Annotated in this window: 92 protein-coding genes, 2 tRNA genes, 1 other RNA gene and 6 pseudogenes (2 of these 101 only partly in view); 55 read left to right on the top strand and 46 right to left on the bottom strand. The window is 58.5% G+C overall.

What is annotated here, in order from left to right:
- The 3 genes in view from ACVWXD_RS28995 to ACVWXD_RS29005 are tightly spaced (each overlapping or abutting the next) and all read left to right on the top strand, a layout consistent with a single transcriptional unit that may run on beyond the window.
- Nucleotides 1–57, top strand: the end of a protein-coding gene (locus tag ACVWXD_RS28995) for a type I secretion system permease/ATPase (protein ID WP_032884650.1). Its footprint begins 1,680 nt before the window's first position; only the last 57 of its 1,737 coding nucleotides appear in the window; the start codon falls outside the window, past its left edge; its stop codon occupies nt 55–57.
- On the top strand, nt 54–1,379 hold the full coding sequence (locus tag ACVWXD_RS29000; protein ID WP_457371559.1) for an HlyD family type I secretion periplasmic adaptor subunit: 1,326 nt from the start codon (nt 54–56) through the stop codon (nt 1,377–1,379). The genes ACVWXD_RS28995 and ACVWXD_RS29000 overlap by 4 nt, the downstream gene beginning before the upstream one ends.
- Entirely contained in the window at nt 1,376–2,692 is a 1,317-nt protein-coding gene (locus ACVWXD_RS29005) for a TolC family outer membrane protein (RefSeq protein ID WP_457371560.1), read from the top strand. Before ACVWXD_RS29000 ends, ACVWXD_RS29005 begins: the two co-directional genes overlap by 4 nt.
- A 143-nt stretch (nt 2,693–2,835) precedes the next feature.
- Here the strand turns inward: ACVWXD_RS29005 and trmA are convergent, their stop codons facing one another.
- Together trmA and ACVWXD_RS29015 are read right to left on the bottom strand one after the other, a co-directional pair.
- Entirely contained in the window at nt 2,836–3,915 is a 1,080-nt protein-coding gene (gene trmA / locus ACVWXD_RS29010) for a tRNA (uridine(54)-C5)-methyltransferase TrmA (protein WP_095186234.1), read from the bottom strand.
- The gene (locus ACVWXD_RS29015; protein ID WP_032884654.1) at nt 3,912–5,207 is read right to left on the bottom strand and encodes an NCS2 family permease; all 1,296 of its coding nucleotides are present in this window, start codon (nt 5,205–5,207) and stop codon (nt 3,912–3,914) included. The genes trmA and ACVWXD_RS29015 overlap by 4 nt, the downstream gene beginning before the upstream one ends.
- Before the next feature lie 188 nt (nt 5,208–5,395).
- Here ACVWXD_RS29015 and ACVWXD_RS29020 point away from each other — a divergent pair, with 188 nt between their 5' ends.
- The 4 genes from ACVWXD_RS29020 (at nt 5,396) to ACVWXD_RS29035 (ending at nt 9,611) form a co-directional block, all read left to right on the top strand.
- Complete coding sequence (locus tag ACVWXD_RS29020) at nt 5,396–5,842, top strand: DUF4879 domain-containing protein (RefSeq protein ID WP_457371561.1); 447 nt, start codon at nt 5,396–5,398, stop codon at nt 5,840–5,842.
- 96 nt (nt 5,843–5,938) lie between these two features.
- A complete protein-coding gene (locus tag ACVWXD_RS29025; protein WP_032884655.1) occupies nt 5,939–6,445 on the top strand; it encodes a (2Fe-2S)-binding protein in 507 nt (168 codons plus the stop codon).
- A complete protein-coding gene (locus ACVWXD_RS29030) occupies nt 6,442–7,431 on the top strand; it encodes an FAD binding domain-containing protein (RefSeq protein ID WP_457371562.1) in 990 nt (329 codons plus the stop codon). Before ACVWXD_RS29025 ends, ACVWXD_RS29030 begins: the two co-directional genes overlap by 4 nt.
- The gene (locus tag ACVWXD_RS29035; protein WP_095186236.1) at nt 7,428–9,611 is read left to right on the top strand and encodes a xanthine dehydrogenase family protein molybdopterin-binding subunit; all 2,184 of its coding nucleotides are present in this window, start codon (nt 7,428–7,430) and stop codon (nt 9,609–9,611) included. The genes ACVWXD_RS29030 and ACVWXD_RS29035 overlap by 4 nt, the downstream gene beginning before the upstream one ends.
- A gap of 141 nt (nt 9,612–9,752) precedes the next feature.
- On the opposite strand, the pseudogene ACVWXD_RS29040 reads toward ACVWXD_RS29035, so the two are convergent.
- The 4 genes and pseudogenes from ACVWXD_RS29040 to ACVWXD_RS29055 all read right to left on the bottom strand — a co-directional run.
- Nucleotides 9,753–9,941, bottom strand: a pseudogene (locus ACVWXD_RS29040) (MFS transporter); the annotation flags it as partial.
- Nucleotides 9,942–10,123: 182 nt separating this feature from the next.
- Nucleotides 10,124–10,312, bottom strand: a pseudogene (locus tag ACVWXD_RS29045) (MFS transporter); the annotation flags it as partial.
- A 182-nt stretch (nt 10,313–10,494) separates the two neighbouring features.
- Nucleotides 10,495–10,683, bottom strand: a pseudogene (locus ACVWXD_RS29050) (MFS transporter); the annotation flags it as partial.
- A 182-nt stretch (nt 10,684–10,865) separates the two neighbouring features.
- Nucleotides 10,866–12,113 (bottom strand): MFS transporter, encoded by a 1,248-nt coding sequence (locus ACVWXD_RS29055; protein ID WP_032884658.1) that lies wholly within the window; start codon nt 12,111–12,113, stop codon nt 10,866–10,868.
- 317 nt (nt 12,114–12,430) lie between these two features.
- Between ACVWXD_RS29055 and ACVWXD_RS29060 the strand changes: the two genes are divergently transcribed.
- From ACVWXD_RS29060 to ACVWXD_RS29070, 3 genes are read left to right on the top strand one after another with little or no spacing between them, the layout of a single operon-like run.
- Entirely contained in the window at nt 12,431–13,870 is a 1,440-nt protein-coding gene (locus ACVWXD_RS29060; RefSeq protein WP_032884659.1) for a cytochrome ubiquinol oxidase subunit I, read from the top strand.
- A gap of 1 nt (nt 13,871) precedes the next feature.
- On the top strand, nt 13,872–14,879 hold the full coding sequence (gene cydB, locus ACVWXD_RS29065) for a cytochrome d ubiquinol oxidase subunit II (protein WP_032884660.1): 1,008 nt from the start codon (nt 13,872–13,874) through the stop codon (nt 14,877–14,879).
- A gap of 12 nt (nt 14,880–14,891) precedes the next feature.
- Nucleotides 14,892–15,059, top strand: a complete 168-nt coding sequence (locus ACVWXD_RS29070) for a DUF2474 domain-containing protein (RefSeq protein ID WP_081797589.1) — start codon at nt 14,892–14,894, stop codon at nt 15,057–15,059.
- 70 nt (nt 15,060–15,129) lie between these two features.
- Here ACVWXD_RS29070 and ACVWXD_RS29075 read toward each other — a convergent pair whose 3' ends face one another.
- Both ACVWXD_RS29075 and ACVWXD_RS29080 read right to left on the bottom strand, forming a co-directional pair.
- Nucleotides 15,130–16,254: a methyltransferase gene (locus ACVWXD_RS29075; RefSeq protein WP_457371563.1), complete on the bottom strand. Its 1,125-nt coding sequence runs from the start codon at nt 16,252–16,254 to the stop codon at nt 15,130–15,132.
- Nucleotides 16,255–16,410: 156 nt separating this feature from the next.
- Complete coding sequence (locus ACVWXD_RS29080) at nt 16,411–17,121, bottom strand: helix-turn-helix transcriptional regulator (protein WP_457371564.1); 711 nt, start codon at nt 17,119–17,121, stop codon at nt 16,411–16,413.
- A 371-nt stretch (nt 17,122–17,492) separates the two neighbouring features.
- Here ACVWXD_RS29080 and ACVWXD_RS29085 point away from each other — a divergent pair, with 371 nt between their 5' ends.
- Entirely contained in the window at nt 17,493–18,269 is a 777-nt protein-coding gene (locus ACVWXD_RS29085) for a ferredoxin--NADP reductase (protein ID WP_401380738.1), read from the top strand.
- Between the two features lie 46 nt (nt 18,270–18,315).
- Here the strand turns inward: ACVWXD_RS29085 and mscL are convergent, their stop codons facing one another.
- Nucleotides 18,316–18,732: a large-conductance mechanosensitive channel protein MscL gene (gene mscL, locus ACVWXD_RS29090; protein ID WP_032884664.1), complete on the bottom strand. Its 417-nt coding sequence runs from the start codon at nt 18,730–18,732 to the stop codon at nt 18,316–18,318.
- Between the two features lie 287 nt (nt 18,733–19,019).
- Here mscL and katB point away from each other — a divergent pair, with 287 nt between their 5' ends.
- From katB to ACVWXD_RS29110, 4 genes are read left to right on the top strand one after another with little or no spacing between them, the layout of a single operon-like run.
- Nucleotides 19,020–20,561 (top strand): catalase KatB, encoded by a 1,542-nt coding sequence (gene katB, locus ACVWXD_RS29095; protein WP_032884665.1) that lies wholly within the window; start codon nt 19,020–19,022, stop codon nt 20,559–20,561.
- 55 nt (nt 20,562–20,616) lie between these two features.
- Nucleotides 20,617–21,156: an ankyrin repeat domain-containing protein gene (locus ACVWXD_RS29100; RefSeq protein WP_032884667.1), complete on the top strand. Its 540-nt coding sequence runs from the start codon at nt 20,617–20,619 to the stop codon at nt 21,154–21,156.
- A 35-nt stretch (nt 21,157–21,191) separates the two neighbouring features.
- On the top strand, nt 21,192–22,559 hold the full coding sequence (gene radA / locus ACVWXD_RS29105; RefSeq protein ID WP_032884669.1) for a DNA repair protein RadA: 1,368 nt from the start codon (nt 21,192–21,194) through the stop codon (nt 22,557–22,559).
- Nucleotides 22,560–22,575: 16 nt separating this feature from the next.
- A complete protein-coding gene (locus ACVWXD_RS29110) occupies nt 22,576–23,301 on the top strand; it encodes a hypothetical protein (protein WP_260367958.1) in 726 nt (241 codons plus the stop codon).
- A gap of 4 nt (nt 23,302–23,305) precedes the next feature.
- Here the strand turns inward: ACVWXD_RS29110 and ACVWXD_RS29115 are convergent, their stop codons facing one another.
- The gene (locus tag ACVWXD_RS29115; protein ID WP_032884671.1) at nt 23,306–23,674 is read right to left on the bottom strand and encodes a PilZ domain-containing protein; all 369 of its coding nucleotides are present in this window, start codon (nt 23,672–23,674) and stop codon (nt 23,306–23,308) included.
- A gap of 174 nt (nt 23,675–23,848) precedes the next feature.
- Here ACVWXD_RS29115 and ACVWXD_RS29120 point away from each other — a divergent pair, with 174 nt between their 5' ends.
- The 3 genes from ACVWXD_RS29120 to yjiA all read left to right on the top strand — a co-directional run bounded on the left by ACVWXD_RS29120 (nt 23,849) and on the right by yjiA (nt 27,235).
- Nucleotides 23,849–25,915 carry a carbon starvation CstA family protein gene (locus tag ACVWXD_RS29120; protein WP_032884672.1) on the top strand — a complete coding sequence of 689 codons (2,067 nt, stop codon included), beginning with the start codon at nt 23,849–23,851 and terminating at the stop codon, nt 25,913–25,915.
- Nucleotides 25,916–25,930: 15 nt separating this feature from the next.
- Nucleotides 25,931–26,128, top strand: a complete 198-nt coding sequence (locus tag ACVWXD_RS29125; RefSeq protein WP_003176208.1) for a YbdD/YjiX family protein — start codon at nt 25,931–25,933, stop codon at nt 26,126–26,128.
- A gap of 147 nt (nt 26,129–26,275) precedes the next feature.
- A complete protein-coding gene (gene yjiA / locus ACVWXD_RS29130; protein WP_095186243.1) occupies nt 26,276–27,235 on the top strand; it encodes a GTPase in 960 nt (319 codons plus the stop codon).
- A gap of 185 nt (nt 27,236–27,420) precedes the next feature.
- Here yjiA and glyA read toward each other — a convergent pair whose 3' ends face one another.
- Complete coding sequence (gene glyA, locus ACVWXD_RS29135; protein WP_032884674.1) at nt 27,421–28,674, bottom strand: serine hydroxymethyltransferase; 1,254 nt, start codon at nt 28,672–28,674, stop codon at nt 27,421–27,423.
- A gap of 220 nt (nt 28,675–28,894) precedes the next feature.
- A complete protein-coding gene (locus ACVWXD_RS29140; protein ID WP_457371565.1) occupies nt 28,895–32,746 on the bottom strand; it encodes a sensor domain-containing protein in 3,852 nt (1,283 codons plus the stop codon).
- 285 nt (nt 32,747–33,031) lie between these two features.
- On the opposite strand from ACVWXD_RS29140, the gene ettA reads away from it, so the two are divergent.
- Nucleotides 33,032–34,696, top strand: a complete 1,665-nt coding sequence (gene ettA, locus ACVWXD_RS29145) for an energy-dependent translational throttle protein EttA (RefSeq protein WP_032884676.1) — start codon at nt 33,032–33,034, stop codon at nt 34,694–34,696.
- Nucleotides 34,697–35,045: 349 nt separating this feature from the next.
- Nucleotides 35,046–36,383 carry an NADP-specific glutamate dehydrogenase gene (gene gdhA / locus ACVWXD_RS29150; RefSeq protein WP_032884677.1) on the top strand — a complete coding sequence of 446 codons (1,338 nt, stop codon included), beginning with the start codon at nt 35,046–35,048 and terminating at the stop codon, nt 36,381–36,383.
- On the opposite strand, the gene ACVWXD_RS29155 is transcribed toward gdhA, so the two are convergent.
- From ACVWXD_RS29155 to ACVWXD_RS29175, 5 genes are all read right to left on the bottom strand, one after another.
- Nucleotides 36,380–36,877, bottom strand: coding sequence for a GreA/GreB family elongation factor (locus ACVWXD_RS29155; protein ID WP_122681725.1), 498 nt, complete (start codon nt 36,875–36,877; stop codon nt 36,380–36,382). The genes gdhA and ACVWXD_RS29155 overlap by 4 nt on opposite strands.
- A 70-nt stretch (nt 36,878–36,947) precedes the next feature.
- Nucleotides 36,948–37,304 (bottom strand): hypothetical protein, encoded by a 357-nt coding sequence (locus ACVWXD_RS29160; RefSeq protein ID WP_032884679.1) that lies wholly within the window; start codon nt 37,302–37,304, stop codon nt 36,948–36,950.
- A gap of 159 nt (nt 37,305–37,463) precedes the next feature.
- Complete coding sequence (locus ACVWXD_RS29165) at nt 37,464–37,769, bottom strand: chorismate mutase (RefSeq protein WP_032884681.1); 306 nt, start codon at nt 37,767–37,769, stop codon at nt 37,464–37,466.
- A gap of 153 nt (nt 37,770–37,922) precedes the next feature.
- Complete coding sequence (locus ACVWXD_RS29170; protein ID WP_032884682.1) at nt 37,923–39,776, bottom strand: Lnb N-terminal periplasmic domain-containing protein; 1,854 nt, start codon at nt 39,774–39,776, stop codon at nt 37,923–37,925.
- A gap of 92 nt (nt 39,777–39,868) precedes the next feature.
- Nucleotides 39,869–40,357 carry a DUF3015 domain-containing protein gene (locus ACVWXD_RS29175; RefSeq protein ID WP_027605327.1) on the bottom strand — a complete coding sequence of 163 codons (489 nt, stop codon included), beginning with the start codon at nt 40,355–40,357 and terminating at the stop codon, nt 39,869–39,871.
- Nucleotides 40,358–40,624: 267 nt separating this feature from the next.
- Between ACVWXD_RS29175 and ACVWXD_RS29180 the strand changes: the two genes are divergently transcribed.
- Nucleotides 40,625–43,063 (top strand): Lon protease family protein, encoded by a 2,439-nt coding sequence (locus ACVWXD_RS29180; protein ID WP_032884683.1) that lies wholly within the window; start codon nt 40,625–40,627, stop codon nt 43,061–43,063.
- Nucleotides 43,064–43,361: 298 nt separating this feature from the next.
- Nucleotides 43,362–43,679 (top strand): PA4575 family protein, encoded by a 318-nt coding sequence (locus ACVWXD_RS29185; protein WP_032884774.1) that lies wholly within the window; start codon nt 43,362–43,364, stop codon nt 43,677–43,679.
- Nucleotides 43,680–43,685: 6 nt separating this feature from the next.
- Here ACVWXD_RS29185 and ACVWXD_RS29190 read toward each other — a convergent pair whose 3' ends face one another.
- A complete protein-coding gene (locus ACVWXD_RS29190) occupies nt 43,686–45,509 on the bottom strand; it encodes a hypothetical protein (RefSeq protein WP_081797591.1) in 1,824 nt (607 codons plus the stop codon).
- A gap of 165 nt (nt 45,510–45,674) precedes the next feature.
- Between ACVWXD_RS29190 and ACVWXD_RS29195 the strand changes: the two genes are divergently transcribed.
- Nucleotides 45,675–46,163 (top strand): TIGR00645 family protein, encoded by a 489-nt coding sequence (locus ACVWXD_RS29195; RefSeq protein WP_005791582.1) that lies wholly within the window; start codon nt 45,675–45,677, stop codon nt 46,161–46,163.
- 19 nt (nt 46,164–46,182) lie between these two features.
- Here the strand turns inward: ACVWXD_RS29195 and ACVWXD_RS29200 are convergent, their stop codons facing one another.
- The 9 genes and pseudogenes from ACVWXD_RS29200 to ACVWXD_RS29240 all read right to left on the bottom strand — a co-directional run bounded on the left by ACVWXD_RS29200 (nt 46,183) and on the right by ACVWXD_RS29240 (nt 59,021).
- The gene (locus ACVWXD_RS29200; protein ID WP_286818351.1) at nt 46,183–47,616 is read right to left on the bottom strand and encodes an ArnT family glycosyltransferase; all 1,434 of its coding nucleotides are present in this window, start codon (nt 47,614–47,616) and stop codon (nt 46,183–46,185) included.
- A 149-nt stretch (nt 47,617–47,765) separates the two neighbouring features.
- Entirely contained in the window at nt 47,766–48,671 is a 906-nt protein-coding gene (locus ACVWXD_RS29205; RefSeq protein WP_371260674.1) for a methyl-accepting chemotaxis protein, read from the bottom strand.
- Nucleotides 48,666–49,928 (bottom strand): annotated as a pseudogene (locus ACVWXD_RS29210) (PDC sensor domain-containing protein); the annotation flags it as partial. The gene ACVWXD_RS29205 and the pseudogene ACVWXD_RS29210, both read right to left, overlap by 6 nt.
- Before the next feature lie 132 nt (nt 49,929–50,060).
- On the bottom strand, nt 50,061–51,176 hold the full coding sequence (locus ACVWXD_RS29215; RefSeq protein WP_260367953.1) for an HD-GYP domain-containing protein: 1,116 nt from the start codon (nt 51,174–51,176) through the stop codon (nt 50,061–50,063).
- A gap of 75 nt (nt 51,177–51,251) precedes the next feature.
- A complete protein-coding gene (locus ACVWXD_RS29220; RefSeq protein ID WP_032884688.1) occupies nt 51,252–52,184 on the bottom strand; it encodes a chemotaxis protein CheV in 933 nt (310 codons plus the stop codon).
- 1,317 nt (nt 52,185–53,501) lie between these two features.
- Nucleotides 53,502–53,898: a transfer-messenger RNA gene (gene ssrA / locus ACVWXD_RS29225) on the bottom strand.
- 94 nt (nt 53,899–53,992) lie between these two features.
- On the bottom strand, nt 53,993–54,274 hold the full coding sequence (locus tag ACVWXD_RS29230; RefSeq protein ID WP_260367930.1) for a hypothetical protein: 282 nt from the start codon (nt 54,272–54,274) through the stop codon (nt 53,993–53,995).
- Between the two features lie 135 nt (nt 54,275–54,409).
- Nucleotides 54,410–57,220: an FAD-binding and (Fe-S)-binding domain-containing protein gene (locus ACVWXD_RS29235; protein ID WP_286818378.1), complete on the bottom strand. Its 2,811-nt coding sequence runs from the start codon at nt 57,218–57,220 to the stop codon at nt 54,410–54,412.
- A 106-nt stretch (nt 57,221–57,326) separates the two neighbouring features.
- Nucleotides 57,327–59,021 (bottom strand): lactate permease LctP family transporter, encoded by a 1,695-nt coding sequence (locus ACVWXD_RS29240; RefSeq protein WP_032884701.1) that lies wholly within the window; start codon nt 59,019–59,021, stop codon nt 57,327–57,329.
- Between the two features lie 261 nt (nt 59,022–59,282).
- Here ACVWXD_RS29240 and ACVWXD_RS29245 point away from each other — a divergent pair, with 261 nt between their 5' ends.
- The gene (locus tag ACVWXD_RS29245) at nt 59,283–60,050 is read left to right on the top strand and encodes an FCD domain-containing protein (RefSeq protein WP_032884703.1); all 768 of its coding nucleotides are present in this window, start codon (nt 59,283–59,285) and stop codon (nt 60,048–60,050) included.
- A gap of 37 nt (nt 60,051–60,087) precedes the next feature.
- On the opposite strand, the gene smpB is transcribed toward ACVWXD_RS29245, so the two are convergent.
- Entirely contained in the window at nt 60,088–60,570 is a 483-nt protein-coding gene (gene smpB / locus ACVWXD_RS29250; protein ID WP_003176160.1) for an SsrA-binding protein SmpB, read from the bottom strand.
- A 168-nt stretch (nt 60,571–60,738) separates the two neighbouring features.
- Here smpB and ACVWXD_RS29255 point away from each other — a divergent pair, with 168 nt between their 5' ends.
- Both ACVWXD_RS29255 and ACVWXD_RS29260 read left to right on the top strand, forming a co-directional pair.
- Nucleotides 60,739–61,173: a type II toxin-antitoxin system RatA family toxin gene (locus ACVWXD_RS29255; RefSeq protein ID WP_032884705.1), complete on the top strand. Its 435-nt coding sequence runs from the start codon at nt 60,739–60,741 to the stop codon at nt 61,171–61,173.
- Nucleotides 61,166–61,468: an RnfH family protein gene (locus ACVWXD_RS29260; protein ID WP_032884706.1), complete on the top strand. Its 303-nt coding sequence runs from the start codon at nt 61,166–61,168 to the stop codon at nt 61,466–61,468. The genes ACVWXD_RS29255 and ACVWXD_RS29260 overlap by 8 nt, the downstream gene beginning before the upstream one ends.
- A gap of 63 nt (nt 61,469–61,531) precedes the next feature.
- On the opposite strand, the gene ACVWXD_RS29265 is transcribed toward ACVWXD_RS29260, so the two are convergent.
- Nucleotides 61,532–62,059 (bottom strand): outer membrane protein assembly factor BamE, encoded by a 528-nt coding sequence (locus tag ACVWXD_RS29265; RefSeq protein ID WP_017528805.1) that lies wholly within the window; start codon nt 62,057–62,059, stop codon nt 61,532–61,534.
- A 98-nt stretch (nt 62,060–62,157) separates the two neighbouring features.
- Here ACVWXD_RS29265 and fur point away from each other — a divergent pair, with 98 nt between their 5' ends.
- Nucleotides 62,158–62,562: a ferric iron uptake transcriptional regulator gene (gene fur / locus ACVWXD_RS29270; protein ID WP_003194220.1), complete on the top strand. Its 405-nt coding sequence runs from the start codon at nt 62,158–62,160 to the stop codon at nt 62,560–62,562.
- An 84-nt stretch (nt 62,563–62,646) separates the two neighbouring features.
- On the opposite strand, the gene recN is transcribed toward fur, so the two are convergent.
- A complete protein-coding gene (recN, locus tag ACVWXD_RS29275; RefSeq protein WP_401384418.1) occupies nt 62,647–64,320 on the bottom strand; it encodes a DNA repair protein RecN in 1,674 nt (557 codons plus the stop codon).
- Nucleotides 64,321–64,574: 254 nt separating this feature from the next.
- Here recN and grpE point away from each other — a divergent pair, with 254 nt between their 5' ends.
- The 8 genes from grpE (at nt 64,575) to ACVWXD_RS29315 (ending at nt 75,043) form a co-directional block, all read left to right on the top strand.
- Nucleotides 64,575–65,135 (top strand): nucleotide exchange factor GrpE, encoded by a 561-nt coding sequence (gene grpE / locus ACVWXD_RS29280; RefSeq protein ID WP_017139264.1) that lies wholly within the window; start codon nt 64,575–64,577, stop codon nt 65,133–65,135.
- Between the two features lie 102 nt (nt 65,136–65,237).
- Complete coding sequence (gene dnaK, locus ACVWXD_RS29285) at nt 65,238–67,154, top strand: molecular chaperone DnaK (RefSeq protein ID WP_032884708.1); 1,917 nt, start codon at nt 65,238–65,240, stop codon at nt 67,152–67,154.
- A 318-nt stretch (nt 67,155–67,472) separates the two neighbouring features.
- Nucleotides 67,473–68,597, top strand: a complete 1,125-nt coding sequence (gene dnaJ, locus ACVWXD_RS29290; RefSeq protein ID WP_032884710.1) for a molecular chaperone DnaJ — start codon at nt 67,473–67,475, stop codon at nt 68,595–68,597.
- 10 nt (nt 68,598–68,607) lie between these two features.
- The gene (gene dapB / locus ACVWXD_RS29295; protein ID WP_032884711.1) at nt 68,608–69,414 is read left to right on the top strand and encodes a 4-hydroxy-tetrahydrodipicolinate reductase; all 807 of its coding nucleotides are present in this window, start codon (nt 68,608–68,610) and stop codon (nt 69,412–69,414) included.
- A 259-nt stretch (nt 69,415–69,673) separates the two neighbouring features.
- Nucleotides 69,674–70,810: a glutamine-hydrolyzing carbamoyl-phosphate synthase small subunit gene (carA, locus tag ACVWXD_RS29300; RefSeq protein WP_032884712.1), complete on the top strand. Its 1,137-nt coding sequence runs from the start codon at nt 69,674–69,676 to the stop codon at nt 70,808–70,810.
- A 105-nt stretch (nt 70,811–70,915) separates the two neighbouring features.
- Nucleotides 70,916–74,137 (top strand): carbamoyl-phosphate synthase large subunit, encoded by a 3,222-nt coding sequence (gene carB, locus ACVWXD_RS29305; RefSeq protein WP_032884713.1) that lies wholly within the window; start codon nt 70,916–70,918, stop codon nt 74,135–74,137.
- The gene (greA, locus tag ACVWXD_RS29310; protein WP_032884714.1) at nt 74,134–74,610 is read left to right on the top strand and encodes a transcription elongation factor GreA; all 477 of its coding nucleotides are present in this window, start codon (nt 74,134–74,136) and stop codon (nt 74,608–74,610) included. The genes carB and greA overlap by 4 nt, the downstream gene beginning before the upstream one ends.
- A 28-nt stretch (nt 74,611–74,638) precedes the next feature.
- Nucleotides 74,639–75,043: a hypothetical protein gene (locus tag ACVWXD_RS29315; protein WP_032884715.1), complete on the top strand. Its 405-nt coding sequence runs from the start codon at nt 74,639–74,641 to the stop codon at nt 75,041–75,043.
- Nucleotides 75,044–75,051: 8 nt separating this feature from the next.
- Here ACVWXD_RS29315 and ACVWXD_RS29320 read toward each other — a convergent pair whose 3' ends face one another.
- A complete protein-coding gene (locus ACVWXD_RS29320) occupies nt 75,052–75,360 on the bottom strand; it encodes a YhbY family RNA-binding protein (protein WP_017139256.1) in 309 nt (102 codons plus the stop codon).
- 105 nt (nt 75,361–75,465) lie between these two features.
- Between ACVWXD_RS29320 and rlmE the strand changes: the two genes are divergently transcribed.
- The 16 genes from rlmE (at nt 75,466) to ACVWXD_RS29400 (ending at nt 91,691) form a co-directional block, all read left to right on the top strand.
- A complete protein-coding gene (gene rlmE, locus ACVWXD_RS29325; protein ID WP_003235041.1) occupies nt 75,466–76,116 on the top strand; it encodes a 23S rRNA (uridine(2552)-2'-O)-methyltransferase RlmE in 651 nt (216 codons plus the stop codon).
- 200 nt (nt 76,117–76,316) lie between these two features.
- Complete coding sequence (gene ftsH / locus ACVWXD_RS29330; RefSeq protein ID WP_027605365.1) at nt 76,317–78,227, top strand: ATP-dependent zinc metalloprotease FtsH; 1,911 nt, start codon at nt 76,317–76,319, stop codon at nt 78,225–78,227.
- An 8-nt stretch (nt 78,228–78,235) separates the two neighbouring features.
- Nucleotides 78,236–79,087 (top strand): dihydropteroate synthase, encoded by an 852-nt coding sequence (gene folP, locus ACVWXD_RS29335; RefSeq protein ID WP_032884716.1) that lies wholly within the window; start codon nt 78,236–78,238, stop codon nt 79,085–79,087.
- Nucleotides 79,088–79,103: 16 nt separating this feature from the next.
- On the top strand, nt 79,104–80,441 hold the full coding sequence (gene glmM, locus ACVWXD_RS29340) for a phosphoglucosamine mutase (protein ID WP_032884717.1): 1,338 nt from the start codon (nt 79,104–79,106) through the stop codon (nt 80,439–80,441).
- Nucleotides 80,442–80,507: 66 nt separating this feature from the next.
- A complete protein-coding gene (gene tpiA, locus ACVWXD_RS29345) occupies nt 80,508–81,263 on the top strand; it encodes a triose-phosphate isomerase (RefSeq protein ID WP_032884719.1) in 756 nt (251 codons plus the stop codon).
- A 4-nt stretch (nt 81,264–81,267) separates the two neighbouring features.
- Complete coding sequence (secG, locus tag ACVWXD_RS29350) at nt 81,268–81,651, top strand: preprotein translocase subunit SecG (RefSeq protein WP_010206600.1); 384 nt, start codon at nt 81,268–81,270, stop codon at nt 81,649–81,651.
- A 22-nt stretch (nt 81,652–81,673) separates the two neighbouring features.
- Nucleotides 81,674–81,759 (top strand) — tRNA-Leu (locus tag ACVWXD_RS29355).
- A 96-nt stretch (nt 81,760–81,855) separates the two neighbouring features.
- A tRNA-Met gene (locus ACVWXD_RS29360) sits at nt 81,856–81,932 on the top strand.
- A 140-nt stretch (nt 81,933–82,072) separates the two neighbouring features.
- Nucleotides 82,073–82,531: a ribosome maturation factor RimP gene (gene rimP, locus ACVWXD_RS29365; RefSeq protein WP_032884784.1), complete on the top strand. Its 459-nt coding sequence runs from the start codon at nt 82,073–82,075 to the stop codon at nt 82,529–82,531.
- Nucleotides 82,532–82,578: 47 nt separating this feature from the next.
- Entirely contained in the window at nt 82,579–84,060 is a 1,482-nt protein-coding gene (nusA, locus tag ACVWXD_RS29370; RefSeq protein ID WP_003212187.1) for a transcription termination factor NusA, read from the top strand.
- Between the two features lie 27 nt (nt 84,061–84,087).
- Nucleotides 84,088–86,613, top strand: coding sequence for a translation initiation factor IF-2 (infB, locus tag ACVWXD_RS29375; RefSeq protein ID WP_032884720.1), 2,526 nt, complete (start codon nt 84,088–84,090; stop codon nt 86,611–86,613).
- Between the two features lie 159 nt (nt 86,614–86,772).
- Nucleotides 86,773–87,168, top strand: a complete 396-nt coding sequence (rbfA, locus tag ACVWXD_RS29380) for a 30S ribosome-binding factor RbfA (protein WP_003176137.1) — start codon at nt 86,773–86,775, stop codon at nt 87,166–87,168.
- A gap of 3 nt (nt 87,169–87,171) precedes the next feature.
- Nucleotides 87,172–88,089 carry a tRNA pseudouridine(55) synthase TruB gene (gene truB / locus ACVWXD_RS29385; protein WP_032884721.1) on the top strand — a complete coding sequence of 306 codons (918 nt, stop codon included), beginning with the start codon at nt 87,172–87,174 and terminating at the stop codon, nt 88,087–88,089.
- Between the two features lie 115 nt (nt 88,090–88,204).
- The gene (rpsO, locus tag ACVWXD_RS29390; protein WP_003177875.1) at nt 88,205–88,474 is read left to right on the top strand and encodes a 30S ribosomal protein S15; all 270 of its coding nucleotides are present in this window, start codon (nt 88,205–88,207) and stop codon (nt 88,472–88,474) included.
- A gap of 196 nt (nt 88,475–88,670) precedes the next feature.
- Nucleotides 88,671–90,776: a polyribonucleotide nucleotidyltransferase gene (pnp, locus tag ACVWXD_RS29395; protein WP_457371566.1), complete on the top strand. Its 2,106-nt coding sequence runs from the start codon at nt 88,671–88,673 to the stop codon at nt 90,774–90,776.
- Nucleotides 90,777–91,070: 294 nt separating this feature from the next.
- Nucleotides 91,071–91,691, top strand: a complete 621-nt coding sequence (locus ACVWXD_RS29400) for a BON domain-containing protein (protein WP_032884723.1) — start codon at nt 91,071–91,073, stop codon at nt 91,689–91,691.
- Nucleotides 91,692–91,845: 154 nt separating this feature from the next.
- Here ACVWXD_RS29400 and ACVWXD_RS29405 read toward each other — a convergent pair whose 3' ends face one another.
- From ACVWXD_RS29405 to dksA, 14 genes and pseudogenes are all read right to left on the bottom strand, one after another.
- Complete coding sequence (locus ACVWXD_RS29405; RefSeq protein ID WP_457371567.1) at nt 91,846–94,779, bottom strand: DUF748 domain-containing protein; 2,934 nt, start codon at nt 94,777–94,779, stop codon at nt 91,846–91,848.
- Nucleotides 94,780–94,866: 87 nt separating this feature from the next.
- On the bottom strand, nt 94,867–95,883 hold the full coding sequence (locus ACVWXD_RS29410; RefSeq protein WP_032884726.1) for a class I SAM-dependent rRNA methyltransferase: 1,017 nt from the start codon (nt 95,881–95,883) through the stop codon (nt 94,867–94,869).
- A gap of 55 nt (nt 95,884–95,938) precedes the next feature.
- Nucleotides 95,939–96,808: an oxygenase MpaB family protein gene (locus tag ACVWXD_RS29415; protein WP_032884728.1), complete on the bottom strand. Its 870-nt coding sequence runs from the start codon at nt 96,806–96,808 to the stop codon at nt 95,939–95,941.
- A gap of 16 nt (nt 96,809–96,824) precedes the next feature.
- Complete coding sequence (gene acs / locus ACVWXD_RS29420) at nt 96,825–98,762, bottom strand: acetate--CoA ligase (RefSeq protein WP_095186253.1); 1,938 nt, start codon at nt 98,760–98,762, stop codon at nt 96,825–96,827.
- Nucleotides 98,763–98,867: 105 nt separating this feature from the next.
- Nucleotides 98,868–100,532, bottom strand: a complete 1,665-nt coding sequence (gene pgi / locus ACVWXD_RS29425) for a glucose-6-phosphate isomerase (RefSeq protein ID WP_095186254.1) — start codon at nt 100,530–100,532, stop codon at nt 98,868–98,870.
- 224 nt (nt 100,533–100,756) lie between these two features.
- Nucleotides 100,757–101,608 carry a pantoate--beta-alanine ligase gene (gene panC, locus ACVWXD_RS29430; protein WP_122681706.1) on the bottom strand — a complete coding sequence of 284 codons (852 nt, stop codon included), beginning with the start codon at nt 101,606–101,608 and terminating at the stop codon, nt 100,757–100,759.
- On the bottom strand, nt 101,605–102,405 hold the full coding sequence (panB, locus tag ACVWXD_RS29435; protein ID WP_032884735.1) for a 3-methyl-2-oxobutanoate hydroxymethyltransferase: 801 nt from the start codon (nt 102,403–102,405) through the stop codon (nt 101,605–101,607). Before panB ends, panC begins: the two co-directional genes overlap by 4 nt.
- 245 nt (nt 102,406–102,650) lie before the next feature.
- Nucleotides 102,651–103,131 (bottom strand): annotated as a pseudogene (gene folK, locus ACVWXD_RS29440) (2-amino-4-hydroxy-6-hydroxymethyldihydropteridine diphosphokinase).
- A gap of 2 nt (nt 103,132–103,133) precedes the next feature.
- Nucleotides 103,134–104,535, bottom strand: a pseudogene (locus ACVWXD_RS29445) (polynucleotide adenylyltransferase PcnB).
- A 697-nt stretch (nt 104,536–105,232) separates the two neighbouring features.
- Nucleotides 105,233–106,663 carry a sigma-54-dependent transcriptional regulator gene (locus ACVWXD_RS29450; protein ID WP_032884739.1) on the bottom strand — a complete coding sequence of 477 codons (1,431 nt, stop codon included), beginning with the start codon at nt 106,661–106,663 and terminating at the stop codon, nt 105,233–105,235.
- A 22-nt stretch (nt 106,664–106,685) separates the two neighbouring features.
- Nucleotides 106,686–109,640: a sensor histidine kinase gene (locus ACVWXD_RS29455; RefSeq protein ID WP_260367892.1), complete on the bottom strand. Its 2,955-nt coding sequence runs from the start codon at nt 109,638–109,640 to the stop codon at nt 106,686–106,688.
- Complete coding sequence (locus ACVWXD_RS29460; protein WP_003176118.1) at nt 109,624–109,800, bottom strand: hypothetical protein; 177 nt, start codon at nt 109,798–109,800, stop codon at nt 109,624–109,626. The genes ACVWXD_RS29455 and ACVWXD_RS29460 overlap by 17 nt, the downstream gene beginning before the upstream one ends.
- Before the next feature lie 62 nt (nt 109,801–109,862).
- Nucleotides 109,863–110,750 (bottom strand): tRNA glutamyl-Q(34) synthetase GluQRS, encoded by an 888-nt coding sequence (gene gluQRS, locus ACVWXD_RS29465; protein WP_032884742.1) that lies wholly within the window; start codon nt 110,748–110,750, stop codon nt 109,863–109,865.
- A gap of 83 nt (nt 110,751–110,833) precedes the next feature.
- Complete coding sequence (gene dksA / locus ACVWXD_RS29470; RefSeq protein ID WP_032884743.1) at nt 110,834–111,277, bottom strand: RNA polymerase-binding protein DksA; 444 nt, start codon at nt 111,275–111,277, stop codon at nt 110,834–110,836.
- A gap of 318 nt (nt 111,278–111,595) precedes the next feature.
- Here dksA and ACVWXD_RS29475 point away from each other — a divergent pair, with 318 nt between their 5' ends.
- Nucleotides 111,596–112,768, top strand: coding sequence for a pyridoxal phosphate-dependent aminotransferase (locus ACVWXD_RS29475; RefSeq protein ID WP_099603197.1), 1,173 nt, complete (start codon nt 111,596–111,598; stop codon nt 112,766–112,768).
- Nucleotides 112,768–113,478, top strand: a complete 711-nt coding sequence (sfsA, locus tag ACVWXD_RS29480; RefSeq protein WP_095186258.1) for a DNA/RNA nuclease SfsA — start codon at nt 112,768–112,770, stop codon at nt 113,476–113,478. The genes ACVWXD_RS29475 and sfsA overlap by 1 nt, the downstream gene beginning before the upstream one ends.
- Here the strand turns inward: sfsA and ACVWXD_RS29485 are convergent.
- The gene (locus ACVWXD_RS29485; protein ID WP_032884749.1) at nt 113,475–113,792 is read right to left on the bottom strand and encodes a Rieske (2Fe-2S) protein; all 318 of its coding nucleotides are present in this window, start codon (nt 113,790–113,792) and stop codon (nt 113,475–113,477) included. The two genes, sfsA and ACVWXD_RS29485, sit on opposite strands and share 4 nt — an antisense overlap.
- A 155-nt stretch (nt 113,793–113,947) precedes the next feature.
- On the opposite strand from ACVWXD_RS29485, the gene ACVWXD_RS29490 reads away from it, so the two are divergent.
- Together ACVWXD_RS29490 and ACVWXD_RS29495 are read left to right on the top strand one after the other, a co-directional pair.
- Nucleotides 113,948–114,826, top strand: a complete 879-nt coding sequence (locus ACVWXD_RS29490; protein WP_095186259.1) for a heme/hemin ABC transporter substrate-binding protein — start codon at nt 113,948–113,950, stop codon at nt 114,824–114,826.
- Between the two features lie 50 nt (nt 114,827–114,876).
- On the top strand, nt 114,877–115,343 hold the 5' portion of the coding sequence (locus ACVWXD_RS29495) for a FecCD family ABC transporter permease (RefSeq protein WP_163034915.1). The gene runs 517 nt beyond the window's last position; only the first 467 of its 984 coding nucleotides appear in the window; it begins with the start codon at nt 114,877–114,879; the stop codon falls past the right edge of the window.

Here is a 115,343-nt window from a genome sequence, read left to right on the forward strand (position 1 = left end):
AAACCGGTGTCGACCATGAGCATGAGTTACCGCCTCGGCGAAGGAAAACAGGCATGAGCATGAGTAAACCGATGCTGGTCAGCGACGCATCCCATAACGTGCTGGCGCTGGATGACAAAAAATATTCACGCCTGGGCTGGCTGCTGGTGCTTGGCGGATTTGTCGGGTTTATCGGCTGGGCTGCGCTGGCCCCCCTGGACAAGGGCGTCGCGGTGTCGGGCAAGGTGATGGTTTCGGGCCATCGAAAAACCGTTCAGCACCCAACCGGCGGCATCGTCGAGCGTATCGAAGTGCGCGACGGTGAGGTGGTCAACGCCGGCCAAGTGTTGCTGCGCTTGAAAGAAACCCCGTTGCGCGGGCAGATGCAGTCGCTGCGCAGCCAGTACCTCGCGTCCTTGGCCACCGAGGCGCGGTTGAATGCCGAAAGCGAAGGGTTGCCTGCGATCACCTTCGGCCCTGAACTGCTGAATGAGCCGCAGGCGACCAACACCCTGAATCTGCAACGGCAACTGTTCAACAGCCGCGCCCAGTCGCTGGCCACCGAGCAACAAGGCCTGCGCGAAACCATCGCCGGGGCCGAAGCGCAGTTGCGTGGCACGCGGGATTCCCAAGCAAGCAAACTGCAGCAACGGGCGGCGCTCAATGAGCAACTGCAAGGCCTGCGCGAACTGGCGCGGGACGGTTATATCCCGCGCAATCGCCTGCTCGACAGCGAGCGGCTTTACTCGCAGATCGACGGCACCATCGCCGAGGACTATGGCCGCATCGGCCAGTTGCAGCGTCAGGTTTTGGAGCTGCGCCTGCGTATCCGCCAGCTCGGCGAAGACTTCCAGAAAGACCTGCGCAGCCAGTTGGCCGAAACCCGCACCCGCAGCGACGACCTGCGTAATCGCCTGGCGTCGGCCGAGTTCGAACTGGCCAACAGCCTGGTCCGCGCCCCGGCGTCCGGCGTGGTGGTGGGGTTGGACGTGTACACCGAAGGCGGCGTGATCAAGCCCGGTCAGGCGCTGATGGACATCGTGCCCCAGGGCGAGCCGCTGTTGGTGGAAGCGCGGGTGCCGGTGCAGATGGTCGACAAAGTGCACCCCGGTTTATCGGTGGAACTGCTGTTCTCGGCCTTCAACCAGGCCACCACGCCGCGGGTGGCGGGTGAGGTGACATTGGTATCCGCCGACCGCCAGGTCGATGAACGCACCGATGAGCCTTATTACACGTTGCGTGCCCAAGTCAGCACGGCGGGTATGCAGCAACTCGCCGGCGCACAGATCCGCCCCGGCATGCCGGTGGAAACGTTCATAAAGACCGGTGAGCGGTCGATGCTCAACTACCTGTTCAAACCTTTGCTGGACCGCACCCATATGGCCTTGGTGGAAGAATGAAGGCGCTGCTGTTTACCTTGTGCGTGAGCTTTACACCGGCTGCGCAAGCCCTGGGGTTGTTGGATGCGTACGACCTGGCGCTGCGCAATGACCCGACTTTTCAGGCCTCCATCCAGGCGCGTGAGGCCGGTGAAGAGAATCGCGTGATAGGTCGGGCGGCGTTGCTGCCGAATCTGTCGTGGAGCTACAACAATTCGCGCAACGAGTCGCAGGTGACCGCAGGTGATGTCACCAGCGACCGCGACTACCGCAGCTATGCCTCGACCCTGACCTTGCAGCAACCACTGCTGGACTACGAAGCCTACGCGCGGTTTCGCCAAGGCACGGCCCAGGCGCTGATGGCCGATGAGCGCTTTCGCGGCAAAAGCCAGGAACTTGCGGTGCGGGTACTCAGCGCTTACAGCCAGGCGTTGCTGGCCCAGGAACGCATCGAGTTGAGCCGCGCGCAGAAACGCGCATTTGCCGAACGCCTGCAACTCAACGATCGCCTGCTCAAAGGTGGCGAGGGGACACGTACCGATGTGCTGGAAACCCAAGCGCGCCTAAGCCTGGCCCAGGCTGAAGAAATCGAATCCCTGGATGCCCAGGACAGCGCCCTGCGAGAGTTGGAAGCCATCGTCGGCCAACCGCTGCAGATCGAAGAACTGGCGCCGCTGACCCGTCAATTCGATATCCCGCCCCTGGAGCCGAACCGTTTCGAGACCTGGCGGGAAATGGCCATGGCCAACAATCCGGAGCTTAAATCCCAGCATCACGCGTTGGACGTGGCGTCCTACGAAGTGGAGCGCAAACGCGCCGGGCACATGCCCAAGGTCAGCCTGTACGCCAGCAGCCGCCAGACCCGTTCCGATTCGGAAAGCAGCTACAACCAGCAGTACGACACCAACAGCGTCGGCATTCAGGTCAGCTTGCCATTGTTTGCCGGCGGTTCGGTGTCGGCTTCTACTCGTCAGGCGGGCAATCAATTGAGCCAGGCCCAGTACGAACTGGACGCGCAAACCTCGGCCACGCTGGTGGAGTTGCGCAAGCAGTTCAACCTCAATACCAGCGGCGCGGCAAAAGTGCGGGCTTATGAAATGGCCGTTAGCTCCGCCACGGCACTGGTCACCGCGACGAAGAAAAGCGTCAGCGGAGGCGAGCGCGTTAACCTCGACGTGCTCGACGCCGAACAGCAACTGTTCACCGCCCGCCGCGACCTGGCGAACGCTCGACATGCGTATTTGCTGGCCAGGATTCAGTTGAAGTACTACGCGGGACTGCTCAGCGAGCAGGACTTGCGGGCGTTGGCGGGGTATTTCCAACCGTCGGCCTGACAACGCTATTTGCCAATACACCAAGCCAATGTGGGAGGGGGCTTGCCCCCGATAGCAGTGCGTCAATCAGCAAACCTTCAACTGACCCACCGCCATCGGGAGCAAGCCCCCTCCCACATGTTGAACTGCTACCAGCCTTGGAATTACCGACGAGTCAGCAACACCCCGGATTCCATATGGTGCGTCCACGGGAACTGGTCAAACATCGCGCATTGCGTAATGCGGTGCGTGTCATGCAACTGCGCAATGTTCGCCGCCAACGTCTCCGGGTTGCAGGAGATGTACAGAATGTTGTCGAAGCGACGGGTCAATTCGCAAGTGTCCGGGTCCATGCCGGCGCGGGGCGGGTCGACGAAGACGCTGCCGAATTCGTAGCTCTTCAGATCGATGCCCTGCAGGCGACGGAACGGGCGCACTTCATTCAGCGCTTGGGTGAGTTCTTCGGCAGAGAGTCGCACCAGCGTGACGTTATCCACCGCGTTTTCATCGAGGTTGCTCAGGGCCGCATTCACCGAGGTCTTGCTGATTTCGGTGGCCAGCACTTTGCGTACGCGGGTGGCGAGCGGCAGGGTGAAGTTGCCGTTGCCGCAGTACAACTCCAGCAAGTCATCCGGGCGATCGCCCAAGGCTTCGTATGCCCAGTTGAGCATCTTCTGGTTCACCGTGCCGTTGGGCTGGGTGAACGCGCCTTCGGGTTGGCGGTAGCTGAAGGTGCGCCCGCCCACGTCGAGTTTTTCCACCACGTAGTCGTGGCCGATCACATCGCGCTTGCCCTTGGAGCGGCCGATTATGCTGACATTCAAATCAGCTGCCAGCTTGTTCGCCGCCGTGTGCCAATGCTCGTCCAGCGGGCGGTGATAACACAGGGTAATCATCGCATCGCCGGCCAGGGTGGTGAGGAACTCCACCTGGAACAGCTTGTGGCTCAGGGCGGCGCTGGCTTGCCAGGCGGCCTTGAGTTGCGGCATCAACTGATTGATGCGTTGGCTGGCAATCGGGAATTCTTCGATGAGGATCGGCGTGCGCTTGTCGTCCTGGGAGAACATGGCGTAGTGGCGATCTCCGCCTTCGCGCCACAGGCGGAACTCCGCCCGCAGGCGGAAGTTCTGCAGCGGTGAGTCGAATACCTGTGGCTCGGGCGCGTCGAACGGCGCCAGCAGGTCACGCAAGCGCGTGACCTTGTCTTGCAGTTGAACGGTGTAGCTTGCGGCGTCAAAAGTCATGCGTTGAACCAGCCCAGCTTGATCACGAACAGAATCGACAGAATCACCAGCGCTGGGTTCAGCTCACGGTAGCGGCCCGAAAGCAGCTTGATGGCGGTCCAGGCGATGAAACCGAAGGCGATGCCGTTGGCAATGGAGTATGTGAAGGGCATCGCCAGGGCGGTGACCACCACCGGCGCTGCAACAGTAATGTCATCCCAGTCGATTTCTGCCAGGCCCTGGGTCATCAGCACCGCCACGAACAGCAGTGCCGGCGCCGTGGCAAACGCCGGTACGCTGGCGGCCAGCGGCGAGAAGAACAGCGCCAGCAGGAACAGGATCGCCACCACGATGGCGGTCAAACCGGTACGGCCACCGGCGCTCACGCCCGCGGCGGATTCGATGTAGCTGGTGGTGGTCGACGTGCCCAGCAGCGAACCGGCCATGGCGGCGGTGCTGTCGGCGATCAGGGCGCGGCCCATTTTCGGCATGTGGCCGTCCTTGCTCATCAGGCCGGCGCGCTTGGCGACGCCGATCAGGGTGCCGGAGTTGTCGAACAGGTCAACGAACAGGAACGCGAAGATCACGCTGACCAGGCCGATGTCCAGTGCGCCTTTGATATCCAGCTGCAGGAAGGTCGGGGCCAGCGAAGGGGGCATCGAGGTCACGCCGCCAAACGGGGTCACGCCCAGGACGATGGACGCGATAGTGACCGCAAGAATGCCGATCAGCACCGCGCCGCGCACGGCCAGGGCTTCCAGTGCGACGATCAGCACAAAACCGAGGGTGGCGAGGATCGGGGCCGCTTTTGTCAGGTCGCCCAGGCCTACCATGGTGGCCGGGTTGCTCACCACGATTCCGGCGTTGTGCAGGGCGATCAACGCCAGGAACAGGCCGATACCGGCGGCAATCGCCGAACGCAGGGGAAGCGGGATGGCGTTGATGATCCACTCACGGATGCGGAAGATCGACAGCAGGAAGAACAGCACCGCCGAAATAAACACCGCACCCAGCGCCACTTGCCAGGTGTGGCCCATGTGCAGGACCACGGTGTAGGTAAAGAAGGCGTTGAGGCCCATGCCCGGCGCGAGTGCGATCGGGTAGTTGGCGATCAGGCCCATCACGGTCGAGCCGATGGCCGCCGCCAGGCAGGTCGCGACAAATACCGCGCCCTTATCCATGCCGGTTTCGCCGAGGATGCTCGGGTTCACGAACAGGATGTAGGCCATGGCCAGGAATGTCGTGATGCCCGCGAGAATCTCGGTGCGCACGTTCGTGTTGTGTGCCTTGAGTTGAAACAGCTTTTCCAGCATGCCTGCTCCCTGTGACGCTATCTTGCGTCGTGATTTGTTGACCTCTAAGTCAAAGCACAAACTGCGCCAAACGCCTGTGGTTTCAGAGAGGATCGGAAAAAGCGGCGCATCATACCAGCAGCCGAGGCTGTATGGCGCATGGCCTTGAGGCATACTGCGCCGACGTTCAATACCGGGTCATCGACAGCATGAGAAAAGCCAACGCGTGGAGTCTAGCCCTGATCCCTTGTCTCGGCCTGTGGCTGGGTGCGGCACCGGTCTGGGGCGCGACTGCACCGGCCTTGAGCGAAGTGCGCGTGTTCAAGGTCGAATCGGCCAAGTGCACCGAAACCATTCCAGAGCGCACCAGCACCACGCAGATGTGCACGCACCGAGGGCCGACGAAGGTGTCGGTGATGGAAGTAGGCCTGGGTAACAACCCGGTCGGCCTCTTCAACGGCGCGCAGCTCAACGGCCAGCGCACGCCGGTGTGCCAGGTCGGCAACGTCAGCCAGGCCTGCGCTGGCGGGGGCACCTTGATGGGCTACATCTATGTGTTTGACCTGAATGTGGAAGCCCAAGGCTGGTTCGAATACAGCAACTCATCGATCAATCCCCCGCGAAACACCTTGAAGACCCTGCTCAATATCCGCTGATCAATCATCTTGAACGCTCAAAACCCCGGGAAGTCGTACCCCTGAGACGGCGACTTTCCTGAACGCCGCGGATGTACACCAACCCGTGAGGTGTTTATGAGCGCGACCCCCAATGGCGCGGCGGCCCAACCGTTCGTCGCCCACTCCATACGCTTGACCCTCAATGGCCAGGATCGTCAGTTGGACGTATTGCCCTGGACCACGTTGTTGGACTTGCTACGGGAACAACTCGACCTGGTCGGCAGTAAAAAAGGCTGCGACCACGGCCAATGTGGTGCCTGCACCGTCCTGCGCGATGGCAAGCGCATAAACGCCTGCCTGACCCTGGCCGTGATGTGCGATGGCGCCGAGCTGACCACCATCGAAGGCTTGGCAACGGGCGACCAGTTGCACCCGATGCAGCAAGCCTTCATCAAACATGATGCATTCCAGTGCGGCTACTGCACCCCCGGGCAGATTTGCTCCGCCGTCGGCCTGGCCAATGAAGGCCGTGCCCACGACACTGCACAAATCCAGGAATTGATGAGCGGCAACCTGTGCCGCTGCGGTGCCTATACCAATATCCGCGATGCCATCAAAGACGGCCTGGGAGGTGAGCAATGAATCCCTTCCACTACAGCAAACCTGTCGACGTACAGGAGGCCGTGCACCTGACCAGCGGCGCATCGCGTTTTATTGCCGGTGGTACGAACCTGTTGGACCTGATGAAAGAAAACATCAGCCGTCCCGAACACCTGATCGATATCACCGGCCTGCCACTGCATGGTATTGAAGAAACCGCCGATGGCGGCCTGCGGATCGGCGCGCTGGTGAGCAACGCCGACCTGGCCTGGCACCCGTTGATTGAAGAGCGTTACCCGCTGCTGTCCCAAGCCATCCTCGCAGGTGCTTCGCCGCAACTGCGCAACATGGCCAGTACCGGCGGTAACTTGCTGCAGCGCACCCGTTGCTACTACTTCTACGACGCCACGGTGCCGTGCAATAAACGCGAACCCGGCAGTGGTTGCCCGGCCCGCAGCGGGTTGAACCGTATCCATGCGATTCTTGGCGCCAGCGCGCAGTGCGTGGCCACTCATCCGTCGGACATGTGCGTCGCCTTGGCTGCGTTGGAGGCGCGGGTGCATGTGGAGGGACGTGGCGGCGCACGGGTCATCGAGTTCGCCGACTTCCATCGTCTTCCTGGCGATACGCCGCAGCGCGACAACCTGCTGGCCGACGATGAGCTGATCATTGCAATTGAATTGCCCGCCGACCATCTGGCACGTCACAGCCACTATTTGAAGATTCGCGATCGCGCGTCTTACGCGTTTGCCTTGGTGTCAGTCGCCGCCGCCCTTGAACTGGACGGCGACACTATCGTTGACGCTCGCCTGGCCCTCGGCGGCGTGGCCCACAAACCTTGGCGTGACCGCGCGGTAGAAGCCGCGCTGATCGGTCAGACCGTCAGCCGCGAAACCTTCAGCAACGCCGCCGACGTGCTGCTGCAAGACGCCGAGCCGCTGGAACATAACGGCTTCAAGATCAAGCTCGCGCGCCGCGCAATTATCCGCGCGCTGAGCGACGCCGCCGTTGCAGGAGAACAGCCATGACCGCTATCGGTAAACCCTTGAACCGTGTCGACGGTCTGCTCAAGGTCACAGGCCAGGCGCGGTACGCCGGTGAGTTTCCTGAGGCTGGCCTGCTTCATGGCAGCGTGGTGTCCAGCACCATCGCCAAAGGCCGTGTTATCAACATCGACGCGTCCAAAGCGTTAGCGCTACCGGGTGTGGTGGATGTTATCCATCATCTCAACCGCCCGAAAATCGCCAGCTATGACGACGCCTTCGCCGATGACGATGCGGCGGATGGCTCGCCGTTTCGCCCGCTGTACAACGACCGCGTGCTCTACAGCGGCCAGCCCCTGGCATTGGTCATCGCCGATAACCTGGAGTTGGCGCGACACGCCGGCTCGCTGGTGCATATCGACTATGAGTGCGAGGACTTCGAGACCGATCTGCTCGCCCAGCAGGAACTGGCCTATCCCTCGCCGCAAACCCCGCCCAAGCCGCGCGGTAACTTCCAGGCTGAATGGTCCGGCGCGGCCATCAGCCTCGATCTGCACTACAGCACACCCATCGAACACCACAATCCGATGGAGCCCCACGCCAGCACCGTGCTGTATCAGCCGGATGGCACCCTGCACATCCATGACAAGACCCAGGGCCCGCAGAACTGCCAGGCCTATGTGCAAAAAGTCTTCGGCCTGGATAAAAGTCAGGTGCGCATCTTTGCTGCGTTCGTCGGGGGCGCCTTCGGCTCTGGTCTGCGCCCGCAGTACCAATTGCCTTTGGCGGTGATGGCGTCTCTGGCGCTCAAGCGTTCGGTGCGGGTCACCCTGACGCGCCAGCAGATGTTCACCTTTGGCTACCGCCCGCGCACCCTGCAGCGTTTGCAGATGGGCGCCGCCGCCAACGGCCGTTTGCTGGCGCTGGGGCATACCGCGATTGGCCAGACCTCGCGTTTCGAGGACTTCAGTGAACACGTGGTGGAATGGAGCGGCATGCTCTATCACTGCGACAACGTGCAGCTTACTTATAAGTTGGTGCCGCTGGATGTCTTCACGCCCCTGGACATGCGCGCGCCAGGCGCCGCGTTGGGCGTGATTGGCCTGGAATGCGCCATGGATGAACTGGCCTGCGCCCTGGGCATGGACCCGGTGCAACTGCGGCTGATCAACTACGCCGAACGCAACCAGAACGAAGATAAACCCTGGTCGAGCAAAGCCCTGCGCGAGTGTTACCGCGAAGGCGCCGAGCGTTTCGGCTGGAAGCAGCGCAACCCGGAGCCGCGCAGCATGCGCGACGGCCGCCAGTTGATTGGTTGGGGCATGGCCGGCGGGGTGTGGGAGGCCATGCAAATGAAGGCCAGCGCTAAGGCGCGCATCGATTCGCTGGGCAAATTGACGGTCAGCAGCGCCACCACCGACATCGGCACCGGTACGTACACGGTGATGACTCAGATCGCGGCCCAGGCCAGTGGCGTGGCTGTCGACGATGTCAATTTTCTACTCGGTGACTCGTCTTTACCCACCGCGCCGTTGCAGGGTGGATCGTTTACCGTGTCTTCAGTGGGCACTGCCGTGCAGCAAGCCTGCGAAGCGTTGACGGCCAAACTGCTGAGCATTGCCCGCCAGACTTACCCGGTGTTCAAGGACGCCGAGTCCGTTCGCTTTGAAGACGGCCAACTGCACACCGGTGACGTGAGTGTGTCGCTGGCGCAGTTGGTCAAGGACAGTGGCGAAGACGCATTGGAAGTGCAGGTCGACAGCGAGCCGGACAAAAAACGCGAGGGTTACGCCACCGCCACCCACTCGGCGGTGTTCGTCGAGGTCCAGGTCGACGAAGACCTGGGAACAATCAAAGTGCGGCGTGTGGTCAGCGCGATTGCGGCCGGGCGCGTGGTCAATCCGAAGATGGCCCGCAGCCAGATTCTCGGCGGGGTGGTGTGGGGAATCGGCATGGCATTGCACGAAGAAACCCAGATCGACCATCAACTGGGGCGCTACATGAACCACAGCCTGGCCGAGTACCACATCCCGGTGAATGCCGATATCGGCGAGATTGACGTGGTATTTGTCGAAGAGCACGACGAGATCGTCAATGCACTGGGTTCCAAGGGTGTTGGCGAGATCGGCATTGTCGGGGTAGCGGCGGCGGTAGCCAACGCGATTTACCATGCCACCGGCAAGCGGGTGCGGGAGTTTCCGATCACCCTGGATAAGGTGCTCTGACGCGGTCCAGCAAACATTGAAGATCCAAACGTGGGAGGGGGCTTGCTCCCGATGGCGGAGTTTCAGTCCAAGCATAAGTTGGCTGATCCACCGCTATCGGGAGCAAGCCCCCTCCCACATTGACCTTATTGCCACATTGAATCATGCAGCGGGCTTGATGCTTTCCTCCACCGGCACATGCATACGATCCCGATTCGCCAGTGTCGGGAACAGTTTTATCCACACTCCGGTTACCACCAGCGTACCGATTCCGCCCATGACCACGGCGGGCACGGTGCCGAACCAGTGCGCGGTGATACCGGATTCGAACTCGCCTAACCACCGGCAAGCGGGTGCGGGAGTTTCCGATCACCCTGGATAAGGTGCTCTGACGCGGTCCAGCAAGCATTGAAGATCCAAACGTGGGAGGGGGCTTGCTCCCGATGGCGGAGTTTCAGTCCAAGCATAAGTTGGCTGATCCACCGCTATCGGGAGCAAGCCCCCTCCCACATTGACCTTATTGCCACATTGAATCATGCAGCGGGTTTGATGCTTTCCTCCACCGGCACATGCATACGATCCCGATTCGCCAGTGTCGGGAACAGTTTTATCCACACTCCGGTTACCACCAGCGTACCGATTCCGCCCATGACCACGGCGGGCACGGTGCCGAACCAGTGCGCAGTGATACCGGACTCGAACTCGCCTAACCACCGGCAAGCGGGTGCGGGAGTTTCCGATCACCCTGGATAAGGTGCTCTGACGCGGTCCAGCAAACACTGAAGATCCAAACGTGGGAGGGGGCTTGCTCCCGATGGCGGAGTTTCAGTCCAAGCATAAGTTGGCTGATCCACCGCTATCGGGAGCAAGCCCCCTCCCACATTGACCTTATTGCCACATTGAATCATGCAGCGGGCTTGATGCTTTCCTCCACCGGCACATGCATACGATCCCGATTCGCCAGTGTCGGGAACAGTTTTATCCACACTCCGGTTACCACCAGCGTACCGATTCCGCCCATGACCACGGCGGGCACGGTGCCGAACCAGTGCGCGGTGATACCGGACTCGAACTCGCCTAACCACCGGCAAGCGGGTGCGGGAGTTTCCGATCACCCTGGATAAGGTGCTCTGACGCGGTCCAGCAAACATTGAAGATCCAAATGTGGGAGGGGGCTTGCTCCCGATGGCGGAGTTTCAGTCCAAGCATAAGTTGGCTGATCCACCGCTATCGGGAGCAAGCCCCCTCCCACATTGACCTTATTGCCACATTGAATCATGCAGCGGGCTTGATGCTTTCCTCCACCGGCACATGCATACGATCCCGATTCGCCAGTGTCGGGAACAGTTTTATCCACACTCCGGTTACCACCAGCGTACCGATTCCGCCCATGACCACGGCGGGCACGGTGCCGAACCAGTGCGCAGTGATACCGGATTCGAACTCGCCTAACTGGTTGGACGCGCCGATAAACAGCCCGTTGACCGCACTGACCCGGCCGCGCATTTCATCCGGCGTCTCCAACTGCACGAAGGAGGCGCGAATGACCATGCTGATCATGTCCGCCGCGCCCAGCACCACCAGCACCGCCAGGGAAAACCAGAACGAGGTGGACAGGCCGAAAGCAATGGTCGCCACACCGAACACGCCGACAGCGGTGAACATTACCCTGCCAACTTTGCGGTCCACCGAAAAGCGCGCCAGCCACAACGACATCAACAGTGCGCCCACCGCCGGTGCCGAACGCAACAGGCCCAGGCCCCAGGCGCCGGTCAGCAGGATGTCCTTGGCGAACACCGGCAGCAACGCGGTGGCGCCGCCCAGCAGCACGGCGAACAGGTCCAGGGAAATAGCGCCGAGGATGTCCGGGCGGCTGCGGATAAAACGGATGCCGGCCAGCAGCGAATCCAGGGTGGCCTTGCCTTTGTTCAGCGGGGTCTGGCGGGCGGGCAGGTTGAGGGTCAGCACGCAGGCGATGATGTACAGCACCACCGTGGGGCCATACACCCAGACGCTGCCGAACGCATAAAGCAAACCGCCGAGCGCCGGGGCGACGATGGTGGCCAGTTGCTGGGCCGACTGTGAAGACGCCACCGCACGCGGGAACAGCGCACTGGGCACGATGCTCGGCAGCAGCGCCTGGGTGGTGGGCAATTCAAACGAGCGCGCGGCACCGAGCAGGAAGGCGAGGATAAAAATCATCTCGCGGGTCACGTTGCCGGTCAGGCCGCCGATGGCCAGGGACAGGGCAATCAGCGCCTGTACGGTCTGGCAGATGGCTGCGACTTTGCGCCGCTCGTAGCGGTCGGCCACGTGTCCGGTGTGGAGCATGAACAGCACCCGTGGCACGAACTCCACCAACCCGACCAGACCCAAGTCCAGCACATTGCCGGTCAGTTGGTACAGGTTCCAGCCGATGGCCACGGTGAGCATCTGGAAGCCGCTGGCGGTGAAAATCCGTGCCAGCCAGAACGCGATGAAAGGGCGGTGATGACGCAACAGCAACACGGGTTCACTAGGCATCGGGAATTCGGGTCGAGGCGAGAGGGAGCCGCGAGATTAGCATTAAGTTGTAACAGATAGTTGCTAGAGCTGGGCTGAGGCAGTCTGTCACGCGGCAAAAGACCACATAACTGGACACAGAAAATGGGACTACTCTTTCAGTAATGCTTGATCCAGATCAAAACCTCCGTGGGGATTGATCTGGCGGCCGCAAGGCCAGAATCCCTACGTGGCTGGTAAAAAAAGAAACGAATTGAAATTCGCCACACTCCATATCCGTGGGGGCAGTGGGTGCAGGCTTCCGCCAGCAGCCGGTATTACCTGACAGAGGAAGACTTATGTTCGGTTTGGAGGCGCTAGATCTCGCCCGAATTCAATTCGCGTTCACCATCTCGTTCCACATCCTGTTCCCGGCGATCACCATCGGCCTGGCCAGTTACCTCGCGGTGCTGGAAGGCTTGTGGCTCAAGACCCACAACGACACCTACCGTGACCTCTACCATTTCTGGTCGAAGATCTTTGCGGTCAACTTCGGCATGGGCGTGGTCTCGGGCCTGGTCATGGCGTATCAGTTCGGCACCAACTGGAGTCGCTTCTCGGACTTTGCCGGCGCCGTCACCGGGCCGCTTCTTACCTACGAAGTGCTCACCGCCTTCTTCCTTGAGGCAGGTTTCCTTGGGGTGATGCTGTTCGGCTGGAACAAGGTCGGGCGCAAGCTGCACTTCTTCTCCACCGTGATGGTGGCCGTGGGCACGTTGATCTCGACCTTCTGGATTCTGTCGTCCAACAGCTGGATGCAGACGCCACAAGGCTTTGAAATCATCGATGGCCGGGTGATTCCAACCGACTGGTTCGCCGTTGTCTTCAACCCATCGTTCCCTTACCGCTTGGCGCACATGGCCACAGCGGCCTTTGTTGCCACGGCCTTCTTTGTCGGTTCCTCGGCGGCGTGGCACTTGCTGCGCGGCAAGGACAACCCGGCGATCCGCACAATGCTCTCGATGGCGATGTGGATGGCGCTGATCGTGGCGCCTATCCAGGCGGTGATCGGTGACTTCCACGGCCTCAACACCCTGAAGCACCAGCCGGCAAAAATCGCGGCGATTGAGGGCCACTGGGAAAACAAAGGCAATGAGCCGACCCCGCTGATTCTGTTTGGCTGGCCCGACATGAAGGCCGAAAAAACCAAATACGCGGTGGAAATTCCTTACCTGGGCAGCCTGATCCTGACCCACTCCCTGGACAAACAAGTGCCAGCGCTCAAGGAGTTTCCGCCTGAGGACCGCCCCAATTCGACCATCGTATTCTGGTCGTTCCGGGTCATGGTCGGCCTGGGTTTCCTGATGATCTTCACCGGTCTGTTCAGCCTGTGGCTGCGTCGCGGCGACAAGATGTACACGTCCAAGCCGTTCCTGTACCTGGCGCTGTGGATGGGCCCGTCCGGCCTGATCGCGATTCTTGCCGGTTGGTTCACCACCGAAATCGGCCGCCAGCCTTGGGTGGTCTACGGGTTGATGCGCACGGCGGATGCTTCATCCGGGCATAGCCTGGCGCAGATGACGATTACCCTGGTGTTGTTCGTGGTGGTGTACTTCGCGCTGTTCGGCGCCGGGTTGGGCTACATGATGCGCCTGGTACGCAAAGGCCCTGTGACCCACGAAAGTACTGAACCGACCCACGGTGGCCCTGGCCAGAAACGCACACCGGCCCGTCCGTTGTCGGCTGCCGATGACGGCAACGATGACGACCACGTCGACATCCAGCACAAGGGGCATTGAGATGGGTATTGATCTTCCGCTGATCTGGGCCGTGATCATCATCTTCGGCATCATGATGTACGTCGTGATGGACGGCTTCGACCTCGGCATTGGCATCCTCTTCCCGTTTATTCCGGGCAAAGTCGACCGCGACGTGATGATGAACACCGTCGCCCCGGTTTGGGACGGTAACGAAACCTGGCTGGTACTCGGTGGCGCAGCGTTGTTTGGCGCCTTCCCGCTGGCCTATTCGGTGGTGTTGTCGGCGCTGTACCTGCCGCTGATCCTGATGCTGATCGGGCTGATCTTCCGTGGCGTGGCCTTCGAGTTCCGTTTCAAGGCCAAGGACCACAAGCGCCACCTGTGGGACAAGGCGTTTATCGGCGGTTCGCTGACGGCCACGTTCTTCCAGGGTGTAGCGTTGGGGGCGTTTATCGATGGGATTCCAGTGGTGGACCGCCAGTTTGCCGGTGGCTCACTGGACTGGCTCACACCGTTCACAATGTTCTGCGGCGTGGCGTTGATCGTGGCCTATGCCTTGCTCGGCTGCACCTGGTTGATCATGAAAACCGAAGGCCCGTTGCAGGAGAAGATGCACAACCTGGCGCGGCCCTTGGCATTCGTTGTGTTGGCGGTGATTGGCATCGTCAGTATCTGGACGCCGCTGGCGCACCCGGAAATCGCGACGCGCTGGTTCACCCTGCCGAACCTGTTCTGGTTCTTGCCGGTGCCGATCCTGGTGCTGGTGACCATGTACGGGTTGATCCGCGCGGTGGCGCGTAATGCCCACTACACGCCGTTCCTGTTGACGCTGGTGTTGATTTTTCTCGGCTACAGCGGCCTTGGGATCAGCCTGTGGCCGAACATCATTCCGCCCTCTGTGTCGATCTGGGACGCGGCCGCACCGCCGCAAAGCCAGGGTTTCATGCTGGTGGGTACGCTGTTCATCATCCCGTTCATCCTGGGCTACACCTTCTGGAGCTACTACGTGTTCCGCGGCAAGGTCACCCACGAAGACGGCTATCACTAGGAGGGTTGTGGCATGTCCGGCAAACCTACGTTGCACGAAATTGAAGAGGGCGAGAAACAGCCGTTGTGGCGGCGTCTGGGGTGGCTGGCGATGATCTGGACCGGCAGTGTGCTGGCACTGTTCGTCGTGGCCAGCCTGATGCGCATGTTCATGAATGCGGCCGGCCTGACCACCCACTGACATCCCGATCCGGGCTTTGCGGCCCGGTTTTCAAGCCCTGCTTTTTCCTTTGGAAAAGGCAGGGCTTTTTTTATTTGCGCGCTTTGAGGATGACGAATTTCGGCGTGGCGGCCACTTGCTCGACACCGCGGAACAGTCGCGCCAATTTGCTGTGATAACCCAGGTGGCGGTTGCCGACTATATAAAGCGCGCCGCCCACCACCAGCGCTTCCCGCGCTTGCTGGAACATGCGCCAGGCGAGGAAGTCGCCGATCACTTGTTGTTGGTGGAACGGTGGGTTGCACAGCACCACATCCAGAGAGTCCGAGGCCTGGCCGGCCAGGCCATCGGCAGCACGCACGATCACCTCCCGTTCGCCGAGGGCGGCTTGCCAGTTCTCAAGGGCTGATTGCACGGCCATGTACGACTCGTCGAGCAAGGTGTAATGGGCGTCCGGGTTTTGCAGCGCGCTGGCAATCGCCAGCACGCCGTTGCCGCAGCCCAGGTCCGCGACGCGCGCACTGCCCAGGCCTTTGGGCAGGTGCGGCAGGAAGGCGCGGGTGCCGATGTCCAGGCCTTCACGGCAGAACACGTTGGCGTGGTTGAGCAGTTCGATAGCGGGTGTTTCAAGCTGATAGCGCGTTGGGTAGGGCGAGACTGCCGCGGGGCGATCTTCCAGAGTGGCAATCAGCAACCGTGCTTTCTTTACCGCAAGGGAGGCGTGCATCGGCCCGATGTAACGCTCCAGCAACTCACCGGCCGCACGGGGCAGGTGCTTGACCATCGCCCCGGCGATGACCTCTGCGCCCGGTGCCAGTTGGCCTTGCAGGCGGATCAGCTGTTCTTCCAGCAGTGCCAGGGTTTTGGGTACGCGGATCAGGACTCGGTCGAAAGGGCCGGTCGGCACTTGGTGGGCAGGCACGAAAGTCACGCCATCAAACGCCTTGCCATTGCGTACCAGGTTTTTCTCCAGGCCCTGGGCGGCGAGAAACGAGTCGCCGCTGGAGGTGACCTGCATCTGGCCTTCAAGACTGGCCGCCAAGGCACCGAAACTATCATTGAGTACCAGCACGCGCGTCGCTGCACTCGGCTGTTGTCCGGCCAGGTGGCTGAGCAGGTATTCGTCGGCCGCATCGAAGGCTTGCAGCGGATCGTTATGTTGCTCTGGCTGGCGGATCAGATCGAGCTGGGCGAAGGGGCTGTCGAGCAGGGGCATGGCGGGGGAGGCTCTGGGTAATCGATGGGCGGCGGCAGTGACCTGCGCAACCGTCTGAGTGAACTACAGGCGGGCCCCCAAGGGGCCCTGCACTCAGAATTGGGCGTAAATGTTACTTTTTTTCTACGGGGATTACATGCGGTGTTTCAAGGGCGGTTAAAACAGCCCTGCTTTCGAGGCACAGAGCACTGCGGCGATCTTGTTGTTGACCCCCAGCTTTTTGAAGCAACTGCAGATGTGAAAGCCCACGGTACGTTCGGAAAGGCACAGGATGGTGGCAATGTCTGCGGCAGTTTTGCCCATGGCTGACCATTTGAGGATTTCGGTCTCGCGCGAGGTCAATTTTTTTGCAGGGTTGATGCTGGGGCTGGCCGCGTAAGTCTGCGCCACGGCCGCATGCATCGCATGGCAAAGCCACAGGACCTGGCCAGCTTTTTCGTAGAGCTCTTCCGGAGTCACCGCACCTTTACTGCGACCCAGGGTAAGCATGCTGAACACACCCTGGAAATCATGCACTGCCTGGGTCCAACCCAGATGCACACCATACGATTGAGCCAAAGACCACAAGTTGGGTGAGTCTTTAAAAGTTTTTTCCTCCCAGACGATGGGTAACACAGAGCTTTTGCAATGTTTCACCACGGGATCAACGTCAAAAAAGTGCGCCTGGTTGTAAAGGTTGTTCCACTCATCTGGATAGTTATTGAAGCGAACGGGCTTTGTTCGATTGTTGGGTAGGTGTGAACTCATCGTAAAGGAACAGTATTCAACGCCGAGTGCGAAGGTGTGGTTGAGGGCTATCTCGAAAAGAGTGGTGGCCTCGCTTTCGCCTTCCAGTTTGGGAAGACGTGTGTTACGCCAGTTAACCATTTTTAACTCTCCATGTGGGGTCTACATGACATGGGATACCTCCTGAACTCCCAAATGCACGGAAAGGAGTGTAGGACATTACTTACGGTGCAAGAGGAAAATTTCGCTCTTGAACGCAGGGGGTTTAAGAAGATTTTTTAAGGACGGCAAAAGGGGTGTGACGGCGCTTAGTTGGTTTTTTTCGATTTTTTAGTGAGTTGAATGATCAACTTAGAGTGGGCTTGTAGCTAGGGTAGAGGGACTAATAGCCAATGGGTTGGGCTGCCACTAAATTGCCACTACTTAGGGGCTGCGCGATGCCACTACAAACCACCGGTGTTTCCGTGCGCGACTTTGAGGGACACTAGGGCACCTGTAGAACGGAGCCCCCCATGACGGCCAGTGCTGAGAAATTTACCCGCCAGACCTTGCTCGATGTGCAATCGCTGACCCCCAGCCTGTTTACGCTGCGAACCACTCGCGACCCTGGGTTCCGTTTTACTGCGGGTCAGTTCGTGCGTCTGGGCGTGACCAAGGCGGACGGCACTACGGTGTGGCGCGCTTACTCGATAGTTTCCTCGCCGTTTGATGAGCACTTGGACTTCTTCTCGATTGTGGTCCCTGAAGGCGAGTTCACCAGCGAGCTGAGCCGCCTGCGCGTGGGCGACACCTTGATGGTGGAACGCCAGGCTACGGGGTTCCTGACCTTGAACCGGTTCGTCGATGGCCGTGACTTGTGGATGTTGGCGACAGGGACCGGAGTCGCGCCGTTTTTGTCGATCCTGCAGGACTTCGAAGTCTGGGAGAAATTCGAGCAGATCGTGCTGGTGTACAGCGCGCGGGAAGCCAAGGAACTGGCCTATCAGTCGCTGATCAAGGAACTGGGTGAGCGTGAGTACCTTGCCGAGTACGCGCACAAACTGACTTACATTCCACTCGTTACCCGCGAGCACCATCCAGGCGCATTGAGCGGGCGCATTACTACCTCGATTGAAAACGGTGAGCTGGAGCGCGCAGCGGGCGTAGAGCTGAGCCCGGAGCATTCCCGCGTGCTGATTTGCGGCAACCCGCAGATGGTTGATGACACCCGCCAGTTGCTCAAGCAGCGTGACATGCAACTGAGCCTGAGCCGCAGGCCTGGGCAGGTGGCGGTGGAAAACTACTGGTAATAAAAAAGGCGCCTCAAGCAGGCGCCTTTTTTAAAGCCGATCCGGGTTAAAGCGGCTTGTCGTTCTGTGCCTTGAGCAGATCGCGGATCTCCCCCAGCAGCAGTTCTTCCTTGGTCGGCGTCGGCGGCAGGCTAGGTGCTACGGCCTCTTCGCGCTTGAGGCGGTTGATGGCCTTCACGCCCATGAAGATCGCAAAGGCGACGATGACAAAATCGATCACGCTCTGGATGAACTTGCCGTAGGCCAGCACGACGGCGGGAACATCGCCTTGGGCCGCCTTGAGGGTGACCGCCAGGTCACCAAAGTCCACACCACCGATCAACAGACCAATGGGCGGCATCACCACGTCGCCGACAAACGAGGAAACAATTTTGCCGAAGGCTGCGCCGATGATGATACCGACGGCCATGTCGACCACATTACCTTTGACCGCGAAGGCCTTGAACTCACTGATCACGCTCATAGGTTATTCCTTGTTACAGATGAGAAGGGTGAAGCACAGTGTAAGTCAGTCGTATAGGGCTTGTGCGACACAACTGTTAATACTGTTAATTTTAATCGACACATTAAAACTCAAATAGTTTGCAAAGTGCCACCAATCGCGCGCGAAATACTCGCTGTTTCAGTGGGTTACCACATTAATTTCTTAATCGCCCTGGTGGGGTTTTTCTATTTATCTTCTGACTCCCAGGTCACTAGCCTCTGGCAAGCACAACTGAATGTGCACTAAAAAAACCAGAGGAAACCTCGATGAACAACCCAATGAGCCGCAGTCCAGTGCTGGCGCGACATGCGCTGTTGCTGGCGACTGCCAGTCTGCTTTCTCTTTCGGTGCAAGCCGCTAACCTGACGCGAGATAACGGCGCGGCCGTCGGCGACAACCAGAATTCGCAAACCGCCGGCGCCAATGGCCCGGTGCTGCTGCAAGACGTGCAGCTCATTCAGAAGTTGCAGCGCTTCGACCGCGAACGCATTCCCGAGCGCGTGGTGCACGCCCGGGGCACCGGCGCCCACGGCACGTTTACGGTGACTGATAACCTGAGCGACCTGACCAAGGCCAAAGTTTTCGCCGCTGGCGAAGCCACCCCGGTATTTGTGCGATTCTCGGCCGTCGTTCACGGCAACCACTCCCCGGAAACCCTGCGTGACCCGCGCGGTTTTGCCACCAAGTTCTACACCGCTGACGGTAACTGGGACTTGGTCGGCAATAACTTCCCAACTTTCTTTATTCGTGACGCCATCAAGTTCCCGGACATGGTGCATGCGTTCAAGCCGGATCCGCGCACGAACTTGGATGACGACTCCCGTCGCTTTGACTTCTTCTCTCATGTACCCGAGGCCACGCGCACGCTGACCGAGTTGTATTCGGACTCTGGCACGCCCGCCAGTTATCGGGAAATGGACGGTAATGGCGTACATGCCTACAAATTGATTAATACCAAAGGCGAAGTGCATTACGTCAAGTTCCACTGGAAGAGCCTGCAAGGCATTAAGAACCTTGATCCAAAGCAAGTCACCGAAGTGCAAGGTCGTGATTACAGCCATATGACTAATGACTTGGTCACCCATATCAACAAGGGCGATTTCCCCAAGTGGGACTTGTATGTGCAAGTGCTCAAGCCCGAAGACTTGGCCAAGTTTGAGTTCGACCCGTTGGACGCCACCAAGATCTGGCCGAACGTGCCTGAGCGCAAAGTTGGGCAGATGGTGCTGAACCGCAATCCGGCGAACGTGTTCCAGGAAACCGAGCAAGTCGCCATGGCCCCGGCCAACCTTGTGCCCGGCATCGAACCGTCGGAAGACCGCCTGCTGCAAGGCCGGGTGTTTTCCTACGCCGACACCCAAATGTACCGCCTGGGTGCCAATGCACTGCAACTGCCGATCAATGCCCCACGGGTCACCGTCAACAACGGTAACCAGGACGGCGCGATGAACTTCGGCAAGACCACCAGCGGCGTGAACTACCAGCCAAGCCGCCTGGAAAACCGCGAAGAGCCGCAAACCGCGCGCTACAGCCAGACGGCACTGTCTGGTAGCACCCAGCAGGCGAAGATTCAGCGCGAGCAGAACTTCAAGCAGGCCGGTGATCTGTATCGCTCATACACCAAAAAAGAGCAGCAGGACTTGATCGACAACTTCGGCGGCTCACTGGCCACCACGGATGACGAGAGCAAGCACATCATCCTGTCGTTCCTCTACAAAGCGGACCCGGCATACGGCACCGGCGTGGCCAAGGTCGCGAAGGGTGACCTGGCCCGCGTCAAGGCGCTGGCTGAAAAATTGACTGACTGACATTGGTGACGGTCGACGCGCCGGTTGGGGCGTCGACCCATGGCAGGAGAAACCCATGCGTATTTCTATCGGTTTGCTGATGGCCATGCTGGCCTTTGTCGCCCATGCCGAATCCCCCGAACCGGCAGCACTCAAGGCACAGTTGCAGGATTATTACTTCGACGCCGCCCGCCGTGGCGACCTCGATATGCTCAACACCTTTATTGAGTCTGGCTACAGCCTCAACACCCAGGACGAAAAGGGCTACACCGCGTTGATCCTCGCCGCCTATCACGGCCAGGGCCGGTTTGTGGAGCGTTTGCTCAGTGCCGGTGCCGACGCCTGTGTACAGGACAAACGTGGCAACACCGCGCTCATGGGCGCGATCTTCAAAGGCGAGCTGAACATTGCCCAGCGCCTGCTGGCCACCGATTGCAACCCCGACCAACGCAACGGCGCCGGGCAGACGGCCGCGATGTATGCAGGCCTGTTCAAGCGCGTCGAATTGCTTGATGAATTGAAAGCCAAAGGCGCTGACCTCAACGCCGAAGACCCGATCGGCAACAGTGCTTCGCGATTGGCCAGCGGTGAAATCCGGACCCCGGCGCCGCGCTGAGCTATCATCGCGGTTTTTCGGTTGGAGGTTCTCAAATGGCAAAGGCCAAGCGCATGTACGGCTGCACGGAGTGCGGCGCGACCTTTCCCAAGTGGGCCGGCCAGTGCGGCGAATGCGGTGCGTGGAACACCCTGACCGAAACCATGATCGAAAGCGGCGGCGCTGCGGCGCCCACGGGCCGCGCCGGCTGGACTGGGCAGCAGGCGCAGATCAAGACCCTGGCCGAAGTCAGCGTCGAAGAAATCCCGCGTTTCTCCACCGCCTCAGGTGAACTGGACCGTGTGCTGGGCGGCGGCCTGGTGGACGGCTCGGTGGTGCTGATCGGCGGCGACCCTGGCATCGGTAAATCGACCATCCTCCTGCAAACTCTGTGCAGCATCGCCAGCCGCATGCCGGCGTTATATGTCACCGGTGAAGAATCCCAGCAACAAGTGGCCATGCGCGCACGCCGTCTTGGCTTGCCTCAGGATCAGTTGCGGGTCATGACCGAGACTTGCATCGAAAGCATCATCGCCACGGCTCGTATCGAAAAGCCAAAGGTGATGGTGATCGACTCGATCCAGACGATTTTCACCGAGCAGTTGCAATCGGCGCCGGGTGGTGTGTCCCAGGTGCGCGAAAGTGCAGCGCTACTGGTGCGGTATGCCAAGCAGAGCGGCACGGCGATCTTCCTGGTCGGCCACGTGACCAAAGAAGGCGCGCTGGCCGGGCCGCGAGTGTTGGAGCATATGGTCGACACCGTGCTGTATTTCGAAGGCGAGTCCGATGGTCGACTGCGCTTGCTGCGGGCGGTGAAAAACCGTTTCGGCGCAGTGAACGAACTGGGTGTATTCGCCATGACTGACCGGGGACTGAAAGAAGTCTCCAACCCTTCGGCGATTTTTCTGACCCGTGCCCAGGAAGAAGTCCCAGGCAGTGTGGTGATGGCGACTTGGGAAGGTACCCGACCGATGTTGGTGGAAGTCCAGGCATTGGTGGATGACAGCCATTTGGCCAACCCGCGCCGGGTCACGCTGGGGCTGGATCAGAACCGCCTGGCGATGTTGCTGGCGGTGTTACACCGCCATGGCGGCATTCCGACCCACGATCAGGATGTGTTCCTCAACGTGGTGGGTGGGGTCAAGGTGCTGGAGACCGCATCCGACCTGGCCTTGATGGCGGCGGTGATGTCCAGCTTGCGTAACCGGCCTCTGCCGCACGACCTCTTGGTATTTGGGGAGGTCGGCCTGTCCGGCGAAGTGCGTCCGGTGCCGAGCGGTCAGGAGCGCTTGAAGGAAGCGGCCAAGCACGGCTTCAAACGCGCGATTGTGCCCAAGGGCAACGCGCCGAAGGAAATGCCGCCAGGATTGCAGGTGATTGGGGTCACGCGCCTGGAACAGGCACTGGATGCACTTTTCGAATAATTCAGGGATGGACGCGATGCAACGATCGAATCACTGGGGTGTAGTCGCCCTGTTTATCGCCTTGGCCAGCTTGCCCGCCATGGCCTGGGCGGAGCTGCCAACGGGCTATCGCCTGGAGCAAACGCTGGTGACGCCAGAGGGCAGTGTGCTGCAGGTGCTCGAAGACCAGCGCATCAGCCCCCAACTGCACAAGGACAGTTGGGGCAGTGGGCTGGATGAAGACTCGTTCGACGAGCCCGGCGATTTGGTCGACAACCCGCTGCTCGAAGCCCAGGTGCGGTGGGTATCGGCCTCTGGCGAGGTAATAGCTCACGAAGACCTCGGCTACCCCTTGGCCGAGGTCAAGAAAGCCCCGCTCAAAGGGCTGCCCGAGCCTGTATATTTTTTGACCATCGATCAGACCGCCCCCATGGGCAGCTACAGCGGACCTGCCACGCAGTTACTGCTGCCCGGCAAGCAGCAACTCAAGCCGTTGAGTTACCAGGGCGCCGACGGCAAAGTCCAGGCGCTGACCCTGGCTCATACCGGCAAGGCTGCGTGGATGATCGCAACGCCAGCCAACGGCGGCGCGGATGAACTGCTGCAGGTGTCGTCATTTATGGACGGCGACGGTGAGGATGACTTTGCCACCCGTTATCAGACCTATCGGTTTGTCGACGGGCAGTGGCACGGCGCCTCAAGTCAGAAGAAGGGTTACTGGGACATGGAAAGTGATTTTCCCGCACGTAGTGCGTTCCCCTGAGCCATCACACTTCCAGCAGCGCGCCCAGCTCTCGCTCCAGTTCCTCCTGATCGCCTAGGTTCAACTCGATCAGCCGCCGCAAGTGGCTGATCGAGTCCAGGTCGATGTCTGTGCACACAAACCCCAGTTGACCCACTGCTTCGTGGGTTAGCCGTACTTGCATCTTTATATGCGCCTTGGGATCCAGGCGTATGTCGACCGCGAACGGCAGCGCCTTATTTCCCTTCCACTCTTCAGGCCGTTGCACCAACAGGCCCTTAAGCGATAAATCCACCAATTGCACTGGCCATTCGTTGCCGTTTTGCCGAAGTTCGGTCTTGGCATCAAAGGCAATCCGGCGAAAACGGCGACGATCAGACGCTTGCTCGGTCATGGTGAAACCCTCTGAGGATAAAAGGATTGTAGCCCTGCGCCATCATTGAGCCGTTTTTTCTGGTTTTTTCTTCGTTGCAAGGCTCTAGACCAACGTAGGGGGGTGGCCTTTAAGGCCAACAGCGCTAAACTCCGAACGGCTGTCCTTTCTGTCCACCCTGGCTGGAATATAAAAATGAAAAATAATAATAGCCTGCTACGCCATCTACCCTGGCTGGTGCTGGCAATCGTAGGAGCGTGCGCCCTGGGCGTAGTGGCCTTGCGCCGAGGCGAGGCGATCAACGCCTTGTGGATTGTGGTCGCTGCTGTGGCCATCTACCTGGTTGCTTATCGCTACTACAGCCTGTTCATCGCTAACAACGTGATGCAACTCGATCCACGGCGGGCTACCCCCGCAGTGATCAACAACGACGGTCTGGACTATGTGCCGACCAACAAACACATCCTTTTCGGTCACCACTTTGCGGCCATTGCCGGTGCGGGCCCGCTGGTCGGTCCGGTACTGGCGGCGCAAATGGGCTACCTGCCCGGCACGCTCTGGCTGATTGCCGGCGTGGTGCTGGCCGGCGCGGTCCAGGACTTCATGGTTCTGTTCCTGTCGACCCGTCGCAACGGCCGTTCCCTGGGGGACATGGTTCGTGAAGAGATGGGCCGTATTCCGGGGACCATCGCGCTGTTCGGCTGCTTCCTGATCATGATCATCATCCTTGCGGTGCTGGCGCTGATCGTGGTCAAGGCCCTGGCCGAGAGCCCTTGGGGCATCTTCACGGTGATGGCGACCATCCCGATCGCGATGTTCATGGGCATCTACATGCGCTACATCCGCCCGGGCCGCATTGGTGAAATTTCGATCATCGGCGTGTTGTTGCTGCTCGGCTCGATCTGGCTGGGCGGGCAAATTGCCGCTGATCCGGTCTGGGCCAAGGCCTTCACGTTCACTGGGATCCAGATCACCTGGATGCTGATCGGTTACGGTTTTGTCGCGGCGGTACTGCCGGTGTGGCTGATCCTGGCGCCGCGTGACTACCTCTCAACCTTCCTGAAAATCGGCACCATCATCGCCTTGGCAATCGGCATCCTGGTCACCATGCCAGACCTGAAAATGCCGGCCCTGACCCAGTTCATCGACGGCACCGGCCCGGTGTGGAAGGGCGGCCTGTTCCCGTTCCTGTTCATCACCATCGCCTGTGGCGCGGTCTCGGGTTTCCATGCGCTGATCTCCTCGGGCACCACGCCCAAGTTGCTGGCCAATGAAAGCCACGCCCGCTACATCGGTTACGGCGGCATGTTGATGGAGTCGTTCGTCGCAATCATGGCCATGGTTGCCGCTTCGGTGATCGAGCCTGGCGTCTACTTCGCTATGAACAGCCCAGCCGCCGTAGTCGGCAGCGATGTGGTTACCGTGGCACAAACCGTCAGCAGCTGGGGTTTTGCAATTACCCCTGAGGCACTGTCGGCCGTGGCGCATGACATCGGTGAAACCACCATCCTGGCACGCGCCGGCGGTGCACCGACGTTGGCGGTGGGTATCGCGCAGATCCTGCACAGCGTACTGCCGGGTGAAAACACCATGGCGTTCTGGTACCACTTTGCGATCCTGTTCGAAGCGCTGTTCATTCTGACGGCTGTTGACGCAGGTACCCGAGCTGGTCGCTTCATGCTGCAAGACTTGCTTGGCTCCTTCGTGCCGGCGCTCAAACGCACCGAATCCTGGACCGCCAACCTGATCGCGACCGCCGGTTGCGTGGCGATGTGGGGTTATCTGCTGTACCAAGGCGTGATCGACCCACTGGGCGGTATCAACACCTTGTGGCCGCTGTTCGGTATCTCCAACCAGATGCTGGCCGGTATCGCGCTGATGCTGGCGACGGTTGTGCTGATCAAAATGAAACGCCAGCGCTACATCTGGGTGACCATGCTGCCGGCGGTATGGCTGCTGATCTGCACCACCACCGCAGGCTTCATCAAGCTGTTCGACGCCAACCCGGCGATTGGCTTCCTGTCGCTGGCCAAGAAGTACAGTGACGCGCTGGCTAACGGTCAGATCCTGGCCCCGGCCAAGAGCATCGACCAGATGCAGCACGTGATCTGGAACGCCTACACCAACGCAACGCTGACGGCGCTGTTCCTGTTCGTGGTGTTCAGCATCCTGTTCTATGCGCTCAAGGTTGGCGTCGCCGCCTGGGGCAACAAAGAGCGTACGGATAAAGAAGCCCCGTTTCAGGCAGTACCCGACGCATAACCGAGGATTGCAAACATGTTCAATGACATCAGTCGCCTCGGTAAATACCTCGGTCAGGCCGCGCGCTTGATGGTCGGCATGCCCGACTACGACACGTACGTCGAGCATATGCAAACCAAGCACCCAGACAAGCCGATGATGGACTACAAGGCGTTCTTCCGGGAACGTCAGGAGGCCCGATACGGCGGCAAGGGTGGACCCAAGTGCTGCTGACCCGTTAGTTCGGGCTGGTGGTGATCTACTGTGGGAGGGGGCTTGCCCCCGATATGGTGTGTCAGTGACAGATAAGTGCCTGACACACTGCTATCGGGGGCAAGCCCCCTCCCACATTTGTTTCAGTGTTCCTTCAAGGAGAATTTTTTGTCCTCTCCCATTCCAGTGACCGTACTCAGCGGCTTTCTCGGCGCCGGCAAGACCACCTTGCTGCGCCATCTGCTCAAGGCCGAACACGGCTTGAAAATCGCCGTGATCGAAAACGAATTCAGCGATGCCGGTATCGACACCCAGTTGTTGGGCGAAGAACCGGTGCAAGTCATGACCCTGTCCAACGGCTGCGTGTGCTGCACCATCCACACCGACCTCACCAAGGCTCTCTATCTGCTGCTTGAGCGCCTGGACAGCGGCGAGATCGCCTTCGATCGCCTGGTGATCGAGTGCACCGGCCTGGCCGATCCGGCGCCGGTGGCCCAAACCTTTTTCATCGATGAAGAACTGCGCGAGCGCTACATCCTCGACGGCATCATCACCCTGGTGGACGCGGCCCACGCCGAGCACCACCTGACGCAGACCATCGCCCAGGCCCAGATCGGTTTTGCCGATCGCCTGCTGGTGAGCAAACGTGATCTGGTGGACGACGCCACCTTCGAGGCGCTGAGTGATCGCCTCACCCGCATCAACCGCCGCGCGCCGATTCGCGTGGTCGAGCACGGCAAGATTGATTTGGCCGAACTGCTCGATGTTCGTGGTTTCAACCTCAACGCCGGCATGAGCTTGCGCCCGGTGAGCAAGGCCCCGTCCATCGACCGTATTTCCAGCCTGGTGCTGCGCACCGACCAGCCGCTGGATATCGACCGCCTCAGCGAGTTTATGAATGAGCTGTTGGAAGACCACGGCAAGCAACTGCTGCGCTACAAGGGCGTGCTGAACATTGCCGGCGAAGACCGCCGCATGGTGTTTCAGGGCGTGCTGAAGCTCTACGGGTTCGATTGGGACACCGAATGGGCCGAGGGGGAAGCGCGGGAGAGTGTGATCGTGTTTATTGCCGATGAATTGCCGGAAGACAAAATCCGCGAAGGCTTTGCCAAGGTTTACCAACCCTGACTTGTAATGCAGTCAACGGTGGGAGGGGGCTTGCTCCCGATGACGGTGGATCAGTAAACCCATATGTGACCGATACACTGCTATCGGGAGCAAGCCCCCTCCCACACTTGATCTCATTTCAAGTTGGACACCAGGCATAAAAAAGCCCGGCTTAAGAGCCGGGCTTTTTATTCAAGCAACTGCAATCAAGCGCCGTATACCGGCAGTTTTTTGCAGATGGCCTTGACCTTCTCACGGACCGCGTCGATCACGGCTTCGTTGTTCAGGTCTGCCAGGATGTCGCAGATCCAGCCGGCCAGTTCCTTGCACTCTGCTTCTTTAAAGCCACGAGTGGTCACAGCCGGGGTGCCGAAGCGCAGGCCCGAGGTGACGAACGGAGAGCGTGGGTCGTTCGGTACCGAGTTCTTGTTCACGGTGATGAAGGCTTTGCCCAGGGCAGCGTCAGCATCTTTGCCGGAAATGTCCTGCTTGATCAGCGACAGCAGGAACAGGTGGTTTTCAGTACCGCCGGACACTACGTCAAAGCCGCGCTCGATAAACACGCTGGCCATGGTCTGGGCGTTCTTGACCACTTGTTGCTGGTAGGTCTTGAACTCAGGCTGCAGTGCTTCCTTGAAGCAGATCGCTTTGGCGGCGATCACGTGCTCCAGCGGGCCACCCTGGGCGCCTGGGAATACAGCGGAGTTCAGCTTCTTCTCGATCTCGGCGTTGGCGCGAGCCAGGATCAGGCCGCCACGTGGACCGCGCAGGGTCTTGTGGGTGGTGGTGGTTACCACATCAGCGAATGGAACCGGGTTCGGGTAGACGCCCGCGGCGACCAGACCGGCCACGTGAGCCATGTCCACGAACAGGTAGGCGCCAACCTTGTCGGCGATTTCACGGAAGCGTGGGAAGTCCAGGATCTGCGAGTAGGCAGAGAAACCGGCCACGATCATTTTTGGCTTGTGTTCAACCGCCAGGCGCTCAACTTCGTCGTAGTCGATCAGGCCGTTGGCATCGATACCGTATTGAACGGCGTTGTACAGCTTGCCGGAGGAGGAAACGCTGGCGCCGTGGGTCAGGTGACCGCCGTGTGCCAGGCTCATGCCCAGAATGGTGTCGCCGCCTTGCAGCAGGGCCAGGTACACGGCGCTGTTGGCTTGGGAGCCGGCGTGTGGCTGGACGTTGGCGTAATCGGCGCCGAACAGTTCTTTTGCACGGTCGATGGCCAGTTGCTCAACCACGTCGACGTACTCGCAACCGCCGTAGTAGCGCTTGCCTGGGTAGCCTTCGGCGTACTTGTTGGTCAGAACCGAACCTTGAGCCTCCATGACCGCAGGGCTGGTGTAGTTTTCCGAAGCGATCAGCTCGATGTGCTCTTCCTGGCGCACGGCTTCTTGCTCCATGGCGGCGAAGAGATCGGCGTCGTACTTGGCAATGGTCAAATCACGGCTGAACATGGCGGTCCTCAAGGATCGGGGGCAGAAAAGGAGGGCATTCTAACCCAATGGGTTTTAGATGGCATATGAAAGGACATCAAGTCGCGGACAAGTGGGATTCACTTAGGGATGAGCGGTGTCATTGCCGGCCTAATCGGGGGTAAGTCCCCCCACATTTGAAACGCATTCCCCTGTGGGAGGGGCTTGCCCCCGATGAGGCCAGTGGCTTCACCACAAACCATCAGTCGAACATGAAGAGGGCATCATTGCTGAACTGCGCCTCGAACCGATTCGCCGGCATCGGTCGTCCGAACAGATAACCCTGCACCTCATCGCAGCCATGCTCGCGCAGGAAATCCAACTGCTCATGGGTTTCCACGCCCTCGGCGATTACCGCCAGGTTGAGGCTGTGGGCCATGGCAATAATCGCCCGGGCGATCTGCGCGTCCTGTTCGCCGGACGGCAGGCCGTCGACGAAGGTGCGGTCGATTTTCAACACATCGATGGGGAACTGCTTGAGGTAGTTGAGCGATGAATAGCCCGTGCCAAAATCGTCCACCGCAATGCTCAGGCCCAGGTTTTTCAGGCTGTCGAGGATGTGCAGGGCTTCGTTGACTTCGCGCATCAGGATACTTTCGGTCAGCTCCAGCTCCAGGCACGCCGGCGGCAGGCCTGTGTCTTTGAGGATGGTGGCAATGCGGGTGCCCAGTTGGCCGTCGGAGAACTGCCGCGCCGAGATGTTCACCGAGACTTTCGGCACGCGCACCTTGTTTTGATGCCAGGTCTTGAGCTGGCGGCAGGCTTCGCTGATCACCCAGTCGCCGACGTCCACCACCAGGCCCAACTCTTCCAGCACCGGAATAAAGTCCCCCGGCGGCACCAGCCCGCGACGCGGATGGCGCCAGCGCAGCAGGGCTTCGGCGCCGGTCAGGCGTTTGCCATCACCGCTGAACTGCGGCTGGTAATAAAGCACGAATTCGTTCTGCTCCAGGGCGTGGCGCAGGTCGCTTTCCAGCTCCAGGCGTTCCAGGGCGCTGGCGTTCATGTCGGCCTGGTAGAACTGGAAGTTGTTCTTGCCGCGTTCCTTGGCGTGATACATGGCGGTGTCGGCGTTTTTCATCAGTTGGCTCAGCTCGTTGCCGTCCTGAGGGCTGAGGGCGATGCCGATACTGGCGGTCACAAAGAACTCGCGGCCTTCCAGCACAAAGGGTTTCACCAGGCTGGCGAGGATCTGTTCGGCCACGTGAATCGCGCGGTTCAGCGCCATTTCACGGCTGACCCGTGGTTGCAGGAGCAAGGTGAATTCGTCACCGCCCATGCGCGCGACGGTGTCGTCTTCGGCCACGCAGCCGAGCAGGCGAGTGGCCATTTCCTTGAGCATGCGGTCGCCGGCGGCGTGTCCAAGGGAGTCGTTGATCGGCTTGAAGCGGTCAAGGTCGAGGAACATCAGCACCACCCACGACTTCTGCCGCTCGGCAGACTGCAACGCGGTGTGCAGGCGGTCTTGGAACAGTGTGCGGTTGGGCAGGTGGGTCAGGGCGTCGTAATACGCCAGGCGGTGAATACGCTGCTCGCTGGCCTTGCGCTCGCTGATATCACTGAAGAAGCATACGTAACTGGCGAGGTCGCCTTCGTCGTCGAACACGGCGGTGATGCCGACCCACGCCGGGTAGTGCTCGCCGTTGCGGCGCTTGAGCCAAACTTCGCCTTCCCAGGTGCTGTGCTGGTGCAACTGCTTGAGTACGTAGCGCAGGTGGGCTTCCTGCTGTTCATCCACGGTCAGCATGTTCGGCAACTGGTCGAGTACGTCCGCCACTTCGTAGCCGCTGACTCGGCTGAATGCCTCGTTGGCCTGCACGATATAGCCCGCCGGGTCAGTGATCAGGATCGCCGAGGTGGAATGCTCAAATACCGTGGCCGCCATGCGCAGGTCTTTCTCGGCGCGGCGTTGTTGGCTGATATCGCGGCCGACGCCCAGAATGCCCTCGAAGGCGCCATGCTCGTCCCACACCAGTACCAAGCGCAGTTCGATCGGCACTTTACGCCCGTCGGCGCGCAGGCAGTCAAACAGGAACAGCTGGGTCTGCACTTCATCGCGCAGCTTATTGAGCGCATCGGTGTCGCCCAGCGCACGGCTGACCTGTTCCATCAGGCTGTAAATACCCGCCAATTGCGTTGGGTTGGCGATGATCGACTGCCAGCCATTCTTGAACACCCAGTCCACTTCATACCCCAGCACCGCACTGACCGACGGGCTGATGTAGTTGAGGGCCAGTTTGCTGTCGGTGGAGCAGATCACGTCACTGATGCTTTCGGCGAGCATGCGATAGCGCTGTTCGCTGTCGCGCAGGGATTCGCTGGCTTCGATCTGGTCGGTGATGTCTTTGGCGACGCCAATGATGCGGGTGACTTGGCTCGTTTTATCACGGGCCAGGGCCTGCTCACGAATATCAAAGCGCCGCCATTGGTTATTGCGATGGCGGAAGCGCAACTGGCAGTGCAACTGCGTCGCGTAGCCGGCCTGACGCTGTTGCTGGCGCAAATCGTGGTAATACTCGGCGTCTTCAGGGTGAAGCAGGATTTCCCAGAAGTACTCGCCCATTTGCTGCAGTTCGGCCTTTACGTAGCCGAGGGTTTGCCCCAAGTGGTGGTTGCTGAAAATCATGCGCTGGCTGACCACGTCCTGCACATACAGGTGATCAGGCACGGTGCGCACCACGTCCGACCAGAAACTCTCACGCTCCACCAGCGACAGTTCGATCAGCTTGCGGCTGGTGATGTCGCTGATGCTGAGGATCACCGCCTTGAAATCGTCCTGCTGCTCCGGCAGGCGCATCACCAGCCAAAGGTATTGCTCGTTGCCGACCACATCATTGAGCTGGATCTCCAGTTCAAGCTGGCTCTGCTGGGTCAGGACCGCTTCGAGTATTTGATGGCCGATGGACGTGCTGTTGCGTGGGCAATCATCGATCAGCCGCTCCCAAGCCTTCTCGCACGAGTCCACGTTGAGCAGGCGCACCGCCACTTGGTTGATCTCGGTGATGCGCAGCTCGGCGAGCAGTTGCCTGCATTCTTCAGGTTTGTTTTGCAGCCAGGCGTGAAGGTGTTCGCGGGTCTGCAAGTGCGTCTTGGCAAAAAACGCATTCAGGCCTGACAGGTCCAGGACGCACAGGGCGACGCCGGTACCTTCGAAAATATCCTGATAACGCCGCCGGCCTTCATGCACCTGGCGCTGGCGGCGACGCATATTCAGCAGCACGATTACGGGGATCAGCGAGAAAGCCAGGCCCAACAGGCATTTGCCGATAAACGCCGGCAGCAGTTGTTCCAGCACGGCTGCGCGGTCAAACATCCCGCGCAACTGCCAGTCGCTTTTGCTCAGGGGGGTGACCAGCACGCTTTTATTCAAGTCATCCGGGGTCAGGGCACTGGACCATTGCGCCGGCATGCCACTGTCACGGCTGACGACGCGGTGGTTCAGACTGTTCTCGATGGCCCACATGGGGCGCTGGCCCTGACTGTCCTGGCGGGTCAGGTTGACCAAGTAGTTAGGTGCCAGGCGCAGCGCCCAGTACATTCTTGAGCCGCCGCTGGGCTGGTGCAGCAGCAGATAGATGATAGTGCCGTCTTCGTTATTGCTCAGGTAATACGGTTGGCCGTGGCTGCGCTGCACCAGTTCTTCCAGCCAGGCGCTGTCCTGGCTGTCGTTGGCGCTGTCACTGATCATCGCGCCGCTGGGCGCGAGCAGGGCGATACTGCGCAGCTCCGGCAGCGAGCGCTGCAGCGTGCGCGTCAGGGCCTGTTGCTGTTCAATGTCGCGCGGCGGCTCGACCATCGGTAGCAGGTTCAAGGCGATTTTTGCGCTCAGGGCCATGTTCAGGCTGATCTGCTCAGCCAGGTCGGCGCTGTAGTCGATGGTGTATTGCTGCTGGTTTTTCTGGTTTTGCTGCAGTTGGTCCAGCAGTTGCCAGAACAATAAGGCGAGCAGCATGAGGACGAGCGTCGCCAATGCGCCTTTGAGGGTGCCGTGCAGGGGCGCTCCCGGCGCTATATGAGCGGCGCGCAAGGGAGTTGGCGGCGTGACTTTGGACAAGCTGTGATCCTGCGGTTTGGCTGGACTGGCGCGCGACGTGCACTATAAGCCGGACGCCCGGAGGGCGGCTAGCATGCCTTGACTTGTGGCAAAGTGCCAGCCCTGCTTGGCTGGACTGACCAAGCGCATTGAGGTAGCTTTGCCGGTTACGCGGGGGCGTTCCAGCCCCAGATACTCAGGCTTTTTTCGCTCGCTGGCATTGATGATAGTCAACGGCCCGCGCGGCGCATGGCTTGGCACGGGCTTCGCCCGCTTAATTCATCAGTCACTGACGCTAGGTTCACCATGGCTCAATACGTCTTCACCATGCATCGGCTGGGAAAAGTTGTTCCGCCGAAGCGGGAAATCCTGAAAAATATTTCGCTGTCCTTCTTCCCCGGCGCCAAAATCGGCGTGCTCGGCCTCAACGGTTCGGGTAAGTCCACGCTGCTGAAAATCATGGCCGGCGTCGACACCGAGTTCGAAGGCGAAGCCCGCCCTATGCCGGAACTGAACATCGGTTACCTGCCGCAGGAACCAATCCTGGACCCAACCAAGACTGTGCGTGAAGTGGTCGAGGAAGCGGTCAGCGTGATCAAAAACGCCCAGGCGCGCCTGGACGAAGTCTACGCCGCCTACGCCGAGCCGGATGCCGACTTCGACAAGCTGGCCGCCGAACAGGCCAAGCTCGAAGCCATTCTGCAGGCCAGTGACGGTCATAACCTGGAACGCCAACTGGAAGTCGCCGCCGATGCGCTGCGCTTGCCGGCTTGGGATGCCAAGGTCGAATTCTTGTCCGGTGGTGAAAAGCGTCGTGTGGCCCTGTGCCGTCTGCTGCTTTCGGCCCCCGACATGCTGCTGCTCGACGAACCAACCAACCACTTGGACGCCGACTCCGTCGCCTGGCTGGAACATTTCCTTCACGATTTCCCGGGCACCGTGGTTGCGATCACGCACGACCGGTACTTCCTGGACAACGTGGCCGGCTGGATTCTTGAGCTCGACCGTGGCGCCGGTATCCCGTACGAGGGCAACTACTCCGGTTGGCTGGAAGCCAAGTCCGATCGTCTGGCCGCCGAATCCAAGCAGCAATCGGCCCATGAAAAAGCCATGAAGGAAGAACTGGAGTGGGTGCGCAAAGGCGCCAAGGCCCGCCAGTCCAAATCCAAGGCACGTCTGCAACGCTTCGAAGAAATGCAGTCCCAGGAATTCCAGAAGCGCAGCGAAACCAACGAGATCTACATCCCGGCCGGTCCGCGCCTGGGTGACAAGGTCATCGAATTCAAGAACGTTTCCAAAGGCTATGGCGACCGCGTGTTGATCGACAACCTGTCGTTCTCCATGCCAAAAGGCGCGATCGTCGGCGTTATCGGCGGTAACGGTGCGGGTAAATCCACCCTGTTCCGCATGCTGATGGGCAAGGAAACGCCGGATTCGGGCAGCATCGAGATTGGCGAAACCGTGCAACTGGCCTGTGTGGACCAGAGCCGTGATGACCTCGACGGCAGCAAGACCGTGTTCCAGCAAATCTCCGACGGCTCTGACCAGATCCGCATCGGCAACTATGAAATTCCGTCGCGCACCTATGTTGGCCGCTTCAACTTCAAGGGCGGCGATCAGCAGAAGTTCGTCAAGGACCTGTCCGGCGGTGAGCGCGGTCGCTTGCACCTGGCCCTGACCTTGAAAGAGGGCGGCAACGTGCTGCTGCTCGACGAACCGTCCAACGACCTCGACGTTGAAACCCTGCGTTCCCTGGAAGAAGCCCTGCTGGACTTCCCGGGCGCCGCCATTGTGATCTCTCACGATCGGTGGTTCCTTGACCGCGTCGCGACCCACATCCTGGCGTACGAAGACGACTCACAAGCGGTGTTCTTCGAAGGTAACTACACCGAGTACGAAGCGGACCGTAAAAAGCGTTTGGGCGAAGCTGCTGCCCAGCCGCACCGTGTACGGCACAAAAAACTGGCCTGATCCGGCTGGTTGAAAAAAGCGGGGCCCTCGGGCTCCGCTTTTTTTTGCGCTGGGGTTTTGCAGTGTTTTTGATGGCCCTATCGGGAGCAAGCCCCCTCCCACATTTGATTTGTGAACACATCCAAAATGTGGGAGGGGGCTTGCTCCCGATAGCTATTTCCCGACTAGTGCACAACCTGGTTTTGAGATCCCCTTTTAGGTGCGAAAAAACCCTGTTTCCTGTGTTTATTTATATCCAATGCACCATTTAAATTCACAAAAGCGACATTTTGCCCTGTCGCGGTGCGACATGAATTGATAAAGTCCGGCTCAATCTCCCTTAAAAACAATCAATTTGCCGAGACTTTTCATGATCGAATCCGTCGAATCCTTCCTTGCCCGCCTCAAAAAACGCGACCCAGACCAGCCAGAATTCCACCAGGCTGTAGAAGAAGTCCTACGCAGTCTGTGGCCGTTTCTTGAAGCCAATCCCCATTACCTGACCTCGGGTATTTTGGAGCGCATCTGCGAGCCGGAACGAGCGATAACGTTCCGGGTTTCGTGGGTCGATGATCACGGCAAGGTCCAGGTCAATCGCGGTTTCCGTATCCAGATGAACAGCGCCATCGGCCCCTACAAAGGTGGCCTGCGTTTCCACCCGTCGGTGAACCTGGGCGTGCTGAAATTCCTCGCCTTCGAACAGACCTTCAAGAATTCCCTGACTTCGTTGCCAATGGGCGGCGGCAAAGGCGGCTCGGACTTTGATCCAAAAGGTAAGAGCGACGCCGAAGTCATGCGTTTTTGCCAGGCATTCATGAGCGAGCTGTACCGCCATATCGGTGCGGATGTGGATGTGCCGGCTGGCGATATCGGCGTGGGTGCACGTGAGATCGGCTTCCTGTTTGGCCAGTACAAGCGCCTGAGCAACCAGTTCACCTCTGTGTTGACCGGCAAAGGCATGACCTACGGCGGCAGTCTGATCCGTCCGGAAGCGACCGGATTTGGTTGCGTGTACTTCGCCGAAGAGATGCTCAAGCGCGACGGTAAACGGGTCGAGGGCAAGCGTGTGGCGGTCTCCGGCTCAGGCAACGTCGCCCAATACGCGGCGCGTAAGGTGATGGACCTGGGCGGCAAGGTGATTTCCTTGTCTGACTCCGAAGGCACCCTGTACGCCGAAAGTGGTTTGACCGAGGAACAATGGTCGGCGCTGCTGGAGCTTAAAAACGTTCAGCGTGGGCGCATCAGCGAACTGGCCGAGCGTTTCGGCCTGGAGTTCCGCAAGGGGCAAACGCCGTGGGACCTGGCCTGCGATATCGCCCTGCCATGCGCCACCCAGAATGAACTCGGCGCCGACGCCGCCCGCACCTTGCTGCGCAACGGCTGTATTTGCGTGGCCGAAGGCGCCAACATGCCTACAACGCTTGAGGCTGTGGATATCTTTATCGAGGCGGGCATTCTGTTCGCACCGGGCAAGGCATCCAATGCCGGCGGCGTGGCGGTGAGTGGCCTGGAAATGTCGCAGAACGCCATGCGCTTGCTGTGGACCGCTGGTGAAGTGGACAGCAAGCTGCACAACATCATGCAGTCGATCCACCACGCTTGCGTGCACTACGGCGAAGAAAACGGCCGCATCAACTACGTGAAGGGCGCGAACATCGCAGGCTTCGTGAAAGTCGCCGACGCGATGCTGGCCCAAGGCATCGTCTAGGTCTCGGCTTCGATACGCAGCACTTCGATCAGCTGATCGCCAACGGGGCGCTTCCACAGCACCTCATCACCCACCTGGGCGCCCAGCAACGCGCGGCCCAGGGGTGAACCCCAGTTGATCAGGCCTGTGCTGGCGTCGGCCTGGTCTTCACCGACCAACTGGATGCGCTGTTGCTCGTCATGCTCATTGGCGAAGGTCACCCAGCTGCCAATCTGCACCTTGTCGGTGCCGGTGGCCAGCGCCACGACCTGGGCGCTCTGGACGCGTTGGTTGAAGTAGCGTAAATCCCGCTCAAGATCGGCCTGGCGCTGCTTATCGGCCTGCTCACCCTTGGCAGATTCGGCACTGTGCTCAGCGTTCAACTGTGCAACCTTGGCCTGTAACTGCGCCAACCCTTGCGCGGTCAAGTGATTGGGTTGCTCACTGACCTGACGCTCCACTGGCTGATCAGCTTGGGCGGCGGCGTTATCCTCATTTACAAAAGCTCGGCTCATGACGTTCTCCCTCTATGGAGCTTGGGCCATGTTCGCTGCGCTTTAGTTTCGATGGATGTCTGAAAGCGACCTATTGCGAGCGATAGGCCCGAGCGGCATCGCGATCCTTCTCGTGCTGCCAGGCGCGCTCACGGTCGTCCCAGTGATTGTCCTTGTAGTCGCGCAGTTCTTCGTTTTCACGCATGGCCTTGCACTGGCGAAAGCCGTCCTCCCAGCCTTCGGCGTATGTCCGGTCTTTCAGGTAGCGCGGGACATTTTTGCGAAACTCCCCGGAAATCACTCCGGCGGCCTGGCGACCGCTGCTGCAGCCATCGTCAAATCCATCGGCGAAGGCCGGTGGATAACCTCTGGCCAGCAATTCCTGATGAGTCGATTGACAACCCGCCAGCCACACCATCGCACACAGTATTACTGCATACCGCCACATTGCTTGCTCCCTGGCCGTTTAACGGCTGATAGGGGAAGTCTAGATAGGGATTTGTCGGGGAGGTGTGAAAGGGGTGTGAGAAAGGTGTGGAGCACGATGAGATCGGTCGGTGAGTGCCGAACCGGTGATGAGGAAGCTGGGCTCCCTCACCACAAAAGACTATGTGGCCTGGCTGTTCGCCAAAGCCCTGTGTTCCGCCAATTCCTGCTCAATGAATGCCGCAATCATTGCGCGATAGACCTGCTCGGTTACCTCGGGGTTTGCGCCCACGGTCTCCGATAATTCCCGCACCTTGGTGATCACCTGCTCAACCCGCTGTGGGGCTTTGACGCCATCGGTGTCTTTTTTGAAGCGTGCTGCCTGTGATACGTAGCGGCCTCGTTCGGCCAGCAGGGTGACGATTTGCTGGTCGAGGCGGTCGATGTTGTTTCGAACGTCTTCAAGGGTGGTGCAGGTAACGGCCATGTCGAGTGAACTCCTGATTGTGCGGGCAATGCTAACAAAATATGGGAGGTGGCTTGCTCCCGATAGCAGAGTGTCTGTCAGTCAATACTTAACTGAAACACTGTCATCGGGGGCAAGCCCGCTCCCACATTTTTGATTTTCGCCAGGCTTTGGTCAGTAGTGATACCACTTCACTTCAAGCATCACTTCATTCACCGGCGTCGACAGGTGGCTGTACTCGCGCTGTGCGCTCAGGCGCAGGCCCAGGTTACGGGACAGTTCCCACTGTTGGTTGAGGCTGATGCTGCGCCGCACTTCACCATTGGTGAAGAAATCGCCCTTGGCTTCCAGGCTCAAGTTGCCCAGCGGGTTTTTCCACAGCACGCCGGTGTTGAAGCCGGCTGCGGGGGAGATGGCTTCGTTGAAGTCGTTGTTGTGTTCCACGCGCACGGTGCCGAGGGCGAAGCCGAGCATGTCGTCGCGTAGTTGCCAGGTGCCGCCGGCGCCGCCGTTGACGTGGGCGACCAGGGTTTCGTCGTCGTGTTTGCCCGGCACGCGTTCCAGGCCACCGGTGACTTGCCAGGACCAGGGTTGCAGCAGGGCGTTGCGTGGGGTCAGGGAGCGGATGGTAGCCAGGTCCAGTTGCTGCAATTGCCAGTGGTTACCTTCGTACTGGCGCAGTTTCATTTGCAGGATTTCAATCTGGGCGCCGAGGGGGAAGCCTTCGGCGTTGTCGTTGAGGTCGTGGTAGGCCATGCGCAGGCCGTATTCACCGAAGGCTTTGTCGCCCCGGGTGCCGATGCCAGCTTGCCAGGTACGCGACTCATGGCCGTTTTCCGGCAGGCCGGGAGGCGTGATCTTTAGATCGGGCGCGGGGTTCTGGTTGATCGCGCGCAGCAGTTCGAAGCTGCGTTGGGAGCGTGCGGTGTCCCGTTCAAGGCCATTTGCACGGTAGCGGCCCAGGCGATAGGCGGCGTCGATGATCAGGGCCTGACGTTCGCGGGGTAACGCTTTAAAAGCAGGCTCTTGTAGTTGCTGCTGGTCATCGCTGACCTTGAGCACCCATTGCTGCTCGTCGCTGTCCAGCGGCTTTGCGCGCTCCAGCAACTCGCGCTCGCGGGACGGTCGGTAGTCGATCTTCTCGACCAGGCCCGCGTCCTTCACTGCCTTGACGGTGTCGGTAGGAATGGCGGTCAGCGGGAATTGCTCGGTCAGGCGCAGGCCGGGGCGGGCCACTTGCAGCAGTTCCAGCAGGCGATAGGAGCAGTTTTCGTCGAAGAAGAAATAGTCGAACTGGATCTGCTTGAGCTCCCACACGTGCTCAACCATGCGCTCGGTCTCGACCTGGGTGAGGTTAAGGCGATATTCCCACAGGTCGCGGTTTTCGAGGCTGCGGTACTCGGAGAGTTTTTCCTGGTAAGGCACCAGCGCGAACAGACCGGGGTAGCCGCCCATCAGGCCTTTCCAGGCGTAGAGAATGCTGTTGTCCGAGCCTTCTATATAGGCGCCGAAGTTGATCGCGTAGCTGAGCAGCGCGGTCTTGTTGCTCTGCACGTCGGCCTGGTCGATACGCAGCAGGGTGTGGCCGAACATCGAGGACGGGCTGTTGAGGTAGGCCGCCGGGAAGATCATCACCGCGCTATGGGGCGAGACGTCCTTGAACCATTGCTTGAATTCGGTGCAGTCCACGGCGGGCAGGTCAGTCAGGTGCAACTGATCCTTTAACCAGCGGGTACGTGCGGGGTAGACACATTGGGCGTGTTTTTCACCCAGGCTGGCCGGAGCATAGAGTGCTTCAACGGTGGCCTTGAGTTCGGCATCCGGGTGATGGGCACCATCGGGGGCGAGGAAAAATTTCTGCTCGCTGACATAACTGCGCCAGCCACTGATTTTGCCGGCTTCGTAATGGCCCAGCGAAAGCCAGAACGGATCGTTGGCCAATTGCTGCAAACGTTGATCATCAAGGTGCGGTGCTGCGTACAGCGGGGCGCAGGCGAAGAGTGCCATCCAGGCAAAGCGTTTGAGCATAGGGGCAACTTAAGTCGGAAATTAGAGAGACCCAAAGGGGAAGCGGGTCCAAAAATAAAACCCGCGCCTGGGGAGGCGCGGGCAGGTCGAGCTTAAGCCTGGGTAGCGTATTTCGCCAGACGGGCATCGCCTTTCAGTACAGCCAGAGTGTTATTGTGCACGTCTTCAGCGGTCACATCGGCCTTGCTGAAGATTTGCTGGAAGTGTTCGTGAGCCACTGCAGCGAAGTGTTCGCGATCTTCCGGAGCAACGCCCAGTACCACCGCGTAAGTGGTCAGTGCTTCGCCATTACCCTTGGCCATGTCTTCGGACAGCTCGTTCATCATGCCATTCATGGCAATCCAGGACTTACCGCCGTAGGTCAGCGCGCTGTTGGTGCTGCAACCGTTGGTGCCCGAGGTCATGCCGAAGGTGGCGTTACCCGAAGTACCGTTGGTGGTGGAAGCCAGGAAGTGAGCCGGAGTGCCGCGCTGGCCTTCGAACAACATGTTGCCCCAACCGCAGTTCGGGCCACCTGGTGCTTCAGCCATTGCATTGAGGGAGACGACGGTGAAGAGAGTACCGAGAAGGATCCGTTTCATAGCTTTGTTCTCTTTGTGTGCAAACCAATGGACAAGGGTTCAGGCACTTCATAGCGCCCTAGGGATCGGTTATTAGTCCAACCCGCGCAGTTTGGAGTTTAGGCACGTTCCAAGGGTTCCGTGTGTTTTTATAAAACAATCAGAGATGTCGCGATTTTTTTGTAGGACTCATTCGGTGTCTACGCTTTCACAAAGGCTCGCCTTGCCAGAGCGCGCAACGGGGAGCCAGAATGCCGTCATCTGCCCCGCCTGATGTAAGGAAGCCCGATGCCTGATCCTGTTGCTGCCAGCCTGCGTCTAGCGCCCGAAGCGCTGACTCGTCCTTTTTCCGCTGAACAGTTCAGCTTCTCGACCACCAATGATTTGGAGCCCTTTCGCGGTGTGCTTGGCCAGGAACGCGCAGTTGAAGCGTTGCAGTTCGGTGTGGCCATGCCACGCCCCGGTTACAACGTGTTTGTCATGGGCGAGCCGGGCACCGGTCGCTTCTCGTTCGTCAAACGCTACCTGAAGGCCGAAGGCAAGCGCCTGCAGACCCCGGCGGACTGGGTCTATGTGAATAATTTCGATGAACCCCGCGAACCACGCGCCCTGGAACTGCCAGGCGGTGCAGCGGCGGCGTTCATTGCCGATATCAACGGCTTGGTCGACAACCTGGTGGCCACCTTCCCGGCGGTCTTTGAGCACCCGACTTATCAACAGCGCAAAAGCGCCATCGACCGCGCGTTCAACCAGCGTTACGACAAGGCCCTCGATGTGATCGAACGCCTGGCTTTGGAAAAGGACGTGGCGCTGTACCGCGACAGTTCCAACATCGCGTTCACGCCGATGCTCGACGGTAAGGCGCTGGACGAAGCCGAGTTTTCGCAACTGCCGGAAGTAGATCGCGAGCGTTTCCACACAGATATTTCCGAGCTGGAAGAGCGCCTCAACGAGGAGTTGGCCAGCCTGCCGCAGTGGAAGCGTGAGTCCAACAACCAACTGCGCCAGTTCAACGAAGAAACCATCACCTTGGCCCTGCAACCTTTGCTTGCGCCACTGTCGGAAAAATACGCTGAGAACGCAGCTGTCTGCGGTTACTTGCAGGCGATGCAGGTGTACCTGCTGAAAACTGTGGTCGAGCAATTGGTCGACGACGCCAAGACCGACGCCCAGGCCCGCAAGCTGCTCGAAGAGCAATACTGCCCGAGCCTGGTGGTTGGGCACCCGGTCAACGGCGGCGCCCCAGTGGTGTTTGAACCGCACCCGACGTACGACAACCTGTTTGGCCGTATCGAGTACAGCACCGACCAGGGCGCGCTCTACACCACCTATCGCCAACTGCGACCGGGTGCCTTGCACCGTGCCAATGGCGGGTTCCTGATCCTCGAAGCCGAAAAAATGCTCAGCGAGCCGTTCGTGTGGGACGCCCTCAAGCGCTCCCTGCAATCGCGCAAGTTGAAGATGGAATCGCCTCTGGGCGAGCTGGGCCGTCTGGCTACCGTGACCCTCAACCCGCAAATGATTCCGTTGCAGGTCAAGGTGATCATTATCGGTTCGCGCCAGCTTTACTACGCGTTGCAGGACGCCGATCCGGACTTCCAGGAGATGTTCCGGGTGCTGGTGGATTTCGACGAAGACATCCCGATGGTCGACGAAAGCCTGGAGCAGTTCGCTCAGTTGCTCAAAACCCGGACCTCGGAAGAGGGCATGGCGCCGTTGACCTCGGACGCGGTGGCGCGGCTGGCGACTTACAGCGCGCGGCTGGCGGAGCATCAGGGCCGTTTGTCGGCGCGTATTGGTGACTTGTTTCAACTGGTGAGCGAGGCGGACTTTATCCGCCACCTGGCCGGCGATGAAATGACCGATGCCGGCCATATCGAGCGCGCCCTCAAAGCCAAGGCCACCCGTACCGGCCGCGTGTCGGCACGGATCCTGGATGACATGCTCGCCGGGGTGATCCTGATCGACACCGCCGGTGCGGCCGTGGGCAAGTGCAACGGGCTGACGGTGCTGGAAGTCGGTGACTCGGCATTCGGCGTACCGGCGCGGATTTCCGCCACGGTGTACCCGGGCGGCAGCGGCATTGTCGACATCGAACGTGAGGTTAACCTCGGTCAGCCGATTCACTCCAAGGGCGTGATGATCCTCACGGGTTACCTGGGCAGCCGTTATGCCCAGGAATTCCCACTGGCGATTTCGGCGAGCATCGCGCTGGAGCAATCCTACGGTTATGTGGACGGCGACAGTGCGTCCCTGGGCGAGGCGTGCACCTTGATCTCGGCCCTGTCGAAAACCCCGCTCAAGCAATGTTTTGCCATCACCGGTTCGATCAACCAGTTTGGTGAAGTGCAGGCGGTAGGTGGGGTCAACGAGAAGATTGAAGGCTTCTTCCGTCTCTGTGAAGCGCGCGGTTTGACCGGTGAGCAAGGGGCGATCATTCCTCAGGCCAACGTTGCTACGTTGATGCTTGATGAGAAGGTCTTGCAGGCCGTCCGTGCCGGGCAGTTCCATATCTACGCGGTGCGCCAGGCCGATGAGGCGTTGAGCCTGTTGGTGGGTGAAGACGCGGGTGAGCCGGACGCCGAGGGGCAGTTCCCGGAAGGGACCGTCAATGCGCGAGTGGTCGAGCGTTTGCGTGCGATTGCCGAGATGATCAGCGAGGAAGACTTGAAAGAGGCGGAGAAGGAGTTGGCGCAGCAGGCGCTGGCCGAAGCCAAGCCCACCTGAGTTCTGAGGCCAGGCCGGGTCAAACATGTGGGAGGGGGCTTGCTCCCGATTGCGATAGGTCAGTCATCTAAATGTCGACTGACACACTGCATCGGGAGCAAGCCCCCTTCCACATTTGGAACTGCTTGCGTCACTAAATTGACTTCCTTCTGAGGGACTAATGTCCGTTGGTCCCTACGGCCTTGGTTTGTCGGGTTTTTCTTCTATTCTCTGCTTTAGGGATATTCACAGGAGTCGCTGGATAGAAACAGCCTTGCCCCAGGCCGGGCTGAACACCGATCTGCCGAGGGTCGCCGCCATGCCGCGCAACCTTTGTCTTACCCGCCAGTGCTTTGGCCTGGTCACCCGTATCGAATGCTCCATTCGCCCTCTCGCGGGGGATAACGGGATGTGGACCTTGTTATTTGCCGCCGGAATGTCCGGTGAACAGCCGTCCACCATCAAGTCCCAAGGCCCGTTTCATGGGCCTTTTGCGGCGCAAACCATCCTGGAATCGATTGTGGATAGCCTGACCATGCACGGCTATGAAGTGGCGGGCGACCCACAGATCTGGTGCCTGCATATGCAGGCCCATCTGCGGCAGCTCAATGGCAACCATGAGCCGCTTGCGCTGTAGTGGCGGTCACTTGCTGTCGGGCTTGTCCAGCTTGACCTCGAAGCCGTACTGCACGGTGTTCAGGTCGGTGCGCTGGTAGCTTTCCAGTGCGGTTGGTCGGCCGTAGAAATAATGCACGTCAAACATCGCTGTACCGTATTCCTCGGCGCGGTGGCTCACCCCAAGGATTTCCTTGAGGTACTGGCCACTGGCGTCCTTGGCATAGAAGCGCCAGCTGTCGGCCGGGAATTCTTTCTGATCGACGATCAGCGCATTGTCCTTGAGCGACAAGCCCTTGGGCAGCTTGGCCACGTCTAACTCACCTTTCTCGATAGTCGCCAAAAACAGCGGGATTGAGCCCACCACAAACGCCGGGTTTTCCGGGAACAGGGTGAGGTCGTAGGTGAGAGTTCCACGGGCCGGATTCAGCTCGAACGCTTCGGTCGGCAGCTCGATGGGGTCGCCGCGCTCACCTTTTTCGTCCGCCGTAAAAAAGGTAATCGGCGATTCGCTGCTGTTGCGCTCTGCACCGACCAGGTCGTCATTAAAGGTGAACGGGTGGTCGAACACGATATGCGCGGCACTGGCGTCTTCGACAGACTGGCTGATGCTGACGCTGTTTTTCAGTTGTTCTTCGGTCATTGCCGAGTCTTTGAGCCAGCTGGCAGCGCTGTCGTCGTAGACGGTGACCGGCATCGGCAAGGCTTGTACGGTCTTTTCAAGGCTGTTTTTGTCGAAGCGCAACACCGGCAAGTCGAGGTCCTTGCGGGTAACGGACGCCGTGGAAAAGTCCATCACGTTGACCTGCAGGGTATCGATCAGGCCGTTGAAATACACCTTGGCGTAATGACTGCCCTGCTTATGCTCGAAAGCTTTCTGTTCATCCGTCAGTTGTTTTTCGAACCCCTCCGACCAGGCCTTCTGCTTTTGCATCTCGGCCAACTGTTTCTCGTAGAACGCCACTTGCGCGGCACTTTCGTTGATCGAACCTGAGCGTGTGAGGAATTGCCCGGTAGTGTCGCGCGCCTGCACCAGCAGAGGGTTTGGCGACTCGTCGCCGACTTGCGGCGCCAGTGGCTCGCTGTTGGTCAGCTCGATTTCGGCGTAGTTCTTCTCCAGCAGCAGCAAATTGAGGGTGATATTGCCCTCAGTGCGTTTGTGACCCACGTCCTTTTTCGACAGGTCGAACGTCAGCACCTTGCCCGGCGCGATGACTTCGACCGCGCCTTTTAGGGTGACAGGCTGGGGTTGGCTCTTGTTTTCCGTCTCGATGCCGTCGATGAAGGGGTAAGTCACCGTCAGGTCATCGGGGTTGGTCAGGTTGGAGCTGCTGGGGCTTAACTGAATGCCGGGGTCTGTCTCCGACCATTCCGGCTGGAAGGGGATGACTTTGTTGTTGCTCAAGGTGACCGACTGCCATTCCAGGCCATGGGGGAAGGGGAATTGGTCGGGCATGTTGAAACTGAACGGGAAGACCGGCTGCAAATCCGTCAGGTAGTCGGAGTGTGAAGTCTTGCGCAGTACGAACAGGCCATTGATATAGGTATCCACCAGCGCCTGGGGCGTGGGGTAGTGCTTGAGCAGGGCCAGGTTGTCTTCGCCGTACTCGGCCTCGATGGGCTTGGTGGCCAGTTTGACCCGCGCCCGTTCCAGCAATAGCAGCGAACCGCCGAGGTCGGCGACGGCGTCACGCAGTTTGGGGTCTTGGATGCTGTCGAGGGACTGTTCGAATTTGGCGGTTTTCTCTTCGAGGGTCGTCTGCTTCTGCTCGTCGCTGGGGGAGCAGCCGCTGGCCAGCAGCAATGCCGCGCACAGGCCAATGCTGGCCAAAGGGGATCGCACATCCATCATCTGAGTTTTTCCTGTCCGACGTCATCGAGCCGAGTTGAGATGGGCTCGACACTAGCAGAAAAATTCTCTTACAGATGCCGCCTGGGTCAGTTTTCTCGCGCTTACAGGTGTCTTGTAGCGGCTGGTATACTCGCCGCCATTTTTAGCCAAGCTGTGTGAGACCCCATGGAACGCTTTATCGAAAACACTATGTACGCTTCACGCTGGCTGCTGGCGCCGATCTACCTGGGGTTATCCCTGGGTTTATTGATCCTGGCGCTGAAATTCTTCCAGGAAATCATTCACGTGATTCCCAACATTTTCACAATGCTGGAAGCGGAAGTGATCCTGCTGCTGCTGTCGTTGATCGACATGGCGCTGGTGGGTGGCTTGCTGGTGATGGTGATGATTTCCGGCTACGAGAACTTCGTGTCGCAGCTGGATATCGATGAAAACAAGGAAAAGCTCAACTGGCTGGGCACCATGGACTCTTCGTCGCTGAAGATGAAAGTGGCGGCGTCCATCGTGGCGATTTCCTCGATCCACCTGCTGCGCATCTTCATGGACGCCAAGAACGTCGATCCCCAGCACCTGATGTGGTACGTGATCATCCACATGACCTTCGTGGTCTCGGCCTTTGCCATGGGCTACTTGGACAAGCTCACCAAGCACTGATGCCCTGCGTGCGCTGGCCTTACTGCTCGATGAAGTAGTAAGGCTGGCGACCGATCTTCATCTCCTTGATCACGGTGATCTTCCCGCTCAGTTGGCGGGTGTTGTCCAGCAATGCAACGTTGCCGGGCTTGGCCGTGAGAAAACTGTGTAATTCAGCTTCGGTCTGCAGGATCGGCAAGTAGGCCTGCAGATAGAACACGCTCGCCCCGGCGATGCGCTCATTGGGCTGGAACATCACCACGTTCTTACCTTCAGTTTGAAACGCCCTGGCCTGACTGATCACGGGTACGAAAGACTCGCGCTTGTCTGCTTTGGGTGCGAACCAGAACGCCGCCGTCAGGTAGCTGACCATTGCCAGGCTGAACACGCCGATGATCACAACCCGGTGGTAGCGGTACAGCGCCGGCTTGCGCACCTTGAGCCATTCCAACAGCACACCTGCATATTCTGCTGCGAGCACGGCGGCGGCTGGCGTGAGTGCCATCAGGTAAACGGTGCGCTTGCTGGACGCCAGAGTCAGCAGAGTGAACTGCGCCACCAGCCAGACACTGAAAAACAGGCGGTAGCGATCGCGCACCAGGCTTTTTCGAAAGTGCCACAGGCCCAGGTACACGAGGATATTCCAGGGCAGGAACGCTTGCGGCAGCTTCGCGAAGTAGTAGTAAAACGGCTCGTAATGCCCAGCCTCGACGAACGACCCGCTGAACCGCCCGACGCTGTTGGTCCACAACACTTCGCCCACGGCCTGCATCCCGCCGCGCTGGAACAGGAAGCCCAGCCAGATCATTAACGGCACCAACGCCAGCACGGTGAACACGCCCGGTTTGAGCCACTCGCCGATACGCAGGCGCTTGTCCATCAGGCTGATGCTGGTCAGGTACACAAAGATCACGATGCCCGGCAACGCGAGGCCCAGCACGCCTTTGCTCAGGGTGGCGATCACCATGCCGGCGGTAAACAGCATCCATGCCCACGCACTGGAACCCTCACGCCCGGGTCGCACGGCTTGGTAGAACGCCAGCAGCGCGGTGGTCACGCCCAGGCTGAGCAGTGAATCTTCACCCACGCCGCGCACATTGCCCCAGTAACTAGCCATGGTCGCGAGGATCAGCGCTGCGCAAAACGCCAGTGCCTTTGGGCGTCCGAACCTGCGCAGCATTCCATAGAGCAGCATCACGCTGAACAGACCGGCAAATGCCGAAGCCAGCCGTACCGCCCCAGGTGTGCCGCCAAACAGGCGAATCGCTCCGGCGTCCAGCCACAGGCTCAGGGGCGGCTTTTCCAGGAAGGGCTCACGAAACAGTTGCGGTACGACCCAGTCATTGTCCAAGTGCATGGCCATAGCAATGCCCGAGACACGGGCCTCGGTGGAGCCTTGCAGTTCATGGTTACCCAGGGCCAAGAAGAACAGCAGACCTGCAAGCAGGAGCAGCAGAGGAGCGGGACGCGTCATGGAGTCTGGCTACCGAGAGAAGGGGGATCGTTTGAGGGAAAGGCTCACAATCGATGAGTATAGGGAGGTGATTCTTAATATTTCATGAATGGGCGTGGGTTATGTCGCTGGGCCAGGAGGTTGACGACCCCCTGGCTTCGCGTGAGGCATTACGAGGCTTTGACTTTGAAGCGACTCAGGCCCTGTTGCATGGAGTTGGCCCGTTCCGACAGGTTCTTGGCCGCCACTGCGCATTGCTGGGAGTTTGCCTGGTTCTGCTGGGTGACTTCGTCGATCTGCTCCAGGCCGATGCTCGCCTGTTGCAGGCCGGAAGCCTGTTCGCTGGAGGCTTGGTAGATCAACGACACCAGGCTGGAAACCGTGCTGGTGCCAGTGACGATATTTCTCAACGAGTCGGCGGTGCGGCCGGCGATGATCATGCCGCGTTGCGTTTTGGTCGAGGAGTCGGCAATCAACGCGGCGGTTTGCTGGGCGGCTTCGGCGCTGCGGGCGGCGAGGCTTCTGACTTCGTCGGCGACTACCGCAAAACCACGCCCCAGTTCGCCGGCGCGTGCGGCCTCGATAGCTGCGTTCAACGCCAGCAGGTTGGTTTGAGCGGCGATGTTGTCGATGGTGGTGATAATCGCGGTGATGTCTTTGCCCGAATTGTCGATTTCCGCCATGGCCGCGATCAATTCACTCATCAACTTGTCACTTTCCCCGGCGTCGGCGCGCGAGGCTTGGGATTGCTCGTCTGCCTTCTTCGCATTGGCGGCGTTGTCGGTAGTCTGCGCTGCCATCTGGGTCATCACGGCACTGATTTCGGTGATGGACGATGCAGAATTGGACGCGCCGTCGGACAGCGACTGGCTCAACTCGGTGACCTGCGCGGAACTGCCGGTGATTTGCGTGGCGCTGGCCTGCACTTGGGAAATGAGGGTGTTCAGGTTACCGACCATTTTTTCCAACGATTTGCCGAGGGTGTCGTTGGGGGAGGACAGGCGCACTTCCAAATCCAGGTCCCCTTCGGAAATACGCTCGGCCACACGCACCTGGCGTTGCAGGCTTTCCGACATATCGTTCAAGGCAAAGGACAATTGGCCGACTTCGTCATCAGATTTCTGCACCAGCCGGCGAGAGAAATCACCCAGGCTGATATTCGCGGCCAGAGCGGCAGCTTCACGAATCGGGCCGACGATTTTCGCTGTGGCAAACCACAGCGCCAGCAATGCCAGCAAGGAGACACCTACGCCGACCGAGACCTGCCAGATGCTGCTCTTGACGCCGCGTGACTGCAGTTCCTGCTCCAGGGCCAAGGCCTGGCTCATGACCACCGCCTTGGGCAGATGGATCAAAATCGCCCACGGCTTGCCGGTGCGCCCCAGATTGATCGGCATCTGTACTTCGATTTCCTGGGAGTCCTGATTGAGCCGGCTGTCTCCCTGGCCTTTTTGCACATTCGCCAACACCTTTTCCCAAGTGCCTGGCAACAAGCCTTTCAGTGACTGGCCAATGAATTCCGGGCGTTTACTGTCAGCCACCACGAGCCCTTGATTGCTCAGGATCGACACGGAGCCTTTGCCGCCATACAGGTCTGCGGACATTTGCTCGCTGAGTTTCTGGATAAATGAGATATCGAAGTCAGCCCCGACCACGCCGTAGAACTTGCCATTGGCAGTGATAGGTACCGATAGCGTGGTCAGCCACACATTTTTGCCTTGCACCACGTAGGGAAGTGGGTCCAGCACGCTTTCTTTCTGGGTGTCCCGTGGGCCTGAGTACCAGCCGCCCTTCAACACGCCATTGGGGTGGCGGGCATCGGAGTCGTACTCAACCAGCGGTTGCACGGCGATATGGCCATCTGAACTGCGTGTCCAATAGGGAGTGAAGCGACCCGTCAACGGGTTGTTACCGCCCTCATTGATACGAAAGGCTTGGTCCTGGCCGTCCAGCGCATCCGGTTCCCAGCATGAATACGTGCCGTTGAAGTCGGGGTTGTCCTTGAGCACGCTGAGCAGCATCGTATTGATCTGCTCACGGCTGAGGGTCAGTGGGCTCTGCGCACTTTTACTCGCTCCCAGCGTATTGGCCATTGTGCGTGCCGAATCCAAGGCGTTCTGCAGTTTTGCCTGGATGGCATTGGCACGCGACTCAGCCAGGTTTTGCACTTCGCGGATAGTGGCGCTTTCAATCAGGGCTGAAACTTCAGTGCCGACATACGCTTGATTGGCGCTTGAAGAATAAAGGCCATATGAGACCAGGCTCGCACACGAGATAAACAGGCAGAGTCCGGCAGTGAAGCAAATTCGAGTCTGCAATGAGTTGAATTTCATGATATTTCCTGCCCATGCTAATAGTCGTCAACATCATCGAATGTCGACATTTCGGTACTTCTTTTGCACAAGGCACGGTGTTTTATCATTGGCTGCTTAGGCATGGACATGCTGTACAGCGCTTGGAGTTACTTAATGCTCTTTGGGCATCTCTTCGTCGAGCCATAAACGTTCGGTGTTTTTAAAACCGTAACGCTGGGGCGGTACCCGCGCGACAATTCGGTCGGGTTGTTCGGGATCACTCAGGTCTATTATTTTCGGCGTTACATAAATATTTAGAACGGGCAGAAAGAACACTTTGATTTTTGGTGTCAGTAACGACTCGGGATGTTGTTCTATCACTACACCGATACTGCCACTTTTCAATTGAACGATAGAACCGACCGGGTAAATACCCACGGACTTTAAAAACGCGCGGAATACCTCGTCATCAAAATGCCCTTCCCATGTGGACATTTGCTGGATGGCGACGGCGGGGTCCCAGCCCTGGTTGTAGGAGCGGTCCGAGGTGATTGCGTCGTAGACATCGCACACCGCAGCCATCCGAGCCACCAGACTGATCTGGTCCCCTACCAACTGATGGGGGTAGCCGGTGCCGTCGACTTTTTCGTGGTGATGCAGGCATACATCCACGACCATTTCGCACATCTGCGAGGTCGCTTGCAGGGTTTTTTCCCCTTCCAGTGGATGGGTACGCACCAACTGCAATTCGTCAGTGCTCAACCGGCCAGGCTTGTTGAGAATGGCGCCCGGTATGGCCATTTTGCCGATGTCGTGCAACAGCCCGGCCATACCGACGCGACGAATCAGTGCGGTAGAGAGGCCCAATTGATTGCCGAGGGCAATCATCAACGCACACACGGCGACTGAATGCATGTAGGTGTAGTCGTCGATGCTTTTCAGGCGTGCCAGGCTGATAAAGGCATTAGGGTGGCGGGCGATAGAGCTCGAAATGTCGTCCACCAATGCACTGATGTGCTCAAGCTCCAGGGCCCGGCCCATGCGGGCATGGCCGAACATCTCGACAACGGCGGTTTTAGCGCGACTACAGATTTCCTGTGCGGCGACTAATTCGTTTTGCATGGATGTGGGGATGGCTGGGACGGCTGGCGCAGCCGCTTGGGCCGTAGCGGCCGGTTGAGCGCCGCAGCCCAAGGCGCACGGTGCCTGCGACGGCTCACCGCCCCGCCAGAATGGCTTTGCCTCGCCATCAGGCGCCTGAAGATCGAGTTCATTGCACTTCAACATGGTATGCCCTCTGTTGATGGTCTTTTTATACGTTGTTCATCAGCCTCCTTGGCTTGAGCAGTGTCGTTTTGCCTTTCAGGTAGGGCTCACGGCCTTGATACGTGCGACTACACGACCTGCCAGGTCATCCGGGCGAAACTTCGCGAGGAAGTCATCGGCCCCGACTTTCTTGACCATGGCCTGGTTGAAACCGCCCGATAGGGACGTGTGCAGCACGATATGCAACTTGGCCATGCGTGGGTCGCTGCGGATTTCGGCGGTCAGCGTATAACCGTCCATTTCCGGCATTTCGATATCTGAAATCATCATCAGAAACTCCTCATCCGGGTTGCGCCCCTCGTCAAGCATGGCCCGAAGGTAATCCAGCGCCTGGCGACCATCGTTCAAGGCGACGACCTCGACACCCACTGTCTCCAGGCAGCGGGTCACCTGTTTACGCGCAACCATCGAGTCATCCACGGTCAGCACTCGCAGGTGTCGAGCCTGTTGATTGACCGCGTCATCCACCACACCAATCGAAATTTCCTCGGACGAGGGCGAGATTTCCGTCAGCACCTTTTCTACATCGATGATTTCAACCAGACGATCATCGGTACGGGTAACCGCTGTCAGGTAATTGTTGTCACCGCTGCCCTTGGGAGGCGGATGAATGTCTTCCCAGTTCAAGTTAACGATGTGTTCAACTGCATACACCAAGAAACCTTGAACTCGGTTGTTGTACTCCGTAAGTATGATAAAGGCGCTTTCTTTATCCGTGATGCCAGGCAGCCCGGTAGCCATTGCAAGGTCTAGAATGGGGATGCAAGCACCACGGATATTCGCAACGCCACAAATGTTGTTATTAGACTTTGGTAGTAGAGATAGCTTGGGGCAGCGAATAACTTCTCTGACTTTAAAGACGTTAATGCCATACAGCTGTTGGTCGTTAAAGCGGAATAGCAATAATTCCAGTCTGTTCTGACCGACCAGTTGTGTACGGCTGTTAACGGATGCCATTACACCTGCCATACACACCCCTTTGATTCTGGTTGGAACAGCGTTGATGTCGTAATGACATTATCATATGTAGGGGAATGTAAAATATATGTGAAAGCGAAATACATTTTAGGTTAATCGTTAAAGCGATAGCCAAGCGGATGATGAGCTACTCAAGTGGATGTTTGAAATTAGTTAGTTGGCTAACTTGCTAGTTTAAGTGTTGAGAATGATTAAGATTAGAAGCCAGGATGCAGCAAAGTTACGGCGCCTTATGCGTTCCACGTCCAGCTTTCGGCTGGCGGCGTGTGGCGGTGAGTACTGTCGAGTTCGAAGGGCTGGCTGGTGGTCATGGTGTTTAGTGAGGGGAGGGGGGAATGGGGATTAAGGGGATAGGGGAGATTTTTTCATGGCGCAACCTCCTTGATTGATGGAGTCGCCATGCATCGCTCCTAAACGAAAGAAGTGGCGACCGTACGCGGGTTGCCAGACCAATAATCAACGAGCCCGGCGAATCCGAAAATGCCCCACGCACAGCGGCCACAAGGCGTATTTTCCAACACCTCCATTGCGTGGAAAGGTCTACCGGCCAGCCCTTTCTTCTCTTAGACAGTCACCCGGTGGTGACTCAGCCCCAGTGCATAGGCAGCGCGTAAATATTGTCAGGGGGCATCACTTGTTGGCTCGGTTGACGGAAGTGACGTCACGGATGGTTCGTCCGCCTATTTCCGAAACGGCTGCGATGCAGTAAGTCGGAGCGGGAGGTAACTGACGGGTGAGATTTAGACCGGGATCCATTAAGAAGGCCGCGCAGCCCTCACTCTCATACCAACTGCAAGGCGTTTGTCCGGTACGGTATGGATGATGAGCGAACCGGTCGCTTTCTATTTACTCGGGGGTACAAAACGACGGCATATTGACTGACGTTCTTATCCGTCAGGTCGCCGGGGATGTCTTCCGAGGCTTCGAGCCACAACGCCGGGACCACGTCACCGTTGGTGCTTCATACGAAATCATATTCACGGGTCCAATCGAAGGTGATTTGGGGGGCTGGCACCGTTTTGTATGGGCCAAAGAGCCAGTTCAGAGAGAACGTTGCTTTGGGACGGGTATGGCACCGTCTGATAGGCGTAAAAGATCTACGGGTTTGTGGAGTTGTTGTGGAGGGTTAACGGGGGAAAGGCGTAGCTGTGTTCACCGGTACCCGTATGGATCGAATGATCTGTGGGAAATTGAACGCTGCAGCTTGCGGAGTGGGTATTGGGTGGGTGTCGCAAGTGCTGTAATGCTTGAGCTCAGTGGATTTCAGGCACAAAAAAAGACGTCCGTGGACGTCTTTAGATGATGAAGTGGTGGAGCCGGGGGGATTTGAACCCCCGTCCGCCAGTACTCCGCTGTCGGTACTACATGCTTAGCCGTGTCTATTAAGTTAACCCTCAGCGACCCGACTGGCAGGGTGCTTTGGGCGAGTTGTGTAAGTTTTAGCCGCTTCGTCCACAACGTACTGCACGGCGATTCTGTTCTATATGACAATCACTTTGGGTTTACAGACATCCCCTGGTGATTGCTGGACCCGAAGGTACCAGAAGCTCAGGTCTAAGGCTGCTTACGCAGCGATAGCGAATTCCTGGCCGTAGTTTTCGTCATTGGCAACTATAAGTAGTTGCAACAGTGGATTTACGAGTTCTGTTACCAACTCGGCATGCACCTAAAGTTTCGCGACCGGCGTCGAATCCTAAACGGCCCCGTGCTTGTAACTCGTTGTTTCATAGTGAGTGACAAGCCTGTGCAGTGTACGCCATACGGTCACCGAAGGCCAACCCGAAGGTTGGCCTTACTGCTTACTTGCCGCCTTTGTTGCTGTTTTGCAGGTCTTGCAGGGTTTTGCTGGTGACTTCGATGCACTGCTTATCATCGCCAGATGCGTGAAATGCCTTGGCTTGGGAGACAACCGTGTCTATTTCCCCACTCTTGCCGGTGGTGTCGGTGGCGAGTGTCGCTTTGGCGTTGTTAATTTTGTCTATATTGATCTGGCACAGGTCTTTTTCACTGTCGGCCGCGAAGACCGGGGACGCCAGCATCGCAGCGGTAACGAACAAGCCAGCAAGAGCGGAACGCTTCATAGGGTATCTCCTTGCGCAAAGGGCTCGACGCTGCTGGCCTTCAAGCGCTGCCAGCGACATCACTGATTGGCCTCGTTCGTCGAGGCCTATTCAAGTGACTACGCTGGCGTGCAGGGGTTCTGTTTTTTTGCAGGATTATTGGGCGCGGGCCTCGGTTACTCGGTCCACGAGGTACACCAGCCCGTGATAATCAATGCCGCCATGCTGGCTCAAGCCGATTTCGCAGGTGCGGCTGGTGGAGATGCCTTCGCTGCAATATTGCACGGCATCCTTGAGGGTGCGCAGTGAGTGGGCATTGAGTTCTGGCGTGGTGAAGCCTTTGTCGCCGGCAAACCCGCAGCAGTGGATGCCTTCTGGAATCACGACGGTTTTGGCGCAGCGACGGGCTAGGTCGATCAGCGCCTGGCTTTCTCCCAGGTGTTGGGTACTGCAGGTGACGTGTACGGCGATCGGTGCTTCCTGCGGCATGAAATCAAGGCGGTCCATCAGGTGCGTGCGGATAAAGCGTACTGGGTCGTAGAGGTCCAGGCGGGTTTCGCCCAGGTCTTGCACCAGACGTAGGGTGCACGGGCTGGTGTCGCAATAGATCGGATCGAGGCCGCCGCGGCTGGCGTGGAGCAGGGCGCCGATCAACTCCTGGCGCTTGTGCTCTGCCTGTTCGGCATAGCCTTTGGACGCGAACGGCTGGCCGCAGCACAGGCTGTCTTGGTTGTCGGGAAAGACGACCTGGTAGCCAGCCTTTTCCAGCAGGCCCCGGGTTTTGTCGTACAGCGACATCTGCTCTTTATCGCCGAACGCCGGGCCCATGGCGCGTGAGACGCACGCCGCCAGGTAGACCACTCGAGGCCGCTCATCCGTCACAGCCGGGCTGAAACGAATCGCCTTTTCCGGCTGTGGCATAGCGCTGCTCCACTGCGGAATTTGTCCCTTGGACAGCTTGGTCACGGTGGCAGACAGCTTCGCCAGGCGAGGAGCGCCGAGCAGCATGCGAGCACCATTGGCGACATGCAGGGTAAAGCGCGCACCGCGCAGTGCGGTGGCGAAATGGGTGGCAAGCCATTCGGCTGTTTTCGTACGGTCGGCGTCACGACTGCGCAGCTTTTTCACCAAGTCGCCGGTATTGATTCCCACAGGGCAGCGCTGGGCGCATAGCCCGGTGGCTGCGCAGGTGTCGATGCCTTGGTAGTGGTAGGCGGCTTCCAGTTCGGTGGTGTCGACGCCGGCGCGTTTCTTCGCCTGAATGTCGCGCCAGATCACGATGCGCTGGCGTGGGCTCAACGTCAGGCCTTTTGAGGGGCACACAGGCTCGCAGAAGCCGCACTCGATGCACTTATCCACAAGCTCGTCGGCTGCAGGCAGTGGTTTGAGGTGCTTGAGGTGAATCTGCGGGTCGTTGCTGAGCACTACGTCGGGGTTGAGAATGCCGTTGGGGTCGAGCAGGCGCTTGAGCTGCCACATCAGTTGGTAGGCATCGCTGCCCCATTCCAACTCGACGAATGGCGCCATATTGCGTCCGGTACCGTGCTCGGCTTTCAGTGACCCGCCGAACTCGACGGCCACCAGTTGCGCCACGTCATCCATGAACGCTTGGTAGCGTGTGACTTCTTCGGCGCTGTTGAAGCCTTGGGTGAACACAAAGTGCAGATTGCCTTCCAGGGCGTGTCCGAAAAGGATGGCTTCGTCGTAGTGATGTTTGTCGAACAGTTCGATCAGACGGTTTACGCCGATGGCGAGTTGCTCGACGGGAAAGGTTACGTCTTCGATGATCACCGTGGTGCCGGTTTTGCGCACAGCGCCGACGGCAGGAAAGGTGTCCTTGCGAATCGCCCAGAGTCGGGCGTTTTCTACAGGGTCTTCGGTGAAATCGACCTGTTTCTCGACGGGGAAAACGGCCAGGGACGCCATGATCAGCGCCATTTGCTCATGCAGCAAAGAAGGTGATGCCGCGCGGGATTCGATGAGCAGCGCGCAGGCATTTTCCGACAGGTGTTGTACGAAGGCGGGCATGCCGGGTTTGTTCTGGACCGAACGCATGCTACGTCGATCCAGCAGCTCTACGGCTGAGACCGGCTGGGTTTTCAACACGGTTACTGCGTTGCAGCACGTCTCCACATTGGGGAACACAATCAATGCCGAGGCTTTGTTGGGATGATCGATCACGGTGTCGTAGGTCACTGCGCTTATAAAGCCCAGCGTCCCCTCGGAGCCGACCAGCAGATGGCTAAGAATATCCAGTGGTTCATCGAAATCCACCAGGGCATTGAGTGACAGTCCTGTGGTGTTTTTCAGACGATATTTGTGGCGGATTTTCGCGGCGAGTTCGGCGTTTGCCCGCGTCTCGCGACCCAGTGTCGCCAGGCGTTCAAGCAGCGCGCCGTGCCGCTCACGAAAGGCGCTGACGCTGGCCGCATCTTCGGTGTCCAGGCAACTGCCGTCGGCCAGCACCAGACGAATGCCAGCCAAGGTGTGATAGGTATTTTGCGCGGTGCCGCAGCACATGCCGCTGGCATTGTTGGCGACGATTCCGCCGATCTTGCAGGCATTGATCGATGCGGGATCCGGGCCGATCTTGCGCCCGAACGGCGCCAGCCAGGCGTTGGCCTGGGCACCGATTACGCCGGGTTGCAGGCGGATCTGAGTCCCGTGCCCGCGAATCTCGCGGCCGTTCCAATTGTCTCCCAACACGATCAGTACGGAGTCGCTGATCGCTTGACCGGACAAACTGGTGCCGGCCGCGCGGAAGGTCACCGGCACGCGCTCACGCTGGGCCAGTTGCAGCAGAGCTACCACTTCACCTTCCGACTCCACGCGGATCACTAGTTGTGGGACCAATCTGTAAAAACTGGCGTCGGTGCCGAATGCGAGGGTGGAAAGTGGATCGTCGAAACGCCGATCTTTTGGGATCAGCTGTGCGACGTCAGCTAAGAAAGCGGCAGGCAGACTCATGGGGCCTCCAGGATCAGCACCCCCAGGGCGCCGTATTGACACGAATGCGCAATGCCGACGCCGAGGTTACCGCCCGGCGTCGGCTATTACCCTATTGCTTGTGGCTTTAGTGCACCAGCATGCCGGTAAACCAGTAGGCCTGAGCCAGCGTGATCAGCCCGACGATTGTGGCGAAGAAGAGGCTGTGCTTGAGGGTGAAGCGGAACAGATCGGATTCCTTGCCCACCAGGCCGGTTGCGGCGCAGGCCACTGCGATCGATTGCGGCGAGATCATTTTGCCGGTGACGCCGCCGCTGGTGTTCGCGGCTACCAATAGGGTGTCGTTGACGCCGATCTGGTGCGCTGTAGTGGCTTGCAGCGAGCTGAACAGGGCGTTGGACGAAGTGTCGGAGCCCGTCAGGAAAACGCCCAGCCAGCCAAGGAACGGCGAGAAGAACGGGAAGGCTGCACCGGTACCAGCCAATACCAGCGCCATGGTCGACGACATGCCGGAGTAGTTGGTGACGAAGGCAAAGGCCAACACCATGCCGATCGACAAGATTGGCCAGCGCAGTTCGTAGAACGTCTCTTTTAAAGTGGTAAGACCAATCTTGATGTTGATCTTCAGTACTAGCATCGAAATCAGTGCGGAGAAGAAAATCGCTGTACCAGTGGCTGAAATTGGGTCCAGCTTGAATACCGCTGGAATGGCAGTCGGGTTGGTCACGATGGGTGCGACCTTGACCACCAGTTGGTCCAGGTGTGGGATCGCGAAGTTGAATACCCAGCTGTACATAGAGCCGCCGGCGGCGAACATCGCCTTGAACGGTTTGAGCGTCCAGATAGTGACCAGCACGGTGAGGATCAGGAATGGCGACCAAGCCTTGAAGATCTGCCCCAGGCTATAAGGCGAGGCGACGGTGCTGCGTGGCAAGCCGAAGCCGCCAACGCTGGCGGTAATGGCTACGCCGGAGGTTGCGCCCGCAATCTGCGCGCCTGCGGTGCGCTTGGGCTGCCAGACTTTCAGGAACAGGGTCAGGGAAATCAGGCTGGCCAAAGCCGAGGTGATGTCCGGCAGTTCCGGGCCGATGAAGTTGGACGTGAAGTATTGAGTGATGGCAAAGCTCAAGCCAGCGACCAGCGCAGCCGGCCAGGTTTCGCGCACACCGCGCAGGCCATCCATCATAAATACCAGCCAGAACGGCACGAACAGCGACAACAGGGGCAGCTGGCGTCCGGTCATGGCGCCGATCTTGAAGGCATCGATACCGGTCACTTGCCCGGCAACAATGATCGGAATCCCCAGGGCGCCAAAGGCAACGGGCGCGGTGTTGGCAATCAGGCACAAGCCGGCTGCGTACAGCGGGTTGAACCCCAGACCTACCAGCAATGCGGCGGTAATTGCCACGGGGGCACCGAAACCGGCAGCGCCCTCCAGGAAGGCGCCAAAGCAGAAACCGATCAGCAGCACCTGTAAGCGTTGGTCATCGGTGATCGACAGCACCGAGCTGCGGATGATCTCGAACTGGCCACTCTTGACCGTTAGTTTGTAGAGAAACACCGCCGCGACAATGATCCAGGCAATAGGCCAAAGACCGTAGGCGAAGCCGTAGCCAGCAGCGGCCAGCGCCATATCTACTGGCATCTGAAAGGCAAAGATTGCCACCAGTATCGACAGCGCCAACGTGATGCTGCCGGCCACGTGGCCTTTGAGGCGAAACACGGCCAGGGCCAGGAAGAAAAATACGATCGGAATAACGGCGGCCAATGCGGACAGGCCGAGGCTGCCGAGCGGGCTGTAAAGCTGTTGCCAGGTTTGCATATGGGGTGGCCCCTAATTGTTGTTGGTCAGGCACTTTTTAGTCGATCTGGATAATTGGTATTACCAATTCGCAATCGCTGGAGGGTAGGTTAAAAGCCTTCAGGGGATGTGTCAATTTGCCGCTCGCGAAACTTTGGTCGTGGGTCATTGGGTAAGACCATCTGATCGGTTGAATCGAAGCTGTTCTGATAGGTGCTGGAAGGGCGGCGATAGGCCAGAATAGAGGGCCCGGCGAGTGGTCGGGATGGTGGAGAGTGAGTTATGGGGTTTGATCAGGTGCGTCAGCGCCGTTTGTCTGACGATATTGTCGAGCAGCTTGAGGGGATGATCCTTGAGGGCACGCTGAAGTCGGGTGAGCGCTTGCCGGCTGAGCGCGCTTTGGCTGAGCGGTTTGGCGTGTCGCGTCCGTCGCTGCGGGAGGCCATTCAGAAACTGGCGGCCAAGGGGTTGTTGGTGAGTCGGCAGGGCGGAGGCAATTATGTTGCCGAGTCACTGGGCTCGACGTTCAGTGATCCGTTGCTACACCTGTTGGAAAACAACCCCGAGGCGCAGCGCGACCTGCTGGAGTTCCGCCAGACCCTCGAAGCATCCTGTGCTTATTACGCTGCGTTGCGTGCCACCGAGGTCGATCGCGAGCGGCTGACCGCTGCATTCGAGGCGCTGCAGGATTGCTATGGCCGCGTTGATGAAGTGAGTCGGGTCGAGGAGGGTGCTGCGGATGCAAGATTTCATCTGGCCATTGCGGAGGCCAGTCATAACGCCGTGTTGCTGCACACCATTCGCGGCCTGTTCGACCTGCTCAAGCGTAACGTGGTGACCAATATTGGCGGCATGTATCAGCAGCGTACGGAAACTCGCGACATGCTGATCAGTCAGCATCGGGAGTTGTACCTGGCAATTATTGAGGGGCGGGCAGAGCAGGCGCGAGAAGTCTCAACGCGTCATTTGGAATACGTGCAGGAAGTGTTGGCGGAAGTGCGTCAGGAGGTTCAGCGCGTGGCGCGAGCGGAGCGTCGTAAAGGGATGTAGCCGGGGGATTTATTCCGAGGCTACATCGTCACAAGGGTTACTCTTCCTTGCCCTTGTTGCGCACAGCGCGATGCAGTTCCCGGTTGGAATCGCGTTCGCGCTCGGTATCACGCTTGTCGTATTCCTTCTTGCCCTTGCCCAGTGCGATCTCGCACTTGACCAGATGCTTGCTCCAGTACCAGGACAGGCAGATGCAGGCGTAGCCTTTCTGCTGCACGGCAGCGGCGAGCTTTTCCAGTTCGCGTGCGTTGAGCAATAGTTTGCGCGTGCGCACCGGGTCGGCAATTACGTGGGTGCTCGCAGTGGTCAACGGGGTGATATGACTGCCCAGCAGCCATGCCTCGCCATCCTTGAGCAATACGTAGCTGTCGACCAGTTGCAGCTTGCTGGCGCGCAGACTCTTTACTTCCCAGCCGGCCAGGACCAGACCAGCTTCGAACCGATGTTCGATGAAGTAATCGTGTCGCGCCTTTTTATTTTGCGCGATGGTCCCTGTGGGGTGTTTCTTTTGTTTAGCCATAGGGGCGGCATTATAGGGAGTTGCGAGCGTGTCGGCTACGGTCAACCTACGTGCTTGAGCGTGTTGGTCGAATCCCGGACAATGCTGGCAGTTCTTTGCTTTTTTTCTCTCGCGGAACGAGCTGTTCTTTCGCGATGTTTGCCGCTCAGCTGTGGAAATAACGCGCACATGACGACGCATATTCAACGTTCGGCCCTGCTGCCCTATCCGGCGCAGGCGCTCTATGACCTGGTCAACGACGTGGCGCGTTACCCGGAATTCCTGCCTTGGTGTTCAACGGCTGAGGTGCTTGAAAGCACTGATGAGCACATGGTCGCCAGTGTCGGTGTGGCGAAAGGTGGGCTGGGCCAGCACTTTGTCACGCGCAATGTGTTGGTGCCGGGCAAGTCCATTGAAATGAATCTGCAGGAAGGCCCTTTTACCCAGTTACACGGTATCTGGGTATTCAAGGCGCTGACCGACAAGGCCTGCAAGATCAGCTTGGACCTGTCGTTTGATTACGCTGGCCCGCTTGTGCGGGCGACATTGGGGCCATTGTTCAATCAGGCGGCCAATACGCTGGTAGATGCGTTCTGTCAGCGGGCCAAGCAACTGCATGGTTGAGATTGAGGTGGTATACGCTGCCCTAGATCAGCAGGTCTTGCTGGCGGTAACGGTGGCTTCGGGTACCAGTCTGCGAGGGGCGGTACAGGCGTCAGGAATTGCAGTGCGGTTTCCCGAGTTGGATCTGGCTGATTGTCCTTTGGGGATATTCGGTAAGGTTGTCGCCGACGCTGAAGCGCGCGTTGTGCAATCGGGTGATCGCATTGAGATCTATCGACCTTTGCTCGTCGACCCTAAAGAGGTGCGAAGGCTGCGTGCCGCCAAGGCGGCGTTGATCAAGCAGCAGAACTCATAAGATTGCTAATCATCAGGCAACAAAAAGCCCGGCGTGCCGGGTTTTTTTGTAGGTGCCGCAATGTTACTGCGGGCTGGTGTCCAGCGGCTGAGGCGTCGGTACCGGAACGGTTTCCACTCCGTCGACGTCCTTCTGAATCTTGTCGAGCAACGAGCCTGGCTTCGCTGGCACTTCGGATTTCGGCTTCTCGCTTTCCTGCGCAGGTGCAGTCACGTTGGTGCCATTGTCTTTGCCGAGCAGGGCTTCATCTCGGCTTACGCCAGGCATGAAGTCACCGGACAGGCTGACAAGCTGGTCATTGCCATTGAAAATGACGCTGACACGTTCCTGTTGGCGTTCACCGCCACCAGGCTGCAGGCTGTAGAGATAATCCCAGCGATCGGCGTGGAAAGTGTCAGTCAGCAGGGGGTTGCCCATAATAAACCGTACTTGCCGTCGGGTCATTCCCGGGCGTAACTGGTCTATCATGTCCTGCGTGACGACATTGCCCTGCTGGATGTCGATTTTGTAAACCCCGGGGAATGAACAACCGGCGAGTGCGAGCAGTCCCACAAAGGTGAAACTGGTTAGCAAGAGCTTGGTGTTTTGCATCGGTGGGCGACTTCCACTATCTTGGCTGGGACAACGTAAACGCCGATCATACCCGTATTAAGAGAAGCTGCGAAGCAGCATCCGCGAGAAAGCTAACCATGGTTGAAAATAGCGAACTACGCAAAGCCGGTCTTAAAGTGACTCTGCCACGAGTCAAGATTCTACAAATGCTCGATTCTGCTGAGCAGCGCCACATGAGTGCCGAGGATGTTTACAAGGCGCTGATGGAGTCTAACGAGGACGTCGGCCTGGCCACGGTTTACCGTGTACTGACCCAGTTTGAAGCCGCAGGGCTGGTGGTTCGTCATAATTTCGACGGCGGTCATGCAGTGTTCGAATTGGCCGACGGTGGTCATCATGACCATATGGTTGACCTGGATACCAATGAGGTTATCGAGTTCACTAGCCCAGAGATCGAAGCGCTGCAGCATAAGATTGCTGAGGAGCATGGCTTCGATTTGGTTGACCACAATCTCGTGTTGTACATCCGTAAGAAAAAGTAAAAATCGATGCAGATTTGCTCTGCAAAACGATTGAAGGCGACCCTAGGGTCGCCTTCGTGCTTTCTATATAAGGAAAAGTTTGGGTCAGGCCTTGGTGGTTACGACCATCTTCTTAGCGTGTGCTAAAGACTCTTTAGTCAGGTCGATACCCCCGAGCATTCGGGCCACTTCTTCAACGCGTTCCGACTTGCTCAGCTTAGATACTGCCGTGTGCGTCGCATCGCTTCCTCTTACCTTGTGCACAAATAAGTGTTGATGCCCCTGGGCTGCCACTTGTGGCAAGTGAGTGACCGTCAGTACCTGCCCTCGATCTCCCAGGCGACGCAGCAACTGGCCAACAATCTCCGCGGTCGGGCCGCCGATCCCTACGTCGACTTCATCGAACACCAGCGTCGGCACCCGGGATGTTTGCGCAGTAATCACCTGGATGGCCAGGCTGATACGCGACAGCTCGCCACCGGACGCCACTTTTGCAAGCGCCTTGAGCGGCTGCCCTGGGTTGGCGCTGACCAATAGCTCAACCTGCTCCAGGCCGTGTGGCTGCAACTCAGTAGTGGTGTTGGCGCGCAATTCAATGGTGAAGCGCCCGCCCGGCATCCCCAGGCGCTGGATTTCCTGCTCAACGGCATCTGCCAGACTGCTCGCGGCCTGTTGGCGCAGCTCGCTCAGTTCGCGGGCCTTTTCCTGGTAATGGCGGGCAAAAGAGCCGAGCTCTTCGCCTAGTCGCTCGATGGATTCGTCATTCGCGTTCAGCGTCTCGATTTCATCCAGCAGCTTTTGCTGCATGGTTGCTACTTCAGTGGGTTGGATTCGATGTTTGCGCGCCAGGGTGTAGATGGTGTCGAGGCGCTCTTCTATTTCCTGCAGGCGCGCCGGGTCGGCGTCGAAATGATCCAGGAAGCGGTTGAGCTCGCCCACGGCTTCTTCTACTTGGATTTGCGCACTGGTCAGTAGGGTTGTGGCTTCACTCAATGAGCCCGAAGCGCTGTTAACGCTGGACAATCTGTTTAGGCTCGCCGTGAGCGCATTGAGCACGTTGCCGGAGTCGCTCTCGCTGCACTGCTCAACCACTTGGCGGCAGATACCCAGCAGGGTTTCGGCGTTGGTGAGGTTCTTGTGTTCCTGCTCCAGTTGTTCGAGCTCAGTTTCTCCAAGACCCAGGCTTTCCAGTTCTTCAAGTTGATAGCTGAGCAGTTGGTGGCGAGCGCGCTGCTCGTCGCCGGAGTTGGACAGTCGTTCCAGCTCCTGGCGAGTCTGGCGCCAGTGCTGGGCAGCCAGTTGTACTTGCCGGGCAAGGTCGGTGGCGCCGGCGTATTCGTCGAGCAGGCGGCGGTGGGTATCGGTTTTGAGCAGGGACTGGTGCTCATGCTGGCTATGAATGTCTATCAGCAGTTCACCCAGGGCTTTCAGGTCGCCGAGGGGGCAGGGCGTTCCATTGATATAGCCGCGCGAGCGTCCTTCGGCAGTGATGACGCGGCGCAGGATACATGGGCCGTCATTATTGAGGTCGCGCTCGGCTAGCCAGACTTCGGCTTCGGGGATATCGGCGAGGTCGAAGGTGGCCAGGATGTCGGCCTTGTCCGCCCCTGGGCGCACTACGCCACTATCGGCTCGATCGCCCAGGGTCAGGCCCAATGCGTCGAGCATGATCGATTTGCCGGCGCCGGTTTCGCCTGTGATTACGCTCATCCCGCGATCCAGTTCGAGATCCAGATGTTCAACGATGGCGTAGTTATGTACGGACAGGTGCACGAGCATGAAGGCCGCTCCCAGGCTTTAGGTCTGGTTATTTATACAGTGTTTTGTTTGGGGCTGACAATCCTGATGCTTAGCTCGATTTGCTCGGTCCGGCAGGTTTTTTAGCGCAAAGAAGAATGTTGGTGCGGGAATTGATCTATGGCAAGCGAAAGACTTTTGGTAACGCCTGCGCCCTTGAACCTTGAAATTGTGGCCCCATATACCGGAGCAGAAGCGCGAGTTGAGTTCGCGCATGATTTTGAAAGGAGAAATCTATGGCTGACGAACAGACGCAGGATACGCAAACTCCAGACGCCAATTCGGCTGCCGGTGATGAACTGGCAACTCGTGTGCAAGTGCTCGAAGAGCAGTTGGCCGCTGCGCAGGATCAGTCGTTGCGTGTTGCCGCCGATCTGCAGAACGTCCGCCGCCGTGCCGAGCAGGATGTAGAAAAAGCTCACAAGTTCGCGCTGGAAAAATTCGCCAATGACTTGCTGCCGATCATCGACAGCCTGGAGCGTGGTCTTGAATTGTCTAATCCGGATGACGAAAACATCCGCCCGATGCGCGAAGGTATTGAGCTGACCTTGAAAATGTTTCAGGACACTCTGAAGCGTTATCAGCTTGAAGCCATCGATCCGCAAGGCGGCGAACCGTTCAATGCTGAGCATCACCAGGCTATGGCCATGCAGGAAAGCCATGATCTGGAACCTAATAGTGTGTTGAAAGTGTTCCAGAAGGGTTATCAGCTCAACGGCCGTCTGCTGCGTCCGGCAATGGTAGTGGTGAGCAAGGCTCCTGCACCGGTTGCACCTTCTATTGATGAGCAGGCTTGAAATCCGCCGCAAGGCCCCCATCTATAAGTCAAGCGTTTAAGTGCTACCGCAGTTAGCCACCACTGCTGCGGCAACCAAATTCAAGTTTCGGGAGAGTAAATCATGGGCAAAATTATCGGTATTGACCTGGGGACCACCAACTCCTGCGTCTCCGTGCTGGAAAACGGCGTAGCAAAAGTAATCGAAAACGCCGAAGGCGCGCGTACCACGCCGTCGATCATTGCTTACGCCAACGACGGTGAAATCCTGGTTGGTCAGTCGGCCAAGCGTCAGGCAGTGACTAACCCGCATAACACGCTGTACGCGGTAAAGCGTCTGATTGGTCGTAAGTTCGACGAAGAAGTCGTACAGAAAGACATCAAGATGGTTCCGTACAAAATCGCCAAGGCTGACAACGGTGACGCCTGGGTTGAAGTAAACGGCCAGAAAATGTCGCCGCCACAGATCTCGGCTGAAATCTTGAAAAAGATGAAGAAGACTGCCGAAGATTACTTGGGTGAGACAGTGACTGAAGCGGTGATCACTGTTCCGGCCTACTTCAACGACAGCCAGCGCCAGGCGACCAAAGACGCCGGCCGCATCGCGGGTCTGGACGTAAAACGTATCATCAACGAACCAACCGCAGCTGCTCTGGCTTACGGTATGGACAAGGCCAAGGGCGACCACACTGTGATCGTTTATGACCTGGGTGGCGGTACCTTTGACGTCTCCGTGATCGAAATTGCTGAAGTGGACGGCGAACACCAGTTCGAAGTGTTGGCTACTAACGGCGACACTTTCCTGGGTGGTGAGGACTTTGACATTCGTCTGATCGACTACCTCGTTGACGAATTCAAGAAAGAAAGCGGCATGAACCTCAAAGGTGACCCGCTGGCGATGCAGCGCCTTAAAGAAGCCGCTGAAAAAGCCAAAATTGAGCTGTCTTCCGCTCAGTCGACCGACGTTAACCTGCCGTACATCACGGCAGACGCTACCGGTCCTAAGCACTTGAACGTGAAGATCTCTCGCGCCAAGTTGGAAGCGCTGGTTGAAGACCTGGTTCAGCGCACTATCGAGCCTTGCCGCATCGCGCTGAAGGACTCCGGTATCGACGTTGGTGCTATCAACGACGTAATCCTGGTGGGCGGTCAGACCCGTATGCCACTGGTTCAGAAGTTGGTTACCGAGTTCTTCGGCAAAGAAGCACGTAAAGACGTAAACCCGGACGAAGCGGTTGCCATGGGTGCTGCCATCCAGGGCGCGGTATTGGCCGGTGACGTGAAAGACGTGTTGCTGCTGGACGTAAGTCCGCTGACCCTCGGTATCGAAACCATGGGTGGCGTGATGACTGCGCTGATCGAGAAAAACACTACGATTCCTACCAAGAAATCCCAAGTGTTCTCGACTGCCGATGACAACCAGGGTGCTGTGACCATTCACGTGCTGCAGGGTGAGCGTAAACAGGCTGCTCAGAACAAGTCCTTGGGCAAGTTCGATCTGGCTGAGATTCCACCAGCACCACGTGGCGTGCCACAAATTGAAGTGACCTTCGACATCGACGCCAACGGCATCCTGCACGTCGGCGCGAAAGACAAGGCTACCGGCAAAGAGCAGAAGATCACCATCAAGGCCAACTCCGGTCTGTCTGATGAAGAAATTCAACAGATGATTCGTGATGCTGAAGCCAATGCTGATGCGGATGCCAAGTTCGCAGAACTGGCTGGTGCCCGTAACCAGGGTGACGCACTGGTTCACTCGACGCGCAAAATGATCGCTGATGCTGGCGAGAAAGTGACCGCTGAAGAGAAGGCCGCAATTGAAGCCGCTGTAGTTGCGCTGGAAGCCGCTGTAAAAGGTGACGACAAGGCTGCTATCGATGCCAAGGTTGAGGAGCTGTCGAAAGTCTCCGCGCCAGTTGCTCAGAAGATGTACGCCGAACAAGGTCAGCCTGCTGACGCTGCTGCGCAACAGGCAGAGCCTGAAGCCAAGCACGACGACGTTGTCGATGCTGAGTTCGAAGAAGTTAAAGAGACCAAGTAAGTTGGTCGCCCGGTTGACCGCTATCAAGCGGTGACTGGTAGGATGTCGCCGCGCGGGAGCTTGCTCCCGCGTTGGCGTGTCTGGGGTATGTGAATTTTTACAGCATGCGACAACGCTCGGATGCTGGCGGTGTGATCGGGAATGCTCCTGCTTTCCGATCAATAAATACCGCGTTTTTGGCCGGGTCCCTGGCTAAAAAGTAGTAATGACCAGGATCGTTGAATTGACGTGAGTTGGGTCCGGGCCTGTATTGGGGCTCAACGAGTTTAGTCGGGCTCAGGAGGGTCTGGCTGAACGTCCTTAAGAGTGCAAAGACTTATGGCAAAGCGTGACTATTACGAAGTATTGGGTGTGGAGCGCGGCTCCAGCGAGGCGGACCTGAAAAAGGCTTACCGTCGCTTGGCGATGAAGCACCACCCGGACCGTAATCCGGATAGCAAAGAATCCGAAGAAATGTTCAAAGAGGCCAACGAGGCCTACGAATGTCTGTCTGATCCCAACAAGCGTGCAGCCTACGACCAATATGGTCATGCGGGTGTCGACCCAAGTATGGGTGGTGGCGGTGCTGGTTTTGGTGGTCAGAACTTCTCCGATATTTTCGGTGACGTATTCAGTGACTTCTTTGGCGGTGGCCGGGGTGGTCAGCGTGGTGGCGCCCAGCGTGGTAGCGACTTGCGTTACACCCTGGAACTGAACCTGGAAGAGGCCGTGCGCGGCACCAGCGTCAATATTCGCGTACCGACGTTGGTTAACTGCAAGCCGTGCGATGGTTCGGGGGCTAAGAAAGGCTCTTCGCCAATTACCTGCCCAACCTGCGGCGGTATCGGCCAGGTTCGTATGCAGCAGGGCTTCTTCTCGGTGCAGCAGACCTGCCCGCGCTGCCATGGCCAAGGCAAGATCATTTCCGATCCGTGTGATTCGTGCCACGGTGAGGGGCGCGTCGAAGAGTACAAGACCCTCTCGGTGAAAGTGCCGGCTGGTGTTGATACTGGTGATCGTATTCGCCTTTCTGGCGAGGGCGAGGCAGGGACGCAGGGTGGGCCAACGGGTGACTTGTACGTGGTGATCAATGTGCGCGAGCACTCGATCTTCCAGCGCGATGGTAAGCACCTGTTCTGCGAAGTGCCGATCAGCTTTGTCGATGCAGCCTTGGGTGGCGAGTTGGAGATTCCGACCCTTGATGGTCGAGTCAAGCTCAAGATTCCTGAGGGGACGCAGACCGGTAAACAGTTCCGCATCCGTGGCAAGGGCGTAGCGCCGGTGCGCGGTGGCGGTGCTGGCGACCTGATGTGTCGTGTTGCGGTGGAAACTCCCGTCAATCTGGGGCGCCGTCAGCGTGAACTGCTTGAAGAGTTCCGCAGTTCGTTGGAGGGCGATGACACCCATTCGCCGAAAACCACTGGCTTCTTCGAAGGCGTGAAGCGCTTCTTCGGCGACCTGTAAGGAAGTGAGTATGCGACGTATAGCCGTAATGGGCGCTGCCGGGCGCATGGGCAAGACGCTGGTCGAAGCAGTGCAGCAGCGTTCGCCGGCCTCTGGGCTGACGGCGGCGATTGTTCGCCCTGGCAGCACGTTGATTGGTGCGGATGCGGGTGAGTTGGCTTCGCTGGGGCGTATCGGTGTGTCGTTGTCCGGCAACCTGGAGCAGGTGGCTGACGAATTCGACGTGCTGATCGATTTCACGCTGCCGGAAGTGATGCTGAAAAATCTCGCATTCTGCCGTAAGGCGGGCAAGGCGATGGTGATCGGTACCACGGGTTTGACTGCCGAGCAGAAGCAGTTGTTGGTGGAGGCGGGCAAGGATATTCCTGTCGTCTTCGCTGCCAACTTCAGTGTTGGCGTGAACCTGTCGCTCAAGTTGCTGGATATGGCGGCGCGCGTGTTGGGTGATGAGGCGGATATCGAGATTATCGAAACGCATCACCGTCACAAGATCGATGCGCCGTCGGGCACAGCGCTACGCATGGGCGAAGCTATTGCTGATGCGCTGGGGCGTGACCTGTCTAAAGTGGCCGTTTACGGTCGTGAAGGCCATACCGGTGCGCGAGCGCGTGACACCATTGGCTTTGCGACCGTTCGCGGTGGTGATGTTGTGGGTGACCACACCGTGCTGTTCGCCACCGAGGGCGAGCGCCTGGAAATCACACACAAGGCTTCCAGTCGCATGACATTCGCCAAGGGGGCGGTGCGTGCTGCGCTTTGGTTGGAAGGTCGTGAAGCAGGCCTGTACGACATGCGCGATGTACTGGATCTTCACTAATCAGTAGCTAAAACGGGGTCTCAGGATTATCCTAAGGCCCCGTTTTTACCCGCTAAGCGACGTCCTGTCGCATTCTCCTGCCTTTAAGGCTCATTAGCGGTGGACCAAAAAAGCCTTTTTCTGTAAGCTACAGCTTTAGTGTGTCCACTAAAAGCGCGCAGAATAATTCAGTGAAGAAGCGGGGTGACGTGTCCATACGTCACTCCGCTTTTTTACAACCTGCGATCGCCCTTTCAGGCTTTATTTACGGGAGGTCTTCTTGACTAAGCCAGCCATACTCGCCCTTGCTGATGGCAGCATTTTTCGCGGCGAAGCCATTGGAGCCGACGGTCAAACCGTTGGAGAGGTGGTGTTTAACACCGCCATGACCGGCTATCAGGAAATCCTTACCGATCCTTCCTACGCCCAGCAAATCGTTACCCTGACCTATCCGCACATCGGCAATACCGGTACCACACCGGAAGACGTCGAGTCTGATCGTGTATGGTCGGCCGGCCTGGTCATTCGTGACCTGCCACTGGTTGCGAGCAACTGGCGTAACACGATGTCGCTGTCGGATTACCTGAAAGCCAACAACGTCGTGGCGATCGCCGGTATCGATACGCGTCGCCTCACACGCATCCTGCGTGAAAAAGGCTCGCAGAATGGCTGCATCATGGTCGGTGACAATATTTCCGAAGAAGCGGCGATTGCCGCGGCGCAAGGCTTCCCAGGCCTGAAAGGCATGGACCTGGCGAAAGTCGTCAGCACCAAGGAGCAGTACGAGTGGCGCTCTACGGTCTGGGACTTGAAGACCGATAGCCACGAGACCATCGACGCGGCTGACCTGCCTTATCACGTGGTCGCCTACGACTACGGCGTTAAATACAACATCCTGCGCATGCTGGTTGAGCGCGGTTGCCGCGTGACCGTTGTTCCTGCGCAAACCCCGGCCAGCGATGTTCTGGCCCTGCAACCGGACGGTGTGTTCCTGTCCAACGGCCCGGGTGACCCGGAGCCTTGCGACTATGCCATCCAGGCCATCAAGGAAGTGCTGGAAACCGAGATTCCGGTATTCGGTATCTGCCTGGGCCACCAGCTGTTGGCGTTGGCCTCCGGTGCCAAGACTCTGAAAATGGGTCATGGCCATCACGGTGCCAACCACCCTGTGCAGGACTTGGATACAGGCGTTGTGATGATCACCAGTCAGAACCACGGGTTTGCGGTGGATGAAGCGACCTTGCCGGGCAACGTCCGGGCAATTCACAAGTCGCTGTTCGACGGCTCCCTTCAAGGCATCGAGCGCACCGACAAAAGCGCGTTCAGCTTCCAGGGCCACCCTGAAGCCAGCCCGGGCCCGAACGACGTAGCGCCGCTGTTCGACCGTTTCATTAATGAGATGGCCAAGCGACGCTGACTGAGCGGCCTGCGGGCGGCCCCGAAACCCGGTGGCCCCCGCAGGTTCTTCAAAGATTGTTCAAGACGGCTTGCCGATTGACCTGCGGATTTGAGTGACAAACCCATGCCAAAACGTACAGACATAAAAAGCATCCTGATTCTAGGCGCTGGCCCGATCGTAATCGGCCAGGCTTGCGAATTCGACTACTCCGGCGCCCAGGCTTGCAAGGCCCTGCGCGAAGAGGGCTACCGCGTCATCCTGGTGAACTCCAACCCGGCCACGATCATGACCGACCCGGACATGGCTGACGCTACCTACATCGAGCCGATCAAATGGCAAACTGTTGCCAAGATCATCGAGAAGGAGCGTCCGGACGCCCTGTTGCCAACCATGGGTGGCCAGACCGCTCTGAACTGTGCCCTGGACCTGGAGCGCGAAGGCGTCCTGGAAAAATTCGGCGTAGAGATGATCGGCGCCAATGCCGACACCATCGACAAGGCTGAAGACCGTTCGCGTTTCGACAAGGCCATGAAATCCATCGGCCTGGCCTGCCCGCGTTCCGGCATCGCCCACAGTATGGAAGAGGCTTATGCGGTTCTGGAAACCCTCGGTTTCCCGTGCATCATTCGTCCGTCCTTTACCATGGGCGGCACCGGTGGCGGCATCGCCTACAACCGTGAAGAGTTCGAAGAAATCTGCGCCCGTGGTCTGGACCTGTCTCCGACCAAAGAGCTGCTGATCGACGAGTCCCTGATCGGCTGGAAAGAATATGAGATGGAGGTTGTCCGCGATAAGAAGGACAACTGCATCATCGTCTGCTCCATCGAAAACTTCGATCCGATGGGCGTGCACACCGGTGACTCGATCACTGTTGCTCCTGCACAAACCCTGACGGACAAGGAATATCAGATCCTGCGTAATGCCTCCCTGGCGGTATTGCGTGAGATCGGTGTGGAAACCGGCGGTTCCAACGTCCAGTTCGGCATCTGCCCGGACACCGGTCGTATGGTCGTGATCGAGATGAACCCGCGTGTTTCCCGTTCGTCGGCCCTTGCCTCTAAAGCTACCGGCTTCCCGATTGCGAAGGTCGCGGCCAAGCTGGCTGTGGGTTACACCTTGGACGAGTTGTCGAACGACATCACCGGCGGCAAGACCCCTGCGTCCTTTGAACCGTCCATCGACTACGTAGTGACCAAGCTTCCACGTTTTGCCTTTGAGAAATTCGCCAAGGCTGACGCGCGTCTGACCACTCAGATGAAGTCGGTCGGCGAAGTTATGGCCATCGGCCGTACGTTCCAGGAGTCCTTGCAGAAAGCTCTGCGTGGTCTGGAAGTGGGGGTTTGCGGCCTCGACGAGAAGCTCGACCTGAGCAACCCGGAAAGCATGAGCGTGCTCAAGCGTGAGCTGACTGTGCCGGGCGCCGAGCGTATCTGGTACGTCGCTGACGCCTTCCGTGCCGGTATGACTGTCGAAGACATCTTCGGCATGAACATGATCGACCCGTGGTTCTTGGTACAGATCGAAGATCTGATCAAGGAAGAAGAGAAGGTCAAGACCCTGGGGCTGGCTAGCATCGACCGCGACATGATGTTCCGCCTCAAGCGCAAAGGCTTCTCCGATCAACGCCTGGCCAAACTGCTGGGTGTGACCGAGAAGAACCTGCGCACGCATCGCCATAAGTTGGACATCTTCCCTGTCTACAAGCGCGTTGATACCTGTGCGGCCGAGTTCTCCACCGATACCGCGTACCTTTACTCCACCTACGAGGAAGAGTGCGAGGCTGCGCCATCGGGTCGTGACAAGATCATGATCCTGGGCGGCGGTCCTAACCGTATCGGCCAAGGCATCGAGTTCGACTACTGCTGTGTGCACGCCGCGCTCGCTCTGCGCGCCGACGGGTACGAGACCATCATGGTCAACTGCAACCCGGAAACTGTTTCCACCGACTACGACACCTCTGATCGCCTGTACTTCGAGCCAGTGACACTGGAAGACGTGCTGGAAATCGTGCGCGTTGAGAAGCCGAAAGGCGTGATCGTGCAGTATGGCGGCCAAACCCCGCTTAAACTGGCGCGTGCGCTTGAGGCTGCTGGAGTGCCGATTATCGGTACCAGCCCGGACGCTATCGACCGCGCTGAAGACCGTGAACGCTTCCAGCAAATGGTTGAGCGCCTTAACCTGCGTCAGCCGCCAAACGCTACCGTGCGCAGTGAAGACGAAGCCATCCGTGCAGCCAGCAAGATCGGCTATCCGCTGGTGGTGCGTCCTTCCTATGTGCTGGGCGGTCGGGCGATGGAAATCGTCTACGAAGAGGACGAGCTCAAGCGTTACTTGCGTGATGCGGTGAAAGTGTCCAATGACAGCCCGGTGCTGCTGGACCACTTCCTCAACTGCGCCATCGAAATGGACGTCGATGCGGTTTGTGACGGCACCGACGTGGTGATCGGCGCGATCATGCAGCACATCGAGCAGGCAGGCGTTCACTCAGGTGACTCCGCATGCTCGCTGCCGCCATATTCGTTGCCGCTGCACATCCAAGATGAGATGCGCGAGCAGGTCAAGAAAATGGCCCTTGAGTTGGGTGTTGTTGGCCTGATGAACGTTCAGTTGGCGCTGCAAGGCGAAGACATCTACGTCATTGAGGTTAACCCACGTGCTTCGCGTACCGTACCGTTTGTGTCCAAGTGCATCGGTGTGTCCCTGGCCATGATCGCTGCCCGTGTGATGGCTGGTAAGACCCTGAAGGAAATCGGCTTCACCAAGGAAATCATTCCGAACTTCTATAGCGTGAAAGAGGCGGTGTTCCCATTCGCCAAATTCCCTGGTGTGGACCCAATCCTGGGCCCAGAGATGAAGTCCACCGGTGAAGTGATGGGCGTGGGCGATACCTTCGGTGAAGCATTTGCCAAAGCTCAGATGGGCGCCAGTGAAGTGCTACCGACCGGCGGAACTGCGTTTATCAGTGTGCGTGATGACGACAAACCACTGGTTGCGGGCGTTGCCCGTGATCTGATCAGCTTGGGCTTTGAAGTAGTTGCCACAGCAGGTACCGCCAAGCTGATCGAAGCGGCAGGCCTGAAGGTGCGACGCGTAAACAAGGTGACGGAAGGCCGTCCGCACGTGGTCGACATGATCAAGAATGACGAAGTTACTCTGATCATCAACACCACCGAAGGTCGTCAGTCGATCGCGGATTCCTACTCTATTCGCCGTAATGCCTTGCAGCACAAGATCTACTGCACCACCACCATTGCTGCTGGCGAAGCTATCTGTGAAGCGCTCAAGTTCGGTCCGGAAAAGACCGTGCGCCGCTTGCAGGATCTACACGCAGGATTGAAGGCATGATCAAATACCCAATGACCGTCCAGGGCGCAAAGGCCCTGGAAGAGGAGCACGCCCATCTGACCAAGGTCGTACGTCCTAAGTTGAGCCAGGACATCGGTACGGCCCGCGAGCTGGGTGACTTGAAGGAAAACGCTGAATACCACGCTGCTCGCGAGCAGCAAGGTATGGTCGAGGCGCGGATCCGTGACATCGAAGGGCGCATGCAGAATGCGGTCATCATCGATGTCACGACCATTCCGAAAACCGGCAAGGTGATTTTCGGCACGACCGTGGAAATCGCTAACGTCGAGACGGACGAAAGCGTGGTCTATCACATCGTTGGCGAAGACGAAGCTGATTTCAAACTCGGCAAGATCTCTGTCGGTTCGCCGCTGGCCCGCGCCTTGATTGCCAAGGAAGAGGGTGATGTGGTCGCTGTAAAAACACCTGGTGGCGTGATCGAGTACGAGATTGTTGAAGTTCGTCACGTCTGAAAGGCGGCGCCCGCTTCGTGCGGGCGCCATGCTTTGGCAGCTCTCCCAGATGCTTTGGGTGGGTGGCCTGTGGTTGCTGCACATTGGTGTACTCCCGGTGCTGGGCCTTATTGGCCTGGCTCCGCTGTTGATCGATGAGATCGATGGATTGCTGAGTGCGTTGCTGGTGGGTTTTGCAGCGGCGTGCGTGACCCTTCAGGCATTGGTGCTGGTCAAGGCTGAGGGGTTTGTGAGTTTGTGGCGGGATATTCGCGGCCAACTGCTGTTGATGGCGCTGTATGCGTGTGCAATGTATTGCATCGTGCATGTGTGGCTGCCGGAAGCGTTGCGCTGGCAGCTATTCAGCTATCTTGTGCTAGGGTTCTCCGGCTTGGTGTTGGTAGTACAGCCCGCGCCAGGATGGAGTGGCAGGGCGCGCAAAGCACGCCCGTGACCCTTGTGTCATTTGAAGCGATGAACGTTCGACAGTTGCTTGTTGACGCTGAAGTTCTTGCGATACAGCAGCGCCATCTTGCCGATGACCTGAACCAGGTCCGCTTTGCCAACCTTGCACAGTTCTGCAATGGCGGCCAGGCGCGCTTCGCGGTCAAGGATGTTGACCTTAATCTTGATCAGTTCGTGATCGCCCAATGCGCGTTCAAGTTCGGCTAACACACCCTCAGTCAAACCGTTGTCTGCCACAATCAGAACTGGTTTCAGATGGTGGCCAATGGATTTGTACTGTTTCTTCTGCTCTTGAGTGAGCGGCATAATCTGACCCCTGCGTCTGATCTTGTAAAAAGCGGCGGCCAGTTTACCCGAGCGAGTCCGGGACCGCCCAGTTAATCACGACCCGTTTTATTTTCGAGGTGGCCCGTGGCCCGTTCCAAAACTAGCCTTAAGTGGCTGCAAGAGCATTTCAACGATCCTTACGTCAAAAAGGCGCAGAAGGACGGCTACCGTTCGCGGGCCAGTTACAAGCTCCTGGAGATCCAGGACAAGGACAAATTGATTCGTCCGGGCATGAGCGTGATTGATCTTGGCGCGGCGCCGGGTGGCTGGTCTCAAGTGACCAGTCGTCTGATTGGTGGCCAGGGAAGATTGATCGCGTCCGACATCCTTGAGATGGACAGCATCCCGGATGTGACCTTTGTGCACGGTGACTTCACCCAGGACTCGGTATTGGCCGAGATTCTGGAGGCCGTGGGAAATTCGCAGGTAGACCTTGTGATTTCCGACATGGCCCCCAATATGAGTGGATTACCGGCCGTCGATATGCCGCGGGCCATGTTCCTCTGTGAATTGGCACTGGATTTGGCGGGCCGGGTGTTGCGTCCGGGCGGTGATTTCCTTGTGAAAGTCTTCCAGGGCGAAGGTTTTGACGAGTATCACAAGAACATTCGCAAGCTGTTCGACAAGGTGCAGACGCGAAAGCCGGACTCTTCCCGGGACCGGTCTCGCGAGCAATATCTGCTGTGCCGCGGGTTCCGCGGGGTTGAAGGTGCGGCGAGCGAAGAGCGTTTTTGATTTATTCGAGGAGGGCGATAGGTTTTTTTATGTCGCTTTCGTCACGAAGCTTTACGAATATTATGTAGTCAAAGTTTCACAAAGGGTTACAGACGGCGCCTGCCAGAGTTGTAGGTAATGTAGTAAGTTAGGCCGGTGAATATCATGCGAAGCGCGCGCCAGTAGCGGAGCTTGCTTCAGAGGGTAGTTAATTGAACGATATGGCAAAGAATCTGATCCTGTGGTTGATCATCGCGGCTGTCCTCGTGACGGTGATGAACAACTTCTCCAGTCCTAACGAGCCGCAGACCCTCAACTATTCCGACTTCATCCAGCAAGTTAAGGATGGCAAGGTCGAGCGCGTAGCGGTTGATGGCTACGTGATCACCGGCAAACGCAACGATGGCGATAGCTTCAAGACCATTCGTCCGGCAATCCAGGACAACGGTCTGATCGGTGACCTGGTGGATAACCACGTGGTTGTCGAAGGCAAGCAGCCTGAGCAGCAGAGCATTTGGACTCAACTCCTGGTGGCAAGCTTCCCGATCCTGGTGATCATTGCCGTGTTCATGTTCTTCATGCGCCAGATGCAGGGCGGTGCGGGGGGCAAGGGCGGGCCGATGAGCTTCGGCAAGAGCAAGGCGCGCCTGCTCTCTGAGGATCAGGTGAAGACCACCCTGGCTGACGTAGCAGGTTGCGATGAGGCGAAGGAAGAAGTCGGCGAGTTGGTGGAGTTCTTGCGCGATCCAGGCAAATTTCAGCGCCTTGGTGGTCGTATTCCTCGCGGCGTGCTGATGGTCGGCCCTCCAGGTACCGGTAAAACCTTGCTGGCCAAGGCGATTGCTGGCGAAGCCAAGGTGCCGTTCTTCACGATTTCCGGTTCTGACTTCGTTGAAATGTTCGTCGGTGTCGGCGCCAGCCGCGTTCGCGATATGTTTGAACAGGCCAAGAAGCACGCGCCATGCATCATCTTTATCGATGAAATCGACGCCGTTGGTCGCCATCGTGGGGCCGGCATGGGTGGTGGTCACGATGAGCGTGAGCAGACTCTCAACCAGTTGCTGGTCGAGATGGATGGTTTTGAGATGAATGACGGCATCATCGTGATAGCCGCAACCAACCGTCCAGACGTGCTTGACCCTGCACTGCTTCGTCCGGGTCGCTTCGACCGTCAGGTTGTTGTTGGTCTGCCGGACATTCGTGGTCGTGAACAGATTCTGAAAGTGCACATGCGCAAAGTCCCAATGGGTGACGACGTAGCTCCGGCTGTGATTGCCCGTGGTACTCCAGGCTTCTCCGGTGCTGACTTGGCCAACCTGGTGAACGAGGCTTCGCTGTTTGCGGCCCGTACCGGCAAGCGCATTGTTGAAATGAAAGAGTTCGAACTGGCGAAAGATAAGATCATGATGGGCGCTGAGCGCAAATCCATGGTCATGTCCGAAAAAGAGAAGCAGAACACTGCTTATCACGAAGCGGGTCACGCCATTGTGGGGCGTGTCGTGCCTGAGCATGATCCAGTCTACAAAGTGTCGATCATTCCTCGTGGTCGCGCCTTGGGTGTCACCATGTTCCTGCCGGAAGAGGATCGTTACAGTCTCTCCAAGCGTGCGCTGATCAGTCAGATCTGCTCTCTGTACGGCGGTCGAATCGCTGAAGAGATGACATTGGGCTTCGACGGCGTGACCACTGGGGCTTCCAACGACATCATGCGCGCCAGTCAGATTGCGCGAAACATGGTGACCAAGTGGGGTTTGTCGGAAAAGCTCGGTCCTTTGATGTACGCCGAGGAAGAAGGTGAAGTATTCCTGGGTCGTGGCGGCGGTGGTCAAAACGCCAGTTTCTCCGGTGAGACAGCCAAGCTGATTGACTCCGAGGTGCGCAGTATCATTGACCAGTGCTATGGCACGGCCAAACAAATCCTGACCGATAATCGCGACAAGCTCGATGCAATGGCTGATGCATTGATGAAGTACGAGACCATCGATGCAGACCAGATCGACGACATTATGGCCGGTCGTGCACCTCGTGAGCCTCGTGATTGGGAAGGTGGTTCGGGTACTTCGGGCACCCCGCCTGTGGTTCAGAACGAGCGCCCTGAAACCCCAATCGGTGGCCCGGCAGCTGACCACTAAGGTTTGAAATGACTTTTGCTTCGTCCTCCCCCCGGTTGCCTTGCGGCAACCGGGTTCTTGATTTGGCCCATACACATGTTATGGGCATTCTTAATGTAACCCCTGACTCCTTTTCCGATGGTGGCCGCTTCAGCCAACTTGATGCTGCACTGCGTCACGCAGAAGCCATGGTGGCGGCCGGCGCGACCTTGATTGATGTCGGTGGTGAATCAACTCGGCCTGGTGCTCGCGTTGTTTCTCCTCTGGAAGAGTTGGAGCGCGTGGCGCCGATTGTCGAGCGCATCGCTCGAGAGTTGGATGTGATTATTTCGGTTGATACTTCCACCCCGGCCGTGATGCGTGAGACTGCGCGATTAGGTGCCGGCTTGATCAACGATGTGCGGTCCCTGCAGCGCGACGGCGCTCTGGATGCAGCTGCGGCTACCGGTTTGCCGGTGTGTTTGATGCATATGCTGGGTGAGCCCGGCAATATGCAGGACAGTCCGCACTATGATGACCTGGTTGGTGAGGTGAGTGGTTTTCTCTCAGAACGCGTTGCCCAATGCGCTGCGGTAGGTATTGCGCCGGAAAGGATCATCCTTGATCCGGGGTTTGGTTTCGCCAAGACCCTGCAACACAATTTAAGTTTGTTCAAACACATGGAGTCCTTGCATGCCCTTGGTCGGCCCCTGTTGGTCGGTGTATCGCGCAAGAGCATGATAGGGCTGGCATTGAGCCGTCCGGTGGGTGAGCGGTTGTATGGTGGCCTCGCACTGGCGGCACTTGCAGTGACCAAAGGCGCACGCATCTTGCGTGTGCATGACGTTGCAGAAACCGTGGATGTGGTGCGCATGATTGCCGCTGTAGAATCTGCCGAATAAGAATGATGGAGCACTTATGACAAAAAAATACTTTGGCACCGACGGGATCCGTGGTCGGGTCGGCGAGTTTCCGATTACTCCAGATTTCATGCTCAAGCTGGGTTGGGCGGCAGGCATGGCGTTCCGCAGCATGGGCGCATGCCGCATCCTGGTGGGCAAGGACACCCGGATTTCCGGGTACATGTTTGAGTCTGCGCTAGAGGCTGGCTTGTCCGCCGCAGGTGCTGATGTGATGTTGCTGGGCCCGATGCCGACTCCGGCGATCGCTTACCTGACGCGTACGTTTCACGCTGAAGCAGGTATTGTGATCAGCGCCTCGCACAACCCTCATGACGACAATGGCATCAAGTTTTTCTCGGGGCAGGGCACCAAATTGCCGGACGAGATTGAGTTGATGATCGAAGAGCTGTTGGATGCGCCGATGACCGTGGTCGAGTCCAGCAAGCTGGGCAAGGTGTCGCGGATCAATGACGCATCCGGTCGTTATATCGAGTTCTGCAAGAGCAGTGTGCCAACCAGTACCAACTTTGCCGGCCTGAAGGTTGTCGTCGACTGCGCCCATGGTGCGACCTACAAAGTCGCGCCAAGCGTATTTAAGGAGCTGGGCGCAGACGTGACTGTGCTGTCGGCTCAGCCCAACGGACTGAACATCAACGAGAACTGCGGCTCGACCCATATGGAGCAGCTGCAAGCTGCTGTCCTGGCCGAGCATGCCGACCTCGGTATTGCCTTCGACGGTGACGGCGACCGCGTGCTGATGGTTGACCACACGGGTGCCGTGGTCGATGGCGATGATCTGTTGTTTATCATTGCCCGCGACCTGCATGAGCGCAACAAGCTGCAAGGCGGTGTCGTCGGTACGCTGATGAGCAATCTTGGGCTTGAGCTTGCGTTGGCAGACCTGGGTATTCCTTTTGTTCGCGCCAATGTCGGTGACCGATATGTGATCGCCGAGCTGCTGGAGCGTAACTGGCAGGTAGGTGGTGAGAACTCCGGGCACGTGGTGTGCTTCCAGCACACCACCACCGGTGACGCGATTATTGCTGCGTTGCAGGTGCTATTGGCTTTGCGTCGCCGCGAAGAGAGCCTGGCTCAGGCTCGTCAGGCTTTGCGCAAATGCCCGCAAGTATTGCTTAACGTGCGTTTCGCAGGTGGAGAAAACCCGATCGACCACCCTGCTGTCAAAGAGGCTTGCGAGCGCGCGACCCTGGCAATGGCTGGTCGTGGACGGGTATTGCTACGTAAGTCCGGCACAGAGCCTTTGGTGCGCGTTATGGTCGAAGGTGACGATGAAATACAGGTTCGCGGCCACGCCGAAGACCTGGCAAAACTGGTAACTGAAGTTTGCGCCTGAATTCGGCTTGCCAGTGATGATGTGGTTGGGTAACATCTGCGCCCACTTTGACCGACGAGGTACAGCATGCGTCGCACTATGGTAGCTGGTAACTGGAAGATGCACGGTACCCGCGCCAGTGTCGCTGAGCTGATCAATGGCCTTCGTCACTTGGCCTTGCCTAGCGGTGTTGACATCGCGGTGTTCCCGCCTTGCTTGCATATCACCCAAGTGGTTGATGGCTTGAAAGGTAAGTCGATTCAGGTCGGCTCGCAGAATTCTGCGGTGGAAGCCATGCAAGGTGCGTTGACCGGTGAGATTGCACCGAGTCAGCTGGTTGATGCGGGTTGTTCCTATGTGCTTGTTGGGCACTCCGAGCGCCGTCAGATGATGGGCGAGCGTGATGGAACACTCAATCGCAAGTTCGCAGCTGCACAGGCTTGTGGCTTGATTCCGGTGCTGTGTATTGGGGAGACCCTTGAGCAGCGTGAATCTGGCAAGACTCTTGAGGTTGTCTCGCGTCAGCTTGGCAGCATCATCGAGGAGCTGGGTGTTGGTGCTTTCGCAAAGGCGGTAATTGCTTACGAGCCGGTCTGGGCCATTGGCACCGGGCTGACTGCTACACCGCAACAGGCGCAGGATGTGCACGCAGCCATCCGTGCGCAGTTAGCGGCAGAGAATTCTGAAATCGCACAAGGTGTGCGGCTTCTATACGGCGGCAGCGTGAAGGCGGCCAATGCGGTCGAACTGTTCGGCATGCCGGATATCGATGGGGGGCTCATTGGTGGAGCTTCCCTGAATGCAGATGAGTTCGGTGCGATTTGTCGCGCCGCGGGAAACTGAAAAAATGCTGGAAACAGTCGTAGTCGTTTTTCATCTGTTGGCAGCCCTGGGCGTAGTTGCCCTGGTTTTGTTGCAACAGGGTAAAGGTGCGGATGCTGGTGCGTCTTTTGGTGCAGGTGCTTCAAATACTGTATTCGGAAGCCAAGGTTCCTCTACCTTTCTTAGTAAGTTTACTGCTATACTTGCCGCCGGTTTCTTCATAACCAGCTTAGGGTTAGGTTACTTTGCTAAAGAGAAAGCTCATGTGCTGACTCAAGTAGGTTTGCCAAACCCAGCAGTGTTGGAAGTACCAAAAGCAAAACCGGCTTCTGATGATGTCCCGGTGCTTCAAGAGCAGAAGTCGGCTACTCCAGCGACTGACGTACCTCCAGCTCAAGAGCAGAAGTAAGAAGGGTTGTGAGCGCTGTATTGCCGAGGTGGTGGAATTGGTAGACACGCAACCTTGAGGTGGTTGTGCCCATAGGGTGTAGGGGTTCGAGTCCCCTTCTCGGTACCAATTATCAGGAGAGCCCGCTGTTGCGGGCTTTCTTGTAGGTGGAAGGTTACATTGACCCTGTAAGGGATCGGTCGTATACTTCCGCCCCAGCTTTGTCGCGGGGTGGAGCAGTCTGGTAGCTCGTCGGGCTCATAACCCGAAGGTCGTCGGTTCAAATCCGGCCCCCGCAACCAGTTTTAGCGGAGCCCCTTTTAAGGGGCTTTTTGTTAGCTGGACACTTTCAACGCCGCTGTTCGACGGCGTTTCAAGGATGGGCGTTTCGCCCATTTTTTTATTTTGCACAGCATGCACATACATGCACGAGGGGGTTCAGGTGTCGAGCAAGCTAGAAGAGTTGCAGGCCTTGTTGGCCCCGGTGGTCGTGGCCCTAGGCTATGAATGCTGGGGTGTTGAGTTTTCGGCTCAAGGTCGCCACTCAATGTTGCGCGTTTATATCGATAAAGAGGGCGGTGTGCTGGTGGACGATTGTGCCATTGTCAGCCGTCAGATCAGCGGTGTGCTGGATGTTGAAGATCCAATTTCCGTTGAATACACCCTCGAAGTTTCCTCGCCAGGCATGGAACGCCCACTGTTCACTATTGATCAGTTTGCAAAATTTGCCGGTGAACAAGTGAAGATCAAGCTGCGATCTCCTTTTGAAGGACGACGCAACTTTCAGGGCCTTCTGCGCGGTGTAGAAGAACAGGATGTCGTGGTGCAGGTAGAAGACCATGAGTTCCTGTTGCCGATCGATATGATCGACAAGGCCAACATTATTCCCAGTTTTGACTGAGACGCGGATCCCGCGGATCCAATGGCTTGCGAAAGGCGAGGCGTACGATGAGCAAAGAAGTACTGCTGGTTGTTGAGTCGGTATCCAATGAAAAGGGCGTACCGGCAAACGTGATTTTTGAAGCGCTGGAGTTGGCTCTGGCCACTGCTACCAAAAAGCGTTTTGAAGACGAAGTTGATCTGCGTGTGGAAATTAACCGCCACACCGGTGCCTATGAGACTTTCCGTCGCTGGACGGTCGTCGAAGAAGCCGATCTTGATGATCCGGCCATCGAAACCTGGCCAAGCAAGGTTGCCGAAACGCACCCAGGCGCCCAGGTTGGTGATGTCGTCGAAGAAAAGATCGAGTCCATCGAGTTCGGCCGCATTGCTGCACAGACCGCCAAGCAGGTCATCGTGCAGAAGGTTCGTGAAGCCGAGCGCGCTCAAGTCGTTGACGCCTATCGCGAGCGGCTGGGAGAAATTATCTCCGGCACTGTGAAAAAAGTTACCCGCGACAATGTGATCGTCGATCTGGGCAACAACGCCGAAGCGTTGCTGGCCCGCGAAGACATCATCTCTCGCGAAACCTTCCGTGTCGGCGTGCGTTTGCGTGCGCTGCTCAAGGAAATCCGCACCGAGAACCGTGGCCCTCAGTTGATCCTGTCGCGTACCGCGCCGGAAATGCTGATCGAGCTGTTCCGTATCGAAGTGCCGGAAATCGCCGAAGGCCTGATCGAAGTCATGGCTGCGTCCCGCGACCCGGGTTCGCGCGCCAAGATCGCGGTCCGTTCCAAGGACAAACGCATCGACCCGCAAGGCGCTTGCATCGGTATGCGCGGCTCGCGCGTCCAGGCAGTGTCGGGCGAATTGGGCGGTGAGCGTGTGGACATCGTCCTGTGGGACGATAACCCGGCGCAGTTCGTGATCAACGCCATGTCGCCTGCTGAAGTGGCGGCAATTATCGTTGACGAAGATGCCCATGCAATGGACATCGCCGTTGGCGCAGACAATCTGGCTCAGGCCATTGGTCGTGGTGGTCAGAACGTGCGTCTGGCCAGCCAATTGACCGGCTGGACCCTGAACGTGATGACCGAATCGGACATCCAGGCTAAGCAGCAAGCTGAAACCGGTGACATCCTGCGCAACTTCATTGACGAGTTGGAAGTCGACGAAGACCTGGCACAGGTGCTGGTAGATGAAGGCTTCACCAGCCTGGAAGAGATTGCCTACGTACCGTTGGAAGAAATGCTCAACATCGACGGCTTTGACGAAGACACCGTCAACGAGCTTCGCGCTCGGGCCAAGGATCGTTTGTTGACTAAAGCCATCGCTACTGAGGAAAAGCTGGCAGACGCCCATCCGGCCGAAGACCTACTCTCGCTTGAGGGTATGGACAAGGATTTGGCGATGGAACTGGCGGTGCGCGGCGTAATTACCCGCGAAGACCTGGCCGAGCAGTCTATTGACGATCTGCTCGACATCGACGGCATTGACGATGATCGTGCCGGCAAGTTGATCATGGCCGCCCGAGCCCATTGGTTCGAGTAATTAGGCGCGGCCTGAGGAGAGAAGTGCATGACGCAAGTCACGGTGAAACAACTGGCCGATGAGGTCAAAACACCGGTAGAGCGCCTGTTGCAGCAGATGCGTGAGGCAGGTCTGCCGCACACCGCCGCCGATGAAGGTGTGAGCGATAGTGAGAAGCAGTCTTTGCTGACTCACTTGAAGAGCAGCCACAAGGCGAAAGTGGAAGAACCGCGCAAGATTACATTGCAGCGCAAAACCACCAGCACCCTGCGTGTTGCTGGTAGCAAGAGCATCAGCGTTGAAGTACGCAAGAAGAAAGTCTTCGTACAGCGCAGCCCGGAAGAAATTGAAGCCGAGCGCAAGCGTGAACTGGATGAACGTCGCGCAGTAGATAATGCTGCTCGTCAGAAGGCTGAAGAAGAATCCAAGCGTCGCGCCGAAGAAGAAGCGCGTCGCCAGCCTGCTGCTGCGCAAACTGCTTCGGCTGATGCGGTCGCCGCGCCTAGCGCTCCTGTGGAAGCTGTGCGCGAGGCCGCTCCGGTTGCCGCTGCACCAGCACCTGCTGCTGATGCCCGTAAGCGTGAGGAACCTCGTCGTCCGGACAAACCACGTGCCGACGATAACAATCGTCGCGGTGGTGGTGGCGATGGCGAGCGCAAAAACGCTCCGCATCGTGCTTCGGTCAAAGAGAAAGCGCCTGCTCCACGCGTTGCCCCACGTACTACCGACGAAGAAAGCGATGGCTTCCGTCGCGGTGGTCGCGGCAAGGCCAAGCTGAAGAAGCGCAACGCCCACGGTTTCCAGAGCCCAACCGGTCCTGTCGTGCGTGATGTGCAGATTGGCGAGACCATCACTGTTGGCGATCTTGCCAATCAGATGTCGGTCAAGGCTGCTGAAATCATCAAGTTCATGTTCAAACTGGGTACTCCAGCGACCATCAACCAGGTGCTTGATCAGGAAACTGCTCAACTGGTAGCCGAAGAACTGGGCCACAAAGTGACCCTGGTCAGCGACACCGCCCTGGAAGATTCCCTGGCAGAATCCCTGAAGTTTGAAGGTGAGACGTTCTCCCGTGCGCCAGTCGTGACCGTAATGGGTCACGTTGACCATGGTAAGACTTCGCTACTCGACTACATTCGTCGTGCCAAGGTAGCTGCTGGCGAAGCCGGTGGTATCACTCAGCACATCGGTGCGTACCACGTTGAAACCGAGCGCGGCATGGTCACCTTCCTCGACACCCCAGGTCACGCCGCGTTTACCGCAATGCGTGCCCGTGGTGCTAAGGCGACTGACATCGTGATCCTGGTTGTTGCAGCGGACGACGGCGTGATGCCGCAGACCATTGAAGCTGTCCAGCACGCAAAAGCCGCTGGTGTTCCTCTGGTTGTTGCCGTGAACAAGATCGACAAGCCGGGCGCCGATCTCGATCGCATCCGCAGCGAACTGTCGGTTCACGGCGTGACCTCTGAAGAGTGGGGCGGTGATACGCCATTCGTTTCGGTTTCGGCGAAAGTCGGTACTGGCGTGGACGAACTGCTCGAAGCGGTCCTGCTGCAAGCTGAAGTACTCGAACTGAAAGCAACTCCATCGGCCCCAGGTCGTGGCGTTGTGGTTGAATCGCGTCTCGACAAAGGTCGTGGCCCGGTTGCGACCGTGCTGGTTCAAGACGGTACCCTGCGCCAAGGCGATATGGTGCTGGTCGGTTCGAACTATGGCCGTGTACGTGCCATGCTCGACGAGAACGGCAAGCCAATCAAAGAAGCGGGTCCTTCCATCCCTGTCGAGATCCTCGGCCTGGATGGTACCCCGGACGCTGGCGACGAGATGAGCGTGCTGTCCGACGAGAAGAAAGCCCGTGAAGTGGCTCTGTTCCGTCAAGGCAAGTTCCGTGAAGTCAAACTGGCTCGCGCTCACGCTGGCAAGCTGGAAAACATCTTCGAGAACATGGGCCAGGCAGAGAAGAAGACGCTTAACATCGTCCTTAAATCTGACGTTCGTGGTTCTCTCGAAGCGTTGAACGGCGCCTTGAATGGCCTGGGTAACGATGAAGTGCAAGTGCGTGTTGTCGGTGGCGGTGTCGGTGGTATCACTGAATCCGACGCCAACCTGGCACTGGCTTCCAACGCTGTACTGTTCGGTTTCAACGTGCGTGCTGATGCTGGCGCACGGAAGATCGTCGAGCAGGAAGGCCTGGACATGCGTTACTACAACGTCATCTACGACATCATCGAAGACGTCAAGAAAGCCCTTACCGGCATGCTTGGCAGTGACGTTCGGGAGAATATCCTGGGTATCGCCGAGGTACGTGACGTGTTCCGTTCGCCGAAATTCGGCGCGATCGCCGGTTGCATGGTTGTCGAAGGCACTGTGTACCGTAACCGTCCAATCCGTGTACTGCGTGAAGACATCGTTATCTTCGAAGGCGAGCTGGAATCCCTGCGCCGCTTCAAGGATGACGCTTCTGAAGTACGTGCCGGCATGGAATGCGGTATTGGCGTCAAGAGCTACAACGACGTCAAGGCTGGCGACAAGATCGAAGTCTACGAGAAGGTTCAGGTTGCTCGCAGCCTCTAACTCGCGCACTTCCGGAGCCACGCCGCGTGTGGGCATGCAAATGCCTCGCGCAGCGTACGGACTCTAAACGCAACGCCCGGTCTGGCTTTTGTCAGGCCGGGCGTTTGCCGCTTTCAGACCCCATGGGTTTCACCGTGTGGCAGTAACAGGTAACAAGACATGGCAAAAGAATACAGCCGTACCCAACGTATCGGCGATCAAATGCAGCGCGAGCTGGCCCAACTGATCCGTCGCGAAGTCAAAGACCCACGCGTTGGCCTGGTCACCATCACCGCTGTTGAAGTGAGCCGTGACGTGGGTCACGCCAAGATTTTCATCACCGTGATGGGCCAGGACAACAGCGAAGAAATCGCACAAAGCATCAAAGTGCTCAACTCGGCTGCCGGCTTCCTGCGCATGCAGTTGGCCCGCGAAATGAAGCTGCGCAGTGTTCCGCAGTTGCACTTCCACTACGACGAAAGCGTCGTGCGTGGCGCGCACTTGTCTGCATTGATCGAGCGCGCCGTGGCTGAAGACAGCCAGCATCCGTCCACACCTGAAGACGCCAAGGAGTAAGCGGTGGCTCAGGTCAAACGTATCCGTCGCAACGTCAGCGGCATCATTCTGCTTGATAAGCCCATTGGCTTTACGTCCAATGCGGCGTTGCAGAAGGTCCGCTGGCTGCTCAATGCCGAGAAGGCCGGGCATACCGGTAGCCTCGACCCACTGGCCACCGGCGTACTGCCGCTGTGCTTTGGCGAAGCGACCAAGTTCTCGCAATACCTGCTTGATTCCGATAAGGGTTACGAAACCCTGATGCAACTGGGCAAGACCACCACCACAGCGGATGCTGAAGGTGATGTTTTACAGGTTCGCGACGTGACCGTTGGTCGTGCTGATATCGAAGCCGCTTTGCCCGCTTTTCGTGGGCAAATCAGTCAGATACCGCCGATGTACTCGGCTCTCAAGCGTGACGGGCAGCCACTTTACAAGCTGGCACGTGCCGGCGAAGTAGTGGAGCGTGAACCGCGTTCTGTTACTATTGCGCGCTTGGAATTGCTCGCTTGTGAGGGTGAAACCGCACGACTGGCCGTGGACTGCAGCAAAGGCACCTATATCCGTACCCTGGTGGAAGATATTGGTGAACAGCTCGGTTGCGGCGCGTACGTCGCAGAACTGCGACGCACTCAGGCCGGACCTTTCAGCCTGGCCCAGACGGTTACGCTGGAAGAGTTGGAAGCGGTACACGCCGAAGGCGGCAATGAAGCGGTTGATCGCTTCCTGATGCCATCGGACAGTGGTTTGCTGGATTGGCCATTGCTGCACTTCTCGGAGCACAGCGCGTTCTACTGGCTTAACGGCCAGCCGGTACGTGCCCCGGATGCCCCTAAGTTCGGCATGGTGCGAGTACAGGATCATAACGGTCGCTTTATCGGTATCGGTGAAGTGAGCGAAGACGGGCGCATCGCGCCACGTAGACTGATTCGGTCAGAATGACCGAACGAGTGTGGCTGTTAACAGGCACGGTCAACACTCATTTTTAGATACAGGGATTTGTCCCTGGCCTGTTGAGACTGCCCTTTGGGTGGTTTCCTGAAAAAAGGATTGCCTCATGGCTCTCGACGTTCAAGAAAAAGCACAAATCGTTGCTGACTATCAGCAAGCTGTTGGTGACACTGGTTCGCCAGAAGTGCAAGTTGCACTGCTGACCCACAACATCAACAAGCTGCAAGGTCACTTCAAGGCCAACGGTAAAGATCACCACTCCCGTCGTGGTCTGATCCGCATGGTAAACCAGCGTCGTAAGCTGCTGGATTACCTGAAAGGCAAGGATCTGGGTCGTTATCAGACTCTGATCGGTCGCCTGGGTCTGCGTCGCTAATAAGCGATTGCGCTAGAGGTTGGTTGTCTGCCGTGTGTCAGTGGGATTCCCGCTGGCCCATGGTAGGCTCCCAGCCTCAAGTTTTATCTGGATACACGTTTTACCCCCTGGACAAGGGTTGGGCCGATTCCCGACATTGCCCAAGAATTTCGTAAGAAAACAAGTTCCCCAAGAGCCACAAAGAAGGTAGGACACCGTGAACCCGGTTATCAAAAAATTCCAGTTCGGTCAGTCGACCGTTACCCTTGAGACAGGCCGTATCGCCCGTCAAGCCTCCGGCGCAGTGCTGGTTACCGTTGATGACGACGTCACCGTATTGGTGACCGTTGTTGGCGCCAAGACCGCTGACCCGAGCAAAGGCTTCTTCCCTCTTTCTGTTCACTACCAGGAAAAGACTTACGCTGCCGGTAAGATCCCTGGCGGTTTCTTCAAGCGTGAAGGCCGTCCTTCCGAGAAAGAAACCCTGACTTCCCGACTGATCGACCGTCCGATCCGTCCGCTGTTCCCAGAAGGCTTCATGAACGAAGTGCAGGTTGTCTGCACCGTCGTTTCCACCAGCAAGAAAACCGACCCGGACGTCGCTGCGATGATCGGTACTTCGGCTGCCCTGGCTATCTCCGGCATTCCTTTCGATGGCCCTATCGGCGCTGCCCGCGTTGCTTTCCACGAGAGCACCGGCTACCTGCTCAACCCAACTTACGAGCAACTGAAAGCATCGAGCCTGGACATGGTCGTTGCCGGTACTTCGGAAGCCGTATTGATGGTTGAATCGGAAGCTAAAGAGCTGACCGAAGACCAGATGCTGGGTGCTGTACTGTTTGCTCACGACGAATTCCAGGTTGTGATCAACGCCGTTAAAGAACTGGCTGCTGAAGCCGCCAAGCCTACTTGGGCCTGGGCTCCGCAAGCCGAAGCCACCGAACTGCTGGGCGCTATCCGCTCCGAGTTCGGCGCCGCCATTTCCGACGCCTACACCATCACCGTCAAGGCCGACCGTTACGCTCGCCTGGGCGAGCTGAAGGACCAGGTTGTTGCCAAGCTTTCGGGCGAAGAAGGTCAGCCATCTTCCAGCGAAGTCAAAGCTGCATTCGGTGAAATCGAATACCGCACCGTTCGCGAGAACATCGTTAACGGCAAGCCACGTATCGACGGTCGCGACACTCGCACTGTGCGCCCGCTGAATATCGAAGTTGGTGTTCTGCCGAAAACTCACGGTTCGGCACTGTTCACCCGTGGCGAAACTCAGGCTCTGGTAGTCGCGACCCTGGGTACTGCCCGTGACGCACAACTGCTGGACACCCTGGAAGGCGAGAAAAAAGACCCGTTCATGCTGCACTACAACTTCCCTCCGTTCTCGGTGGGCGAGTGTGGTCGTATGGGCGGCGCTGGTCGTCGCGAAATCGGTCACGGCCGTTTGGCGCGTCGTTCGGTTCAGGCCATGCTGCCTGCTGCTGACGTGTTCCCTTACACCATCCGTGTTGTGTCGGAAATCACCGAGTCCAACGGTTCCAGCTCCATGGCTTCCGTTTGTGGTGCTTCCCTGGCACTGATGGACGCTGGTGTGCCGATGAAGGCACCGGTTGCCGGTATCGCCATGGGTCTGGTTAAAGAAGGCGAGAAGTTCGCCATCCTGACCGACATCCTGGGTGACGAAGACCACCTGGGCGACATGGACTTCAAAGTAGCCGGTACCGCTAAAGGTGTTACCGCGCTGCAGATGGACATCAAGATCAAAGGCATCACCGAAGAAATCATGGAGATCGCTCTGGGCCAAGCCCTGGAAGCGCGCCTGAACATCCTCGGCCAGATGAACCAGATCATTGGTCAGTCTCGCACCGAGCTGTCGGAAAATGCTCCGACCATGATCGCGATGAAAATCGAAACCGACAAAATCCGTGATGTTATCGGTAAAGGTGGCGCGACCATCCGTGCGATCTGCGAAGAAACCAAGGCTTCGATCGATATCGAAGACGACGGTTCGATCAAGATCTTCGGCGAAACCAAGGAAGCGGCTGAGGCAGCACGTCAGCGCGTTCTGGGTATCACGGCTGAGGCCGAGATCGGCAAGATCTACGTCGGTAAGGTTGAGCGCATCGTCGACTTCGGCGCATTCGTCAACATCCTGCCGGGCAAAGACGGTCTGGTTCACATCTCCATGTTGAGCGACGCTCGTGTTGAGAAAGTGACCGACATTCTGAAAGAAGGTCAGGAAGTGGAAGTGCTGGTGCTGGACGTGGACAACCGCGGCCGCATCAAGCTGTCCATCAAAGACGTAGCAGCAGCTAAGGCTTCGGGCGTTTAATTACCCCTGGCTTATGCTGAAAAAAAGGACCCTTCGGGGTCCTTTTTTTATGGGCGAGGGAAAGTGAAGTGAAATCAGCCGTTTAGCCCTCTGCAAAAGCCGCAACTTGCATGCAGGCATGATGGGCTTCATGCAAGTTGCACGATTCCGGAAATTAGCATTATTGTTAAGTCATTGTTTTATAAGGATTTAATTTATAGCTTCGACTTGGCACACTGCCTGCAATATCCCTGTTAACGCTGCAGCATCAAGGTTTACGCACTGCAGACTTTTAATAAAACAGGAGTTACTCGTATGAAGAAGTTCGCTCTCGCTACTGCTACCGCTCTGACTCTGGCCATGGGTGCTAACGTAGCCTTTGCTCAGACTTCCCAAGCCCCTATGACGTTGGCGGCTGGCGAAGCTACCAAGGCTAAGGAAAGCGTTTCGGATACTTGGATCACCACCAAAGTTAAATCCGACCTGCTGACCGAGAAGGGCATTCCTGGTTCGGACATCAAGGTTGAAACCAACAAAGGCGTGGTTTCCCTGTCCTCGACAGTCGCTATCTCTGACGCACAGAAAGCTACTGCTGTCTCGATCACCAAAAAGATCAAAGGCGTGACCGCTGTTTCCGCTGATGGCCTGATGGCTGGCGGTGCTACCAAAGCAGACGGTATCGATAAAACCAAAGGCGCCGCTCATGACGCCAAAGAAACCACCAGCGACACTTGGATCACCACCAAGGTAAAAGCTGACCTGGTTACCGAGAAAGGTATTCCTGGCACCGACATCAAAGTCGAAACCAACAAAGGCGTTGTTTCCCTGTCGTCGACTGTAGCTGTTACCGACGCACAGAAAGCCACCGCCGTAGCAATCACCAAGAAAATCAAAGGCGTTAAAGCTGTCTCGGCCGACGGCCTGAAAGCAGAGTAACGCTCGACAGTTCGTTTGAATTAAGCGGCGGCCACGAGTGAGTTAGATATCCACTCAAATGCACCTCTAAGGTTCATGCGACTGACCATATGGATGTGGTCATTACAGGCCCCGGCACTTGTGTCGGGGCCTGTTCTATTTCTGGTGCCGATGGTTATTCAGCATCCAGATGCATAGGCGTTACAACGCGACCATCTTTCTCCGCCTGTCCCAAGTGGGCATCAATGAAGTACACGCGGTCGTCTTCCAACTGGCCCTTATCCACCAAGTAGTCTTTGATAGTGCTCGCGCGGTCCTGACCGAGTTGGCGCAGTAGCACGTCGCTGTTGCTCCAGAACTTGATCACGCCGTCACGCAGCTTGGCCGTGCGGTCATCGCGGCTCAGGTCTTTCCACTCCGCCGGTGGCTGTTGTTTCACGCGGATGCGGTAGATGCCTTCGAGCAATGGCGCTTTTTCGCTTTCCGGGACTTCCAGCAAGGACGCCTGGGCCGGAACCTTGTCGCCACGGCGCTGCAGGATTTTGTAATAGTTGTACTGGTATTCACGTTCCAGACGTTGCGCTGCGAGGAAGGGGCCATCGCTGCTTGCAGCGGCCGTGCCTTCAATTTCCAGGCGTAGGGCAGGGCGTTCCTTCAGCGCTTTAGCCAGGGTGTTTAGCGCGCTTTCGGCGTCTTTGTTCAACTCACTTGAGCCGGCAGCGAAGGACACGTTGCTCAGATCTTCCGCTCCGCCGCCGGTGACCAGCCCGCCGATGAACTTGAACGGTGCGGTCGCTGCACGCACCACCAGGTTACGCAGGGTCTGCCACACAATCGGCATCACGCTGAATTGCGGGTTATTCAGGTCACCGGTCACCGGCAGTTCGATGGAGATCTTGCCGTCAGTGTCTTTAAGCAGGGCGATTGCCAAGCGAATCGGCAAGTCCACGGCATCGGCGCTGTCGACCTTCTCACCCAGTTGCAGTTGCTCGACTACCACTTTGTTCTCGGCCTTAAGCTGGCCCTTGGTGATCACATAGTGCAGGTCGAGGTTGAGGCGTCCCTTGCGGATACGGAAACCCGCGAACTTGCCTGAGTAGGGCGTCAGGGTCGTCAGCTCGACACGCTTGAAGCTGGTGGCGATATCCAGCGCCGCCATCGGATCGAACGGGTTCACGCTGCCTTTGATTGTCACTGGCGCGTAACGGTCCACCTTGCCCTTGATGTCGACGCTGGCTGGTTTGGCCTGACGGCTGTCAATCGTGCCGATCTGCCCGTTGAGCTGTTGGATGGCAGTGGCGAAGTTGGGTGTCAGGCTGAAGTCGGCAAAGTTGGCCGAGCCATCGTTGATTGCAATCTGCCCGATACGAATGCCCAGGGGTTTATCTTTGCTCGCCGCAGGCTTGGGGGCCGACTTGGCGCCACTGTCGGCTGGCTGCGGGATCAGCAGGTCATCGACGTTGGTGGTGCGGTCATCGTTGATCATGAACCGCGCATATGGCTGCAGCAGGTTGACCTTGTCGATCGACAGGCTGTCGCCGTGCTGGTAGTTCAGGCCCTCGACGACCAGACGCTGCCATTTCAGGAAGTCACGTGTCTTGAGGGTGTCCAGGGTATGCAACTGGTCGACCTGCGCTCGGCCGGTAATCTGCAGCGCCAGGGGCTCGGTGCTCTTCAGGTTCACGTCGAGGTCACTGCCGAGCATGCCGCTACGCAGCTCCAAACGGATAAATGGGCTGATATAGGACTGGGCAACCCGTAGGTCAATATCTTTGGTGGTGACCTTCAGCTTGGCGCTGACTGGGTTGAGGTTGACCACGCCCGTTGCCTGAATCTTGCCTTGCTTGCCCAAGCCGCTGTCGACCTTGAGGTTAAAGGGGCTCTGGTTGAGGCTGTCGAAATTCTGTACATCCACATTCAACGGGCCCAGCTCCAGCGCTACCGCAGGTTTGGCCTGACGGTCGGCCAGATGTACTTGATAGTTGCGCAGTTGCACGTCTTTGAGCAGCACTTGCCAAGGCTTGCTTGGCGCAGTCGGGGCAGGCTTTGGAGAGTCGGCTGTAGCTGGCGCAGTGGCAGGCTCCGGCGCCTTGGCTGGTTTGCTCGGTTGGCTGGCGAACAGTTTCTGCCAGTCCAATTGCCCATCGGCCTCACGAGCAGCCCAGGTCTCCAGCTTATTACTGCGGATCTTGCCGACCACCACTTGCTGCTTGGCGAGGTCCACTGTGGTCTCGCTGACGTCCAGGCGTTCCAGGCGCACCAGTGGGCGGCCATCCGGTGCCTTTAAGGCGAACGGCGCGATGCTGGCGGCGGTGTTGGTCAAGTTCAGTTCGGTTTCTTTGGCCAGGCTGAATTTGTAGTCGGTGCTGAAGTTGAGCACACCGTCTTCGAGTACCAGGGGGAGCGCGTCACGCACATATGGCCACCAGGCTTTCATCTTGCCGTCAGTGACCTTTAGCGTACCTTCGGACGTGATCGGCACCAGGCTGAAGTTGCCTTTCCAATCAATTTGACCACCTTCAGGGCCTGCCGCGACCAGGGTCATATCGGCGTTGTCTTCAGGCAAGGTGCTGAGGTTTTTCAGCTCGAAGTCGAGTTTGTTGTAGAGAAATTCGATAGGTTCACTGGGGCGCAGATCTTGAAAGTGCACATAGCCGCCTGCCAGCTTGATGCTGTCGATACGCAGTGGGAACGGCTTGGCATCGGGGTCGGCCGGGGAGGGTTCGCTCGCAGGGAGCTTGAACAACTGCGCCAGGTTCAATTGGCCAGACTTGTCGAACAGCAACTCCGTCTTGGGCTGATCCATTTGCACATCGGCCAAATGCAGTGCCCGGGTCCACAGGCTGTCAATCTGCAGATTGGCGTAAAGGCGCTCGAAACCCACCTGTTCCTTGCCGGGTTCGCCAATCTTCAAGCCCCATGCGGTGACTTCCAGGCTGAAGGGATTGAGTTCAATGCGCTCAAGCCGCGCCGGCACCGTGGCGTAATGGGCCAATTGTTGGTTGGCAACGCGAAGGGCGATGCCCGGCAGAATCAAAAAGCCCAGCAAACTGTACAGGGCAAGGGCGGTCAACAAGGCGCCAGTGGCGCGAATCAATCCTTTGGGCATGGGGCGGCGCCATCTATATCGAACAGGAGTGCCTTGGAGTATGGCACGGGTTTTCGGTTCCGAAGAGCCGGGGCGTTGGGACGCTTCCTACAGCTGGAGTATCAGCGTTTTCAAGGGGGGCTGCTGATCCTGTGAGGGAAAATCCGCACCCGGCGTCATGATTTGCCAGTCGCGCACTGGGCGACCGGCTTTCTCCGCGCATCGCAGGACCTGCTCGCGCCAATCCTCCATGCTGACCTTTGCCAAGTTGTTGCAGCAGATCAGCACACCGTTGTCGGCAGTCGCGAGAAGTGCGGGCTTGAGCAGGCTCTGGTAGTCGCGCAACAGGTCGACGGTGCCGAACGCGCTCTTGGCCCAGGCCGGAGGATCGAGCAGCACCAAGTCATATTGGCGCTGTTCAAGACGCGGGTAGCTCGGCAGTTTCTGCCCGCGCCGCTGGGTGATCGGCAGCCCGGCCAGTTGGCGAATCGCCGGAAAGTAGTCCGACTGCACGAACTCCATACTCGGCAGCTGCGGGTTGAGCTGGCCGTTTTCACGCCCGACCGCCAGGTTGCCTTCCGCGAAGTCCAAATTGCACACCTCACGCGCGCCGCCAGCGGCGGCGCTCAGGCCCACGCCGCAGGTGTAGGCAAACAGGTTCAGTACGCTTTTACCGGCGCTGTGATCTTTGACCCAGCCGCGGGTATTGCGCAGATCGAGGAACAGCAACGGATCCTGCCCGGCATGGCGCCCGCGAACACGGTAATTGAGGCCCCATTCGTGCCCGACCATGTCTTCCAGTGCTGCGGGTTCGGCTCGGTATACCGTGTCTTCGCGGTCGATCCGCGAGTTGCCGCGGGAGCGGTCGTTGTACACGAGCAGCAACTCCAGGCCCAGGTACTGGTTGATCAGTTGATGCAGGTCCAGCAGGTCTGTGGTTTCCAGCGACTGGTGGAAGCTTTGCACCAGCAACTGCGGGCCATAACGGTCAATGGTCAGGCCGCCGGCGCCCTCCTGGCTGCCGTGGAACAGGCGATAGCAATCGGTGCCCTGGGCATGCAGCTCGTTGATCAGGTCTTGGCGATGATCGAGGGCGGCGCGCAGCGCCTGATTCAAGGGAGACATGGAGCGCGCCTGGCTGTAAATGAGGGCGCGAAGTTTAACAGCTATGGCGCCTTGCCTACACCAACCCCATCCGCCTGTGTGCCCGTTGCACCGAGCCATTGCGCATCGCCCAGCGCAATAACGGCGCGCTACGCTTGACCCCTGCACGGATCATCTGACGTTGCAGCGGGTTCTGATGCTGATCGAGCATGGTGCTGGCCCAGTCTGGCAGCAGATCGATCCCGGCCTGCATCATCAAGACGCCAAACGGCTTGGCTAAAGTACTGGGCGAGGGGGCGTTCAGCAGCAGGCGCAGTACTTCGCGGCTGCGTTCGTCACACAGCAATTGCGGACGGATACGCTCCAGATAATCGGAAATTTCCTGCCGCGAGCGCGGTACATGCCGCGCCCCCAAGCGCTCCGCCACCAGGGCGATTTCGCTGTAGTAACGATCTTGATCGCGGCTCGACAGAGTCGGGTTGCGATAGCGCAAGTGAGCGGCCATAAAGTTGCTCACCTCGGCTACATGCACCCAAGTCAGTAGTTCGGGGTCGCTCGCCGAATAAGGCCGTCCATCCGGCGCATGCCCGACCACCTGCAGGTGGATGGTGCGCACTTTTTCGATCAGCCAGTCGGCGTCTTTGCGCGAACCAAAGGTAGTACCTGAAATGAACTGCGAGGTACGCCGCAGGCGCCCGAGCATGTCCTGGCGAAAGTTCGAATGGTCCCAAACGCCGGCCAGGGCCAGTGGGTGCAAGGCTTGCAGCATCAATGCGCTGATGCCGCCGATCAGCATGCTGCTGAAGTCACCATGGACTTGCCAACTGACCGAGTCTGGCCCGAACAGGCCGGGATCGCCCTTGGGGTTTTCCAGGTCCAGTTGCCCCAGTGACAAGCCGGTGAGGCTCATCAGCTGGGTTTCGATACGGCTGCGGATAAATTCCATGGCGGCTCAGGTTTTCCTAGCGGTTCAGGCGTTTGTCGATCAGGCCGTCCACGACGCTGGGGTCGGCCAGGGTCGAGGTATCACCAAGACTGTCGAGTTCGTTGCAGGCGATCTTGCGCAAGATCCGGCGCATGATCTTGCCTGAGCGGGTTTTCGGCAGCGCCGGTGCCCATTGGATCAGTTCCGGCTTGGCAAAGCTGCCGATTTCCTTGCTGACCAGCTCAAGCAGGTGTTGTTTCAGCGCATCGCTGGGTTCCACACCGTTCATGGGCGTGACGAAGGCGTAGATGCCCTGGCCCTTGACGTCGTGGGGGTAGCCCACCACAGCGGCCTCGGCCACTTGGTCATGCAACACCAGCGCACTTTCCACCTCGGCGGTACCGATACGGTGGCCGGACACGTTGATCACATCGTCGATACGCCCGGTGATCCAGTAGTCGCCGTCTTCATCGCGGCGCGCGCCATCTCCGGTGAAGTAATAACCGGGGTAGGGTTTGAAATAGGTGTCAATCATGCGCTGCGGGTCGCCGTACACGCTGCGGATCTGTCCCGGCCAGCTTGATTTAATGGCGAGTACGCCGCTGCCAGCACCGGTGATGACCTTGCCTTGCTCATCCAGCAACACCGGTTGCACACCAAACATCGGTTGGGTCGCGCAGCCCGGCTTGATCCGCTGGGCGCTGACTAACGGGCTGAGCATGATGCCGCCGGTCTCGGTCTGCCACCAGGTATCCACAATCGGGCAGCGTTGTTCGCCCACAGCGTTGAAGTACCAGTCCCAGGCTTCCGGGTTGATCGGCTCGCCCACGCTGCCCAATAAACGCAGGCTGGCGCGGGAGGTACTTTCCAGTGGTCCGTGGCCCTCACGCATCAAAGCGCGCAAGGCTGTCGGCGCGGTGTAGAAAATATTCACCTGGTGTTTATCGATCACCTGCCAGAACCGCGAGCTGTCCGGGTAGCTCGGCACGCCCTCGAACATCAGTGAGGTCGCGCCATTGGCCAGCGGGCCATACACGATATAACTATGGCCGGTGACCCAGCCCACATCGGCGGTGCACCAGAACACCTCGCCGTCACGGTAGTCGAGTACGTACTTGAAGGTCATCGCTGCCTGCAGCAGATAACCGCCGGTGGTGTGCAACACGCCCTTGGGTTTACCGGTGCTACCGGAGGTGTAGAGGATGAACAGCGGGTCTTCGGCGTCCATCGGCTCTGGCGGGCAATCGTCGCTCGCAGCGTCAACGGCCTGCTGGTATTTGAGGTCGCGGCCTTCGCTCCAGTTCACGTCGGCACCGGTGCGTTGCACCACTAAGACGGTGCTGACATTCGGGCAACTGGCCAGGGCCTTGTCGACATTCTGTTTCAAAGCCACGGGCTTGCCGCCGCGCACGCCCTCATCGGCGGTGATCACGGTACGGCAATCGGCGTCGAGAATGCGGTCGCGCAGGGCGTCCGGCGAAAAACCACCAAACACGACCGAGTGCACCGCGCCAATCCGCGTGCAGGCCAGCATGGCGTAGGCCGCTTCCGGGATCATCGGCATGTAGATGCACACCCGGTCACCTTTCTTCACGCCACGGCTTTTCAGCACGTTGGCCAGGCGGCAGACGTTTTGATGCAGTTGACGGTAGGTGATGTTGGAAGACTTTGTCGGATCATCGCCCTCCCAGATGAAGGCCGGCTGATCGGCGCGTTGCGCCAGGTGACGATCAATGCAGTTGTAGCTGACGTTCAGTTGGCCACCGGCAAACCATTGGGCGGCGCCAGTGTTGATGTCCGAGTGTTGAACGGTGTGCCATGGGGTCATCCAGTCGAGAAAGCTCTTGGCCTGTTCAGCCCAGAAGGTGTCCGGCTGTTCGATGGATTGGCGATAGAGGCGGTGATAGTCCTCTTGACTGAGTTGCGCAGCCCGGCGGACGGCATCGGCGATGGGAAACGTGCTGATATCGAACATGAGCGATCCTTATTCTTGTTTTTGCGACAAGTCATAAAGATGCACCCTGTGTGGAGAGGGTTCAAGGCCAACGTCCAAAAGGACGTTGGCCTTGCTATACCTGCATCAGCCGCGGTGACGGCCGCGGAAGTAGTTGATCAGACCCTGGGTCGAAGCGTCCTCAGCCAAGGTTTCTTCGGCGCCGGTCAGGCGGTTGTAGACGCCTTTACCGAGCTCTTTACCCAGTTCAACGCCCCATTGGTCGAACGCGTTGATGCCCCAGATCACGCTTTGTACGAACACTTTGTGCTCATACATGGCAACCAGCGCGCCGAGGCGACGCGGGCTTATGCGCTCCACCACCAGGGTGTTGCTCGGACGGTTGCCCGGGATCACCTTGTGCGGGGCCAGCTTCTGCACTTCGTCTTCCGGGATGCCCTTGTCGCGCAGCTCGGATTCAGCTTCGCTGCGGGTCTTGCCGAGCATCAGTGCCTGGCTTTGGGACAGGCAGTTGGCGTACAGCCACTGATGGTGGTCGGACACCGGGTTGAAGCTGACGATCGGCACGATGAAGTCGGCCGGGATCAGTTGGGTGCCTTGGTGCAGCAACTGGTGGTAAGCATGCTGACCGTTGCAACCGACGCCACCCCAGATCACTGGGCCGGTGTCGGTGGACACCGGTTTGCCGTCTTGGCGCACGCTCTTGCCGTTGGATTCCATGTCCAGCTGTTGCAAGTGCTTGGTGATGTTACGCAGATAGTGGTCGTACGGCAGGATCGCATGGCTCTGCGCACCCCAGAAGTTGCCGTACCACACGCCCAGCAGGCCAAGCAGCACCGGCATGTTTTGTTCGAATGGCGCGTTCTGGAAATGCTGGTCCATGGTGTAGGCACCGGACAGCAGTTCCTTGAAATTGGACATGCCGATGGCCAGTGCGATTGGCAAGCCGATGGCAGACCACAACGAGTAACGGCCGCCGACCCAGTCCCACATCGGGAAGATGTTTTCTTCGCGAATACCGAAGGCCACGGCTGCCGCGTTGTTGCTCGACACGGCGATGAAGTGGCGATATAGCTCAGCTTCTGAGCCACCTTGGGCCAAGTACCAGGCACGAGCGGCCTGGGCGTTTTTCAGGGTTTCGAGGGTGTTGAAGGACTTCGACGAAACAATGAACAGAGTGGTTTCGGCGCGCAGCTTCATGGTCAGCTCGTGGAACTCGCTGCCATCGATGTTCGCCAGGTAATGGCAGCGCACGCCTTTGTGGGCGTAGGACAACAGCGCTTCGGAGACCAGCTCCGGGCCGAGGAACGAGCCACCGATGCCGATGTTCACCACGTCGGTGATCGGCTTTTCGGTGTAGCCGCGCCACAGGCCGTCGTGGATGCGGCCGACCAGGTCGGTGATCTGGTTCAGCACCTTGTGCACGTCCGGCATGATGTTCACGCCATTGACCGACAGCTTGTCACCCACTGGGCGGCGCAAGGCGGTGTGCAGGGCCGGGCGGCCTTCTGACGAGTTGACCGGTTCGCCAGCGTAGAGCGAGTTGATCGCGTCCTTGAGGCCGACTTCCTCCGCCAGCCCTACCAGCAGGTCGCGGGTTTCGCTGGTGATCAGGTTTTTCGAGTAATCGAGGAAAAGTCCGCAGCTGCTCAAGGTGAATTGGGAAAAACGCTGAGGATCGGCATTGAACGCTTCACGCATGCTGAAATCCTGCATGGCTTGGCGATGTTGATTGAGCGCTTGCCAGGCGGGCAGAGCGGTAACGTCATGAGGGGTGCGGTAGTACGCCATCGCTGCGGGTTTCCTTTTATTACGGGGACTGCCTTTAGGACACTTCATAGCCCGGAACATCCAGTCTTATCTCAAGCATTGGGTTCCAGACAGCGCTAACTATAGCGCCGGGCGATTACATTAAACCTAGCGTGTCGATATGTCTTGGCTTTGTCTGCGCTGTGGCCGGTACTTTTTTATACCGGCACAGCGAGCAGGGCAACAGGCGGGGTGTTCAGCGAGGTTTAATTGAGGCTCAAATGCAGGTTGTCGATCAACCGAGTCGTGCCCAGGAAGGCTGCCACCAGGATCACGATGTCCTTGTCCTCAGGGGTTGCCGGGCGCAGATGCACGCCCTGGCGCACTTCGAGGTAATCCACGCGCAGCCCGGCAGCTTCGATCTGCTTGACCTGTTCGGCGCGCAGCGTGGCGAAGTTGTGGTCACCGTCCTTGATGGCTGCGGCAATCTGGCTGAGGCTGCGATACAGCACCGGCGCGATCCCGCGTTCCTCTTCGCTGAGAAAACCGTTGCGCGACGACAGCGCCAGGCCATCGTCGGCGCGTACGGTGGGCTCACCGATGATCTGAATCGGCATGTTCAGGTCATGGACCATGGCGCGAATCACGGCCAGTTGCTGGTAATCCTTTTGACCGAACACGGCCATGTCCGGCTGGACCATGTTGAACAGCTTGCTGACCACGGTCGCCACGCCTTCGAAATGCCCGGGACGGCTGGCGCCGCACAAGCCTTCGGACAGTTGCGGGACGCTGACGCGGGTCTGGCCGGTCATGCCGCCGGGGTACATTTCCTCGACGGTGGGTGCGAACAGCAGGTTGCAGCCGGCTTGCAGTAGCTTTTCCTGGTCGGCGGCGAGGGTGCGGGGATATTTGTCCAGGTCTTCACCCGCGCCAAATTGCAGCGGGTTGACGAAGATACTCGCGACGACAAAGTCCGCTTGCTGAACAGCCTTCGTCACCAGGGTTGCATGGCCGCTGTGCAGGTTGCCCATGGTAGGTACGAAGCCAATGCGTTTACCCGCCTTGCGGGCGTGGGCGACGGCGGCGCGTAGTTCGCGTACGGTTCTTACGGTGTTCATGCAGAGAATCCGTGTTCGGCGCCTGGGAAGGTCACGCCTTTGACTTCGGTAACGTACGCGCTCAATGCCGCGTGGATGCTGTCCTGGCCGGTCATGAAGTTCTTCACGAACTTCGGCACGCGACCCGTGATCGACAGGCCGAGCATGTCGTGCAGCACCAGCACCTGGCCATCAGTGGCCGAGCCCGCGCCAATGCCAATCACCGGCACTTTTACGGCTTGGGTGATTTCTGCAGCGAGTTCGCTGGGCACGCACTCAAGCAGGATCATTGCAACGCCGGCCTGTTCCAGGGCGATGGCATCGGCACGCATCTGGCGTGCCTGGGCTTCGTTGCGACCTTGTACCTTGTAGCCGCCGAGCAGGTTTACCGACTGTGGCGTCAGGCCCATATGTGCGCACACCGGCACGCCGCGTTCAGCCAGCAAGCGAATCGACTCGGCGAGCCACAGTGCGCCCTCCACTTTGACCATGTGTGCGCCGGCGCGCATCAGTTTGCCTGCGTTGAGGAAGGTCTGCTCAGTGGTGGCGTAATCCATGAACGGCAGGTCGGCGATGATGAAGGCGCCGTCGTTACCGCGCTTGACGCTGGCAGTGTGGTAAGCCAGGTCATCGGTGGTAACGGGCAGGGTGCTGTCATTCCCTTGAAGAACCATGCCCAGGGAGTCGCCTACCAGCAACACTTCAACCCCGGCTTGGCAGCTGGCGTGGGCGAAGGTGGCGTCATAGCAGGTCAGCATGGTGATTTTTTCACCTTTGAGCTTGAGGCTCTGCAAGGTGGTCAGGGTAATGTCTGGCATGAAAAGGGTCCTCGTTCAGGCGCTTGGAAACAGCGAGTTACGCGCGTGAGTCTTCGTTTATACAGGCGCACTGTCTTGAGAGCAGTGCTTATAAGGCCTGGATTGCGCCCTTTAGCGCCGGGTTGGCGGCAGCGGGACGCCTATAGTCGTGAGGAGGACACGGGAAGTCAATTGGATGTGTTACCGCATTGTTACGCGTGGGGTGTTACCGCTGTTACTGACGCGTTTCAGCTGTGTGAGCTGGCTTAAACAATGCGTTCCAGGCCGACGAATGGGCAGGCTTCGAGCAAATCGCGCAGTGCCCTGCCATCGGGTAGCTGCAGGGCCTCAGGTGCCAATTCGGACAAGGGGTAGAGCACAAATGCGCGCAGGTGCATCTGGTAGTGCGGCACCTTCAAACGCGGCTCGTCGATCAGGTGATCGCCAAACAGCAAGATGTCCAGGTCAAGCGTGCGCGGGCCCCCACCGTTCAAGGCGTTCGCGGCCCTGGTCATTCTCGATGGCTTGCAGCGCATCCAGCAGGTCCAGGGGCGCCAGGCTGCTGTCCAGGGCGGCGACCGCATTGGTGTAGCGCGGTTGGCCCGGGAGCAGGGAGTCACTTTGATAGAAGGCAGAGACGCCGAAGACGGTGGTGTCTGGCAAACGCGCGAGCGCTTCGACAGCGCTGCGCAATTGTTGCTCCGGGGCAGCGAGGTTGCTGCCCATGCCTATGTAGATACGTTCCACGTTTATTCGCCAGCGGCGCCCGAGGCATCGGCGCTGCGTTTGCGCTTGCTGCCGCTGCGACGACGCTTTTTGGGCCCTTCGCTGGCTCCATCACCTTTGCTGCCGAGGTCGCGGATCATGTCGCGGCGCTGGCTGTCGTTGGCGTCCTGGTAATCGGTCCACCATTCGCCCAGGCCGTCAGTCTGCTCGCCGGCACTCTCGCGCAGCAGCAGGAAGTCATAGCCTGCACGGAAACGCGGGTTGTCCAGCAGCAGGTCGGCGCGTTTGCCGCTGCGGCGGGGCAGGCGTTCCTGCATGTCCCAGATTTCGCGGATCGGCATGGTGAAGCGCTTCGGAATAGCGATGCGCTGGCACTGTTCGGTGATCAGTTCGTGCGCGGCTTCCTGCATTGCCGGAATCGGCGGCATGCCACGGTCCTGCAGGCGCAGTACGCGTTTTGGCAGGGCTGGCCACAACAGGGCGGCAAACAGGAACGCCGGGGTGACCGGTTTGTTCTGCTTGATGCGCAGGTCGGTGTTGATCAACGCTTCGCTGATCAGCGTGTGCGTATAGGTAGGGTTGTACTCCAGTGCTTCGGCGCTGGCCGGGAACAGTGGGTCGAACAACTCCAGGTCCACGAGCATCTCGAAGGTGTCGGCGGCATAGCCCGAGAGGAACAGCTTGAGCACTTCTTCGAACAGACGTGCCGAAGGGATTTCCCGCAGCATTGGTGCCAGTTCCCGAATCGGCGCGGCGGTGTGTTTCTCGATACCGAAGTTGAGCTTGGCGGCAAAACGCACGGCCCGCAGCATGCGCACCGGGTCTTCCTGATAGCGCTGTGTTGGGTCGCCGATGAGGCGAATCAGGTTGTTGCGGATGTCGTGTACGCCATTGGCGTAATCGAGGATGCGCTCGCTGACCGGGTCGTAATAGAGGGCATTGATGGTGAAGTCGCGGCGTTGCGCGTCTTCTTCAAGAGTGCCATAGACGTTGTCGCGCAGAATGCGCCCGCTCTCGTTGCGGGAAGACTGATTGGTATCTTCCTCTTCATCGTTTTGCGGATGACCGGCGCGGAATGTCGCGACTTCAATGATTTCGCGACCAAAGTGGATGTGCACCAACTTGAAACGCCGACCGATGATGCGCGCATTGCGAAACTCGGCGCGGACCTGCTCGGGCGTGGCGCTGGTGGCGACGTCGAAGTCCTTGGGCGTGATATTGAGCAGCATGTCGCGTACGCACCCACCCACCAGATAGAGCCTGGTAGCCGGCGTTCTGCAAACGTTCGACGATGTTCACCGCATAACGGCTGAATTGAGCGCGCTGCAATGAATGCTGATTGCTGTTAAGCACTTCAGGCGTGCTGCGAATGTGTTGCGTACGACGCAAGGGAGAACGGAATGACTGGAACAACTTCTTCAGCATGGGATGCACTGTTTGAAGGAATGTTCGGCCATAACGAAGAATGACCGCATGATGGGTCGGGATTCTAGCATTTAGTCAGGGGATGGTGTAGGAACAAGCTACAGGCATTGCGCCACAAGCCTTTGAGCACCAAATCCCAGAAACTACAAGGGGAGCCGAAGCTCCCCCAGAAGTAGTTGCGTGCTCTATTTTTATTATTGGTTGCGGGCTTCTTGTTTTTGTTGATCGCCCTCGCCACGAAGCTTCACCTTCATGACACTCCCAATCGGGAGTCAAGAGCAAACGGATTGCTTTGGTCGCTGTGTTGCTGATCTATGATCCAACCAGTTCAGGCTCTGCCTTAGGGCAGTTTTTGTTGTTCTCGGCCTGGTTGCGGGGCAAGCCCCAAATGCAACGCCTCTCCAAAAGAATCAGTTAGCTGCGCCTCCGCCGTGTTGTTTTTATTATGCGTGAGTCGATTCGTCTTATTTTTATTGTCTTGTACAAAGCTTGTTATTGTTTTTGTACTAAGCATATAGCAGGGTGCGTGCCAACTTTTGCAGTGCCTAGTAAAACCGGGGGGTTGAGGGGTTTTCGGGTTTTTGACGGACCAAAAAAAGCCGGGGCTTCGTTACCGTAAGCCCCGGCTTTTGTTACGCAAAAAATCAGCGGTAACAGTTTTTTCACATCATTGGGTGTTACCTAAGGGGGCGCACCCTCAGCTTTCGCTGGCCACACCGGTCTTGCGTCGTGGAATACCCAGGCGCTGGCGCCGTTCCCACAGGCATTTACGGCTCACGCCCAGTTTGCGTGCCAGTTCGGTCTCGGTCATGTGGTCCTGATGCTCAAGGACGAAATGCTGGAAGTAGTCTTCCAGTGACAAATCTTCCGTCGGCTCATGGCTGGTATTGCTACCGCCGCCCGGTGTCGGGGCGAGGCCGATGAAGTCGTCATCCTCCAAGTCACTGAGTTCAATATCGATACCCAGCAGCTCGGCGGAAATTTCTGGGCTCTCCGACAGGATCACGGCGCGCTCCACCGCATTCTCCAGCTCCCGCACGTTACCCGGCCACGAGTAATGCCGAATCGCTTGCTCGGCGTCCGGCGCGAACTTCAGGTCGGTACGGTTGATGCGCGCACTCTGGCGCAGCAGGAACGCACTGGCTATCTCATTGACGTCGGCGCCGCGCTCACGCAGGGCCGGCAATTTGAGCGCGATCACATGCAGGCGGTAGTACAAGTCTTCACGAAACTGACCGATCTTGGCCAGGCTCTTCAGGTCTCGGTGCGTGGCCGCGATCAGACGCACGTCGACCTTCTGCGATTGCACCGAACCTACCCGGCGAATCTCGCCTTCCTGCAACACGCGCAGTAATCGCGCTTGTGCTTCCAGCGGCAGTTCGCCGATCTCATCGAGGAACAGCGTGCCACCGTCCGCCGCTTCCACCAGGCCCGCGCGTCCGGCGCTGGCGCCTGTGAACGCGCCTTTCTCGTGGCCAAACAGTTCGGATTCGATCAGGGATTCGGGGATCGCCGCACAGTTCACCGAGATCATCGGTGCTTTGGCGCGCTTGGAGAGGTTGTGCAGGGCGCGGGCCACCAGCTCCTTACCGGTGCCTGACTCGCCCTGGATCAATACATTGGAGTCCGTAGGTGCCACTTTGCGAATCTTGCTGTACAGGTCCTGCATCGGTGGGCAGGAGCCGATGATGCCGATTTCCCCATTGCTGTTGTCAACACCCGGTTTGTCGGCGGCTTTGCTGGCGGGGCGCTGCTCGGCAGGCGCGCTGCTGGCCGACTGACGGTCACGCAGGATGCGCGCGACGGCCTGGAGCATTTCATCGTGGTCGAAGGGTTTGGCGATGTAGTCCACCGCGCCCATCTTCATGGAGTCCACCGCAGAGCGCAGGCTCGCGTAGCTGGTCATGATCAGCACTGGGGTGCCCTGGCCAAGCTTGATCAGCTCGGTGCCCGGTGCGCCAGGCAGGCGCAGGTCACTGACAATCAGGTCGAACGTGGGAATGCTGAAACGCTCTTGTGCTTCCTGCACCGAGCCGGCTTCGCTGACTTGGTACTGGTTACGTTCAAGCAGGCGACGCAAGGCAGAGCGGATAATGGTTTCGTCTTCGACGATCAAAATGTGCGGCATTGATTCAATTCTCTCGACGGTCTCAGTTCACAGCGGACGTCGCTTCGACATGACGCGGCAAGGTCACCCGAATACGGGTGCCGCGTTGGCTTTCGGTGTCAGCCGGGCTGTCGATGGTGATTTGTCCATAATGCTCTTCAACGATGGAATAGACCAGTGCAAGGCCCAGACCTGTACCTTCACCTGGATCCTTGGTGGTGAAGAAGGGTTCGAACAATCTATCCATGATGTTCTGTGGAATACCGCTACCTTCATCTTCGACGATCAGATCGACCGTATGTTCGAAAGCCTCGGTCTTGACGCGTACCGCACCACCGGCCGGCGTCGCGTCGCGGGAGTTGGACAGCAGGTTGATCAGTACTTGGGCCAGGCGTTGTGAGTCACCATCGACCCAATGGTCGGGGTCGCACAGATTGAAAAACTGCACTTCGAAATTGCGCCGGTTCAAGGCGAGCAACCCAATGGCGTCCTGCGCCACTTCGGCCAGGCAGACCGCTTCGTCCTGATTCTGATGGGCGCCCGCATGGGCAAAGCTCATCAACGACTGCACGATGCGCGATACGCGTTTGGTCTGTTCGAGAATTTGCCCGCTGATCTCGGTAATTTCCCCGTCCTCTTCACGCTCTTCCCGCAGGTTTTGCGCAAGACAGGCGATACCGGTGATCGGGTTGCCAATTTCGTGGGCCACCCCCGCCGCTAGACGCCCGATACTGGCCAGGCGCTCGGAGTGCACCAGCTTGTCTTCGAGCATCTGGGTTTCGGTCAGGTCTTCCACCAACAGCACCAAGCCGCTGTTACCGGGGGCCAGTGGCTCATCGATGGCCGCTTTGTGCAGGTTGAGCCAACGGGTCTGACCGTCGAGGGCTAAGTGCTGCTTGTGCAAGTGTTCGTCGGGCAGGTTGATAAAGCCCTGCAGCAATTCTTTCCACGGATCGCCGAGTGTATTGAGGCGCGAACCCACCACGCGTTGCGCGGCGATACCGGTGAGTTCTTCCATGGCCTTGTTCCACATCAGGATCTCCTGATCCTTGGCCAGGGAGCACACGCCCATGGGCAACTCTTGCAGCGTCTGGCGATGGTAGCGGCGCAGGGCATCAAGCTCGGCGGCAAGGCCGGTGAGGCGGGAGTGGTAATCCTCCAGCCGGCTCTCGATGAAATGGATGTCTTCGGTGACGTAGTTTTCGCCACCGGCTTTATAGGGCAAAAACGTCTCTACCATGTCCTGGGACACGCTGGGGCCCATCAGGCCAGACAGGTTCGCCTCAATGCGGTCACGCAGACGGCGTAGCGCATACGGTCGGCGCTCGTCGAACGGCAAGTAGAGGTCGCGCAGCGCCTGCTCGACTTCCTTTTGCGCGGCCTTGGCACCCAGGGGCTTGGCCAGTTGGGTGGCAAACTCCTGAGGCGAGGCCGCGTGCAGTTCGCGGCGTTGCGGGCGACGTACGTTATCGACCGCGCAAGCCTCGGCGGCGCTGGTTTCTTCTGGGCTGACATTGGTGAACAGTGAGATCAGGGTGAACATCAGGACGTTGGCGGCCAAAGAAGCAATCGCGGCCATGTGCCAACTGGTGTCGTCCAACACGTAAATCATGTTTAGCAGCGGGATGTAGAAACCCTGCAGGTTGCCGACCAGCGGTAACAGCATGGTGACGATCCACACCAGGATCCCGGCGAGCAGACCCGCGATAAAACCTCGGCGATTGGCCGTCGGCCAGTACAGCACCGACAGTACCCCCGGCAGGAACTGCAAGGTGGCGACAAACGCGACGATACCCAGGTTGGCCAGGTCTTGCCCGGCGCCGAGCAGCAGGTAGAAACAGTAACCGGCCATGATGATTGCGACGATCAGCGCGCGGCGGGTCCACTTCAGCCAGCGGTAGATATTGCCTTCGGCCGGTGGCTGGTACAGCGGCAGCACCAGGTGATTGAGGGCCATGCCCGATAGAGCCAGCGTCGTGACGATAATCAGCCCGCTGGCAGCAGACAAACCGCCGACGTAAGCCAGCAGCGCCAACGCCGGGCTATTGGCGGCGATACCGATACCCAGGGTGAAATACTCGGGGTTGGTGGTGGCCCCCAGTTTCAGGCCGGCCCACAGGATCAGCGGCACCGCGAGGCTCATCAACAGCAGGAACAGCGGCAAGCCCCAGCTGGCGCTTACCAGCGAGCGCGGGTTGAGGTTCTCGGTAAAGGTCATGTGATACATGTGCGGCATCACAATCGCCGAGGCGAAAAACACCAGCAGCAGCGTTCGCCATGGACCTTCCTGCAACGGAGTGTGCAGGGCGGCGAGGGCGGTCTGGTTTTGAAGCAACCACAGTTCCAGCTGTTGCGGACCGTCGAACACACCATACAGCGCATAGAGGCCGACGCCGCCGATGGCGATCAACTTGATCACCGACTCGAAAGCAATCGCAAACACCAAGCCTTCGTGTTTCTCGCGGGTGGCGATATGGCGTGAGCCGAAAAAGATGGTGAACAGGGAGATCAGTGCACAGAACGCCAGAGCCACCCGATGCTGTACCGGCTCATGGGTGAGGATACTGATGGAGTCGGCCACCGCCTGGATTTGCAGAGCCAGCAGAGGCAGCACGCCGATCAACATGAATACCGTGGTCAATGCCCCGGCCCATGTGCTGCGGAAGCGGAAGGCGAACAGGTCGGCCAGGGACGACAGCTGATAGGTGCGAGTGATTTTGAGGATCGGGTACAGCAATACCGGCGCCAGCAGAAACGCGCCGGATACTCCCAGATAACTGGAGAGAAAGCCGTAACCGTACTGATAGGCCAGGCCCACGGTGCCATAGAACGCCCAGGCGCTGGCGTATACGCCCAGGGACAAGGTGTAGGTCAACGGATGGCGAATGATCGCCCGCGGAATCATTCCGCGCTCACTGATCCAGGCAACCCCGAACAGCGCGGCCAGGTAGGCGGCGCTGATCAGCAGCATCTGAGTGAGGCTAAAGCTCATCGGCATCTTTTTGGCTCTGCAGGATGAAGGTCACGACGATCAGGATCAGCCACAGCAGATAAGGGCGATACCAAGCGCCCGTGGCATCGATCCACCAATCCATGATGGCGGGAGAAAACAGGTAGATCCCGACGACCAACAGCAGGACCAATCGATAGATGTACATGTTGGCCTCTGATTAGAAAACTGCGGCGATGGTAACGGATGCTTGGCAAGCTGCAAGCGCCGTCAGTTCAATTGCGCTTCGGCCAGGGTGAGTGTGCGCGGGATCTGTGTGGCATCCCAGTGCCGAATGCCCCAATCCAGCAGTTCCCTAGGGCTCGCGTGAAGCAATTCGCTGCCGGGTTGTTGGCCAAGGGCGCGTAGTGCTCTCAATAGCAAAGGCGTGGCCTGGTCGGGCGTCAACGGCGGCGAACGGTAAGACTTGCCCAGTTTGTTACCGTCCGGTTGGATGATCAGGGGCACGTGCAGGTAGCGCGGTTGGCGTAGGCCCAGCAGTTCTTGCAGATACAGTTGGCGCGGGGTGGAGTCGAGCAAATCGGCACCCCGCACGATATCGGTAACACCTTGCCAGGCGTCATCCAGGACCACGGCCAGTTGGTAGGCATAGAGGCCGTCGCGGCGTCGGATGACGAAATCGCCTGCTTCGCGCCCCAGGTGTTGTCGGAACTCACCCTGCACACGGTCAGTAAAGTGGTACGAAAGCTCAGGTACACGTAAGCGGATGGCTGCATCTTGCTGCTCGTGACCGGCGTTGCGGCACAAGCCTGGGTAAATCCCATTGTAGGGTTCCAGTTGCTTGCGTGAGCAGGTGCAGGCGTAGGCCAGGCCGTGGTTGAACATGTCGTTCAGCACTTTGGCGTAGGCCTCGTGCCGCTCGCTTTGTCGGACCAGTTCGCCGTCCCACTCAAAGCCATAGCTTTCCAGGGCATGCAGGATCGCCGCCTGTGCACCGGGCTCTTCGCGGGGTGGGTCGAGGTCTTCCATGCGCATCAGCCAGCGGCCGTGGTTGGCGCGGGCATCAAGGTAGGAGGCGAGGGCGGCGACCAGGGAGCCGAAGTGCAAATGGCCGCTGGGCGTGGGGGCGAATCGCCCGATATAGGTAGAGGCTGTCATGGGCCGGATACTACTGGAAAATCGGTAAACGCCAGAAACAAAAATGGAGCGTTTACACGCTCCATTCGTTCAGCTCGACAGGATTACTTGCCAACCTGTTTTTCCTTGATTTCAGCCAAGGTCTTGCAGTCTACGCACAGGTCCGCGGTTGGGCGGGCTTCCAGGCGGCGAATACCGATCTCGACCCCGCAGTTTTCGCACCAGCCGTACTCTTCGTCTTTGATCAGTTGCAGTGTCTTGTCGATCTTCTTGATCAACTTGCGCTCGCGATCACGGGCGCGCAGTTCAAGGGCGAACTCTTCTTCCTGGCTGGCACGGTCGGCCGGGTCAGGGAAGTTGGCTGCTTCGTCCTTCATATGGTCAACGGTACGGTCGACCTCCTGCATCAAGTCCTGTTTCCACTTGCTCAGGATCTTGGTGAAGTGCTCGCGCATGGGCTCGCCCATGTACTCCTCACCTTTCTTCTCTACGTAAGGTTCGAAGCCATTGAGGCCTTGAGTCTGCTGTTGCTTTGCTTGGGTGGACATGAATAGACCGCCTCTCACTCTTCTAATCCATTGCGCAGGATTGCAACGTCACCGACACCTGCCGGCCCTGCGGCTGCAAGCGGGCGAACTTACCAGATAGATTCGGGGTGCGCCACTCCCGGTTGTCGAGCCTGTCGCGTCGGGGTTGCAAACTGCAGAGGCCCGTCGTGGCTGGGTATGTTTCGGCTCGAATGTTGATTTTAGTCGTTTTGCGCGCGCTTGCCCGCACCACACAGGTGGCCGGGCAGGCAATAGAACATGTTTTACCGCGCGGGTTCGGTAGAATCCCGATTTTATCCTCACCGTTAAGGAAGGCTAATGGCTCAGCCCTACAGTGCGCGCAGTCGCGCCATCGAACCTTTTCATGTCATGGCGTTGCTGGCGCGGGCCAATGAGCTGCAGGCCGCCGGCAATGACGTGATTCACCTGGAAATCGGCGAGCCCGATTTCACAACGGCGGAGCCGATCATCCAGGCCGGTCAGGCGGCGCTCGCCAATGGCAAGACTCGCTATACCGCAGCCCGAGGCCTGCCAGAATTGCGTGAAGCCATCAGCGGTTTCTACCAGCAGCGCTACGGGTTGAATGTAGATCCCGAGCGTATTCTGATCACTCCAGGAGGTTCTGGCGCGTTGTTGCTGGCCAGCAGCCTGCTGGTGGACCCAGGCAAGCATTGGCTGCTGGCAGACCCGGGTTATCCCTGTAACCGACACTTCCTGCGCTTGGTGGAAGGCGCCGCGCAACTGGTGCCGGTAGGCCCTGAAGTGCGTTATCAACTGACCGCTGACCTAGTGGCCAGATACTGGGATCAAGACAGCGTGGGCGCGTTGGTTGCCTCCCCTGCAAATCCCACCGGCACGATCCTCTCGCGCGATGAATTAGCCGGGCTTTCCGAAGCAATCAAGGCGCGTAACGGCCATTTGGTGGTGGATGAGATCTATCACGGCCTAACCTACGGCACTGATGCCGCCAGCGTGCTGGAGGTCGATGATGACGCCTTCGTCCTGAATAGTTTTTCGAAGTATTTCGGCATGACCGGCTGGCGGCTGGGTTGGCTCGTGGCGCCGCCGGCTGCAGTGAGTGAATTGGAGAAGCTGGCGCAAAACCTTTATATCAGTGCGCCGAGCATGGCCCAATATGCGGCGCTCGCCTGTTTTACCCCGCAAACACTGAGCATTCTGGAGGAGCGTCGTGCCGAGTTTGGCCGTCGTCGCGACTTCCTGCTGCCCGCCTTACGCGAATTGGGCTTTGGCATTGCCGTCGAGCCGGAAGGGGCGTTCTATTTGTACGCCGATATCAGCGCATTCGGCGGTGATGCCTTCGCGTTTTGCCGGCACTTTCTCGAAACCGAGCATGTTGCGTTTACGCCCGGCTTGGATTTTGGTCGCTATCAAGCGGGCCATCATGTGCGTTTTGCCTACACGCAAAACCTCGATCGGTTACAGGAAGCGGTGGAACGCATCGCCCGTGGCTTGCGGAGCTGGCAAGGCTGATGCGCTTTTATCCTCCCCTCGAAGAAGGTCGACTGATTCGCCGATACAAGCGTTTTCTCACCGATATCGAAACTGTTACCGGCGAGTTGTTGACTATTCACTGCCCAAACACCGGTTCCATGCTCAATTGCATGGTGGAAGGCGGGCAAGTTTGGTTCAGTCGCTCCAACGACCCCAAGCGTAAGTTGCCCGGCACCTGGGAGATTGCCGAAACGCCTCAGGGCCGTTTGGCGTGCGTGAACACGGCGCGCGCCAATCAGTTGGTCGAAGAGGCGTTACTGGCTGGTGTGATCACGGAGCTCAATGGCTTTACCGCACTGAAGCGCGAAGTGCCTTACGGTCAGGAGAAAAGCCGTATCGACTTTCGGCTGGAGTATCCAGAGGGTGCGGCCTATGTCGAAGTCAAAAGCGTCACCCTAGGCTTTGATAACACCCGGGTTGCCGCCTTCCCCGACGCAGTGACCCAGCGTGGCGCCAAGCATCTGCGGGAGCTGGCCCACTTGGCGCGCGAAGGTGTGCGAGCGGTGCAGTTGTACTGCGTCAACCTCTCCGGGATTGACGCCGTGCGCCCAGCTTTGGAAATCGATGCCGTCTATGGCGCTGCCTTGCGTGAGGCTAAAGCTGCTGGAGTGGAAGTATTGGCGTACGGCGTGCGCGTGACGTCCGAGGAAATTTGTGTGGATCGCCGGTTGGACGTGCTGCTCGATTAGAGCTCTACCCACAGGCCCTGTTCGTCTTCGCGGCCGCGCAGGGCTTGGAGGCTTTTACCGGAGCACGGCCCGGCAATGCACTCACCGCTTTCGATCAGGAACAGAGCGCCGTGGGTGGCGCATTGGATCAGGCTGGCGCTCTCGTCTAGGAACTTATCGGGTTGCCATTCAAGCGGTATGCCGCGATGAGGGCAGCGGTTGATATAGAAGTAGGCAATGCCGTCCCGGCGTACCGCGAATAATTTGCAACCATCGATTTCAAAACCGAGGCTGCTGTCTGGCGCGAGGCTAGAGGAGGGGCAGAGAAACTTCATTTCAATCCTTAAGTGCCTTGACGTTCAAATGCAAACAATTATCAAATGCCGGCTCGCCCGTTAGCTGACTGGGTGCTCAGTTCGATGCATGGCAGGGGGTAACTGTCACATCAATGAGTGCCCGAAAGGCCCCGCCTTAGGAAGGAAACCCTGTTATGCGCCTGAGTGCCAGCGCTATTGCGCTTGTTGTCGGATTGCTGGTCAACCCTGGGGCGCACGCCTCTGAACTGCCACAGCGTTGGGTGAGTGCCGGTGGGGCGCTGTCGGAGTGGGTGGCGGCTCTGGGCGGTGAGCCGAAGTTGGTCGGCGTGGATACCACGAGCCAGCATCCAGAGTCTCTAAAAGCGTTGCCAAGTATTGGCTATCAGCGGCAATTGTCGTCCGAAGGCATTCTCAGCCTGCGCCCGCAGGTGCTGGTAGGCACTGAAGAGATGGGCCCGCCGCCGGTACTGGCGCAGATTCGCAGCGCGGGGGTTCGGGTTGAAATGTTCTCGGCGCAGCCGGATTTACCGACCTTGAAAGGCAATCTTCAGCACTTGGGCAAGTTGCTGGGTGATGAGGCTAAAGCCGACGAATTGTTTACCCGGTACGAGAATGCCCTCAGTCAGCAGAAAAGTTGGGTCGCGAAGGCCCAGGCTTCTCAAAAGACCCCTGGTGTCTTGCTACTGATCGGTCACGCCGGCGGCAAGCCGCTGATCGCTGGCAAGGACACGGCCGGAGATTGGATGGTGCAGCAGGCGGGCGGTAAAAACCTGGCCACGCACACCGGTTACAAGCCGTTTTCGGTGGAGTCGTTGGCAGGGTTGAGCCCGGATGTACTGGTATTCGCTGACCGTGCCCTCACAGGTGATGCGGCCCGTGCGGCGCTGTTCAAAGAGAATCCTATTCTGGCGTCGACGCCAGCCGCCAAGAGTGGACGTGTATTTGAGCTGGACCCGACATTGTTGGTGGGAGGGCTCGGGCCGCGCCTGCCGCAAAGCCTGGTGAAGTTGTCCGCCGGGTTATATCCGGCCCAGGCTAAACCAGCCCTATGACCACGCTGGTTAAGCCAAAAACGCTGTTTATCGGGCTGACGCTATTGTGTGTGTTGGCGATCTGGCTTTCGTTGGCGTTGGGGCCGGTGAGCCTGCCGTTGCTCGACACGCTTAAGGCGGCCTTGCGTTTGGTCGGCGTGCCAATTGAAGCGCAGGGCTTGGAGCAGGCCGAGCTTATCCTTGGGCAGATTCGTTTGCCGCGTACCTTGCTGGGCCTGGCGGTGGGCGGCGTATTGGCATTGTCGGGCGTCGCCATGCAAGGGCTGTTTCGCAACCCGTTGGCCGATCCGGGGCTGGTGGGGGTGTCGAGTGGTGCGGCGCTCGGGGCCGCCGTCGCCATCGTCGGTGGTGCGTTTTTTGGTGGTTTGCCGGATGCATTCGGGCCGTATCTCCTGTCGCTGTGCGCATTTCTTGGCGGGTTGGGCGTTACCGCGCTGGTCTATCGACTGGGGCGGCGTAATGGCCAGACCAATGTGGCGACGATGCTGCTCGCCGGTATTGCCCTCACTGCGCTGGC

This window comes from Pseudomonas sp. TE3911, from assembly GCF_054062775.1.

Bases quoted from the DNA above. Each gene is read 5' to 3' on its own strand.
- ACVWXD_RS29085 (WP_401380738.1), top strand. From the start codon at position 17,493: ATGACGGCCAGTGCTGAGAAATTTACCCGCCAGACCTTGCTCGATGTG.
- glyA (WP_032884674.1), bottom strand. From the start codon at position 28,674: ATGTTCAGCCGTGATTTGACCATTGCCAAGTACGACGCCGATCTCTTC.
- folP (WP_032884716.1), top strand. From the start codon at position 78,236: ATGACTTTTGCTTCGTCCTCCCCCCGGTTGCCTTGCGGCAACCGGGTT.
- ftsH (WP_027605365.1), top strand. From the start codon at position 76,317: ATGGCAAAGAATCTGATCCTGTGGTTGATCATCGCGGCTGTCCTCGTG.
- dapB (WP_032884711.1), top strand. From the start codon at position 68,608: ATGCGACGTATAGCCGTAATGGGCGCTGCCGGGCGCATGGGCAAGACG.
- ACVWXD_RS29415 (WP_032884728.1), bottom strand. From the start codon at position 96,808: ATGGAATTTATCCGCAGCCGTATCGAAACCCAGCTGATGAGCCTCACC.
- ACVWXD_RS29170 (WP_032884682.1), bottom strand. From the start codon at position 39,776: ATGCTCAAACGCTTTGCCTGGATGGCACTCTTCGCCTGCGCCCCGCTG.
- ACVWXD_RS29320 (WP_017139256.1), bottom strand. From the start codon at position 75,360: ATGCCGCTCACTCAAGAGCAGAAGAAACAGTACAAATCCATTGGCCAC.
- ACVWXD_RS29055 (WP_032884658.1), bottom strand. From the start codon at position 12,113: ATGCCTAGTGAACCCGTGTTGCTGTTGCGTCATCACCGCCCTTTCATC.
- ACVWXD_RS29190 (WP_081797591.1), bottom strand. From the start codon at position 45,509: ATGATGGATGTGCGATCCCCTTTGGCCAGCATTGGCCTGTGCGCGGCA.
- acs (WP_095186253.1), bottom strand. From the start codon at position 98,762: ATGTTCGATATCAGCACGTTTCCCATCGCCGATGCCGTCCGCCGGGCT.
- gdhA (WP_032884677.1), top strand. From the start codon at position 35,046: ATGATCGAATCCGTCGAATCCTTCCTTGCCCGCCTCAAAAAACGCGAC.
- ACVWXD_RS29035 (WP_095186236.1), top strand. From the start codon at position 7,428: ATGACCGCTATCGGTAAACCCTTGAACCGTGTCGACGGTCTGCTCAAG.
- ACVWXD_RS29200 (WP_286818351.1), bottom strand. From the start codon at position 47,616: ATGACGCGTCCCGCTCCTCTGCTGCTCCTGCTTGCAGGTCTGCTGTTC.
- gluQRS (WP_032884742.1), bottom strand. From the start codon at position 110,750: ATGACAGCCTCTACCTATATCGGGCGATTCGCCCCCACGCCCAGCGGC.
- ACVWXD_RS29005 (WP_457371560.1), top strand. From the start codon at position 1,376: ATGAAGGCGCTGCTGTTTACCTTGTGCGTGAGCTTTACACCGGCTGCG.
- ACVWXD_RS29160 (WP_032884679.1), bottom strand. From the start codon at position 37,304: ATGTGGCGGTATGCAGTAATACTGTGTGCGATGGTGTGGCTGGCGGGT.
- ACVWXD_RS29260 (WP_032884706.1), top strand. From the start codon at position 61,166: ATGGTTGAGATTGAGGTGGTATACGCTGCCCTAGATCAGCAGGTCTTG.
- dnaK (WP_032884708.1), top strand. From the start codon at position 65,238: ATGGGCAAAATTATCGGTATTGACCTGGGGACCACCAACTCCTGCGTC.
- dnaJ (WP_032884710.1), top strand. From the start codon at position 67,473: ATGGCAAAGCGTGACTATTACGAAGTATTGGGTGTGGAGCGCGGCTCC.
- cydB (WP_032884660.1), top strand. From the start codon at position 13,872: ATGGGTATTGATCTTCCGCTGATCTGGGCCGTGATCATCATCTTCGGC.
- ACVWXD_RS29075 (WP_457371563.1), bottom strand. From the start codon at position 16,254: ATGCCCCTGCTCGACAGCCCCTTCGCCCAGCTCGATCTGATCCGCCAG.
- carB (WP_032884713.1), top strand. From the start codon at position 70,916: ATGCCAAAACGTACAGACATAAAAAGCATCCTGATTCTAGGCGCTGGC.
- ACVWXD_RS29405 (WP_457371567.1), bottom strand. From the start codon at position 94,779: ATGCCCAAAGGATTGATTCGCGCCACTGGCGCCTTGTTGACCGCCCTT.
- ACVWXD_RS29450 (WP_032884739.1), bottom strand. From the start codon at position 106,663: ATGCCGCACATTTTGATCGTCGAAGACGAAACCATTATCCGCTCTGCC.
- ACVWXD_RS29220 (WP_032884688.1), bottom strand. From the start codon at position 52,184: ATGGCAGGTGTAATGGCATCCGTTAACAGCCGTACACAACTGGTCGGT.
- ACVWXD_RS29195 (WP_005791582.1), top strand. From the start codon at position 45,675: ATGGAACGCTTTATCGAAAACACTATGTACGCTTCACGCTGGCTGCTG.
- ACVWXD_RS29460 (WP_003176118.1), bottom strand. From the start codon at position 109,800: ATGTACATCTATCGATTGGTCCTGCTGTTGGTCGTCGGGATCTACCTG.
- glmM (WP_032884717.1), top strand. From the start codon at position 79,104: ATGACAAAAAAATACTTTGGCACCGACGGGATCCGTGGTCGGGTCGGC.
- ACVWXD_RS29485 (WP_032884749.1), bottom strand. From the start codon at position 113,792: ATGAAGTTTCTCTGCCCCTCCTCTAGCCTCGCGCCAGACAGCAGCCTC.
- ACVWXD_RS29455 (WP_260367892.1), bottom strand. From the start codon at position 109,640: ATGCCGATGAGCTTTAGCCTCACTCAGATGCTGCTGATCAGCGCCGCC.
- infB (WP_032884720.1), top strand. From the start codon at position 84,088: ATGACGCAAGTCACGGTGAAACAACTGGCCGATGAGGTCAAAACACCG.
- ACVWXD_RS29070 (WP_081797589.1), top strand. From the start codon at position 14,892: ATGTCCGGCAAACCTACGTTGCACGAAATTGAAGAGGGCGAGAAACAG.
- dksA (WP_032884743.1), bottom strand. From the start codon at position 111,277: ATGTCCACCCAAGCAAAGCAACAGCAGACTCAAGGCCTCAATGGCTTC.
- ACVWXD_RS29400 (WP_032884723.1), top strand. From the start codon at position 91,071: ATGAAGAAGTTCGCTCTCGCTACTGCTACCGCTCTGACTCTGGCCATG.
- mscL (WP_032884664.1), bottom strand. From the start codon at position 18,732: ATGAGCGTGATCAGTGAGTTCAAGGCCTTCGCGGTCAAAGGTAATGTG.
- radA (WP_032884669.1), top strand. From the start codon at position 21,192: ATGGCAAAGGCCAAGCGCATGTACGGCTGCACGGAGTGCGGCGCGACC.
- panB (WP_032884735.1), bottom strand. From the start codon at position 102,405: ATGCCAGACATTACCCTGACCACCTTGCAGAGCCTCAAGCTCAAAGGT.
- ACVWXD_RS29255 (WP_032884705.1), top strand. From the start codon at position 60,739: ATGACGACGCATATTCAACGTTCGGCCCTGCTGCCCTATCCGGCGCAG.
- katB (WP_032884665.1), top strand. From the start codon at position 19,020: ATGAACAACCCAATGAGCCGCAGTCCAGTGCTGGCGCGACATGCGCTG.
- ettA (WP_032884676.1), top strand. From the start codon at position 33,032: ATGGCTCAATACGTCTTCACCATGCATCGGCTGGGAAAAGTTGTTCCG.
- rpsO (WP_003177875.1), top strand. From the start codon at position 88,205: ATGGCTCTCGACGTTCAAGAAAAAGCACAAATCGTTGCTGACTATCAG.
- ACVWXD_RS29000 (WP_457371559.1), top strand. From the start codon at position 54: ATGAGCATGAGTAAACCGATGCTGGTCAGCGACGCATCCCATAACGTG.
- ACVWXD_RS29080 (WP_457371564.1), bottom strand. From the start codon at position 17,121: ATGGTTAACTGGCGTAACACACGTCTTCCCAAACTGGAAGGCGAAAGC.
- ACVWXD_RS29245 (WP_032884703.1), top strand. From the start codon at position 59,283: ATGGGGTTTGATCAGGTGCGTCAGCGCCGTTTGTCTGACGATATTGTC.
- ACVWXD_RS29235 (WP_286818378.1), bottom strand. From the start codon at position 57,220: ATGAGTCTGCCTGCCGCTTTCTTAGCTGACGTCGCACAGCTGATCCCA.
- sfsA (WP_095186258.1), top strand. From the start codon at position 112,768: ATGCGCTTTTATCCTCCCCTCGAAGAAGGTCGACTGATTCGCCGATAC.
- ACVWXD_RS29240 (WP_032884701.1), bottom strand. From the start codon at position 59,021: ATGCAAACCTGGCAACAGCTTTACAGCCCGCTCGGCAGCCTCGGCCTG.
- panC (WP_122681706.1), bottom strand. From the start codon at position 101,608: ATGAACACCGTAAGAACCGTACGCGAACTACGCGCCGCCGTCGCCCAC.
- trmA (WP_095186234.1), bottom strand. From the start codon at position 3,915: ATGACTTTTGACGCCGCAAGCTACACCGTTCAACTGCAAGACAAGGTC.
- ACVWXD_RS29030 (WP_457371562.1), top strand. From the start codon at position 6,442: ATGAATCCCTTCCACTACAGCAAACCTGTCGACGTACAGGAGGCCGTG.
- ACVWXD_RS29175 (WP_027605327.1), bottom strand. From the start codon at position 40,357: ATGAAACGGATCCTTCTCGGTACTCTCTTCACCGTCGTCTCCCTCAAT.
- rbfA (WP_003176137.1), top strand. From the start codon at position 86,773: ATGGCAAAAGAATACAGCCGTACCCAACGTATCGGCGATCAAATGCAG.
- ACVWXD_RS29230 (WP_260367930.1), bottom strand. From the start codon at position 54,274: ATGAAGCGTTCCGCTCTTGCTGGCTTGTTCGTTACCGCTGCGATGCTG.
- ACVWXD_RS29125 (WP_003176208.1), top strand. From the start codon at position 25,931: ATGTTCAATGACATCAGTCGCCTCGGTAAATACCTCGGTCAGGCCGCG.
- pgi (WP_095186254.1), bottom strand. From the start codon at position 100,532: ATGGCGTACTACCGCACCCCTCATGACGTTACCGCTCTGCCCGCCTGG.
- ACVWXD_RS29110 (WP_260367958.1), top strand. From the start codon at position 22,576: ATGCAACGATCGAATCACTGGGGTGTAGTCGCCCTGTTTATCGCCTTG.
- ACVWXD_RS29025 (WP_032884655.1), top strand. From the start codon at position 5,939: ATGAGCGCGACCCCCAATGGCGCGGCGGCCCAACCGTTCGTCGCCCAC.
- nusA (WP_003212187.1), top strand. From the start codon at position 82,579: ATGAGCAAAGAAGTACTGCTGGTTGTTGAGTCGGTATCCAATGAAAAG.
- secG (WP_010206600.1), top strand. From the start codon at position 81,268: ATGCTGGAAACAGTCGTAGTCGTTTTTCATCTGTTGGCAGCCCTGGGC.
- ACVWXD_RS29155 (WP_122681725.1), bottom strand. From the start codon at position 36,877: ATGAGCCGAGCTTTTGTAAATGAGGATAACGCCGCCGCCCAAGCTGAT.
- ACVWXD_RS29185 (WP_032884774.1), top strand. From the start codon at position 43,362: ATGCCGCGCAACCTTTGTCTTACCCGCCAGTGCTTTGGCCTGGTCACC.
- ACVWXD_RS29265 (WP_017528805.1), bottom strand. From the start codon at position 62,059: ATGCAAAACACCAAGCTCTTGCTAACCAGTTTCACCTTTGTGGGACTG.
- ACVWXD_RS29015 (WP_032884654.1), bottom strand. From the start codon at position 5,207: ATGCTGGAAAAGCTGTTTCAACTCAAGGCACACAACACGAACGTGCGC.
- ACVWXD_RS29120 (WP_032884672.1), top strand. From the start codon at position 23,849: ATGAAAAATAATAATAGCCTGCTACGCCATCTACCCTGGCTGGTGCTG.
- ACVWXD_RS29315 (WP_032884715.1), top strand. From the start codon at position 74,639: ATGCTTTGGCAGCTCTCCCAGATGCTTTGGGTGGGTGGCCTGTGGTTG.
- grpE (WP_017139264.1), top strand. From the start codon at position 64,575: ATGGCTGACGAACAGACGCAGGATACGCAAACTCCAGACGCCAATTCG.
- greA (WP_032884714.1), top strand. From the start codon at position 74,134: ATGATCAAATACCCAATGACCGTCCAGGGCGCAAAGGCCCTGGAAGAG.
- ACVWXD_RS29165 (WP_032884681.1), bottom strand. From the start codon at position 37,769: ATGGCCGTTACCTGCACCACCCTTGAAGACGTTCGAAACAACATCGAC.
- ACVWXD_RS29490 (WP_095186259.1), top strand. From the start codon at position 113,948: ATGCGCCTGAGTGCCAGCGCTATTGCGCTTGTTGTCGGATTGCTGGTC.
- ACVWXD_RS29475 (WP_099603197.1), top strand. From the start codon at position 111,596: ATGGCTCAGCCCTACAGTGCGCGCAGTCGCGCCATCGAACCTTTTCAT.
- ACVWXD_RS29100 (WP_032884667.1), top strand. From the start codon at position 20,617: ATGCGTATTTCTATCGGTTTGCTGATGGCCATGCTGGCCTTTGTCGCC.
- ACVWXD_RS29205 (WP_371260674.1), bottom strand. From the start codon at position 48,671: ATGTCGGAAAGCCTGCAACGCCAGGTGCGTGTGGCCGAGCGTATTTCC.
- recN (WP_401384418.1), bottom strand. From the start codon at position 64,320: ATGCTCGTGCACCTGTCCGTACATAACTACGCCATCGTTGAACATCTG.
- fur (WP_003194220.1), top strand. From the start codon at position 62,158: ATGGTTGAAAATAGCGAACTACGCAAAGCCGGTCTTAAAGTGACTCTG.
- ACVWXD_RS29020 (WP_457371561.1), top strand. From the start codon at position 5,396: ATGAGAAAAGCCAACGCGTGGAGTCTAGCCCTGATCCCTTGTCTCGGC.
- ACVWXD_RS29180 (WP_032884683.1), top strand. From the start codon at position 40,625: ATGCCTGATCCTGTTGCTGCCAGCCTGCGTCTAGCGCCCGAAGCGCTG.
- ACVWXD_RS29115 (WP_032884671.1), bottom strand. From the start codon at position 23,674: ATGACCGAGCAAGCGTCTGATCGTCGCCGTTTTCGCCGGATTGCCTTT.
- tpiA (WP_032884719.1), top strand. From the start codon at position 80,508: ATGCGTCGCACTATGGTAGCTGGTAACTGGAAGATGCACGGTACCCGC.
- ACVWXD_RS29060 (WP_032884659.1), top strand. From the start codon at position 12,431: ATGTTCGGTTTGGAGGCGCTAGATCTCGCCCGAATTCAATTCGCGTTC.
- smpB (WP_003176160.1), bottom strand. From the start codon at position 60,570: ATGGCTAAACAAAAGAAACACCCCACAGGGACCATCGCGCAAAATAAA.
- ACVWXD_RS29410 (WP_032884726.1), bottom strand. From the start codon at position 95,883: ATGTCTCCCTTGAATCAGGCGCTGCGCGCCGCCCTCGATCATCGCCAA.
- ACVWXD_RS29215 (WP_260367953.1), bottom strand. From the start codon at position 51,176: ATGTTGAAGTGCAATGAACTCGATCTTCAGGCGCCTGATGGCGAGGCA.